Annotated in this window: 101 protein-coding genes and 2 rRNA genes (2 of these 103 running past the window's edge); 50 read left to right on the forward strand and 53 right to left on the reverse strand. The window is 62.3% G+C overall.

Annotated features, from left to right (window positions below):
* The 7 genes from AYX22_RS20000 to AYX22_RS20030 all read right to left on the reverse strand — a co-directional run.
* Positions 1 to 2,573: ribosomal RNA gene (locus tag AYX22_RS20000) — 23S ribosomal RNA — on the reverse strand (it extends 585 nt beyond the left edge of the window).
* A gap of 540 nt (positions 2,574 to 3,113) precedes the next feature.
* A 16S ribosomal RNA gene (locus tag AYX22_RS20005) occupies positions 3,114 to 4,633 on the reverse strand.
* The 16S and 23S rRNA genes sit together here, the layout of an rRNA operon.
* Positions 4,634 to 5,439: 806 nt before the next feature.
* On the reverse strand, positions 5,440 to 5,745 hold the full coding sequence (gene rpsN, locus AYX22_RS20010; protein ID WP_011776360.1) for a 30S ribosomal protein S14: 306 nt from the start codon (positions 5,743 to 5,745) through the stop codon (positions 5,440 to 5,442).
* 4 nt (positions 5,746 to 5,749) lie between these two features.
* Positions 5,750 to 5,917: a 50S ribosomal protein L33 gene (gene rpmG / locus AYX22_RS20015; RefSeq protein ID WP_003798558.1), complete on the reverse strand. Its 168-nt coding sequence runs from the start codon at positions 5,915 to 5,917 to the stop codon at positions 5,750 to 5,752.
* Positions 5,917 to 6,153, reverse strand: coding sequence for a 50S ribosomal protein L28 (rpmB, locus tag AYX22_RS20020; protein WP_011776361.1), 237 nt, complete (start codon positions 6,151 to 6,153; stop codon positions 5,917 to 5,919). Before rpmB ends, rpmG begins: the two co-directional genes overlap by 1 nt.
* A gap of 403 nt (positions 6,154 to 6,556) precedes the next feature.
* Complete coding sequence (locus AYX22_RS20025; RefSeq protein WP_207595232.1) at positions 6,557 to 7,321, reverse strand: SGNH/GDSL hydrolase family protein; 765 nt, start codon at positions 7,319 to 7,321, stop codon at positions 6,557 to 6,559.
* Between the two features lie 43 nt (positions 7,322 to 7,364).
* Positions 7,365 to 7,844, reverse strand: a complete 480-nt coding sequence (locus AYX22_RS20030) for a MarR family transcriptional regulator (protein WP_089596480.1) — start codon at positions 7,842 to 7,844, stop codon at positions 7,365 to 7,367.
* Positions 7,845 to 7,912: 68 nt separating this feature from the next.
* On the opposite strand from AYX22_RS20030, the gene AYX22_RS20035 reads away from it, so the two are divergent.
* Complete coding sequence (locus tag AYX22_RS20035) at positions 7,913 to 8,200, forward strand: YciI family protein (RefSeq protein WP_011776364.1); 288 nt, start codon at positions 7,913 to 7,915, stop codon at positions 8,198 to 8,200.
* Here the strand turns inward: AYX22_RS20035 and AYX22_RS20040 are convergent.
* From AYX22_RS20040 to AYX22_RS20070, 7 genes are all read right to left on the reverse strand, one after another.
* Entirely contained in the window at positions 8,176 to 9,000 is an 825-nt protein-coding gene (locus AYX22_RS20040) for an SGNH/GDSL hydrolase family protein (protein ID WP_207595233.1), read from the reverse strand. The two genes, AYX22_RS20035 and AYX22_RS20040, sit on opposite strands and share 25 nt — an antisense overlap.
* Positions 8,997 to 9,827 (reverse strand): SGNH/GDSL hydrolase family protein, encoded by an 831-nt coding sequence (locus AYX22_RS20045; RefSeq protein WP_207595234.1) that lies wholly within the window; start codon positions 9,825 to 9,827, stop codon positions 8,997 to 8,999. Before AYX22_RS20045 ends, AYX22_RS20040 begins: the two co-directional genes overlap by 4 nt.
* Before the next feature lie 180 nt (positions 9,828 to 10,007).
* Entirely contained in the window at positions 10,008 to 11,063 is a 1,056-nt protein-coding gene (locus AYX22_RS20050) for a siderophore-interacting protein (protein WP_207595235.1), read from the reverse strand.
* Complete coding sequence (locus tag AYX22_RS20055) at positions 11,060 to 11,884, reverse strand: ABC transporter ATP-binding protein (RefSeq protein ID WP_207595236.1); 825 nt, start codon at positions 11,882 to 11,884, stop codon at positions 11,060 to 11,062. The genes AYX22_RS20050 and AYX22_RS20055 overlap by 4 nt, the downstream gene beginning before the upstream one ends.
* A 1-nt stretch (position 11,885) precedes the next feature.
* On the reverse strand, positions 11,886 to 12,986 hold the full coding sequence (locus AYX22_RS20060) for an iron chelate uptake ABC transporter family permease subunit (protein WP_207595237.1): 1,101 nt from the start codon (positions 12,984 to 12,986) through the stop codon (positions 11,886 to 11,888).
* On the reverse strand, positions 12,983 to 14,095 hold the full coding sequence (locus AYX22_RS20065) for an iron chelate uptake ABC transporter family permease subunit (RefSeq protein WP_207595238.1): 1,113 nt from the start codon (positions 14,093 to 14,095) through the stop codon (positions 12,983 to 12,985). Before AYX22_RS20065 ends, AYX22_RS20060 begins: the two co-directional genes overlap by 4 nt.
* A 5-nt stretch (positions 14,096 to 14,100) precedes the next feature.
* Entirely contained in the window at positions 14,101 to 15,171 is a 1,071-nt protein-coding gene (locus AYX22_RS20070) for an iron-siderophore ABC transporter substrate-binding protein (protein WP_207595239.1), read from the reverse strand.
* Between the two features lie 490 nt (positions 15,172 to 15,661).
* On the opposite strand from AYX22_RS20070, the gene AYX22_RS20075 reads away from it, so the two are divergent.
* Positions 15,662 to 16,156, forward strand: coding sequence for an FBP domain-containing protein (locus AYX22_RS20075; protein WP_207595240.1), 495 nt, complete (start codon positions 15,662 to 15,664; stop codon positions 16,154 to 16,156).
* Between the two features lie 89 nt (positions 16,157 to 16,245).
* Here AYX22_RS20075 and AYX22_RS20080 read toward each other — a convergent pair whose 3' ends face one another.
* The 3 genes from AYX22_RS20080 to AYX22_RS20090 are packed head-to-tail and all read right to left on the reverse strand — an operon-like array spanning position 16,246 to position 22,167.
* Positions 16,246 to 19,716 (reverse strand): ATP-binding protein, encoded by a 3,471-nt coding sequence (locus AYX22_RS20080; protein WP_207595241.1) that lies wholly within the window; start codon positions 19,714 to 19,716, stop codon positions 16,246 to 16,248.
* On the reverse strand, positions 19,713 to 20,717 hold the full coding sequence (locus AYX22_RS20085; protein ID WP_242703422.1) for a DUF4194 domain-containing protein: 1,005 nt from the start codon (positions 20,715 to 20,717) through the stop codon (positions 19,713 to 19,715). Before AYX22_RS20085 ends, AYX22_RS20080 begins: the two co-directional genes overlap by 4 nt.
* The gene (locus AYX22_RS20090; RefSeq protein ID WP_242703423.1) at positions 20,710 to 22,167 is read right to left on the reverse strand and encodes a DUF3375 family protein; all 1,458 of its coding nucleotides are present in this window, start codon (positions 22,165 to 22,167) and stop codon (positions 20,710 to 20,712) included. Before AYX22_RS20090 ends, AYX22_RS20085 begins: the two co-directional genes overlap by 8 nt.
* Positions 22,168 to 22,414: 247 nt before the next feature.
* On the opposite strand from AYX22_RS20090, the gene AYX22_RS20095 reads away from it, so the two are divergent.
* Positions 22,415 to 22,717 carry a hypothetical protein gene (locus AYX22_RS20095; RefSeq protein WP_207595242.1) on the forward strand — a complete coding sequence of 101 codons (303 nt, stop codon included), beginning with the start codon at positions 22,415 to 22,417 and terminating at the stop codon, positions 22,715 to 22,717.
* Between the two features lie 62 nt (positions 22,718 to 22,779).
* The gene (locus tag AYX22_RS20100; RefSeq protein ID WP_207595243.1) at positions 22,780 to 24,744 is read left to right on the forward strand and encodes an acyl-CoA dehydrogenase family protein; all 1,965 of its coding nucleotides are present in this window, start codon (positions 22,780 to 22,782) and stop codon (positions 24,742 to 24,744) included.
* A 4-nt stretch (positions 24,745 to 24,748) separates the two neighbouring features.
* Here AYX22_RS20100 and AYX22_RS20105 read toward each other — a convergent pair whose 3' ends face one another.
* Positions 24,749 to 25,153: a YchJ family protein gene (locus tag AYX22_RS20105; protein ID WP_242703424.1), complete on the reverse strand. Its 405-nt coding sequence runs from the start codon at positions 25,151 to 25,153 to the stop codon at positions 24,749 to 24,751.
* A 186-nt stretch (positions 25,154 to 25,339) separates the two neighbouring features.
* Between AYX22_RS20105 and AYX22_RS20110 the strand changes: the two genes are divergently transcribed.
* On the forward strand, positions 25,340 to 26,293 hold the full coding sequence (locus tag AYX22_RS20110; RefSeq protein WP_207595245.1) for a hypothetical protein: 954 nt from the start codon (positions 25,340 to 25,342) through the stop codon (positions 26,291 to 26,293).
* Positions 26,294 to 26,299: 6 nt separating this feature from the next.
* Here AYX22_RS20110 and AYX22_RS20115 read toward each other — a convergent pair whose 3' ends face one another.
* Positions 26,300 to 26,791, reverse strand: a complete 492-nt coding sequence (locus AYX22_RS20115) for a flavin reductase family protein (RefSeq protein ID WP_207595246.1) — start codon at positions 26,789 to 26,791, stop codon at positions 26,300 to 26,302.
* 294 nt (positions 26,792 to 27,085) lie between these two features.
* On the opposite strand from AYX22_RS20115, the gene AYX22_RS20120 reads away from it, so the two are divergent.
* The 5 genes from AYX22_RS20120 to AYX22_RS20140 all read left to right on the forward strand — a co-directional run bounded on the left by AYX22_RS20120 (position 27,086) and on the right by AYX22_RS20140 (position 31,669).
* Positions 27,086 to 28,120, forward strand: coding sequence for an aldo/keto reductase (locus AYX22_RS20120; protein WP_207595247.1), 1,035 nt, complete (start codon positions 27,086 to 27,088; stop codon positions 28,118 to 28,120).
* A 163-nt stretch (positions 28,121 to 28,283) separates the two neighbouring features.
* Complete coding sequence (locus AYX22_RS20125; RefSeq protein ID WP_207595248.1) at positions 28,284 to 29,387, forward strand: sulfite oxidase; 1,104 nt, start codon at positions 28,284 to 28,286, stop codon at positions 29,385 to 29,387.
* Positions 29,388 to 29,538: 151 nt separating this feature from the next.
* Entirely contained in the window at positions 29,539 to 29,916 is a 378-nt protein-coding gene (locus AYX22_RS20130) for an RNA-binding S4 domain-containing protein (RefSeq protein ID WP_018779945.1), read from the forward strand.
* 121 nt (positions 29,917 to 30,037) lie between these two features.
* On the forward strand, positions 30,038 to 30,715 hold the full coding sequence (locus AYX22_RS20135; RefSeq protein ID WP_207595249.1) for a DUF6318 family protein: 678 nt from the start codon (positions 30,038 to 30,040) through the stop codon (positions 30,713 to 30,715).
* A gap of 3 nt (positions 30,716 to 30,718) precedes the next feature.
* Positions 30,719 to 31,669, forward strand: a complete 951-nt coding sequence (locus AYX22_RS20140; protein WP_242703425.1) for a PKD domain-containing protein — start codon at positions 30,719 to 30,721, stop codon at positions 31,667 to 31,669.
* Between the two features lie 38 nt (positions 31,670 to 31,707).
* On the opposite strand, the gene AYX22_RS20145 is transcribed toward AYX22_RS20140, so the two are convergent.
* From AYX22_RS20145 to AYX22_RS20155, 3 genes are all read right to left on the reverse strand, one after another.
* The gene (locus AYX22_RS20145) at positions 31,708 to 32,169 is read right to left on the reverse strand and encodes a DUF3817 domain-containing protein (RefSeq protein ID WP_216659694.1); all 462 of its coding nucleotides are present in this window, start codon (positions 32,167 to 32,169) and stop codon (positions 31,708 to 31,710) included.
* A gap of 82 nt (positions 32,170 to 32,251) precedes the next feature.
* Complete coding sequence (locus AYX22_RS20150; protein WP_242703426.1) at positions 32,252 to 32,860, reverse strand: hypothetical protein; 609 nt, start codon at positions 32,858 to 32,860, stop codon at positions 32,252 to 32,254.
* A 78-nt stretch (positions 32,861 to 32,938) separates the two neighbouring features.
* Positions 32,939 to 33,445, reverse strand: coding sequence for a hypothetical protein (locus tag AYX22_RS20155; RefSeq protein WP_207595251.1), 507 nt, complete (start codon positions 33,443 to 33,445; stop codon positions 32,939 to 32,941).
* Between the two features lie 206 nt (positions 33,446 to 33,651).
* Between AYX22_RS20155 and AYX22_RS20160 the strand changes: the two genes are divergently transcribed.
* The 13 genes from AYX22_RS20160 to AYX22_RS20220 all read left to right on the forward strand — a co-directional run bounded on the left by AYX22_RS20160 (position 33,652) and on the right by AYX22_RS20220 (position 49,843).
* Entirely contained in the window at positions 33,652 to 34,761 is a 1,110-nt protein-coding gene (locus tag AYX22_RS20160) for a thermonuclease family protein (protein WP_207595252.1), read from the forward strand.
* A 99-nt stretch (positions 34,762 to 34,860) separates the two neighbouring features.
* Positions 34,861 to 36,357, forward strand: a complete 1,497-nt coding sequence (locus tag AYX22_RS20165) for a class I SAM-dependent DNA methyltransferase (RefSeq protein ID WP_207595253.1) — start codon at positions 34,861 to 34,863, stop codon at positions 36,355 to 36,357.
* A 5-nt stretch (positions 36,358 to 36,362) separates the two neighbouring features.
* On the forward strand, positions 36,363 to 37,517 hold the full coding sequence (locus AYX22_RS20170; RefSeq protein ID WP_242703651.1) for a restriction endonuclease subunit S: 1,155 nt from the start codon (positions 36,363 to 36,365) through the stop codon (positions 37,515 to 37,517).
* Between the two features lie 106 nt (positions 37,518 to 37,623).
* Entirely contained in the window at positions 37,624 to 37,848 is a 225-nt protein-coding gene (locus AYX22_RS20175) for a helix-turn-helix domain-containing protein (protein WP_207595255.1), read from the forward strand.
* Positions 37,845 to 39,137, forward strand: coding sequence for a HipA domain-containing protein (locus tag AYX22_RS20180; RefSeq protein WP_207595256.1), 1,293 nt, complete (start codon positions 37,845 to 37,847; stop codon positions 39,135 to 39,137). The genes AYX22_RS20175 and AYX22_RS20180 overlap by 4 nt, the downstream gene beginning before the upstream one ends.
* A gap of 65 nt (positions 39,138 to 39,202) precedes the next feature.
* Entirely contained in the window at positions 39,203 to 40,009 is an 807-nt protein-coding gene (locus AYX22_RS20185) for a DUF4145 domain-containing protein (protein ID WP_207595257.1), read from the forward strand.
* A gap of 53 nt (positions 40,010 to 40,062) precedes the next feature.
* On the forward strand, positions 40,063 to 41,397 hold the full coding sequence (locus AYX22_RS20190) for an ISL3 family transposase (protein ID WP_231941989.1): 1,335 nt from the start codon (positions 40,063 to 40,065) through the stop codon (positions 41,395 to 41,397).
* 76 nt (positions 41,398 to 41,473) lie between these two features.
* Entirely contained in the window at positions 41,474 to 44,056 is a 2,583-nt protein-coding gene (locus AYX22_RS20195; protein WP_207595258.1) for a DEAD/DEAH box helicase family protein, read from the forward strand.
* Between the two features lie 93 nt (positions 44,057 to 44,149).
* A complete protein-coding gene (locus AYX22_RS20200; RefSeq protein WP_207595259.1) occupies positions 44,150 to 44,869 on the forward strand; it encodes a FadR/GntR family transcriptional regulator in 720 nt (239 codons plus the stop codon).
* 17 nt (positions 44,870 to 44,886) lie between these two features.
* Positions 44,887 to 45,894 carry an asparaginase gene (locus AYX22_RS20205; RefSeq protein WP_207597667.1) on the forward strand — a complete coding sequence of 336 codons (1,008 nt, stop codon included), beginning with the start codon at positions 44,887 to 44,889 and terminating at the stop codon, positions 45,892 to 45,894.
* Positions 45,895 to 45,907: 13 nt separating this feature from the next.
* Complete coding sequence (aspA, locus tag AYX22_RS20210; protein ID WP_207595260.1) at positions 45,908 to 47,323, forward strand: aspartate ammonia-lyase; 1,416 nt, start codon at positions 45,908 to 45,910, stop codon at positions 47,321 to 47,323.
* 138 nt (positions 47,324 to 47,461) lie between these two features.
* The gene (locus tag AYX22_RS20215; RefSeq protein ID WP_207595261.1) at positions 47,462 to 48,970 is read left to right on the forward strand and encodes an amino acid permease; all 1,509 of its coding nucleotides are present in this window, start codon (positions 47,462 to 47,464) and stop codon (positions 48,968 to 48,970) included.
* 201 nt (positions 48,971 to 49,171) lie between these two features.
* Positions 49,172 to 49,843 (forward strand): FadR/GntR family transcriptional regulator, encoded by a 672-nt coding sequence (locus AYX22_RS20220; protein ID WP_207595262.1) that lies wholly within the window; start codon positions 49,172 to 49,174, stop codon positions 49,841 to 49,843.
* On the opposite strand, the gene AYX22_RS20225 is transcribed toward AYX22_RS20220, so the two are convergent.
* The 5 genes from AYX22_RS20225 to AYX22_RS20245 are packed head-to-tail and all read right to left on the reverse strand — an operon-like array spanning position 49,840 to position 54,552.
* Positions 49,840 to 50,709 carry an amidohydrolase family protein gene (locus AYX22_RS20225; protein WP_207595263.1) on the reverse strand — a complete coding sequence of 290 codons (870 nt, stop codon included), beginning with the start codon at positions 50,707 to 50,709 and terminating at the stop codon, positions 49,840 to 49,842. The genes AYX22_RS20220 and AYX22_RS20225 overlap by 4 nt on opposite strands.
* Positions 50,702 to 51,640, reverse strand: coding sequence for an aldo/keto reductase (locus AYX22_RS20230; RefSeq protein WP_242703427.1), 939 nt, complete (start codon positions 51,638 to 51,640; stop codon positions 50,702 to 50,704). Before AYX22_RS20230 ends, AYX22_RS20225 begins: the two co-directional genes overlap by 8 nt.
* Complete coding sequence (locus AYX22_RS20235) at positions 51,637 to 51,951, reverse strand: L-rhamnose mutarotase (protein WP_207595265.1); 315 nt, start codon at positions 51,949 to 51,951, stop codon at positions 51,637 to 51,639. The genes AYX22_RS20230 and AYX22_RS20235 overlap by 4 nt, the downstream gene beginning before the upstream one ends.
* Positions 51,944 to 53,251, reverse strand: coding sequence for an alpha-L-fucosidase (locus tag AYX22_RS20240; protein WP_207595266.1), 1,308 nt, complete (start codon positions 53,249 to 53,251; stop codon positions 51,944 to 51,946). The genes AYX22_RS20235 and AYX22_RS20240 overlap by 8 nt, the downstream gene beginning before the upstream one ends.
* Positions 53,248 to 54,552, reverse strand: coding sequence for an L-fuconate dehydratase (locus AYX22_RS20245; protein WP_207595267.1), 1,305 nt, complete (start codon positions 54,550 to 54,552; stop codon positions 53,248 to 53,250). The genes AYX22_RS20240 and AYX22_RS20245 overlap by 4 nt, the downstream gene beginning before the upstream one ends.
* A gap of 138 nt (positions 54,553 to 54,690) precedes the next feature.
* On the opposite strand from AYX22_RS20245, the gene AYX22_RS20250 reads away from it, so the two are divergent.
* From AYX22_RS20250 to AYX22_RS20265, 4 genes are all read left to right on the forward strand, one after another.
* Positions 54,691 to 55,617, forward strand: a complete 927-nt coding sequence (locus AYX22_RS20250) for a fumarylacetoacetate hydrolase family protein (protein ID WP_207595268.1) — start codon at positions 54,691 to 54,693, stop codon at positions 55,615 to 55,617.
* A complete protein-coding gene (locus AYX22_RS20255; protein ID WP_207595269.1) occupies positions 55,617 to 56,387 on the forward strand; it encodes an SDR family oxidoreductase in 771 nt (256 codons plus the stop codon). The genes AYX22_RS20250 and AYX22_RS20255 overlap by 1 nt, the downstream gene beginning before the upstream one ends.
* 107 nt (positions 56,388 to 56,494) lie before the next feature.
* Positions 56,495 to 57,820 carry a GNAT family N-acetyltransferase gene (locus AYX22_RS20260; protein ID WP_089596512.1) on the forward strand — a complete coding sequence of 442 codons (1,326 nt, stop codon included), beginning with the start codon at positions 56,495 to 56,497 and terminating at the stop codon, positions 57,818 to 57,820.
* A 132-nt stretch (positions 57,821 to 57,952) separates the two neighbouring features.
* Entirely contained in the window at positions 57,953 to 59,197 is a 1,245-nt protein-coding gene (locus AYX22_RS20265; protein ID WP_207595270.1) for a low temperature requirement protein A, read from the forward strand.
* A gap of 123 nt (positions 59,198 to 59,320) precedes the next feature.
* Here the strand turns inward: AYX22_RS20265 and AYX22_RS20270 are convergent, their stop codons facing one another.
* Both AYX22_RS20270 and AYX22_RS20275 read right to left on the reverse strand, forming a co-directional pair.
* The gene (locus AYX22_RS20270; RefSeq protein WP_242703428.1) at positions 59,321 to 59,902 is read right to left on the reverse strand and encodes an HD domain-containing protein; all 582 of its coding nucleotides are present in this window, start codon (positions 59,900 to 59,902) and stop codon (positions 59,321 to 59,323) included.
* A gap of 45 nt (positions 59,903 to 59,947) precedes the next feature.
* Positions 59,948 to 60,739 carry an SDR family oxidoreductase gene (locus AYX22_RS20275; protein WP_207595271.1) on the reverse strand — a complete coding sequence of 264 codons (792 nt, stop codon included), beginning with the start codon at positions 60,737 to 60,739 and terminating at the stop codon, positions 59,948 to 59,950.
* A 103-nt stretch (positions 60,740 to 60,842) separates the two neighbouring features.
* Here AYX22_RS20275 and AYX22_RS20280 point away from each other — a divergent pair, with 103 nt between their 5' ends.
* Positions 60,843 to 61,454 (forward strand): TetR-like C-terminal domain-containing protein, encoded by a 612-nt coding sequence (locus AYX22_RS20280; RefSeq protein ID WP_207595272.1) that lies wholly within the window; start codon positions 60,843 to 60,845, stop codon positions 61,452 to 61,454.
* Here AYX22_RS20280 and AYX22_RS20285 read toward each other — a convergent pair.
* On the reverse strand, positions 61,451 to 62,569 hold the full coding sequence (locus AYX22_RS20285) for a serine hydrolase domain-containing protein (protein WP_207595273.1): 1,119 nt from the start codon (positions 62,567 to 62,569) through the stop codon (positions 61,451 to 61,453). The two genes, AYX22_RS20280 and AYX22_RS20285, sit on opposite strands and share 4 nt — an antisense overlap.
* A gap of 9 nt (positions 62,570 to 62,578) precedes the next feature.
* The gene (gluQRS, locus tag AYX22_RS20290; protein WP_207595274.1) at positions 62,579 to 63,481 is read right to left on the reverse strand and encodes a tRNA glutamyl-Q(34) synthetase GluQRS; all 903 of its coding nucleotides are present in this window, start codon (positions 63,479 to 63,481) and stop codon (positions 62,579 to 62,581) included.
* Positions 63,482 to 63,843: 362 nt separating this feature from the next.
* On the opposite strand from gluQRS, the gene AYX22_RS20295 reads away from it, so the two are divergent.
* Entirely contained in the window at positions 63,844 to 64,302 is a 459-nt protein-coding gene (locus AYX22_RS20295) for an Lrp/AsnC family transcriptional regulator (protein ID WP_207597669.1), read from the forward strand.
* 7 nt (positions 64,303 to 64,309) lie between these two features.
* On the opposite strand, the gene AYX22_RS20300 is transcribed toward AYX22_RS20295, so the two are convergent.
* Positions 64,310 to 64,765, reverse strand: coding sequence for an Lrp/AsnC family transcriptional regulator (locus tag AYX22_RS20300; RefSeq protein WP_207595275.1), 456 nt, complete (start codon positions 64,763 to 64,765; stop codon positions 64,310 to 64,312).
* A 101-nt stretch (positions 64,766 to 64,866) separates the two neighbouring features.
* Here AYX22_RS20300 and AYX22_RS20305 point away from each other — a divergent pair, with 101 nt between their 5' ends.
* Positions 64,867 to 65,523 carry a LysE family translocator gene (locus tag AYX22_RS20305; protein ID WP_207595276.1) on the forward strand — a complete coding sequence of 219 codons (657 nt, stop codon included), beginning with the start codon at positions 64,867 to 64,869 and terminating at the stop codon, positions 65,521 to 65,523.
* Here the strand turns inward: AYX22_RS20305 and AYX22_RS20310 are convergent.
* The 3 genes from AYX22_RS20310 to AYX22_RS20320 form a co-directional block, all read right to left on the reverse strand.
* Complete coding sequence (locus AYX22_RS20310) at positions 65,520 to 65,987, reverse strand: SRPBCC family protein (protein ID WP_207595277.1); 468 nt, start codon at positions 65,985 to 65,987, stop codon at positions 65,520 to 65,522. The genes AYX22_RS20305 and AYX22_RS20310 overlap by 4 nt on opposite strands.
* Positions 65,984 to 66,370: a metalloregulator ArsR/SmtB family transcription factor gene (locus tag AYX22_RS20315; RefSeq protein WP_207595278.1), complete on the reverse strand. Its 387-nt coding sequence runs from the start codon at positions 66,368 to 66,370 to the stop codon at positions 65,984 to 65,986. The genes AYX22_RS20310 and AYX22_RS20315 overlap by 4 nt, the downstream gene beginning before the upstream one ends.
* Before the next feature lie 108 nt (positions 66,371 to 66,478).
* Positions 66,479 to 67,450 (reverse strand): hypothetical protein, encoded by a 972-nt coding sequence (locus AYX22_RS20320; protein WP_207595279.1) that lies wholly within the window; start codon positions 67,448 to 67,450, stop codon positions 66,479 to 66,481.
* Between the two features lie 155 nt (positions 67,451 to 67,605).
* Here AYX22_RS20320 and AYX22_RS20325 point away from each other — a divergent pair, with 155 nt between their 5' ends.
* Complete coding sequence (locus AYX22_RS20325) at positions 67,606 to 68,085, forward strand: DUF4383 domain-containing protein (protein ID WP_207595280.1); 480 nt, start codon at positions 67,606 to 67,608, stop codon at positions 68,083 to 68,085.
* A 115-nt stretch (positions 68,086 to 68,200) separates the two neighbouring features.
* On the opposite strand, the gene AYX22_RS20330 is transcribed toward AYX22_RS20325, so the two are convergent.
* From AYX22_RS20330 to AYX22_RS20345, 4 genes are all read right to left on the reverse strand, one after another.
* Positions 68,201 to 69,022 (reverse strand): IclR family transcriptional regulator, encoded by an 822-nt coding sequence (locus tag AYX22_RS20330; protein WP_207595281.1) that lies wholly within the window; start codon positions 69,020 to 69,022, stop codon positions 68,201 to 68,203.
* Positions 69,023 to 69,108: 86 nt separating this feature from the next.
* Positions 69,109 to 70,365 carry an aminopeptidase P family protein gene (locus tag AYX22_RS20335; protein WP_207595282.1) on the reverse strand — a complete coding sequence of 419 codons (1,257 nt, stop codon included), beginning with the start codon at positions 70,363 to 70,365 and terminating at the stop codon, positions 69,109 to 69,111.
* Positions 70,366 to 70,393: 28 nt separating this feature from the next.
* Positions 70,394 to 71,752, reverse strand: coding sequence for an MFS transporter (locus tag AYX22_RS20340; RefSeq protein WP_207595283.1), 1,359 nt, complete (start codon positions 71,750 to 71,752; stop codon positions 70,394 to 70,396).
* Between the two features lie 698 nt (positions 71,753 to 72,450).
* Positions 72,451 to 73,122, reverse strand: a complete 672-nt coding sequence (locus AYX22_RS20345) for a GntR family transcriptional regulator (protein ID WP_089596525.1) — start codon at positions 73,120 to 73,122, stop codon at positions 72,451 to 72,453.
* A 151-nt stretch (positions 73,123 to 73,273) separates the two neighbouring features.
* On the opposite strand from AYX22_RS20345, the gene glyA reads away from it, so the two are divergent.
* The 7 genes from glyA to purU are packed head-to-tail and all read left to right on the forward strand — an operon-like array spanning position 73,274 to position 82,219.
* A complete protein-coding gene (glyA, locus tag AYX22_RS20350; protein WP_242703429.1) occupies positions 73,274 to 74,659 on the forward strand; it encodes a serine hydroxymethyltransferase in 1,386 nt (461 codons plus the stop codon).
* A complete protein-coding gene (locus AYX22_RS20355) occupies positions 74,656 to 75,876 on the forward strand; it encodes a sarcosine oxidase subunit beta family protein (RefSeq protein WP_011776430.1) in 1,221 nt (406 codons plus the stop codon). The genes glyA and AYX22_RS20355 overlap by 4 nt, the downstream gene beginning before the upstream one ends.
* A gap of 21 nt (positions 75,877 to 75,897) precedes the next feature.
* On the forward strand, positions 75,898 to 76,314 hold the full coding sequence (locus AYX22_RS20360) for a sarcosine oxidase subunit delta (protein ID WP_207595284.1): 417 nt from the start codon (positions 75,898 to 75,900) through the stop codon (positions 76,312 to 76,314).
* Positions 76,315 to 76,316: 2 nt separating this feature from the next.
* On the forward strand, positions 76,317 to 79,262 hold the full coding sequence (locus AYX22_RS20365; protein ID WP_207595285.1) for a sarcosine oxidase subunit alpha family protein: 2,946 nt from the start codon (positions 76,317 to 76,319) through the stop codon (positions 79,260 to 79,262).
* Positions 79,255 to 79,914 carry a sarcosine oxidase subunit gamma family protein gene (locus tag AYX22_RS20370; RefSeq protein ID WP_207595286.1) on the forward strand — a complete coding sequence of 220 codons (660 nt, stop codon included), beginning with the start codon at positions 79,255 to 79,257 and terminating at the stop codon, positions 79,912 to 79,914. The genes AYX22_RS20365 and AYX22_RS20370 overlap by 8 nt, the downstream gene beginning before the upstream one ends.
* Positions 79,914 to 81,317, forward strand: a complete 1,404-nt coding sequence (locus AYX22_RS20375) for an L-serine ammonia-lyase (RefSeq protein WP_207595287.1) — start codon at positions 79,914 to 79,916, stop codon at positions 81,315 to 81,317. The genes AYX22_RS20370 and AYX22_RS20375 overlap by 1 nt, the downstream gene beginning before the upstream one ends.
* A gap of 2 nt (positions 81,318 to 81,319) precedes the next feature.
* Positions 81,320 to 82,219, forward strand: a complete 900-nt coding sequence (purU, locus tag AYX22_RS20380; RefSeq protein WP_207595288.1) for a formyltetrahydrofolate deformylase — start codon at positions 81,320 to 81,322, stop codon at positions 82,217 to 82,219.
* A 90-nt stretch (positions 82,220 to 82,309) separates the two neighbouring features.
* Here purU and AYX22_RS20385 read toward each other — a convergent pair whose 3' ends face one another.
* From AYX22_RS20385 to AYX22_RS20395, 3 genes are all read right to left on the reverse strand, one after another.
* Entirely contained in the window at positions 82,310 to 82,813 is a 504-nt protein-coding gene (locus tag AYX22_RS20385; RefSeq protein WP_207595289.1) for a DUF456 domain-containing protein, read from the reverse strand.
* 172 nt (positions 82,814 to 82,985) lie between these two features.
* Positions 82,986 to 84,176, reverse strand: coding sequence for an NADP-dependent malic enzyme (locus AYX22_RS20390; RefSeq protein ID WP_207595290.1), 1,191 nt, complete (start codon positions 84,174 to 84,176; stop codon positions 82,986 to 82,988).
* Between the two features lie 281 nt (positions 84,177 to 84,457).
* A complete protein-coding gene (locus tag AYX22_RS20395) occupies positions 84,458 to 85,066 on the reverse strand; it encodes a TetR/AcrR family transcriptional regulator (RefSeq protein ID WP_207595291.1) in 609 nt (202 codons plus the stop codon).
* Positions 85,067 to 85,269: 203 nt separating this feature from the next.
* Between AYX22_RS20395 and AYX22_RS20400 the strand changes: the two genes are divergently transcribed.
* The 7 genes from AYX22_RS20400 (at position 85,270) to AYX22_RS20430 (ending at position 96,553) form a co-directional block, all read left to right on the forward strand.
* Positions 85,270 to 86,397 carry a VCBS repeat-containing protein gene (locus AYX22_RS20400; RefSeq protein ID WP_207595292.1) on the forward strand — a complete coding sequence of 376 codons (1,128 nt, stop codon included), beginning with the start codon at positions 85,270 to 85,272 and terminating at the stop codon, positions 86,395 to 86,397.
* A 51-nt stretch (positions 86,398 to 86,448) separates the two neighbouring features.
* Positions 86,449 to 87,597, forward strand: coding sequence for a VCBS repeat-containing protein (locus tag AYX22_RS20405; protein ID WP_207595293.1), 1,149 nt, complete (start codon positions 86,449 to 86,451; stop codon positions 87,595 to 87,597).
* 15 nt (positions 87,598 to 87,612) lie between these two features.
* Positions 87,613 to 89,466, forward strand: a complete 1,854-nt coding sequence (locus tag AYX22_RS20410; protein ID WP_207595294.1) for an FG-GAP-like repeat-containing protein — start codon at positions 87,613 to 87,615, stop codon at positions 89,464 to 89,466.
* 153 nt (positions 89,467 to 89,619) lie between these two features.
* On the forward strand, positions 89,620 to 91,845 hold the full coding sequence (locus tag AYX22_RS20415) for an FG-GAP-like repeat-containing protein (protein WP_207595295.1): 2,226 nt from the start codon (positions 89,620 to 89,622) through the stop codon (positions 91,843 to 91,845).
* Positions 91,846 to 91,886: 41 nt separating this feature from the next.
* Positions 91,887 to 93,713, forward strand: a complete 1,827-nt coding sequence (locus AYX22_RS20420; RefSeq protein WP_207595296.1) for a VCBS repeat-containing protein — start codon at positions 91,887 to 91,889, stop codon at positions 93,711 to 93,713.
* 142 nt (positions 93,714 to 93,855) lie between these two features.
* Positions 93,856 to 95,139 carry a VCBS repeat-containing protein gene (locus tag AYX22_RS20425; RefSeq protein WP_207595297.1) on the forward strand — a complete coding sequence of 428 codons (1,284 nt, stop codon included), beginning with the start codon at positions 93,856 to 93,858 and terminating at the stop codon, positions 95,137 to 95,139.
* Between the two features lie 169 nt (positions 95,140 to 95,308).
* A complete protein-coding gene (locus tag AYX22_RS20430) occupies positions 95,309 to 96,553 on the forward strand; it encodes an FG-GAP-like repeat-containing protein (RefSeq protein WP_207595298.1) in 1,245 nt (414 codons plus the stop codon).
* 2 nt (positions 96,554 to 96,555) lie between these two features.
* Here the strand turns inward: AYX22_RS20430 and AYX22_RS20435 are convergent, their stop codons facing one another.
* A complete protein-coding gene (locus tag AYX22_RS20435) occupies positions 96,556 to 97,860 on the reverse strand; it encodes an MFS transporter (RefSeq protein ID WP_207595299.1) in 1,305 nt (434 codons plus the stop codon).
* A gap of 157 nt (positions 97,861 to 98,017) precedes the next feature.
* On the opposite strand from AYX22_RS20435, the gene rraA reads away from it, so the two are divergent.
* Together rraA and AYX22_RS20445 are read left to right on the forward strand one after the other, a co-directional pair.
* Complete coding sequence (rraA, locus tag AYX22_RS20440) at positions 98,018 to 98,491, forward strand: ribonuclease E activity regulator RraA (RefSeq protein ID WP_207595300.1); 474 nt, start codon at positions 98,018 to 98,020, stop codon at positions 98,489 to 98,491.
* A gap of 132 nt (positions 98,492 to 98,623) precedes the next feature.
* The gene (locus AYX22_RS20445) at positions 98,624 to 100,276 is read left to right on the forward strand and encodes an MDR family MFS transporter (protein WP_207595301.1); all 1,653 of its coding nucleotides are present in this window, start codon (positions 98,624 to 98,626) and stop codon (positions 100,274 to 100,276) included.
* Between the two features lie 119 nt (positions 100,277 to 100,395).
* Here AYX22_RS20445 and AYX22_RS20450 read toward each other — a convergent pair whose 3' ends face one another.
* The 7 genes from AYX22_RS20450 to AYX22_RS20480 form a co-directional block, all read right to left on the reverse strand.
* Positions 100,396 to 101,844 (reverse strand): aromatic amino acid lyase, encoded by a 1,449-nt coding sequence (locus AYX22_RS20450; RefSeq protein WP_207595302.1) that lies wholly within the window; start codon positions 101,842 to 101,844, stop codon positions 100,396 to 100,398.
* A 530-nt stretch (positions 101,845 to 102,374) separates the two neighbouring features.
* Positions 102,375 to 104,111: a urocanate hydratase gene (locus tag AYX22_RS20455; RefSeq protein ID WP_207595303.1), complete on the reverse strand. Its 1,737-nt coding sequence runs from the start codon at positions 104,109 to 104,111 to the stop codon at positions 102,375 to 102,377.
* A gap of 43 nt (positions 104,112 to 104,154) precedes the next feature.
* Positions 104,155 to 105,069, reverse strand: a complete 915-nt coding sequence (locus AYX22_RS20460) for an ABC transporter substrate-binding protein (protein WP_207595304.1) — start codon at positions 105,067 to 105,069, stop codon at positions 104,155 to 104,157.
* Between the two features lie 96 nt (positions 105,070 to 105,165).
* The gene (locus tag AYX22_RS20465; protein WP_017198652.1) at positions 105,166 to 105,918 is read right to left on the reverse strand and encodes an ABC transporter permease subunit; all 753 of its coding nucleotides are present in this window, start codon (positions 105,916 to 105,918) and stop codon (positions 105,166 to 105,168) included.
* Positions 105,879 to 106,529 (reverse strand): ABC transporter permease, encoded by a 651-nt coding sequence (locus AYX22_RS20470; RefSeq protein WP_014923069.1) that lies wholly within the window; start codon positions 106,527 to 106,529, stop codon positions 105,879 to 105,881. The genes AYX22_RS20465 and AYX22_RS20470 overlap by 40 nt, the downstream gene beginning before the upstream one ends.
* On the reverse strand, positions 106,529 to 107,632 hold the full coding sequence (locus tag AYX22_RS20475) for an ATP-binding cassette domain-containing protein (protein WP_207595305.1): 1,104 nt from the start codon (positions 107,630 to 107,632) through the stop codon (positions 106,529 to 106,531). The genes AYX22_RS20470 and AYX22_RS20475 overlap by 1 nt, the downstream gene beginning before the upstream one ends.
* On the reverse strand, positions 107,629 to 108,315 hold the full coding sequence (locus tag AYX22_RS20480; RefSeq protein ID WP_347565721.1) for an IclR family transcriptional regulator: 687 nt from the start codon (positions 108,313 to 108,315) through the stop codon (positions 107,629 to 107,631). Before AYX22_RS20480 ends, AYX22_RS20475 begins: the two co-directional genes overlap by 4 nt.
* Before the next feature lie 233 nt (positions 108,316 to 108,548).
* On the opposite strand from AYX22_RS20480, the gene AYX22_RS20485 reads away from it, so the two are divergent.
* From AYX22_RS20485 to AYX22_RS20495, 3 genes are all read left to right on the forward strand, one after another.
* Positions 108,549 to 109,748, forward strand: a complete 1,200-nt coding sequence (locus AYX22_RS20485) for an allantoate amidohydrolase (RefSeq protein ID WP_207595307.1) — start codon at positions 108,549 to 108,551, stop codon at positions 109,746 to 109,748.
* Positions 109,745 to 111,115 carry a formimidoylglutamate deiminase gene (locus AYX22_RS20490; RefSeq protein ID WP_207595308.1) on the forward strand — a complete coding sequence of 457 codons (1,371 nt, stop codon included), beginning with the start codon at positions 109,745 to 109,747 and terminating at the stop codon, positions 111,113 to 111,115. The genes AYX22_RS20485 and AYX22_RS20490 overlap by 4 nt, the downstream gene beginning before the upstream one ends.
* Before the next feature lie 333 nt (positions 111,116 to 111,448).
* On the forward strand, positions 111,449 to 112,918 hold the full coding sequence (locus AYX22_RS20495; protein WP_207595309.1) for a sugar porter family MFS transporter: 1,470 nt from the start codon (positions 111,449 to 111,451) through the stop codon (positions 112,916 to 112,918).
* Between the two features lie 73 nt (positions 112,919 to 112,991).
* On the opposite strand, the gene AYX22_RS20500 is transcribed toward AYX22_RS20495, so the two are convergent.
* The 3 genes in view from AYX22_RS20500 to AYX22_RS20510 are tightly spaced (at most 47 nt apart) and all read right to left on the reverse strand, a layout consistent with a single transcriptional unit that may run on beyond the window.
* Positions 112,992 to 114,230 (reverse strand): MFS transporter, encoded by a 1,239-nt coding sequence (locus tag AYX22_RS20500; protein WP_207595310.1) that lies wholly within the window; start codon positions 114,228 to 114,230, stop codon positions 112,992 to 112,994.
* A gap of 47 nt (positions 114,231 to 114,277) precedes the next feature.
* A complete protein-coding gene (locus AYX22_RS20505) occupies positions 114,278 to 114,718 on the reverse strand; it encodes a MarR family transcriptional regulator (protein WP_207595311.1) in 441 nt (146 codons plus the stop codon).
* A 27-nt stretch (positions 114,719 to 114,745) separates the two neighbouring features.
* Positions 114,746 to 115,343, reverse strand: the 3' end of a protein-coding gene (locus AYX22_RS20510; protein WP_207595312.1) for an HNH endonuclease signature motif containing protein. Its footprint extends 860 nt past the window's final position; only the last 598 of its 1,458 coding nucleotides appear in the window; the start codon falls outside the window, past its right edge; the stop codon is at positions 114,746 to 114,748.

Genomic DNA, 115,343 nt, shown 5'->3' on the forward strand with positions numbered 1-115,343 from the left:
CTCGACACCTGATTGCCAACCAGGCTGAGGGAACCTTTGGGCGCCTCCGTTACTTTTTAGGAGGCAACCGCCCCAGTTAAACTACCCATCAGGCACTGTCCCTGACCCGGATCACGGGCCGAAGTTAGATGTCCAAAGTGACCAGAGTGGTATTTCAACGATGACTCCACCCGAACTGGCGTCCGGGTTTCAACGTCTCCCACCTATCCTACACAAGCCACTCCGAACACCAATACCAAACTATAGTAAAGGTCTCGGGGTCTTTCCGTCCTGCTGCGCGTAACGAGCATCTTTACTCGTACTGCAATTTCGCCGAGTTTATGGTTGAGACAGCGGGGAAGTCGTTACTCCATTCGTGCAGGTCGGAACTTACCCGACAAGGAATTTCGCTACCTTAGGATGGTTATAGTTACCACCGCCGTTTACTGGGGCTTAAATTCTCAGCTTCGCCACACAAGGTGGCTAACCGGTCCTCTTAACCTTCCAGCACCGGGCAGGAGTCAGTCCGTATACATCGTCTTGCGACTTCGCACGGACCTGTGTTTTTAGTAAACAGTCGCTTCCCCCTGGTCTCTGCGGCCCACACCCGCTCACGGAGAGCAAGTCTCCATCACGGGGCAGGCCCCCCTTCTCCCGAAGTTACGGGGGCATTTTGCCGAGTTCCTTAACCATAATTCTCTCGATCGCCTTGGTATTCTCTACCTGATCACCTGTGTCGGTTTGGGGTACGGGCGGCTAAAACCTCGCGTCGATGCTTTTCTAGGCAGCATAGGATCACCGGATCCCCCCATACGGGAGTCCCATCAGATCTCAGGAACGTGCTCGAAGCACACAGGAACGGATTTGCCTATCCCTGACCCTACATCCTTAGACCGGGGCAACCATCGCCCGGCCCGGCTACCTTCCTGCGTCACACCTGTTAATACGCTTACCTCCCGGGATCAGGTCCCGCGCTCGGCCAAAACCCACAACACCACAAGGGTGAGCGGGCAGGCTCCGGGCGGTTAGTATCCCCCGCTTGGCATGGGCGGTTTTTCGCCGGTACGGGAATATCAACCCGTTGTCCATCGACTACGCCTGTCGGCCTCGCCTTAGGTCCCGACTTACCCAGGGCAGATTAGCTTGACCCTGGAACCCTTGATCATTCGGCGGACGGGTTTCTCACCCGTCTTTCGCTACTCATGCCTGCATTCTCACTCGTGTAGGCTCCACCGCTGGTTTCCACCGCGACTTCACTGCCCACACGACGCTCCCCTACCACTCCACACCCCTGAACCACGAAGGCTAGGGCAATGTGTGAAATCCACAACTTCGGCGGTGTACTTGAGCCCCGCTACATTGTCGGCGCGGAATCACTTGACCAGTGAGCTATTACGCACTCTTTCAAGGATGGCTGCTTCTAAGCCAACCTCCTGGTTGTCTTCGCAACTCCACATCCTTTCCCACTTAGCACACGCTTAGGGGCCTTAGTTGGTGGTCTGGGCTGTTTCCCTCTCGACTATGAAGCTTATCCCCCACAGTCTCACTGCTGCGCTCTCACTTACCGGCATTCGGAGTTTGGCTGACGTCAGTAACCTTGTAGGGCCCATCGGCCATCCAGTAGCTCTACCTCCGGCAAGAAACACGCAACGCTGCACCTAAATGCATTTCGGGGAGAACCAGCTATCACGGAGTTTGATTGGCCTTTCACCCCTACCCACAGCTCATCCCCTCCATTTTCAACTGAAGTGGGTTCGGTCCTCCACGACGTCTTACCGTCGCTTCAACCTGGCCATGGGTAGATCACTCCGCTTCGGGTCTAGATCACGCCACTACACTCGCCCTGTTCAGACTCGCTTTCGCTACGGCTACCCCACACGGGTTAACCTCGCGACGTAACACTAACTCGCAGGCTCATTCTTCAAAAGGCACGCCGTCACAACTACTATGCGATCACTCGCGGTTGCTCCGACGGATTGTAAGCACACGGTTTCAGGTACTGTTTCACTCCCCTCCCGGGGTACTTTTCACCTTTCCCTCACGGTACTGGTCCGCTATCGGTCATTAGGAAGTATTTAGGCTTATCAGGTGGTCCTGACAGATTCGCACGGGATTTCTCGGGCCCCGTGCTACTTGGGATACTCTCCAGGCTGCACACAACATTACGGTTACGGGGCTCCCACCCTCTCTGGCCGGCCTTTCAAGACCGTTCACCTATGCCTGCACATCACCCCAACGGTCCGGCAGAACCATCACGGAAAGTCCCACAACCCCGCCCATGCAACGCCCGCCGGCTATCACACATGGAACGGTTTAGCCTGATCCGCGTTCGCTCGCCACTACTAACGGAATCACTATTGTTTTCTCTTCCTGCGGGTACTGAGATGTTTCACTTCCCCGCGTTCCCCCCACGCACCCTATGTGTTCAGATGCGGGTCACACAATCACCTTGCAGCGTTGTGCGGGGTTTCCCCATTCGGACATCCTGGGATCAACGCTCGGTTATCAACTCCCCCAGGCTTATCGCAGATTCCTACGTCCTTCTTCGGCTCCTAATGCCAAGGCATCCACCGTGTGCCCTTAAAAACTTGACCACACAAAGATCAAAAACTTACTCGAGAGAACCACGACCACAAGGGCCAGGTTCATTCATAAGAAATTGCTGTAGAAACACACACACCAACCCCGAAAGGCCAGCCATGCATGTCTCAGATGCTCGCGTCCACTATGTAGTTCTCAAACAACAACCCCATCAACCAGACCACCACCACCCCACACAGGGACACGCGGCAGAACCGGAAGCAGGAACAAAAGAAACACCAGAACGATGCCCTCTGCATTGCTGCAAAAAGGTCCTGTTGCCTCAGGACCCAACAGTGCGCCAAACACAACCCCCACAAACCATGCACCCCGGCAGCGTTCCCAACAACACCCACCCCCACAAAAAGCAGAGACACATGCTGCCGTACTGGCACCAGGACACAACCGGTAAAGGCCATGCCAAACAAGTTTGATTCGTTGATATTCCACCCATGAGCACCCACCGCAGAACAGACGCCTGCGCAATGGGCAACACTGACAACCACCACGAACTGCATACACAGAACACGGAACAGCTGCTAGCAGCTCCTTAGAAAGGAGGTGATCCAGCCGCACCTTCCGGTACGGCTACCTTGTTACGACTTAGTCCCAATCGCCGGTCCCACCTTCGACGGCTCCCCCCACAAGGGTTAGGCCACCGGCTTCGGGTGTTACCAACTTTCGTGACTTGACGGGCGGTGTGTACAAGGCCCGGGAACGTATTCACCGCAGCGTTGCTGATCTGCGATTACTAGCGACTCCGACTTCATGGGGTCGAGTTGCAGACCCCAATCCGAACTGAGACCGGCTTTTTGGGATTAGCTCCACCTCACAGTATCGCAACCCTTTGTACCGGCCATTGTAGCATGCGTGAAGCCCAAGACATAAGGGGCATGATGATTTGACGTCGTCCCCACCTTCCTCCGAGTTGACCCCGGCAGTCTCCTATGAGTCCCCGCCATAACGCGCTGGCAACATAGAACGAGGGTTGCGCTCGTTGCGGGACTTAACCCAACATCTCACGACACGAGCTGACGACAACCATGCACCACCTGTAAACCGACCGCAAGCGGGGCACCTGTTTCCAGGTATTACCGGTTCATGTCAAGCCTTGGTAAGGTTCTTCGCGTTGCATCGAATTAATCCGCATGCTCCGCCGCTTGTGCGGGCCCCCGTCAATTCCTTTGAGTTTTAGCCTTGCGGCCGTACTCCCCAGGCGGGGCACTTAATGCGTTAGCTACGGCGCGGAAAACGTGGAATGTCCCCCACACCTAGTGCCCAACGTTTACGGCATGGACTACCAGGGTATCTAATCCTGTTCGCTCCCCATGCTTTCGCTCCTCAGCGTCAGTTACAGCCCAGAGACCTGCCTTCGCCATCGGTGTTCCTCCTGATATCTGCGCATTTCACCGCTACACCAGGAATTCCAGTCTCCCCTACTGCACTCTAGTCTGCCCGTACCCACTGCAGAACCGGAGTTGAGCCCCGGTCTTTCACAGCAGACGCGACAAACCGCCTACGAGCTCTTTACGCCCAATAATTCCGGATAACGCTTGCGCCCTACGTATTACCGCGGCTGCTGGCACGTAGTTAGCCGGCGCTTCTTCTGCAGGTACCGTCACTTTCGCTTCTTCCCTACTGAAAGAGGTTTACAACCCGAAGGCCGTCATCCCTCACGCGGCGTCGCTGCATCAGGCTTGCGCCCATTGTGCAATATTCCCCACTGCTGCCTCCCGTAGGAGTCTGGGCCGTGTCTCAGTCCCAGTGTGGCCGGTCACCCTCTCAGGCCGGCTACCCGTCGTCGCCTTGGTAGGCCATTACCCCACCAACAAGCTGATAGGCCGCGAGTCCATCCAAAACCACAAAAGCTTTCCACCACCTGACATGCGTCAGACGGTCATATCCGGTATTAGACCCAGTTTCCCAGGCTTATCCCAGAGTCAAGGGCAGGTTACTCACGTGTTACTCACCCGTTCGCCACTAATCCCCCAGCAAGCTGGGATCATCGTTCGACTTGCATGTGTTAAGCACGCCGCCAGCGTTCATCCTGAGCCAGGATCAAACTCTCCGTTGAAGTAAAACAAATCAAACAGACACAACCACACCCACCGGAAATAACGGCCGGCACGGCTGCACAAAATTCGAAACCAGCTGAAAACCAGACCACCACACACGGGGGTGCGCAATGATCCAGCCATAATTTCAACCAATCAATAAAACAATCGGTATCAACAAACTTGGCACACTATTGAGTTCTCAAACAACAGACACTACCGGCACCACCCACACCCACAAGGGTCCAGGATCGCTCCGGAGCAACTTTTCAAACTTACCCGATCAACCAGATCTTGGCAAATCATCGTTTCCGCGATTCCCGATCCAATCTTCGGCCCCACCCTGCACAGGAACGCTCGAAAGCGAACCATTTTTCAGGCTGTTATCAAAGGGGTTCGGCCTCCGCGGCTCTCAGCTCCAGGCTGTCTCACTCGCGGCGACTCAGAAGACATTACACGCCCACCGGCCCCGGCACAAATCACCATCGGTACCAGCCAAAACCCCGCCCACACGGGCCAAAAGGCCCCATCGTGGCCTCAAACCAACCAAAATCCGCCGGAAACAACCCGAGTGAAGCCCGTCACACCATCAAGATCCGCCAAGGCCTCCGCCCCGACACAAAGCCGACAACCGCCGTCGAACATTCGACCAAACCCGAGGGACATGAGAGAGCGACAGCGTGAAACCCGAGGGACATGAGCGAGCGTCCACCCCAGCCAACGCCCGCACCCAGCCATGCAGTCTTCGCCACACGCCAGGAAGCAGGCTTAAACGCAGAAAAGGCCGGCAACCATGACGGTTGCCGGCCTTTTCAGAGCTTCGTGATTACCAGGAAGACTTGGTGATGCCCGGGAGCTCACCGCGGTGAGCCATGTCGCGGAAGCGAACACGGGAGATACCGAACTTCTGGAGCGTGCCGCGGGGACGGCCGTCGATCTGGTCGCGGTTACGCAGACGGATCGGGGAGGCGTTGCGGGGCAGCTTCTGCAGGCCGAGGCGTGCAGCTTCGCGTGCTTCGTCAGTCGCGTTGGGGTCAACCAGGGTCTTCTTCAGTTCGAGACGCTTGGCAGCGTAACGCTCAACAATGACCTTGCGCTGCTCGTTGCGAGCAATCTTTGACTTCTTTGCCATGTGTTTAGCGCTCCTCTCGGAATTCGACGTGCTGGCGGATCTTGGGGTCGTACTTCTTCAGGACCAGACGGTCCGGGTCGTTACGACGGTTCTTGCGGGTTACGTAGGTGTAACCGGTGCCCGCGGTGGACTTCAGCTTGATGATGGGACGTACGTCCTTGTCCTTTGCCATTAGAGCTTTACTCCTCGTGCCAGGATGTCGGCGACGACTGAGTCGATGCCGCGGACGTCGATTGTCTTGATGCCACGGGCTGACAGGGTCAGCGTGACATTACGGCGCAGGGACGGAACCCAGTAGCGCTTCTTCTGAATGTTCGGGTCGAACCGACGCTTGTTGCGACGGTGCGAGTGCGAAATGCTGTGTCCAAAGCCCGGCTCGGCTCCGGTCACTTGGCAGTGTGCTGCCATGACTCTCCTCCAAAGATTGAATGTAACGGCGTGCAGATGTTCCTGCGTTACCGTGCGACAGGCAGCGTCCGCATCCGATTCCAAACCATTTCGGTAGTTTCCGCAGCAAGTGCGGCGAAGAAGGTTGGCCTCAGGACCGCGCAGTGATGAACACTGGAACAGGTCCTGGGATACCGGGCGAATACAGGAATGCACGCAACTTGAGCCCCTAACTACCGGCCACCGGGATGTCGGAAAAACCGACAGTCACCACCAACCGGAGCAATTGCACACGAACCGCACTACCTAGCGCCTAACTATTCTACGGGCCAGGCCAAATTAAGACCAATCCGGCATCATAAGCCCTCCGCGCCCACCGCCCGGACCACCGCGCCAACACTGGCGGGTCGCCCGCAAGACCGGGCTAGAGCGGCCTGATCAATTCGGGATACTTAGGGCTCAAACCGTCGCCGGAGGAGACACCTCGGACGCGGCGGGCCACCCACGGCGCCGCGGATTCCCGGAACCAGCGTGCATTGGCCTTGAGTGCTTCAACCCGGTTCATCAGACGCGCCGGCGCCAGTTCGGGGACCTCGATAACGTGCTCGTGCTCAAGGACATCAAGCACCCGCTTCGCCATGTTGATGTGGCCGGCGGTGGACATGTGCATCCGGTCCTCGCCCCAAAGCCGCCAATCGTCGTACTCGTCAAAGCGCCAATAGTCCACCAGCAAGGCGCCGTGGTTCTCGGCTATTTCGCGCACCAGTTCGTTGTAGATCGCGGTTCGGCCGCGCATGGCGCTGAAGACTTTGGAGCCCTTTGCGTCAAAGCCGGTGAAGAGGACAACGGTGGCGCCCGCCGCGCTTAACTTGGCGATACCGGCGTCGTACTCCTCAAGAAGCGAGTCAATATCGATCTTGGGCCGCAGGATGTCGTTCGCCCCTGCGTACAGGGTCACCAACGTTGGATTCATGGCGATGGCGGCGTCCACCTGTTCTGCCATGATCTGGCGGAGCTTCCGGCCGCGGATCGCGAGATTCGCGTAGCCGAAGTCCTCGTTGCTGCTTGCCAGCTGCCCGGCTACGACGTCGGCCCACCCTCGAACGCCATTGGGACGGTGGGGATCGTCGTCGCCGACGCCTTCAGTGAAGGAGTCGCCCAGGGCAACGTAACGGGCAGAAAAATCCATGCCGTCAGTCTGCCACCTCAACGCCCGAGGCCACAAAGCACCCTCACGAGTCCCGAAGGATCCAGTGGTTGTTGTCCAGGCGGGCCACGATTTTCTCACCGATCCGGGCGAGGTCTGCGACGTCGTCCGGGGTCAGCGAATCAAGCATCAGGGTACGCACGGATTCCACGTGTCCCGGGGCGAGGGAAACAATGGTGGACATGCCGGCCTCGGTGAGGTGCGCGACGGTCACGCGGGCGTCGCCGGGGTGCGCCTGCCGCTCTACCCAGCCACGCTTCTGCAGCTTGGTCACCACATGCGACAGGCGCGACAAGGAGGCACTCGTTCGCGCAGCAAGCTCGCTCATGGGAAGGTATCGGCCTTCGGTTTCGGAGAGCATCGCCAAAACGTTGTAGTCGAAAAGAGACAGTTTGCCGACCGACTGAAGCTGGGTGTCCAACGCCGAGGGAAGCAGGGTGTTGATGCTCAGCAGGGCCAGCCAGGCACGGCGTTCGTCGGCGTTCAGCCAGCGGGGTTGAGTCATGAACCCATCTTAGGAGAATTCACAGCCTCCTTAGGTCCGGGCAGCGGCCCAACCGATAGGCTGGCGGCATGTTCGTAGTCTCGTTGACCTACAAAGTTCCTGACGAAATTGTCGACTTCCACCGTCCGGGCCACATGGCCTGGCTTAAGGACGCTTTCGACGGCGGCATCTTCCTTGCGTCCGGACGCCGCGTCCCAGCCACGGGCGGCGTGCTGCTGTCCAAGGTGGACCGGGCCACGTTGGATGCATCGTTGGCCAAGGACCCGTTCTACAGCAATGGTGTGGCCGAGTTCGAGATCATCGAATTCACGGCAACCAGCGTTGCTGAGGGTTACGAAAACCTGCTGGACAGCTGAGGCGCCTGCGCCTTCGCAGTACCCAGTCGTTCGGGCAGCACCAGTGGCATGAGTTCCGGCCAGCGCGCTTCCACGTGGTCGCCGCTGGATACGCCGCGAAGCCGACGCGAAAGCCAAGGTCCGACGTCGCGCCTCAGCCAGGCGACGTCGTCGGCGATGCTTTCGGCGCGGGTCCGCGGACGGGGAGCCGCGAGCCTGGGCGACTGGAGTGAGTGCCGCGCTCCGAGCACTTCGAGGACCTTTTTGGCCATGTAGCTGTGGCCGCGCGTGGACATATGCAGGCGATCGGGTGCCCACATCCGCGGGTCCTGGAATTTCTCGAAGCACCAGTAGTCCACCAGGAGCGCCTGGTATTTCGCGGCGATGCGCCGAATATTGCGGTTGTAAATTGCCGTGCGGACTTTGAGCGGCTCCAGCAGGGGTGACAAGGGAACGTTGTAACCCGTGAACAGCAGCACCGTGGCCCCACTGGCTGTGATCCGTCGGACGGCATCTTCATAGTCCTTGATCAGTTTGGCCATGTTGGGCCGGGCCATCAGAAGGTCATTGCCGCCGGCGTAGAAACTGACCAACGTGGGATTCATGGCGAGGGCGGGCTGGATTTGTTCGTCGGCGATCCTTTGGAGGCGCCTGCCGCGGATGGCCAGATTGGCGTAGCGCACTGTTTCGTCGTGCCGTGCCAGTTCTTCTGCCACCCGGTCTGCCCAGCCCCGGCAATGGTTGGGAAGCCTGAGGTCGTTGTCACCAACACCCTCAGTAAAGGAATCGCCGAGAGCCACGAATCTGGTTTGTTCCTTCACTGGGTGGCCTTTTCCATGAGCTTCTTCAAGCCACCCTTGCGCGGGACCTTCACAGGTTGGGGCCAGCGTGGGCTGAGCGCGTCGCCCAGCGTGACGCCCCGCAGTTTACGTCCGAAGAGCGGGACCACCCAGTCATTGACCCAGCGACGCTGCCGGCGTTCCCATTCGCGTATGGACAAACGCGTGGGCGGGTCCCAATCCTTGGGCGAGAATTTGTGGGGGACGTTGAGATGGTCCAACACCTGCGCGGCCAGGTACTTGTGGCCCGCTTTGGACATGTGGAGGCGATCCGGGGCCCACATCCGCTGGTCTTTGTAAGCGTCAAAGCACCAGTAATCAACCAGGACTGCGCCGTACTTGGCGGCGACCTCGCGGACCCTTTGGTTGTAGAGGGTGTTGCGTTTTTTGAAAGGCTCCAAAACCGCGGAGACTTTCACGTCAAACCCAGTGAACAGCACCAGCGTTGCCCCGGTTTCACTCAGCCGGGCCACCAGCAGCTCATAGTCGTTGAGGAGCGCCTCCATGTCCGTACCAAAGTCCAGAATGTCGTTGCCGCCCGCGTAGAGCGTGATGAGCGTCGGCTCCATGGCCACCGCAGGCTCGAGTTGTTCGTCAATGATGTGGCGGAGTCTTTTGCTGCGCACTGCCAGGTTGGCGTACTCCCAGCCCGGCTCTGCTTTCGCCAACTTCTCGGCCACCCTGTCCGCCCATCCGCGGACCCCGTTGGGCAGGACCTTGCTCGGGTCCCCTACGCCCTCGGTGAAGGAATCCCCGATGGCGACAAACCGCCGTCGAGCCTTAACTCCGTCTCCGAATTCCTCCCGCACCCCACCGAAGCTACCCGCCCCCGGTTACACCAGAACCAACCCCAAATGAACAAGCCCGAGGGATGTGAGAGAGGATCACCCCCCCAAACCCGAGGGATGTGAGAGAGCGACGAAGGAGCAGCACGCCGAGGATGGCCGGCCATCGGCCACCCAGTGGCGGACTAAGCGATCAAGCCGGCCTTAGCCCTCCGCTTTGCCCCGGCGCCAGTAGCCCATGAAAGCCACCTGCTTACGATCGATGCCAACGTCCCGCACCAGGTAGCGCCGCATTTCCTTGATGACAAACGCTTCACCGGCGATCCAGGCATAGAACGGCAGTGCACCAGCGGGAAGGGTGGGGTTCTTGGTTGCTTCGATGGCTGCAGCGTCCATACGCTGCGGCGTTTCCCAGAGGATGTCCTGGTCCACGTTGACGTCTTCGGGCTCGGGTCCGGCTGCGGTCCCGGCACCCTTGATGCCTACCCAGCCCGGCACGGGAACGGCCTTGGCGACGGCTTCCTTGAGGAGTTCTCCGTGAGGACGTGCGCGTCCGATGGCCGCACCGCGTGCAAGCCAGGTGATTTCGATGTCGGCTGCGGTGTTGATGTCCTGGAAGTCGCCGGCTTCTGGTACTTCGAGGAAGGCGTGGCCGGTCATGTCCGCGGGGAGGCTCTCGAGGATGGCGCTGATGGCCGGGACCGCGGTTTCGTCGCCGGCCAGGAGCACGCGCTGGGCCATGCCCGGACGCCATTCGATGCCACCATATGCACCGGCTGTGGTGCACTGGGCTGCGCGGTTGTTGGGGCCGATGATGGTGAGGGCGTCTCCCGGTTTTGCGGCGAGAGCCCAATTGGCGGCTGGTCCGCCGTGGCCGGCGTCGTCGAAGTGCATGACGAAGTCGATGTCGATCTCCGGGTACACGGCGTCGAGGCGCTCGGAACGCACGGTGTAGGTGCGCATGTCACCGCGGACGGAGGGGTCCATGGCGAGCCATTCCTGGTACCAGCCGGCTTCTTCCATTTTGAAGGGAGGCAGCGGAATGACGTTTCCGGACGCGTCAAAGGACGGGATCATCAGCTTCACGCGGAGATCCAGCGTGTCTCCGGCAACGCCGAAGCCGCGCAGTGAGTAACCGCCGAAGGTGATGCGGCGGAAGTTCGGGCTCAATTCCTGCACTGCCGTCACGGTGACGTCGAAGGCGAGGGTCATGGGCTCCACGGCGGCGCTTGCTTTTGCCTGGGTCGGTTGTGCACTCATGAGGCGATCTCCAGTTCGTTGGTTGAAGCGGGGCGTGCGTGGTGGCGTCCGATGGGGACGATCAGCGGCGTGCCTGAAATGGGGTCCGGAACCACGCGGGATTCCAGTCCGAACACGTTGTAGACAAGTTCTTCGGTGACAACGACGGGCGCCGGCCCTTCGGCCACGATGCACCCGCCCTTCATGGCGATGACGTGGTCCGCGTACCGTGCTGCGAGGTTGAGATCGTGGAGCACGATTGCCACGGTGGTTCCCCGGCTGCGGTTGAGGTCCGTGATCAAGTCCAGGACCTCCACTTGGTGCGCGAGGTCCAGGTAGGTGGTGGGCTCGTCCAGCAGCAGGACTTCCGTTTCCTGCGCCAGGGCCATGGCGATCCATACGCGTTGACGCTGTCCGCCGGATAGTTCATCGATGCTGCGGTCAGCGAGTTCCAGCGTGGAGGTGGCGTCGAGCGCGCGCTGCACGGCGGCGTCGTCGGCTGCGCTCCAGCTGCGGAAGAAGCCTTGGTGGGGGTACCGGCCGCGGCCCACGAGGTCGCGCACGGTGATGCCGTCAGGAGCGGTGGGGTGTTGCGGGAGCAGGCCGAGCGTGCGGGCGAGTTCGCGGGCGGGGCGGGTGTGGATGTCCTTGCCGTCGAGGGTCACGGCGCCGCCGGCGGGCTTGAGCAGGCGGGACAGTCCGCGCAGGAGGGTGGACTTTCCGCAGGCGTTGGCTCCCACGATCATGGTCACTTTGCCCTCGGGAATCTCGGTGCAGAGTCCCTCCACCACTTTGCGTGCCTCGTATTGGAGCGTCAGGTCCTGGGCATTAAGGATGGCCATGTCAGGCCTCCTTTCGGTTCGACGTGACCAGCAGCCACAGCAGGAAGGGAGCACCGAGGGCGCCGGTGACGACGCCGACCGGGAGGACGGTTCCGTCGAGGATGACGGGAGCGATGTTGGAGGCGAAGAAGTCGGCCAGAAGCACGATCAGCGCACCGGTAAGGGCCGACGCCGGGAGGCTCGGTTTGCGGACGAGCCGGCGGGCGATCGGACCTGCAAGGAACGCGACGAATGCAACGGGACCGGCGGCGGCGGTTGCGACGGCGGCAAGTCCGACGGCGGTCAACACCAGTCCCAGCCGGGCGGCATTGACCTTGATCCCAAGGCCCGCAGCGGCGTCATCGCCAAGCTCGAGGATGCGCAAAGGGCCTGCCAGGGCAATGACGGCGGGAATCAGGACCAGCAAGGAGACCGCCAGGACACCTGCCCTGTCCCAGGTTGCGGAGTTCAAAGATCCGTTGAGCCAGATGAGGGCATCGGCTGCGGTACGAATGTCAGCGCGGGTCATGAGGAAGTTGACCACTGCGTGCAGGGCTGCGGCGATGCCGACGCCTGCCAGGATGAGACGGTTGCCGGCGGCATTGCCGCGGCTGCCTCCACCGGCGCCCGAACCACCGCGCGAGATTGCGTAGATGATGGCTGCGACCCCCAGCGCACCGCCGAGCGCAGCCCCCGAAACGACGGCCCCGGAAGCGCCGAAGATGACGATGGCCGTCACGGCTGCCGCGCTGGCACCGTAGCTGATGCCGATGATGTCCGGGCTGGCCAGCGGGTTCCGCAGCATGGTCTGGAAGAGCGCACCTGCCAAGCCGAAGGCAATGCCGATCATGGTTCCCACTACCGCGCGGGGCAGTTTGTGCTCCATGACGATGAAGCTTGCACCGGGGATCTTCTCCCCACCGGTCAGGTGGTTGATGACGATCTTAAAGAAGTCCGGAATGGTCACGGTGTAGCTGCCCAGAAGCACGTAGACCGCGAACATGACCACTACAGCGAGCCCGAGCACAAAGGTGGGGCCCAGCACCCGCCGAAGTGACAATTGATGGTTATGTTTGCCGGCATTAAGTGCCAGCTCGGTGGGCAATTTATGAACAGTTGTCACAGCCCGGCCCCCTTGCCGCGGCGGATGAGCCACACGAACACAGGGGCCCCGATGATGGCCGTCATGATTCCTGCGGGGACTTCGCCGGGGAGAAGGATCACGCGGCCAATGATGTCGGCGCTGATCAGCAGGATGGGGGCCACAACGGCGGAGAACGGCAGGATCCACCGGTAGTCCGGCCCGGTCAGCGAGCGGACGGCGTGCGGAATGACGAGGCCCAGGAAGGCGATCGGTCCGGCCACGGCAGTGGCGGATCCACAAAGCAGGACGATGCCCAGCCCGGTGATGCCACGGGCCAAAGCAACGTTCTGGCCGAGGCCACGGGCAATGTCGTCGCCCAGTGCCAGGCTGTTCAAAATGCGACCGCCGGCCAGGATGATCAGGGCCCCGGTGGCGAGGAACGGCAGCGCGGGAAGGAGGACGGACCAGTCACGTCCGCCGATGGTACCCACCTGCCAGAAGCGGAAACGATCGAACGTGTCCTGGCTCGAAACCAGGATGACGTTCATCAGGGAGAACAGGCCTGCGCTCAGGGCCGCACCCGCGAGGGCGAGTTTGACCGGCGTCGCACCATCACGTCCCAGGGAAGCAACGGCGTAAACCACGACGGCGGCCACCGCGGCGCCGATGAAGGCGAACCAGATGTAGCCGGACAGCGAGCCGATACCGAAAACGTAGATCCCCACGACCACGGCCAAGGCAGCACCGGCATTAAGTCCCAGGATTCCGGGATCGGCAAGCGGGTTGCGGGCCACGCCCTGCATGGCTGCGCCGGCAAGGCCAAGTGCCGCTCCGGCAAGCAGGCCCAGGACGGTGCGGGGAATCCGGGCAATGACCACGGCGTGGTTGCCGTCTGCCGGATTGAAGTCGGTGAGTGCTTCCCAAACAGTGGTGAGCGGAAGCCCGCGGGCGCCGATCGCCAAGGATGCGGCGCAGACAGCGGCGAGTACGACGACGGCCGCCAACAGCCAAGCGGTGCGCTTGCCTGCGGTGCTGCGGGAACCGGTTCCCCCTCCGGTTCCAGCAGTTTCAGGGGCGATGCCTCCCGGGCCCGGCACCGAAGTGCCGTTGCCCCGCCCCTGGACTGCCGTCGTCGTACTCAGTTTCATTGCAGTTACTTGCCCGCTGCGTCTGCTGCTTTACCCAGCTGCGGCAGGAACGTATCCAGTGCCCACGGCAAGCTCAGCGGCGATGAGGCGGAGATGGAGAGCGTCAGAGTGTTGTCCGAATCGGCAACCAGGGCGCCCTTCTTGATGGCCGGGATCTGTCCGAGCAGCGGATCAGCCTTGATGGCATCTGCCGTGGTGGCGTCCGGAACCCAGGTGACGAAGATGTCGGACTCGAGCTCGTTGGCCTTCTCAGCGGACCACGGGATGAAGAACTCAGTAGTCGACTTGGTGTTCTGCTCAACCACGGGAGCCAGCTTCATGCCGATTTCGGAGAGGAAGCGGGGGCGGTTGTCGATAGCCGTGTAAACGTTGGCGCCGTCGCCCTTGGCGGGCTCGAGGTTGCCGTAGATGAAGGTCTTGTCCTTGATCTGCGGGAACTTGGAGACCTTGTCCTTGACGGTGGTCTCAGTGTCTTCGATCAGCTTCTTGGCTTCGGCTTCCTTGCCCAGTGCCTTGCCGATCAAGGTGGTGCTTTCCTGCCAGGGGGTGCCGTAGGCGAGCTCCGGCTGTGCCACGACGGGGGCGATTTCGCTGAGCTTCTTGTAGTCAGCTTCTTCAAGGCCCGAGTATGCAGCCAGGATAACGTCCGGATTGAGCTTGGCGATCTCGGTGAAGTTGATGCCGTCTGCTTCGGAGAACTGGACCGGAGCCTTGTCGGTGCCAAAGCCGGCGCCGAGCTTCTCCAGCGCAGCGTCCTTCCACGGGGTGGAGCCTTGCTCGTTGTTGCCCCATTCGTTCTTCGGGACACCTACGGGAACAACACCCAGGGCGATCGCGATATCGTCATTGACCCACGAGACAGTGACTACACGCTTGGGCTGCTCTTTGATGGTGGTCTCACCAAAGACGTTCTTGATGGTCACGGGGAACGCCGAAGACGCTGCCTGCTCAGAAGCCGGAGCGGACGTTGCCGGACCAGTGGAGCAGCCGGTGAGGGTAAGAGCGACGGCGGCCAAAGCGGCCGTCGCGGTTCCTGCTGTTTTCAGCAGGGCGCGGCGTGGGAGAAGGGAAGCCACGGGACTCCTTAAGTAAGTGATGCGAACCTAAGTAAGGCTAGCCTAGCCTGCCGATAATTAAGAAACGTTTGCGTCACCTAATCCGACACTCTTCTGAATTGGGACGCAGATCACACGCTCTCTCACGTCCCGCGTCCTTCAACCGAACCCTCTCTCACATCCCGCGCCCTTCAACCGAACGCTCTCGCAGTGGACATCCGCCCGGAAGTTTTGAAAGTATGGGCGACAGCGGACTACCGCTTCTTACGGATATGAACGAGGGGATGAGCGTGCGCACTGTTTCAGTTGCTGCAGCCATGGTTGGCGAGGTGGCCGCATTGGCCTGCTTGGCACTCCCCCACACGTCGGCATCTTTCTAGGCACTAACCCAGCCCTCATTTTGGGGTCTCTTTGCAGTGCCCTCTTTCTCCGGTGACCGACGTCTTCTGCCCATTCCCGCGCGCCCTCCAGAAACGCGCGGACGTCGACCATTTCCGAAAGAAGCTTTGCCATGCAGAAAATCACTGCCCAACAAATCCGTTCGTCGTTCATCAACGCCAGTCGCTCAGAGGCTGCCAAGGTCAATCTCCCCCGCGACTTCGAAATCCTCGACTGGGACAACCTGGAGTTCCTGGGGTGGCGGGACGAAAAGATGCCCCAACGCGGCTACCTCGTGGTTCCACATCGGGGCAAGCTCACGGGGATCCTGCTCCGGGCTCCTGAAGGTGGTTCCGGCAAGAGGCGCGTTGTCCTCTGCGAACTATGCCGTGACGTTTTCTCCAAAGACGACGTCTACCTGTGGGTTGCCAAGAAGGCCGGACAATCCGGCAGGGACGGCAACACCGTGGGGACATTGATCTGCGCCGAGTTCGGCTGCAGCACCAACGTACGCAAAGAACCGCCCGTCAACGAGATCAACCCGGACCCGGCCGCCGTCGTTGTTCGGCAGATCGCCGGGCTGGAGTCCAGGACCGAACAGTTCCTGGACCGCGTCCGGGCTGAGTAACTCGATCCAGCTGGCAGTAGTGGTTGCTATGTGAGCTCATACCAACCACTACTGCCAGTCAGTTGGGCTGGCGTCGTCGCAGAGCGCGCCTAGCGCAGGACGATGTCCACCGGGTTGGCTTCGGACCGCCATGCACCAGGCTCGGCCGGTCCGGCGATCACCGGAGCCGTCAGCACGCCGGAACGGTTGGTGCGCTTGTCGCGGAGGATTTCCGTGACGGATCCAAGGTGTCGGGACAGGTCAATCACGTTTTCGGGGGCAGCAAGCAACAACTGGAACCCGAATTCGTGAAGCGCCTTGATGCCTGCACCCGCGAATTCCTCGGAAGCCAATACGAAGGCTTCGTCCATCATCACCGTGCCGTACGTCGTGAAGCCCTGCTCGGCGATGCCCAGCTGGTAACTCAAGGCCGCGGCCATGATGAACGCCGTGAAACGCTGGCGCTCACCGCCGGACATGGAGCCGGTATCGGCATGCATGAAGACTTCGGTCTTCCGCTTGGCTGCCTTGCCGGTGCCGGCTTTGCCCGATTTCGAAGCAACTTCACGGTGCTCCTTGCACTGGATGAACAGGTGCCCTCGGACGTCCAGCACTTCGGCACGCCAACGGCGATCCTCAGGCGTCTGCGATCCAAGCCGCTTCACCAGCGTTTCCAACGACTTGTAACGCGCGGTGAGTTCGGCGTCGTCGTCCATTTCTGTGGCTGAAGCAGCGCCACGCGAGGGGCGAGTGTGCTTCGCCTTCAAGGCGTTTTGAATCGCATCCTTGAACTGTTTGGCGGTGGCCGGGAGCGTCTGTTTGATGTCTAGTTCCAGGAAGCTGCCCTCGTGGAAATTGACCTGCGACAGAATGCCGTTGAGGGGCAGGATACGACTGGTGATGCTGCGGCGTTCCTCGTCCAACAAGTGCAGGAGCGTGCTGAACGACTCGTGGGTGCGCTGGTTGAAGAACAGCCGGAACTCGGCCTCCTGCGCGGGCAAGCCATCGCTCACAATCGCGTGATACCGGGATTCGAAGTCTCCGGCAGCACCGATCGACGTACCGTGGTCGGCGCTGATGGCACTTCCCCAGTCCCGCACGAAGGCTTCAAACAAGCGGGTCAACCGCTCGGCCGTCGCCTGTCCGCGCGATTCCGCGGAATGCAGTTCGTCGAGCAGTTTGTTGCGGACACTGTTGGCCAGGTTGTCGAGCTCGTACAGTTCAGAGACCTCACCGACACCCTCAAAGTACGGTTCCAGCGCGGTGACGGTAGAGGCCGACGGCGGTGCTTGCTCGAGCTTCAGCCTCGCCGCGTCGAGCAGGCCGTCAGCCGTGGTCATCTTGTGGTCGAGTGCTTTGTATTCGCTCTGCAGGACGGCGGCCGTACCTGTGGAGGACTGGTGCTTCTCCCGCACGGCTTCGATGTTGGCACGCAAAGGCTCAAGGTCCGCCTGCGCTGCCAAAGCATCCGTCAGGCGCTGTTCAATCCTGGCAAGTTCGTCCGCTGCGACGGCTGCGGAAACTTGCTCCCACGGCCGCTCATCCTCAGCCACACGGCGGAGCGCCTCGAGCTGCCGGGCCATGCCCTGGTGCGAATCCTCACGGCTCTGCGCAAGTTCCGCAGCTTTCGCGAGCTCGTTCTCCAATTCGCCCACGCGGGCTGCCACAAGCTCCAATTTGGAAGCGTTGTCGAAGCCCAGGACGTAATCCTGCCGGCTCGTGAAACGGTCGTCTTTCTCAACGGTGTGACTGTTGCGCTTAACTACGCCACCAAGGCTCAGGCCCTTGTCCATCGACGCAAGCTGGTCGGGATCCTCCACGCACGGGTACGCGAAATCCAGGGCGATCCGCTCACGGATCCATTCCCCGGCGTCGGCGTTGGCCCCCGAGGTGAGGATGCTCAACTTCGTCAAGAGGTCGCCGTCGGACACGTCCTCCACAGCCAACGCGCCGCCGGCCAGCGGCTTGGACACATCAACGGCGCGGAGGGCGCCACGGACGGCGTTGTCGTTCAGGTACCGAGTGACTGCGGCGAAATGCTCACCCGGAACCAGCAACGTGGTGGCAAGGTTACGGAGGGCTCGCTCGGCGGCTGGACGCCATTGGTCCTGACCCTCCGCAAGGTCGATCAACTCGCCGCCAAACGGCATCCGCTCTTCCGGGACGCCGGTTGCGGCCGCGATGGCAGCGCGGTTTTCAATACTCGACGGCGGCAACAGGGACTTGCGCGACCGCAACGACAGGAGTTCCTGCTGGGCCGCTGCGAGTTCACGCTTTTTGGTGGCGTGCCCGTCAAACGCCTCAAAACGAAGCTCCTTCAGGGCCTCCGAATCGTCCTTCAGCTCTGCCGATCGGGCGGCTGCCTGCTCGTGTGCCTGGTCCCACCCTTCGGCGGACCACTCCAGGTTCAACCCGGCATCGGCCAACGCCTTCCGGGCCGAATCCTCCACCTGCTGACGGAGCTTCAGCCCAACCCTGGCGTTCTCCAACGACTGCTCAATGGCCGAAATCGCGTTGCCGCCACGGTTGTTGTAATCCAGTTCAAGATCACGGAGGTCCTTGGCCAGGGCGTCACGCACCGTGCGTTCGGCGGCGAGTTCCTGCGCTTTGGACTGGGCCAGCTCCTTGAAACGCGCCAGCGTCTTGGCATGAACAGTAACCGCGAGCTGCTGCTTGTAGGCCTCGAACTCCTCGCCGGCCAACTCCCGGAGGCGATTCGCGTCCAGCAGAGCTTGCGCATACTCCTTGTTCAGCCCCGGAACGGGTGCCAACTGGTCGCGCTGCTGCCGCACATCCTCCAACCGCTGCCGGATGGACATCAGGTTGCTGAATTCCTCCACCACATCATCAGCGGCAGCCAACGTGGCCGGAGCATCAAGCACCTGATCGCGGAAGAACGTATTCACGCTGCCGCCCAAACCCTTACCGGCCTGGATCACGCGAAGCAGTGGCAGCGCCTGGTCCGAGTTGATACCCAGGAGCCTCCGGAAACGCTCGGCGAACGCTTTGTGGACGTCGAAAACCTGGCCATCCGGGAAGATCGATTCCAGCGCGCCCTTGGTGAACCGCTTCTGCGCGATCCCTTCAATGGCTTCAAGGTCCAACGGCTTGCTGTCGATCACATAGAAGCGCCCGACGCTCGACTCCGTGCCGTTCTTGGGAAGATCGAACAGCGCCGACACCGTCACCTTCGTGCCGGCCGCGTTATCAAACGTCAGTGCGACGGCGGACCACGTGGCACCCGGGCGCTGGAAGGCACTCGCCGAGCTGTCGCCCACCGCCTTATCACCCACCTTGCCGCGCATGTAAGTGAACGTGGTCCTCTTGTCCTCCACAGCACCGCCGGAGCGCTGGGCAGCAGCCTCATTCGAGCGCGGACGGGCGTCAAACACGCGAAGCATCGCATCAAAGAGCGTCGACTTACCTACGCCCGAGTTACCCGTCAGGAGGGTACCTTTGCGGTCCACATGCATGGTGTGGGCCCCGTGGAAGGTGCCCCAGTTGACCACCTGCACAAGTGCCAAACGCATTTGGCCCGGGTTTGTGAGCTCACCGAGCGGGAGCATGCTTGCGATGGTCACTTGGCTTGTCCTTCAGTTGTTGCGTCCGCGGCGGTACCAGACACATGCTCGGCATGCTCGGTCGTTCCTCCCTTAGACGCATGCTGCCGCATGTCTCCGGCGTCGCCGCTTGTGCGGTCCCCTGCCTCGGCGTCGTTCCCAGAGTCGTCGTCGTCGCTGGAGTCGGAGTCAGGGTCCAGGTCCAGGAGGGGTTCTGTTCCGGACTCGTCGGCGGCTACTGCTATCAGGGCCTCGATTTGGGCTGGGATGTCGCCGATGTTCTCGAAGGGGAGGGCCAGCGGCAGGGCGTTGCTGATGGTGTAGCTGTCGTCCAGCGGCGTGGGAAGGAGGAGTTGTCGGGCCAGGAGTTTGGTGATGGTGCGGGTGACCACGTCGGAGTCTCGGAGGGCGTCTTGTTGGCCGGCCGGGGTGTAGTTGGCCACCAGGTCCGAGATTTCTTCACGTGTAATCGTCGGGTCCGTCTGGGCAGTGACGTGGCGATCCAGCAGCAGGCGAAGCCGGAGCAGGACGATGGTCTCCACGCGGCTCAGGGCACGCTGCTGCCGGAGGATGCTCGACCGGGAGCTTGCACCGATGATGTCGGGATCGACGGGACGGAGGACCGCAATTTTGCGGTCGTGATCAAGCTGGAGGGTGAGGAACAGTTCGGACAGGCGACTGCGGAGGATCAGCTGGTTGTCCAAGAGGGTGGTCCACAATTTCTCGTCGCGACCGCCGTCGATGTACGGGCCCTTGAGAAGCTTCACCAGTGCATGCCGCACCTTCATGGGGAGCACGCCGGTGTCGCCGGGGAACAGCGCTGCACCGTCAACGAAGGAGTCCCGCGGTGTTACCCGGAACGGATCCGCATGGCTTATTTCGGCCGCCGGTTCAGCGGACTCTGCCGGCCCGGTCAAGGGCTCAGCCGTCTCAACACCAACTTCAGCCACCTCCTCGGTGACCTCGTCCGCTTCGGCGCCATCCGCCGTCGTGATTTCCTCTGTTGTGATTTCCTCAGTCATCAGAATCCTCATTCAGCGTGACGACGGGCAGGTATGCCGTGCGGATGCTGCCGTCGATTTGTTCGAAGTCGATGTGTTCCCAGGCGGCCCGGTCGAAGGCAGCGCCGCCCTGTAATGCCATGGACAGCAGGGTGCGTACTGTGTTGATGTGCCGTTCCTCGGCGGGCAGGTTTTCCCAGGCGTCGCCCAGGGTGGCCGCGCCGGCCATGGCTGCACGGATAACGGCAGGCTTGGCCTTGCCGGTGCGCGCAGACCGCACGCGGTCGGAGTCGCTGAACGCGATGGGGTCGGCCAGGCGCGGGGGTGTGGCGAATTCGTCGGGGTCGAACAGTTTGACCATTGCCAGCGACTCGAACCCGGCGTTGAACAGGACTGGCCCTGGGATCAGGCCGGGTCGGTCCCGTTCGTACGGCATGGAGCGGATGGCTTGCTCGGCTTCGGCCAGCACCTTGCGAAGGCTGACGGATTGCCGGACGTCGTCGCTCTGGATATACGTATTCAGGCTCTCGGAAAGCTTGCCGTAGATACGTTGGATCTGGCTGTGCTGCGTTCGCAGTTCAGCCACCAGGTTCTTGAGCGTCTCGCGGTCTTCGTGGGAGAGGTCGTCGGCGAATTGCCTGCTCAGGACTTCGCCGATCGCCGAGCGGAAGCGCAATTGTTGCTGTGGGTCTTCCAGGAAGGCCGTGAACGACCGGAAGGTGCGGCCCTCGGGGCTTTGGCGCAGCCGCTTGTCGGCCTCCAAAACCTGGGCCATGGTGGCACCCTTGCTCAGGGACTCCTCAATGATCTGGTTGCGGAGCTCGCCGACCAATTCCTCGATGCGGTCACGCATTTTCTTGTAATCCGCGGGCAGGCTGGCGGCGAGGTCCAGGATGTTGCCGGCAGCTTCCACAGCATCTTCGTCGTCCAGAAGGCCATCGAATTCGCCCGAGCTGATGTCCTCCACCAACTGCTGCCGCTCCTGGATTTCCTCCTCCAGGGCTTCCAGCCGCGCGCTCTGGTCCGGATTGGTTTCGTTGGCCAGCTTCTCCACATCTCCCAGAAGCGTGCCGAGCCGCGATCCATTCAGTGTGGAACGCTCGCTGGAAAGGCTGTCCAGGAACGCCAGCACGCGGGCGGCGGGTTCTGTGACTTCGTAGACGATCTGGCCGGACTGGTTGCGTCGGGTCAGGAACTGCTTGCGCGTCCATTCGTCGCCGAACAGCTTGCCGTTCTGCTGACCGCCCAAGGCCGGGTCCTGGCGCCGAAGCTGCTCAAGGAAAGCGTCGACGTCGGCATGGAACTCTTCGAGCGGAAGCTGCGGCCGGGTGCGGGTAAAGGATGCCTGCAGCACGGCGATCACCCACGGCGCCGATCGGGTCAAAGCCCACGCAGGGCCTTTGGTCAGCTGTTCGAGGTCACGGAGCCTCGCGCTGATGGCGTCGGCGGAGGACATGGCTGAACGGGACAACTACTCTCCTTCAGCTGCTGCGAAACCTGGCTGGCAGCGGAAACTGCCCCGTACAAGGTTAACGCAGAGCGTCAGAGCCTCCCCACCGCAACCATTTCGTAACCTACCGTGCGGTATGGTTTCGATCCCGTATCAACGGCTTCGGGAGGCGTTTTGCCTCTGGCCGGAAAGCCCGCCCACCCCTAGTGTCAGAACATCGACGCAGCCACGCCGCGCCGACCCACGCACCGTCGCTCCGGGGGGAACCATGGATTTCGATTTCACTGCGCTGGAAACAGGCACCTACGTAGTTATTGGAACGCTGGTCTTTGCTGCACTGTTGGTGGCATTCATCGCAGCAGCAGCAATGGCCACCATCATTCTCGTTGGCACCATGGGTATGGTCTGGTATGCCGTCAAAGGCATTCTGGGTGGCCTTGTCCATGGCATTAATTTCGCGTGGGACCGTCTGGTCCACCACGCAGGACAAGTGGAAATTCCGGCCGAATTCCAGCCCCAGATTTCCTCTGGCACGGGTAGCTACCCGCGGGTAGCATTGAGGGACAGCTGAAGGGTTCCCACCCACGGCGGACCCTGGCTCCATCCGGTACAACCGGCTAGAGGAGTTATTCCATGACGTCCGCCACTGACAACAGTCTCGCCGCCGCAAGCGTCAACGCCACCGCAGAAGAAGCCCGCGCCGTCGCCGAGGCCGCGCGGGAAACCGAATGGAACCGGCCCAGCTTCGCCAAGGGGCTTTACCTGGGCAGCTTCGACCTCAGCCTGATCCACCCGTGGCCTCAAGCACGGGCAGACGATGTGGAGCGGGGCGAGGAATTCATGGGCCGGCTCCTCACGTTCGCCAAGACCATGTCCGGACGCGTGATTGAACGCGACGCCAAAATTCCCGACGAGTACCTCCGGGGGCTCGCCGATCTGGGCGCTTTCGGTATGAAAATTCCGCGCGAATACGGTGGCTTGGGTTTGTCCCTTGTCTATTACGGCCGCGCCCTCGCCCTGCTGGGATCGGTACATCCAAGCCTCGGCGCCCTCATTTCTGCACACCAGTCCATCGGCGTCCCTGAGCCTGTGAAGGAATTCGGCACACCGGAACAGAAACAGGAATACCTGCCGCGCTGCGCCGCCGGTGCCATTACCGCTTTCCTCCTCACAGAGCCCGACGTCGGCAGTGACCCCGCCCGTATGGGCGCCACAGCCGTGTTGTCCGACGACGGCGGTTCTTACCTTTTGGACGGCGTCAAACTGTGGACCACCAACGGTGTGATCGCCGAACTGGTGGTGGTCATGGCCCGGGTCCCGGCACATACCGATACTGACGGGACCGAGCACAAGGGCGGGATCTCTGCGTTCGTTGTGGAAATGGATTCCCCCGGCATCACGGTGGAGAACCGCAACGCTTTCATGGGGCTGCGTGGAATCGAAAACGGCGTGACCCGTTTCCACCAGGTCCGGGTCCCCGCGGCCAACCGGCTCGGCCGCGAAGGCCAAGGACTCAAAATTGCTCTCACCACTCTCAATACGGGACGGCTCTCCATCCCTGGCCTGTGTGTTGCTGCCGGAAAGTGGAGCCTGAAGATTTCCCGCGAATGGTCCAACGCCCGGACCCAGTGGGGGCGTCCAGTGGGCCAACACGAGGCAGTGGGCAAAAAGATCGCGTTCATCGCCGCCACCACTTTTGCACTGGAAGCGGTGTTCGAATTGTCCGCCGAGATGGCCGACGCCGGCCAGAAGGATGTGCGCATCGAGGCTGCGCTGGCCAAGCTGTGGTCCACGGAATTGAGCTGCCGGATCGCCGATGAACTTGTCCAGATCCGTGGCGGCCGGGGCTTCGAAACCGCGGACTCCCTTGAGGCCCGGGGCGAGCGTGCTGTTGCCGCCGAGCAACAGCTCCGGGACCTCCGCATCAACCGGATTTTCGAGGGTTCCAGCGAGATCATGAAACTCCTGATCGCCCGCGAAGCAGTGGACGCGCACCTTGCCGCCGCGGGCGACCTCGCCTCAGCGGATGCGAGCCTGCAGGACAAGGCGAGGGCCGCCGTCGGGGCCTCTGGCTTCTACGCGAAATGGCTGCCGAAACTTGTGGCGGGCGCCGGCATGGATCCCCGGTCCTATGCGGAATTCGGGCGCTTGGCCAAACAGCTGCGATTCGTTGAGAGGTCCTCGCGGCGGCTTGCACGGCAAACCTTCTATGGCATGGGCAGGTGGCAGGCGAAGCTCGAGCACAAGCAGGCGTTCCTGGGCAGGATCGTGGACATCGGCGCCGAGTTGTTCGCTATGGCCGCGTGCTGCTCGCGGGCTGAAATGCTGCTCCGCAAGCACCCGGAACAAGGTGCCACCGCATTCGAACTGGCCGAGGCCTTCTGTGAGCAGGCCCGTGTGCGGGTGGACGAATACTTCGACCAACTGTGGAGGAATACTGACGACGGCGATCACGGTCTCTCGCGCAAAGTCCTCGCCGGTGACTACGCCTGGCTGGAGGCCGGAGTCATGGACCAGTCCGAAGGTACCGGACCGTGGATCGGCGATGCGTCGCCCGGGGCCTCAACCAAGGAGAACCTGCACCGCAACTATCGGTGACGCGCTAGCGGACGTCCCCGTCCACGTAGAACCATCGTTTGCCTTCCCGGACAAAGCGGCTGACTTCGCGCTGGACGCCGCGTTCGCCGTCGAGCCTGTAGTGCGCAGCGAACTCTACGGTTCCCGTCGTGTCCAAGGGGCCGCCCTCCGACGTCGAGACGATGTCCAGCCTGCGCCACAGCATGTCCGCATCGAGGTCGATGGATTCCGGCCGGGTAGAGGCGTGCCAGGTACTCAGGATGTAGTCGGGGTCCAGGACAACGAAGGCCGAATAGCGCGAACGCATGAGTTGTTCGGCGGTGGGCGCATCGGCGTCACGGCGGTGGAACCGGGCGCAGCAATCGACGTATTGATCCCCGGAGAGGCAGGGGCACGCGCTGTTGTGGAGTCTGGCAAGGTCAGGGGTCACGAGGTCCCAATCTGGGGCTGTAAATGAGAGCTGGGCAACATATTTTCCCACGCCATATAACAGCTTTGAAACAACCCCGCCAGAGTAAGGGGCGGCGCGTGATTCCGTCGGTGCTGGACCTTAGGCTGGATACGCAAGCTGGGTGGGCAATGCGCGCATCACAAAACGACAGCCAGGGGAGGCTACGTGGAGGATCCGACAACACTCGCCATCAACCTGACGTATTTGGGAACATTGGGACTCGCTGTCCTCATGTTCCTGGGTCTCGGGTTGATCATCATCATCACTCTGGTAATAGCCGGAGTTGGGCGACTGCTGTCGATTGTGCTCCTGGCCATGGTGGGGATCTTCCCCAAGAAGGAAACCACTCCCATCGTCCAGTTGCCCCCACGCCCGGCGCGCGTCCCTGATCCTGTGACCGGCGTCGAGTCTCCAGCAGCTGTTGCATCGCCTCTGGATGACCTCGCCTATCTTGAAACTGGATCTACCGCGGCGCAGGCTCCCACGGCGGTCGCTACGGCAAAGCCTGCTGCCTCTGCGCCAGCGGCGAAGCCCGCCGAGGCCGCCACCCCTGCCGCACCTTCCGCTCCTGCCCAGCCCGCCGCCCCCAAGCGCGACCTCCTGGGAGATGTTCGACGGCGGCTCTCGGGTGCGTCAACCGCTGTCAAGGACGGCGCGTGGAAGGCCAAGGTAGACCCCCGCAACCTTCCCAAGCCGGCGGAGGTCAAGTCTGTGGTCGAAAACCAGGCCGCCCACCATCCGATTCTCGTGGCAGCCACCAAGGAACCGCCGGTTTTGGCGAAAGACTGGGCTGATGCCGTGGCCGAGGCCGACCGCCGTGCAGCCGCCCGCGCGCAGGCTGAGCAGCCGCCCGCCATCAAGGTGACTGTCCGCGACGTCGGCGAGCCCACGCCGTCGCCGTCCAGTGGGAAAACGCCAGACCCCAACACGCCGGATGCTTCGGCAAAACCGGCTGGCGGTGGCAGCGACAAAAACGGCTCCAGTAACGACGGTGGCGGCTCCACCGGCAGTGGCACCGGCAACGGCGCAAAGAAATCGGGCCCGAACACTTCCAAGAATGGGAAGTCTCCGAGCCCGATCCGAAAAGGTTCGCTCAGCAGCGCCAGCCGCAACTCCTAGTTACGGCTACGCGGCCAACTGCCGGAAAGACGCGCCGTGGTAAATCAGCGGCTTGGACTCCGGGTTGATGGTGGTCGCCTTGACCTCCAGCACCACGATCGCGTGGTCCCCTGCGGGCGTCTCCGAGACAACTTCGCATTCGAAGCCCAGCACGGCGCCGTCGATCAGCACTGCTCCTGAGTCGCTGACGCTGGTGTCCAGCCCGGCAAAACGGTCGCGGGTCTTCGACGCCAGCTGGAGTGCGGCGCCTTCCTGCCCCTCGGCAAGGACCGAGACACCCAATCGTTGGGCCTGGCGGAGCTTCGGCCAGGTTGTGGAGGAGTTCTGCACGGCAAACATCACCAGCGGCGGTTCCAACGAAACACCCACGGTGAAGGACGAGGCCACCAATGCTTCCGGCGTGAAGTCCACCATGGCGCTGAAGGCAGCAACTCCGGACGGGAACTGCGCAAATGCAGCCTTGATGGCCGCCGTTTCTTCCACTGTGGTCTGTGACATTCCGCTGTCCCCTATTCGTGCGTTGCTTGAGTTCCTCTCCCATAATTCACCTGCTTCCGGGAAGGGCAATATTTGTTGATTCGAAAGACATTTGTGTTGCCGCGTGTCAAGAAATGTCGCGAAGTAAGGCCTCTTCCGTTACTTCGCAAGACGAAAAACGAAGAAGTTCTACCGCTTGCATTTATGCCGCAGACGGCCGTGTGTAGCCTCGATTGAACATCCCGTCCGTGGCCACCGACTCACGCCTGGACACCAGCACCGCCCATCAGCACCGTCCCACCACAGGAAGCCGACATGAGCCTCAACGAGCTACGAACGCTTGGACGCACTGGCGCCCTGATCAGCCCGCTCACGCTGGGCACCCTCAACTTCGGCACCGGCGCCGCACCCACGGGTCCCGCCGAGAGCATCCGCATTATCAAAGCGGCGCTGGACGCCGGCATCACCAGCGTCGACACCGCGGACATCTATTCCCAGGGCGAGGCCGAAACAGTGGTTGGCCAGGCCATTCACAGTCGGCGCGACGACGTTTTCCTCGCCACCAAGTTCCACGGTCAGATGGGTTCCAACCCTGCGCATGCAGGCAACTCGCGCCGTTGGATCGTCCGGGCTGTTGAGGACAGCTTGCGGCGGCTGAACACCGACAGGATCGACCTCTACCAAGCGCACCGTCCGGACTACAACACCGATCTCCTGGAAACCATCACTGCGCTGAACGACCTCATCCGGCAGGGAAAGATCCTGTACTACGGCACGTCCGTATTCAGCCCCGCCCAACTTGTTGAGGCCCAGTGGATCGCCAACACCAACCACCTCACGCCGCCCGTAGTTGACCAGGTGCCCTATTCGCTTCTGGTGCGTGCCAACGAACGTGACGTTTTCCCCATCACCCAGCAGTACGGCGTCGGGGTTCTGAGTTATGGACCGCTCGACGGCGGCTGGCTGGCTGGCGGCTACCGCGTGGGTGCGGGCCAGCCTGAAAGTTCGCGGTTCTCCGCTCTTCCCGGCCGGTTCGACGTGAATGCGCCGTTCAACCAGGGCAAGCTGCACGCGGCCGACGCCCTCGCGCAGCTCGCGTCCCGGCATGGGCTGACCCTGATCCAGCTCGCTGTGGCTTTCGCCCTGAATCACCCGGCCGTCACCAGCGTCGTCATTGGGCCGCGCACCGAAGAACATCTGACGGACTATTTGAAGGCCGCAGACGTGGTCCTGAGCGAGGCCGTTCTGGATGAAATCGACGACATCGTCGCACCGGCCGTGAACTTCCTTGAACGCGACGCCGGCACAGTTGCCCCGCACCTTGAGTACCCGGAACTACGACGCCGGTAGCCTCTTTCAGTTGTGAGGCCCGCTCTGCATGCTTTGGGCTTCCTTTTGTGCGCAGAGCGGGCCTCGCAACAGACTCTTGACGGGGTTCGGCCGCGGCGTGATCCTTGTCCTAAGTGCTGCGGCACTCCGCAGCGTCTAGCTTCCAGTAGAACGCCGCCGTCCCATGTCCAAGCACCATCTCAAGCAAAGTGCAGCGAAAGCCGCCACTCCAGGGCAGCCGACCGAAGGTCCGCTGACCCACGAAGAACTGCAACTCTCCGGCCGGAACCATTCCATGCCGTTGGAGGCCCTGCACGACGACATCACGCCGGCCGGGTTGCACTACCTGCTGATCCATTTCGACATCCCGCACGTTCCCGCTGACTCGTGGCGGTTAAGGCTGGGCGGGGCTGTGGATCACAACCTCGAACTGAGCCTTGAGGACATCAAGGCCAGGCCCGCCGTCACCATGCCAGTGACCATGGAATGTGCAGGGAACGGCCGGTCCCTCTTGGAACCGCGGCCGTTGAGTCAGCCGTGGGTCCTCGGCGCTGTGGGCACCGCGGAGTGGACAGGAACTCCCTTGGCACCCCTGCTGGAGGAGGCAGGTTTGGCGAGTGACGCCGTCGAGCTGGTCTTTACCGGCGCCGACGTCGGTGTCCAGGGCGGCGTCGAAGAGCCGTACGCACGCAGTCTTTCGATCGCAGAGGCAATGCATCCCGAGGTCATGCTTGTCTACGCCATGAACGGAAGTCCCCTGCCAATCCAGCACGGTTTCCCGCTCAGGCTGCTGGTGCCCGGATGGTATGGCATGGCGAGTGTGAAGTGGTTGACGTCGATCGAGGCTGTGACGTCGCGGTTCATGGGTTTCCAGCAGGCGGTCGCTTACCACTACTTGCAAGGGCCCGATGGGCCTGGGCTGCCCGTCACACACATCCGGGTTCGATCGCTGATGGTGCCTCCCGGGATTCCTGATTTCTTCACCCGGCGCCGCATTGTCGACTCCGGTCCGGTCATGCTGCACGGCCGCGCCTGGTCAGGCCACGGCGAGGTGGAACGGGTGGAGGTAGGGATCGACGGCGAGTGGATGCCCGCTCATGTGGACCCGCCCGTGGGTGATTTCGCGTGGAGGTCGTGGTCCATGGTGTGGGTCGCGAGTCCGGGCGAGCACGTGCTGCGCTGCCGGGCTATGGATACGTCCGGCGCGCTGCAGCCCACCGACCAAGTGTGGAATTACCAGGGCATCGGGAACAACATGGCACAACGGGTTGAGGTGACGGTTCGGTAGTTTGTTCCTCCTGGGCCCGCTGGGAGCGCTCCGGGCTCCGGCGCGCCGAGAACGCTGGAACGCTGCGTAATCGCCGGAACTTTCCCTACGATCTCGCCGCTTTCGTGTGTTCTCGCGGGGCAGGCGGACCCCGGTTAGACTCGTTCCAATCATGAGTATCCCGTCTTCCTCCCCAGCGAACGTCCGCGTCGACGCCTGGTTGTGGGCGATCCGCGCCTACAAAACCCGCTCCGCCGCCACGGCCGCCTGCCGTGCCGGACATATCCGCATCAATGGGAACCCTGTCAAAGCGTCGCAAAGCGTGATCATTGGCGACACCATCCGGGTCCGGGAATCAGGCTGGGAACGGATCCTCGAAGTCCGGCGCCTCATCGCCAAGCGCGTCGGAGCCGAAGCCGCCTCACACTGCTTCACCGACCACACTCCCCCGCGCCCAGTCGCTCCCAAACTCGGCCTTCCCCAGCGCGACCGCGGCGCCGGCCGTCCCACCAAGAAGGACCGCAGGGATATGGAGAAGCTTCGGGGGTAGGTGACTCTCGCAGGCCGCAGCTGGCACTTATCCACAGGTCGCTCTTTCTGACATGAAACTTTCCCAGCCCGCTGCTTAGACTGACCGGCACACCGCCAAAACAGCTGCTGGGGAGCCTGTCATGCCACGCCTTTCGTCTGCCACTTTTCCGTTAGTCCTGGCCCGGACGGGAGCGATAGCAGTTGGACTGGCCCTGCTCCTCACGGGTTGCCAGGGCGGCACCACACCCAGCGCGCCACCCTCCGAACCGAGTTCGACGACGGCGTCGCCCACCACCAGCGCTTCGGTTCCGGCAGCTTCGGCTACTCCGGAAAGTCCGCCGACATCCGCCGTGTACAAACCCGCGGACGCCAAGGGGAAGGCCGAGAATGTGCCTGTTCCCGTGATGCCGGAGCTGGCGAGGGAGAACTCGAAGGCTGGGTTGGAGGCGTTTATTGGGTACTGGTACGCGACCTTGAGCTATGCCTACGAAACTGGGACAACTGAAAAGTTGGTGCCTCTTAGTAGTCCCACCTGCGCGCTATGCACTTCCCTCCGTCAAGGCATCGAGGCCGGCTGGAAAGACGGGAAGTGGATCGCCGGAGCCACCATCAGATCGGCGACGGTTGAAGCTACTTTTGATCCATCCGCGTCTACGCAGATCGCCGCCATTCAGGTTATCCAGGAACCAATCGAAATAAGGGATAAAGACGGGTCTCTGTATCAAGACCCGACCGGTGCAACGAACTCCGCGAGCCGTGCGGCGATGACGTTTGATGACCAGCGCTGGCTGCTCGTCGACCTTGGTCTGATTCGTTAGATCATGCCGAATTTCACTCGGAGCATCGGCGTTCTTGTGAGTGCTGCCTGCTTGATGGTCCCGCTTCAATGCGTTCCTGCCCTAGGTAAGGAGCCGAGAATTGACATCGGCTACGTCGAGAACGGGCTGGAACTTACAGGCACTCAGTGGACCAGGGACCCTGTCACTGGCGAGTTCATTCCCAACGTCAAAGGTTCGCCTGCCGCCACGGAGGATCCAAATCAGTACATGGCCGATGTTCACTGCCGGTCCGGCGGAACTGACACGCCGGACAGGGGCTGCCTCACCATGGAATGCCCCGCCAAGACACCAGACGGAGAAGAAGGCACACCCGTGATCTGGAGGCAGGCACCGAAGTCCATCACGAACCCGACATGGACAGACTACCCAGCCGTCAGCGGACCCACCTGTCTCTACGACGCCCAGCCCGAGAACGTCCTGGCCAACATCGCCGCCCGCATCCTGACCGACTTCCAACAACTACCCGTCAACCCAGGAACCCTTGAAGCCCAACCGTTCCCGCACACCCTCAAAGGCGGACCCACCAACTTCTACACCACCACCGCAGAACAAGGCTTCGACGTCACCATCCTCGGCCAAGCAGTCCACCTCACCGCAACACCGGCCAACTACACCTACACCTTCGGCGACGGCAGCACACTAGGACCCACCCCGGTGGCCGGCTACTCCATCCCCGAAACCGACTGGCTCAGCAACGAGACCCGCACCAGCCACACCTACACCGAAACCGGCAACTACCAGGCCACCCTCACCACCAGCTTCACCGGCACCTACTCCGTCAACAACGGCCCACCCCTACCCATCAACGGAACCCTCCACATCACCACACCAGCCAAAACCATCCACGTCTGGAAAACAGAAAGAGCACTCGTCGCCGACACCTGCCAGGAAAACCCCAACTCCTGGGGCTGCCCAGGCGCGAACACCGACTAATAAAGTGAGTGCGCCAAGCGCGTGAGCGCAGGTGGAGGTTAGGAGAACCAGGTCCCCGGAGGGCCCATGAACAAGAGGAAGCTGAACACTGCGCCCACGGCCACCAACGTAACGACAACGGCGAGGATCGGGTTCCGCAGAACCCAAGCCTGGGCTTTCTCGAATCCACCTCGCGGCGATTCTCCCCCGGCCGCCAAACGCCAACCGCCGGCAAGGAGGCCCCGGCGGTCCAGCGACTTCTCCATCGGGATGGTGGCGTAGGGGATTACTGCTGAACCGATGGCGAGAAGACCTGTACGCGTTGACCACTTCTGGTTGATCCAGGTGAAGGCGGCCGTCGCTGCGTAGCAAAGGAAGACGAAGCCGTGAATGCCGCCCGCGATGCTCACGCCAACGTCGGTTGTGCGTGTGACGTACTTAAGGAACAACCCGATCAGCAGCAGCGTCCAAGTCACGGCCTCGGCAAAAGCAACGGTGCGGAACAAAGTGCGGGGCTGCATGGAAGTCCTCAGGTAGGAAACGGGAGACACGTCGTATTTTACCGGCTGTAGAACTTCCCGTGCGTCACCTCCCAGCAACAATTCACTTTGCCGAGGGCAGTGCCTGCCGGTTCCGGATGCGGGAATCGCCAAACTCGATGGCAACGGGCGCGATTTCCACCTCGGGTTCGTGCCGCGTGCGGGCTTTCCCGACAGCAATATGCGGAACCCATCGGGGTGACCTGTAACCGAGGGCAGGAGAGCTCAGGATGAAGTCGTCAATATTGTCGAGCCCCAGGTCATCCAACAGAAGGTGCAACCCCTGCAGCAGGAGCGCCTGGTAGTCGTGAACTTCTTGAGGAACATCCACTTCCAAGCCCATAACCCGTCCGCGCCCCAAGGGAATCAGCCGGTCCGATTTGCCTAGGAATCCGGCCAAAACAGGCAGCTCCGTCAACCAACTGGCGACTTCATGGAGCACATGCTCAGGCCTCGCCATTCCCTTGGTCCACGCCGTGATGTCCTGGGCCAAGTCGTCGAGGATCCCGACGTGAAGCAGTGTCAGGTGCAACCCCGAAGGTTTACGGAGGGCATCAACGAACCGGGCCAGGCCGTCATAGTCGGAGGCTCCGTCGCCAACACGCAGAACGGGCACCTCAACTGTGACGCGAGGCCCATGCGGTGTGCTTCCAACTGGCTTACTGGCCGTCATGGTTGCCATTATGCGCCGAACGCACAGCGGGCGGGAGGCCGACGGCGGAACTCGCCTGCCGCCGTCGTGCTGGCGTATTTACTTCTTGGAGCGGGCCTGGACCAGGTTGGCGAACGGAAGCCTGCCGTGAGCTGCAACGAAGGCCGCTTGATAGCCGGCTTCGGCCGCATTCAGTTCGGACGGAGGAAACTCTTTCCAGGCAACAATGAGGTCCAAAGCATCCCGTAGTTGCCAGATGAGCCGTGCATCCCAGACAACGGTGGGCCGTCCGCGGCCGTAGTCCAGGAATTCCTGGATCTGCTTGCGAAGCCCTCGGTTACCCTGGCTGCCGGCGCTTGCTTTGCCTACGTACAGCACGGAAGCATCCGCAATCCACTCGGCCTCCAAGGCTTCCCGCTTGAGCGAAGGGTCCTTCTTCTTGAACGTGCCGGCAGTGCTCTTGCTGAGGAATACGGGGTCGAAATCAGCGGGGCACAGGATGGCGAAGACGCCGGGGCCTTGTGGAATCCGCATGGGATCGAGTTCGTCGAGCGGCCGGAATCCGGTGAAACCGTCCTGCGTGAGGGACTTTTTGGTGAAGAGCATGGTCCAGTGTGTCAAGGGGAAGTCACAAAATCCCCGTGCCGCGGGGTAGGCACATGAATTCTGACTTGTAGCTTAAAGTGTTCTCGGCTGCCCAACAGCCACCTCATCACTCCATTCGCGTCATAGGGGGACTATTTGCGCGCCCACATCAAGCTGCCCCACAGCTTTTGTCCACTCAATTTCTCTGTCCCGGGAGGTTCGCTCACGTGCGGAAGCTAGCAATCGCTGCGGCCACATCCGTAGTGCTGGCCGCAACCACTTGGGCAGTCGCCACGGCTGCCAACGCTGACTCTGGAACAGTCGTCAGGGTCATCGACGGCGACACCGTGGTTGTATCGATCAACAACAACGACCAGACGATCCGCCTGTTGAACATCAACACTCCTGAAACCAAAGACCCAAACAAACCCACCGAATGTCTTGGCCCGGAGGCCGCGGACCATCTGAAGGACGTGCTTCCCGTGGGGAGCAAGGTTCGTTTGGAGTTCGACATTGAACGCCACGACAAATACGGCAGAACACTGGCTGGAGTCTTCAACGCCAGCAATCAATTGGTGAACGCAGAAATCGCACGACGAGGCCTCGGGGTTCCCATGGTGGTGGAGCCGAACCGCAAGTTCCTTCCGCCTGTTGAGGAAGCCTTCGAGGAAGCGCGTACGGCGAAGGCTGGCCTGTTCGCAGAAGACATCGAATGCACACTCCCCGCACAACTGACAGCTGCCACGGAAGCAATAACGGCAGCCCAAAGCGCGGCGCCAGCCACGACGTCGACGGGTGCGGGAGCATCGGCCACTGGGCTTGCGACTGCCATCGCTTCTGCGAAGACAGCCAAAGACCTTCTGTCCGCTGCCAGGGACACCGAGCACTCGATTCTTTGGGCGGCGTACTCAGCCACCGAATCAGCAGCCAAGTTGTCTGCCTTAACAGCAGTGATATCCAAGGCCGAATCTGCCCACAGCCAGCTCAAGGACCAAGAGAAAGCATTGGCCGCAGCGGAGAAGAAGGCGGAGGAGGAACGAGTGGCTGCTGCTGCGCGTGCAGAGGCTGAAAAGAAGGCTGCCGAGGAAGCCGCGGCAGCTGCAAAGAAGGCTGCAGACGAGGCCGCAGCAGCAGAGCAGGCTCGAGCAGCCGCGGCGGCCGCCGAGGCTGAACGGATTCGGAACCTCCCTGTGCCGGCACCCTATGTGCCGCCGGCCCAGCAGTACGTTCCGCCGGCCCCACAAAATGTGGCCCCACCGGCCCAGTCGAACCCCTACCCCGGGTATACGGGTCCCCGCTGCTATGCTCCCGGCGGCAAGTCCTGGCGTCCCTGCTGACAAGCGGCTCGCGTGAATGCCTGGTATCCCCGCGACGGGGATACCAGGCTTTCTTGTCATTGGGCCGGGCACTCGTGGCAACGCACTAAACTCGCATGAGTGATCACAGGTGAAATCAAGTCCCAAGTAGACAAAGTCTGGAATACGTTCTGGAGCGGCGGTATCTCCAATCCTCTGGAAGTCATCGAACAGATCACCTACCTCCTGTTCCTCAAGCGCCTCGACGAGAACCACACACGGGCAGAGGCACAGGCCAACCTCTTGGGCGAGCCGATTGAGAACGCGGTGTTTCCCCAGGGCGTTGATCCTCAGGGCCGCCCCTACTCGGACCTCCGCTGGTCGAAGTTCAGGGACTTCGGCCAAACAGAGATGTTTACGGTCTTCCAGCAGAGCATCTTCCCGTTCCTCCGCACTGAACTGACCAAGCAGTCCAACGGTGAAGATTCCACCTACAGCCACCACATGAAGGATGCGCAGTTCAAGATCCCGAACGCGGGTGTCTTGAAGCAGGTGGTGGATGTCATCGACTCCATCAACATGGAGGGTCGCGACACCAAGGGCGATCTCTACGAGTACATGCTCTCGAAACTGGCATCGGCGGGTACCAACGGACAGTTCCGAACCCCGCGGCACATCATCGACCTCATGGTCGCGATGACAGCACCCCAGCCACTCGAAGCGATCTGTGACCCAGCCGCTGGCACCTGCGGCTTCCTGGTTCAGGCCGGCGAATACCTCCGTAAGAACAACAGCAATCTCCTCACCAATGACGAGACGAGCAAGTTCTTCCATCACGAGCAGTTCCACGGCTTCGACTTCGACTCCACCATGCTTCGCATCGGTTCCATGAACATGCTCCTCCATGGGGTCGAGAACCCGGACGTCTCCTACCGCGATTCACTTGCCGACCTGCACTCCATCGAGGAAGAAAAGTACAACGTCATCCTCGCCAATCCGCCATTCGCCGGCAGCTTGGACTACGAGAATGTGTCGAAGGAGCTGCTGAACGTCGTCAAGACGAAGAAGACCGAACTCCTCTTCCTGGCACTGTTCATCAAGCTTCTCAAGCCAGGTGGGCGAGCGGCCGTCATCGTTCCCGACGGCGTCCTCTTCGGCTCCACCGGCGCACACAAGTCCCTCCGCAAGACACTGGTCGAGGGTCACAAGCTCGACGCCGTCGTCAAACTCCCGTCCGGCGTCTTCAAGCCCTACGCCGGTGTCTCCACCGCTATGCTCTTTTTCACGAAGACCAACTCCGGCGGCACGGACAACGTCTGGTTCTACGACGTAAAGTCCGACGGCTTCAGCCTCGACGATAAGCGCACGCCACTCGCGTCTTCCGACCTCGAGGACGTCCTCTTGCGTTGGAATCAGCGCACGACGGCGGAACTTGAGCGGGCGCGCACGGAACAGTCTTTCTGTGTTCCGCTTTCAGAGATCGTGGCGAACGACTACGACCTCTCGCTCAACCGGTACAAGGAGATCGAGTACGAAGAGGTCGTACACGCGGCACCTGAGGAAATCCTGGCAGCGCTTGACGGCCTCGAGGCTGAGATCAGCGCGGGCATGAACGAGCTGCGGGAGCTGCTGAAGTGAAGCTCGTGCCACTCGTCAAGGTCGCTCGTGTCGTCTCTGGCGGGACGCCAAAGACTGCCGTCGCAGAGTACTGGGGCGGGGACATTCCATGGGCAACACCAAAGGACCTAAGCAGCCTCAAGGCTGTAGAAATCCACTCAACTCCCCGGGGACTGACCCCGGCGGGTTTGAAGGCTAGCAGCGCCGAGGTTCTACCCACTAATTCTGTTTTGTTCAGTTCCCGTGCGCCAATCGGGCTGTTAGCCATCAACAGCGTTCCCATGGCAACAAACCAAGGGTTCAAAAGCTTTGTTCCCGATCCAACCCAGCTTGAGGCCCGGTATCTCTACCGCTGGCTCGAATACAACCGGAAATGGCTACAAAGTCTTGGTGTTGGTGCGACGTTCAAGGAGGTTTCAAAAGCCACCGTTTCACGGATAGAACTTCCTCTGCCATCTGTAGCGGAGCAGCGGCGGATTGCGGCGATTTTGGACAAGACCGACGAGCTCCGCGCCAAGCGCCGCAAAGCCATCGCCCACCTCGACGCGCTCAACCAGTCGATCTTCCATTCCATGTTTGAGAAAACCCAACATCAGACGTCGTCCATTGAACTTGCCGACGCAGTCGCGCCGGGAACAATCGTGACATACGGAATTGTTCAAGCGGGTGAGGAATTTCCCGGGGGCGTACCTTACATTCGGACGGGCGATTTGTCCGATGGGCGGATTGCAAGTGAGAAACTTCGGCGAACGGATCCAGTCATTGCTTCCAAGTTTGAGCGTTCAAGAGTCTCCGCTGACGACATCGTAATGAGCATTCGGGCAACCGTTGGCACGGTCGCCCAGGTACCACCTGCCTTGGATGGCGCCAATCTAACTCAGGGCACGGCGAGAATCGCCCCCGGGCCGGACATGACCAGCTCCTATCTGCTGGAGTACCTACGTGCAGAACCCACCCAGCGTTGGATACAAAGAAACGTCAAGGGCGCTACGTTCAAAGAGATCACCTTGGAAAGGCTGCGTCGACTCCCCGTCACCACGCCCCCACTCGAACTGCAGCAGACCTTCGCAACCCGAATTGCCGCCGTCGAGCGCTTGAAGGAGACCCACCGCAAGCACTTAGCGGAATTGGACGCGCTCTTTGCTTCGCTCCAGAGCCGCGCGTTCAAGGGCGAACTCTAGGCAAGAGCCCAACGCTGACCTAGACCTGTCGCCGTACGGCAACAAATGCTAAAGTCGGCGTACGGCGACATTTACAGAAGTTGCCGTACGGCGACAGGAGCTTTCATTGCGCACAGTCCGCGAGGCTGGACCCCTTGTACGTGAGCTGCGTGAAGAGCGAGCGTGGTCCCAAGCAGAGTTGGCCCGACGAGCCAGCGTCTCGCGCACCTTTGTCATCGATCTTGAAGCCGGTAAAGCGTCGGTGGAGACGTCGAAATTCATGGACGTTTTCCAGGCCCTCGGTTTCGAGATCGCCATACGCGACAACGAAACGGGCGCGGTACGTTGGTGAGTACCCGCGCTCTTGATGTCTTTATGGACGGGACGCTCTGCGGCCGCGTTGAACAGTCACCCTCCGGAAATCTGACATTCCGCTACGATCCCGGATACCAGGCCGCACAGAACGCGACACCGCTTTCGCTGTCCATGCCTCTGGCAGCCACTCTGCACAAGAAGCGCACTGTGCTCCCCTTCCTGCAAGGCCTCCTACCCGACAGTGAAGGTGCCCTCCAGACGATCGCCCGGCGGTTCCGGGTGTCCCCCTCGAACCCCTTCGCAATCCTCGAACATATTGGGGCCGACGTCGCGGGTGCGCTGCAATTCATGGCGCCCGGCACCGGTTCCTCAGATAGCGCCCTCTCAAGAACAGCTGTGCAGCCGGTCTCGGACGCCGACGTGGCGGAAATGCTGGATCATGTGGTGACGGAATACAAGGACGGCACGCCCTACGATGACTCAGCAGGACGTTTTAGCCTTGCTGGGGCACAGCCGAAAATTGCCCTGCATCAACTTCCGAACGGCGAGTGGGCCGTACCCGAAGACGCCACTCCCACTACGCACATCCTTAAACCGGCAGCAGGCAGCTTCAGTCGTCTGGATGTGGTGGAACAACTGACCATGAGGGCAGCAGCTTTCCTGGGGCTCGAGGTGGCGAAGTCCGAACTCAGCCGCATTGGCGACTGGGACGTTTTTGTGACACGTCGCTATGACCGTCAGGAAGTGGATGGAGCGTGGCACCGCATCCATCAAGAAGACTTTTGCCAGGCGTTGAGCGTTTCTCCAGCCAAGAAGTACCAGCACCGTGATGGCGGGCCGGGAGCGAGCGATATGGCCGCCCTTGTTCGATCATTTCCTTTTGAAGCAGACCGTCGGGAAGCAGGAGATGGACTGTACAGGGCCTTCGTTTTCAACACCGTGGCAGGCTGCACCGACGCGCACGCCAAAAACTACTCCGTACTCCTCAACGGCAACAGGGCCCAGCTGTCTCCGCTTTATGACCTCGCCACCTATGCCCCCTATTGGGATGAGAACTCAAGCATCGACTTGGCCATGAGTGTGAAAGGCGAGTACAGACTTCAGAAAATCAGTAAGCAGATGTTGATCTCCACAAGCACGCAATTTGGCGTTGATGCAGAAGCTGCCAGAGAAATAGTTGAACACTATTGTGGGGGCATCGTAGAAGCATTTGAAGCTGCCAGTGAAGAGCTGAAATCCCAGCTGGGATCCCTCCCGAAAATCGCCGACGACACCATTGCGAAAATACGATTGCTGCCACTGGTCGAGGTCACCAGCCCGAAATAAGGCCTAAACCGTCGCAGTCCCATGATTGACTACCTTCAGGACATCAACAGATCGGAGACGGCTGCATGGGGGCAGTTACCAGCAACTTTGGGTTCATGCTGGGCGAGTGGCCAGAACTGGCCCAGCAAGCTCGTCGGGCCGAACAATTTGCCCGGGTCGATCCCCGAGCTTCCGTGTTCTACGCCCGCTACACCATCGAACGTATTGTTGAATGGCTTTACCAAGTGGAGCCAGGGTTGGTGACCCCCTACAAGGAAGACCTCAACGCCCTCCTGAACGAGCCCACCTTCAAGAATCTTGTGGGTGGTCCTATTGCCAACAAGTTCACGATCATTCGCAAAGCCGGCAACAATGCGGTCCACAATTCCGTTGGCCCCACCGTTCAAGGCGCTGAACTCGTGCTCCGCGAGCTGCACCACGTCTGCTATTGGCTCGCGAGGAACTACGCCAAAACAGGTAGCCAGCTGCCGCCGTCGCTGGCTTTTGATGCCGCGGCCCTGACCCCGAAGACGAAGGCCCCGGTCCAGCAGCAATCGCCGGAAGAGCTCCAGGCCCTCGAGAGCCAACTCAAAGCCAAAAATGAGGCCCTTGCACAGGCAGCTGCCGACTCGGCGGACCTCAAGGCCCAGCTGGAGATTCTGCAAGCCGAAGTCGCCGAGGCCAAAAAACAGAATCAGACCGTCCCCGACCACCACGACTATGACGAGGCCCTGACCCGCAGGCACCTCATCGATCTTGAGCTGAACGAGGCCGGCTGGCCGCTCAGCAACACAGAAGACCGTGAGTTCAAGGTCGACACCATGCCCACGGCAAGCGGCACGCTGAGCGGCGTCGGCTACGTGGACTACGTGTTGTGGGCTCTTCGCGGTTGATGGTGAAACAGGTTCCGTGTCTTGAAATCTGAAGGGCTCGTAGCCCTGCTGTGATGGATGTTCTCTACGCATTCATCAAGAGTCAGGAGCTACGAGCCTTGAACGAGCCTACTTCGCCGCGCCCCGATGCTGCCACCGCCATTTTCAACCTGCCCGACTACCGGGTCACCGGCACCGAGGTCCTCGCCTTCGGGCAGCGACGGATCCGCGTCGTGGCCACCGCCGAGGCCGGCTGCCCGTCCTGCGGCGTGATCAGCACCCGCGTGCATTCACGCCGGTCACAACGCCTGCGTGACATCCCTGTCGCCGGCCCGGTCGAAGTGGTCTGGGCCAAGCGGAGGTTCTTCTGCGATGAGTACCTGTGCCCCCGCCGGACATTCACCGAGGAGACAGCCGAGGTACCGCGCCGGGCACGGTCCACCCGCCGGCTCCGTGAGGCCCTGGTGGCCGCCGTGATCGGTTCCGGGAGGGCCGCCGCCGAGGCTGCCTCTTCATTCGGTGTCTCGTGGTGGCTTGTCCAGCGGGCACTGGATTCCGCGGCGCTGACGCTGCCCGATGTCGATGCCCTGGCACCGCGGATGCTCGGCATCGATGAACACCGCTACCGGTCCGTGCGGTTCTTCCGCGACCCTGCCACGAAGGCCTGGAAACGCTACGAACCCTGGATGACCACCATCGTCGATCTCGACACCGGACAAGTCCTCGGGATCGTTGACGGCCGCGACAGCGAGGGGGTAGGAGACTGGCTGTTCGCCCGCCCGCTTCAGTGGCGGCTGGGCGTGCAGGTCGTTGCCATCGACCCCTCGGCGGCGTTCCGCAAGGCCCTGCGGATGTGGCTTCCACGCACCGCTGTCTCAGTCGACGCGTTCCACCTGGTCAAGCTCGGCAACGACATGCTCACCGAAGTCCGGCAACGACTCACCCAGCAGACCCATGGTCGGCGGGGGCGCTCCATCGATCCGGTCTGGGCCAACCGGCGACTGCTCCTGCGCGCCGGGGACACGCTCTCGGATCGGGCCCGGGACAGGCTCAGCAACGTGTTCGCGACCGACGATGTCACCGGGAAGCTGCAGGCCGCGTGGCTGGTCAAGGAACAGCTCCGGGCCCTGCTGACTACCGGCTCTCTTGCCGACGCTGCCGCCGCGAAGGACCGGCTGCAGGTCCTGGTCGAGCGAGCCGCGCAGCCGGAGACGAACCGGCTGTGGCGCACAATCTGCCGGTGGTGGAAAGAGATCGAAGTCCTCATTGTCACCGGTGCGACAACCGCGAAAGTGGAAGCCAACAACACCGCGATAAAACACATAAAGAGGACGGGTCGGGGATTCACCAACGCACGCAACTACAAAACCCGTATCCTGTTGCGCAGTGCCGCCAGAACAGCGGCATGAACATCCCTCACGGCAGAACGTTCACCACGAACCGTGAAGAGCCGTGTTGTGGGGCGCTGACGGACTGCCTCTCGGGGTGGTCGAAGCGAAGCGGACCACCAAGGATCCCCATGTAGGGAAGCAACAAGCCAAGCTCTACGCCGACTGCCTGGAACGTCGATACGGCCGCCGCCCCATCATCTACTACACCTCCGGTTACGAGACGTGGATTTGGGACGACACCATGTACCCGGAGCGTGCGGTGCAGGGTTTCCACACGCGGGATCAACTGCAACTGCTCGTCAACCGCAGGCAAAGCCGAAAGCCGTTGGCTGAACAGGCAATCGACAACTCAATCGTCGAACGTCCCTACCAGCACAATGCCATTCGGGCCGTCACGGAAGCCTACGAGAAGGACTTCGAACGCAAGGCGCTTGTAGTCATGGCGACCGGCACGGGCAAGACGCGCACCGTCGTCGCACTCGCCAAGCTCCTGCAGGAAGCCAACTGGGCCAAGCGCGTTCTGTTCCTGGCGGACCGCGTTGCCTTGGTCAAGCAAGCGGCCAATGCGTTCAAGGCCCACCTGCCGGGCTCGAGCCCTGTCATCCTGGGCTCGGGTGAAGAGGCGGACAGCCGCATCCACGTGGCTACTTATCCGACCATGATGAACCTCATCAACAGGACTGAGGGAAAGCTGGGCCAGCGCACCTTTGGCATTGGCCACTATGACCTCATCATCGTCGACGAAGCCCACAGGTCGGTCTACCAGAAGTACAGGGCTATCTTCCAGTACTTTGATTCGCTCCTGATCGGGCTGACAGCCACGCCACAGTCAGAAGTGGACCGCAACACCTACAGCCTTTTCGGCATCGAAGACAACGTTCCCACGTTCGCCTATGAGCTCAGCGAGGCCATCGAGGCCGGATACCTCGTGCCGCCACGAGTCGTGCCGGTTCCGCTGAAGTTTCCTGACCAGGGCATCTCGTACGAGGACCTGTCTGAAGCTGCAAAAGAAGAGTGGGACGAACTCGAGTGGGATGAAGACGGCGAAATCCCGGATTCCGTGGACGCCACCGCGATCAATACGTGGCTCTTCAACGCAGACACAGTGGACAAGGCCTTGGAAGTCCTCATGACCCGCGGCCACAAAGTTGCAGGCGGGGATCGCTTGGGCAAGACCATCATCTTCGCAAAGAACAACCGGCATGCCGAGTACATTGCCGAACGCTTCGACAAGAACTACCCGGCATACAAGAGCCAGTTTGCCCGCGTCATCACCTACCAGGTGAACTACGCCCAGAATCTCATCGACCAGTTTTCGAACACCGAGAGCGACCCACACATCGCCATCTCAGTAGACATGCTGGACACCGGCGTGGACGTGCCGGACGTGGTTAATCTGGTCTTCTTCAAAATGGTCAGGTCCAAGACCAAGTTCTGGCAGATGGTGGGACGCGGTACCCGTCTCCGCCCGGAACTGTACGGGCCGGGCGAGGACAAGAAGGACTTCTTCATCTTCGACCTCTGCCGCAATGCCGAGTTTTTCAATGCAGGTATGCCTAGCAATGAAGGGTCCTTGGGTAGGTCACTCGCAGAGACCACTTTCGCGGCGCGCGTGCAGCTCCTCCAGACTTTCACCGACCTTCAATGGGATCCCCAGGCGCCTGTCATTGCCGACCTTCGGCAAACCCTGAAGCACACAGTTGACCGGCTTCCGCTCGACAACTTCCTCGTCAAGCCGGCTCGCAAATGGGTGGACAGGTTCACTGACGAAGCAGCGTGGACAACCTTGGCGGCCGAGGACTTCCAAGCTTTGCAAACCGAGATCGCCAAGCTCGCGTCCATCGGTGCGCCAGCTGACACGGAAGAGGCCAAGCGCTTCGACTACCTCATGCTCCAAACAGAATTGGCGTCGCTGCAAGGATCGGCGATCGGGCCGTTCCGGATAAAGATCCAGACAATCGCCTCCGCCCTGCAGGACCAACAGAGCATCCCGGCCATCGCCGCTCAATTGCCGTTGCTGGACACCATCCTCCACGACGACGAATGGGAATCCGTTTCATTGGAATGGCTGGAAGAAATCCGACGCCGACTCCGGGCATTGGTCCATCTCATCGAGAAGCGGAAACGCAAGGTGGTCTACACGAACTTCCAGGACGAGCTCGGCGTGCTTGAAGAAATCGAACTCGCGGGGGCAACAAATGGCTTCGTGGACCTCCCTCGTTACAAAGAGAAAATGCGTTCGTACTTGGCGCAATATGAGGAGCACGCAACCATCCAACGGCTCCGGCGTAACAAGCAACTCACGGCCTTGGACCTCGCCGAGCTTGAACGTATCCTCCTCGAAAGCGGGCTGGGTTCGCTGGAAGATTTGAATCGTGCCGCCAATGATGGGCTCGGTCTCTTTGTCCGTTCCTTGATTGGTTTGGACCGCGAAGCCGTCGAGGAAGCGTTGTCAGAGTTTGTGGCTGGTACTACGCTCACTGCCCAGCAGCTCAACTTCCTCAAAGTTCTGACCAATCACCTGATGGAAAATGGAAAGGTCAGCCCAAAAGCCTTGTTCAAGTCCCCATATAACGAGCTGGCTCCGTCCGGCCCGGATGTGCTGTTCGGCGATGACAAGATCGGGCAGTTGATCAGCATCCTCCGCTCCATAGAGAACCACGCGAAGGTGGGCTGAACATGGAGCTGGCAGTGCCGCCGTCGACCCCCAAACCGTGAAGCGGTTGTTTCAGCGTTGACAGCCCCTTGTGACCCGTGCCATATTCAAAGCGTGAACCTGTCAGACAGCCGGACAGCCGGACAGCAAGAGCCCCAGGGCGGGCATATGCCCATTTCCCGCATCTCCGCAGCTGAAGCGGTCTTCGCGGCGCTGAGGCGTGCGATCGAGGGCGGCCAGTTCGATATCGGCACCAAGCTGAGCTCGGAAGCGACCCTGGCGGGCCAGTACGGCGTCAGCCGCTCCGTTATCCGGGAAGCGCTGCGATCCTGCAACACCCTGGGCCTCACCGTGACCAAAACGGGCAAGGGCACGTTCATTGTGGCCAACAAGGTCGCTAATGACCTTACCTTGGGTCAGTACAGTGCGCGTGATCTCAACGAAGCCCGCCCGCACATCGAGATCCCGGCAGCCGGGCTCGCCGCGCAACGAAGGACGGACGAGGAACTTGAGCACCTCAAGGAGATCATCCAGGAAATGCTCAGCGAGAACGACCCCGAGGCCTGGGTGAACCTGGACGCGAGCTTCCACTCCGCCGTGGCCCGCGCCAGCGGAAACCGGGTGTTCGCCAGCGTCGTCTCGGACATCCGTGAGGCTTTGGCCCACCAGTCCGAGACCCTCAACCTGGTCGCTGACCGGCAACACCGTTCGGACGAGGAACACGTCGCCGTGCTCAATGCGATCGAAGCCGGAGACTCTGAAGCCGCAAGCAAAGCGATGGCCGCCCACCTGCAGGCCGTCAGCGTGGCACTGGACACGATCCTCAGCAAATGAATATTCCAAAGGACACCATGCCCGCCCCCGCAGCACCGGCCCACCAAACCGCGGCACAAAACCTCAAAGCGCCGCACCACGTCCCCCTCGTCGAGGTAACCCGCGACGGCCTGGTGGAGAGCATCCACTACGGCTCGCTGATTGCCCTCACAGAAGACGGCACCACCGCCGTGGAAGCCGGCGAACCGGACGCGCCGATGTACCCGCGCTCAAGCCTGAAGCCGCTGCAGGCCGTAGCGCTGCTCAAGGCCGGTTTGGACATCCCCCAAAACCTTCTGGCACTCACCGCTGCCAGCCACTCGGGCGCACAGATGCACCGCGACGGCGCCACTGAAATCCTGAAGCTGCACGGCCTGACCGAGGCCGCACTGGCCAACAGCACGGACCTGCCGTACGGCGTTCAGGAGCGCGAAGAATGGCTCCGTGCCGGTAACGGTCCCACCCAGATTGCACAGAACTGTTCCGGCAAGCATGCTTCCATGGCCGCAGTTTGCGTCATCAACGGCTGGCCTGTGGAGGGGTACTTGCACCCCGGGCACCCCTTGCAGGTCCTGGTCCGCGACACCATCACGGACCTCACCGGCGAGGATGCAGCAGCGGTCAGCACCGACGGCTGCGGGACCCCGCTCTTTGCGCACTCCTTGCACGGCATGGCCCGCGCTTATGGCCGCCTCGCCGCCGCCGACGAAAGCACCAACGAGGGCAAAGTCGCCCACGCCATGCGCCGCTTCCCAGAGATGGTGGCCGGCGAAGGCCGCGACGTCACCGCCCTCATGCGGGCCGTACCCGGGCTTCTGGCGAAGGACGGTTTTGAGGGCCTCCAGCTGGTGGGCTTCCCGAACGGCACCGGTGTGGCCGTCAAGATTTCCGACGGCGGCGATCGTGCCCGCATGCCTGTCACCGTTGAGGTTCTTCGCCGGTTGGGCGTCGACGGCGGCAGCCTGGGCACGCTTCAGAGCCCACCCGTGCTGGGCGGCGGCCTTCCGGTCGGCGAGCTCCGTGCGGCCCACATTTTCAGCAACTAAACCAAGGACAGCTATGACCACCGTCGATCAGGCGATCCCCCTCCGTTCCGAACACGACCTCTTGGGCGACCGTAATGTCCCCGCGGATGCCTACTGGGGCGTCCATACCCTCCGCGCAATCGAGAACTTCCCCATCACAGGGCAGCCCCTCTCCACCAACAAGCACTTGGTCCGTGGACTGGCCGCAGTGAAGCAGGCCGCGGCCCGCACCAACCAGGAACTCGGACTCCTGGATGCTGAGAAGGCGGACGCCATTGTGCAGGCCTGCCAGGACATCATGGATGGCATGCTCCACGAGCAGTTCATGGTGGACGTAATCCAGGGCGGCGCCGGCACCAGCTCCAACATGAACGCCAACGAGGTCATCGCCAACCGTGCACTGGAAATCCTGGGCCACCCCAAGGGCGACTACTCCAAGCTGCACCCGAACGACCATGTGAACCTGAGCCAGTCCACCAACGACGTCTACCCGACGGCGGTTAATCTGGCCACGATCTTCTCAGTCAAGGAACTCCTGGAAGCCCTCGAAGAACTCGAGCTGGCCTTCGCTGAGAAGGGCCGCGAGTTCCGGACTGTCGTCAAGATGGGCCGCACCCAGCTGCAGGACGCTGTTCCCATGACCCTCGGACAGGAATTCGGCGGCTACGCCGTGACCATCGGTGAGGACCGGGCGCGGCTGGACGAGTCCCACATGCTGATCCACGAGATCAACCTTGGCGCCACAGCCATCGGCACAGGGTTGAATGCCCCGGCGGGCTACGCCGAGGCTGCCTGCCGCCATCTGGGCGAAATCACCGGCCTTCCCCTCCTCACAGCCGCTGACCTCATTGAGGCAACTCAGGATGTGGGCGCGTTTGTTCACCTGTCCGGCGTGCTGAAGCGCGTGGCAGTGAAACTCTCCAAGATTTGTAACGACCTCCGCCTGCTGTCTTCCGGACCGCGTGCGGGTTTGGGCGAGATCAACCTTCCGGCCGTGCAGTCCGGTTCGTCGATCATGCCCGGCAAGATCAATCCGGTGATCCCGGAAGTGGTCAGCCAAGTGGCATACGAAGTCATCGGCAACGATGTCACCGTCACCATGGCCGCGGAGGCCGGCCAGCTTCAGCTGAACGCCTTCGAACCGATCATTGTGCACAGCCTGCACAAGAGCATCTCCCACCTGGAAGCAGCGTGCCGCACCCTTACGGCGCGCTGCGTCCGGGGCATCACTGCAAACACCGAACGGCTACGGCTTACCGTGGAGCAGTCGATCGGTCTCGTCACGGCATTGAACCCCCATATCGGTTACGCCTCCGCCACCGCTATCGCGCAGGAAGCGCTGGCAACGGGCAAGGGCGTTGCGGAACTCGTGCTGGAGCACGGTCTTCTGACCGCCACCCAGCTGGAGGAACTGCTGAGCCCCGAGCGTCTGGCAAATCTCAGCAAATAGGCCGACACTGGCCTGTAAATCCTCCAACCAGCCGTCCCGCCCCATGAGGCATACCCCCACGAGGCTTTGTTCTGCGTGCCCGGACTTCCAACCGGACGCGCCCAGGACACCCCCAACAGGACACCCCTAAGGATTCCAATGACCAACCCCATCACGGACCACACGGTCCCGGCCCAAGCGCACGCCAGCGAGAAAGCCCTCCACAAGGAGGACTCCGGCTACCACAAGGACCTCAAGCCCCGCCAGATCCAGATGATCGCGATCGGCGGCGCAATCGGTACCGGACTGTTCCTGGGCGCCGGCGGCCGGCTCAACGCAGCTGGCCCCTCCCTCGTTATCGCATACGCAATCTGCGGCTTCTTCGCTTTCCTGATCCTCCGCGCTCTCGGTGAACTGGTTCTGCACCGCCCGTCGTCGGGTTCCTTCGTTTCCTACGCCCGCGAGTTCTACGGCGAAAAGGCAGCCTTCGTTTCGGGCTGGTTCTACTGGATCAACTGGGCCACCACCACCATCGTGGACATCACCGCGGCAGCGCTTTACATGGAGTTCTTCGGCAAATATGTCGCATGGATAGGCGCCGTTCCGCAGTGGGCGTGGGCGCTCATTGCATTGGTTGTGGTGCTCGGCCTCAACCTGGTCTCCGTGAAGGTCTTCGGTGAAATGGAGTTCTGGTTCGCGCTGATCAAGGTGGCAGCACTGGTGGCCTTCCTTCTGGTGGGCACCTACTTCGTCATCTTCGGCACCCCGGTGGAGGGCCAGGAAGTCGGCTTCAGCCTCATTGCAGACAACGGCGGGGTCTTCCCCAACGGCGTGCTTCCCATGATCATCCTCATGCAGGGTGTGCTCTTCGCTTACGCATCGATTGAACTCATCGGCACCGCAGCCGGCGAAACTGCCAACCCGGAAAAGATCATGCCCAAGGCCATCAATTCCGTGGTCATCCGCATCGCCCTCTTCTACGTTGGCTCCGTGATCCTGCTGGCTCTGCTGCTGCCGTACACCTCTTACGAGAAGGGCGTCAGCCCGTTCGTGACGTTCTTCGGTTCCATCGGCGTAGAGGGCGTGGACGTCATCATGAACCTTGTGGTTCTTACCGCAGCACTGTCTTCGCTGAACGCCGGGCTCTACTCCACAGGCCGCATCCTCCGCTCCATGTCGGTGGCCGGCTCTGCCCCGAAGTTCGCCCAGCGCATGAACAAGGCAGGCGTCCCCTACGGTGGCATCGCCATCACGGCCGGCGTGTCCCTCCTCGGTGTTCCGCTGAACTACCTGGTCCCGGCCGACGCTTTCGAGATCGTCCTGAACGTCGCTTCCGTGGGCATCATCGTCACCTGGGCCACCATCGTCCTGTGCCAGATGCAACTCAAACGCTGGGCCGACAAGGGGTGGCTCAAGCGCCCGTCCTTCCGGATGTTCGGCGCCCCCTACACTGGCTGGTTGTCCCTGATCTTCCTGGCGGCCGTGCTGATCATGGTGTTCATCGAGTCCCCGTTGACCATGCTGGTCACCGCGATTGCCTGCGGACTCATGGTCTGGGGCTGGTTCCTGTGCCGCAAGCAAATCCACGAGCTTGCTGCCACCCGCGACGGCTACACCGGCAGCGCGCCCGTGATCGCCAACCGCCCGCTGCCCGGCGGCGACAAGTAACAAGCAACAACCGCTGAATCACGACGGCGGCACCCGGGTTCCGTAACAATCGGACCCCGGGTGCCGCCGTCGTCGGTTAACGCCCCCAACTGAGTAACAGCAAACGTCCCAATGACTGCTCAGTAGAACATGTGCTGTTACTCAGTTGGGTGGGGGCGGGGCGGAGGCAGACATCGGATCATTCGTGGCTACTATTGGTCCATGGCTGTCACAGACGAGGCGATCAGCAAGATCAAAGGCATGCTGATCCGCGGGGAACTCAAGGCCGGCGATCGACTTCCGCCGGAGAAGGAACTGAGCGAGCGGCTTGGCCTCTCCAGAAGTTCCCTGCGCGAAGCGGTCAAAGCCCTCGAACTGATCCGTGTGCTGGACGTCCGCCGCGGTGACGGAACCTATGTGACCAGCCTCGACGCCAAGCTGCTTAACGAAGCCGTGGCCTTCGTTGTGGACCTGCACCAGGACAGGTCCATTCTGGAACTCTTCGAGGTCCGACGAATACTGGAACCGGCCACCGCACACTTGGCAGCGGGCAAAATGACGCCTGAGCAAATACTGGCCCTCCGGAGCACCATGGACGGCATCGACGAGAACACGGACGTCGAGGAACTTGTGGCCCATGACCTCGAATTCCACAGCATCATCACCGAAGCCGCAGGAAACGACTACCTCGGCAGTCTCTTGGAGGCCCTGTCCAGCAGCACTGTCCGGGCACGGATCTGGCGCGGACTGACACAGGAAAAAGCTGTGGCCCACACCTTGGCGGAGCACCACGCAATCGCCGACGCGCTGGAGCGGGGCGATGCCGAACTGGTGCGCGCGCTGGTGACGGTGCACATCAGTGGCGTGGAGAACTGGCTGCGGCAGGCGCTCTAACCCTCGGCCAGAGGGGTGACTGCCAGACCGTAGGTCCGGATCGCGGTCTCTTCGAGCACGGCGTCCTGCTCTGACGGGCTCAGGGACGACACCAATTCCAACAACACATCCAGCGTCCTGCCATAAGGAGCCCCGAGTGTACTGACCGGCCAGTCGCCGCCGATCATCAAGCGCTCTGGCCCGAAAGCCTCCAACGCGGCTTCGAACAGCGGCCGCAACGCATCCGCGGTGTATTCAGTGCCTGGCAGATGCAGCCCGGAAAGCTTGGCCACCGAGTTCGGTTCCCGCCCAAGCGCGCTGAAGTCGGCGCGCCACGAGTCCATGAGCTGAGGGTCAGCCAGCGGTGGCTTTCCCAAGTGATCCAGCACCACTGTCAGTTCCGGCATCTCACGGGCAAGTCGGACCGCAGATCCCAGGTGCCGCGGGTACGCATCCGGAACATCAAAGGTGAGCCTGCGCTCTGCCACCATCATCAAGGACTCGCGAACTGCGGGGAGGTCCAGGAAGTCGGACCGGGGGTCGTCGTGCACCAGGTGCCGCACTCCCCTGAAGACGGGCTGGGCTGTGAAGCGGTGCAGCTGCTCTGCTGCTTCATCGGGTGCATCCAACCGGACCCAGCCCACCACACCCAGCACCCAAGGATTCTGCGCAGCTACCGCCAGCATGGCTTCGGTGTCGGCAAGGGTATCGTCGGCCTGGACCAGCACCGCTCCCCGAACACCGGCGGCCTCCAGCGTCTCGCGGGCTTCATCTCCGCCGAAACTCCGGTAGAGCGCACCGTGCTGCGGGCCGAGCCATCCATAGGGACGCACTCCGCCGGTGACGAAGGAATCCACCGTCCAGAGGTGCAGATGCGAATCAATCATGGCCGGCTGCCTCCAAGGCGTCCCAGAGCTCCTCCGGCACAGGCGCTTCCATCCGCGATGCGTTCGTGGCCACCTGTTCAGGAGAAGTGGCCCCGGCGGTCACGTTCACCACCGCGGGATGCCGCAGCGGGAACTGGAGGGCCGCCGTCGGAAGTTCCACGCCAAAGTCGCGGCAGACCGCCGCAAGGCGACGCGCACGCTCCAGCACATCCGGCGGTGCCTGCTGGTAGTTATAGTGCGCGTCCTCGGCGACATCGGGCCGGGCCAGGAGGCCCGAGTTATAGGCACCCACGCTGACGACGCCGGTGCGGCGCTCCACACAGCGGTCAAGCAGCGGAACGCCGGGCTGCTCAAGCAAGGTGTATCGGCCAGCCAACATCACCAGATCCAGGTCAGCTGCGTCGACGCATTCCAGGGCAGCCTCGGCTGAGTTGATACCCACGCCAATGGCCTTGACCAGTCCCTCCGAGCGCAGCTTTTCCAACACGGGCAACGCTTCGGAGATGCCGGCTTGGAGATCGTGGACATCGGGATCGTGAAGGTAGGCAATGTCCACGTGGTCCAGGCCAAGCCGTTCCAGTGACTCCTCGATGCTGCGCCGGATCCCCTTCTCGGAGAAGTCCCACACTCGACGTGCAGCAGCGGGAACATCGAACCCCTCAGGGTCCTGCCCGCCGCCGGAGCTCGGTTCCAACAGCCGGCCTACCTTGGTGGAGATGACAAATTCATTCCGTGGTTTGTCCCGAAGGACCGCGCCCAGCCGCTGTTCGGAGAGGCCAAGCCCGTAGTGCGGGGCGGTATCGAAGTAGCGGATGCCGGCGTCCCAAGCGGCCAGAACGGTGGCGAGCGCTGCACCGTCCGGAATGGCCCGGTACAGGTTCCCAATGCCCGCACCACCGAAGCCAAGCTTGCCCAGCTCAAGTGAGTTCATGGCATTTCCCATACCTTCTGGATACCCGCATCCTCCCCCGAATAATCATCCTGCACCGCTAAAAGTTCAGCCATCCGCGCCTGCCATGGAACGTTGGCGGGGTGGTCGGCGAGCGCGTGCCGCATGGCTTGGTAGTTTTCGACGTCCACCACATGAAAGAGATCGAGACCGCTTCGCCAGATCCGCCAGTTCTTAACCCCGGCCTCTTTGAGGGCTGCCACCAGTTCGGGCGGGATGTGTGCGTGGGCGTCGGCGTATTCGTCCGCGGTTCCCGGCTTGAGCTTGGTGTGGAGGGCGATGCTCTCAGCCATGGGCGGACTCTTTCCGGAGGGCTGACGGTTTCAGGAAAAGTTCCAGCACTGGCACCGCCACGTCGGGTTTTTGAACGGGCAGCTTGATGGTGAGCGTTCCGGGTGGCTGGCCGCCCGGGGTCATGTTCATGGCCTGTTGGGCGGGATCCAGTTCCCGCAGGAACACCTCCGAGGCGTCATTCAGCAACTGGGCGTATTCCACCTTGCCGGCGAGGTCCGGCAGGTGGACGTACTCGAAGGGCCACGCGAAGAGATGGACGTACAGCTTGTCACCACGCTGCGTGTAGCGGGTATCCGTCGGTGCGGGATAGGACGAAGCTCCGGCCCCGTAGATGGCGCGCGAGTGCAGCTTCATCCATTCGCCAATGCCCTCCAGCGAACCCAGCGCCCGCGGATCCAGGCTGCCCCTTCCTGTGGGGCCCACGTTGAGCAACAGGTTGCCGCCCTTGGACACGCCATCCACCAGCATGCGGATCAGCAAGTCAACGGGCTTGTAATTCAGGTTGTCCCGGTCATAGCCCCAGCTGCCATTCAACGTCTGGCAGGCCTCCCAGGTGACCGGTTCGCCGTCGACCATCATGGGACCGGCTGGCTGGTACTGCTCAGGTGTGACCAGGTCTCCCGGGATTTCCAGCCGGTCGTTGACCACAATGGCTGGCTGCAGCTCCCGCACCATGGCGAGCAAGGCTTCCGAGTCCCAGTCTTTCCGGCCTTTGCCGCCCCAGTATTCCTCTTGGTGTCCGCCTGTATAGGAGAAGTCGAAGAAGAGGTAGTCGATAGTGCCGTAATTAGTGAGGAGCTCACGCACCTGGCCATGCAGGTACTGGCGGTATCGGTCCATGTCGCGGCCGGCATTCAAGCTTTCGACGTCGGCCGCGTTGCGTTGGGGATGGACCCCGTCCACAGTGAAGTCGGGGTGGTGCCAGTCGATGAGTGAGTGGTAGAAACCGACCTTCAATCCCTCGGCCCGGAGCGCTTCAACAAAGGGGCTGATCAAGTCGCGGCCGGCGGGAGTGTTGGTGGCTTTGTAGTCCGTCAGGGCGGAATCCCACAGGCAGAAGCCGTCGTGGTGCTTGGTGGTGAGGACCACGTACTTCATCCCGGCGTTGCGGGCTGCCCGGGCCCACTCGCGGGGGTCGTAAAGGTCCGGATCGAAGCGCCGGAAGTACTTGGAGTACTCCTCCACCGTTGTTTCCTCTTGGTTCATCACCCACTCGTGGCGTGCTGGAAGGGCGTAGAGGCCCCAATGCACGAACATGCCAAAGCGTGCTTCCTCGAACCAAGGTGCGTGCTGGATCAACGGGATTCCTTCCATACGGGGCCGTTCGGAAAGCTGTACGCGGCCAGTGTTTCACGGAGCATTTCGTTTCCGGCGCCAGGGTTCGACGGCGGCCAGTAGGCGCCGCTGTGGACGTCCACGGGAGTGGTGAAGTGTTCATGGAGATGATCCACGAACTCGATGGTCCTGCCTTCCTTGGTGCCGGACACGGCAACGAAGTCCAGCATGGACAGGTGCTGAACGGCCTCACACAAGCCAACGCCACCGGCATGCGGGCACACCCTGACGCCGAACTTCGCAGCGAGCAGGAGGATGGCGATGTTCTCGTTCACCCCTGCTACCCGGGCGGCATCGATCTGCAGGACCTGCAGTGATCCGGCCTGCAGCATCTGTTTGAACACCACCCGGTTCTGCACGTGTTCGCCGGTGGCCACGGGAATCGGGGCTACCCCGCGGGCGATGGCGGCGTGGCCCAGGATGTCGTCCGGGCTGGTGGGCTCCTCAATCCAGGCAATGTCATACGGGGCAAGGTGGGCCATCCAGTCGATGGCTTCCTGGACATCCCAGCGCTGGTTGGCATCCAGGGCAATCCTGATGTCGGGACCCACTGCTTCACGGGCAGTCCGTACACGGCGGATGTCGTCCTCCAGGGAGGCCCCCACCTTCAACTTGATCTGGGTGAAACCATCTGCAACGGCTTCCTTGGCCAGCCGCGCCAGTTTCCCCTCGCTGTACCCCAGCCAGCCCGGCGTCGTGGTGTATGCGGGGTAACCCTCGGCGCGAAGTGCCGCCTTCCGGGCTTCCCTGCCAGGTTCAGCCGCCCGAAGAATGCCCAGCGCCTCCGCGGGAGTAAGGGCGTCCGTGAGGTAGCGGAAGTCCACCAGGGCCACGAGCTCTTCGGGCGTCATTCCTGCCAAGAGTTCCCAGAGTGGCAGCCCGGCACGTTTGGCCTTCAAATCCCACAGCGCATTGACCACGGCTCCGATGGCCATGTGCATGACACCCTTTTCGGGACCCAGCCAACGGAGCTGCGAATCGTGGGCCAGCAGCTTCCACGTGGCCCCCATGTCAGCCAGCAGCGTCTCAACATCAGCGCCGAGGAGGTGATCGCGGAGCGCGTTGATCGCCGCCGTTTCCACCTCGTTCCCCCGGCCGATGGTGAACACAAAGCCGTGGCCCTCGTGTCCGTCCCCGGCGTCAGTGCGGATGATCAGGTATGCCGCAGAGTAGTCCGGGTCCGGATTCATGGCGTCAGAGCCATCCAGCTCAAGGGATGTTGGAAAGCGGATATCGAACGTATCCATTGCAGTGATGGTGCTCATGCGGCTCCTGAAGTCCGTTACGATTCTGCACCGAGCCTAAACATCCGATGTCTCCCTTGTCAATGGGTCACATTTCCGTATTATGGGGTGAAACACCACACTAGAGCTCGGATGTTAGTCCCGAACACGGAGGAAGCCATGACCTTGAAATTCGCCAGGCTGGGTACGGCCGGAAACGAACAACCGGCCGTCATCGCCCAGGACGCCGACGGCACCGAGAAATACTTCAGCCTCACGCCCTTGACCCAGGATATCGACGGCGGATTCCTCGCCTCGGATGGCATCGAGCGCACCCGGGAAGCCCTGAACAGCGGGGATCTTCCCGAAATTTCCCCTGCGGGCCTGCGCATCGGTGCGCCGGTTGCCCGCCCGGGTGCAGTAGTGGCCATCGGCCTCAACTACACCGCCCATGCTGCCGAGTCCGGTGCCACACCGCCCGAGGTTCCCGTGGTCTTCCTCAAGCCCACCAACACCATCGCCGGACCGTTCGACGCCGCTCCCATCCCGCCGTCGTCGGAAAAGTACGACTGGGAAGTGGAACTGGCCATCGTGATCGGCCGGGAAGCGTCATACCTTTCATCTGTCCCGGAAGCCGAAGCCTGCATCGCCGGTTACGCCGTGGCGAACGACCTCTCCGAGCGCGACTACCAAATTCCCGGTGCTGCGGGACAGTGGACCAAAGGCAAATCACTGCCCTGCTCCACTCCCCTGGGCCCGTGGCTGGTCCCGGCCTCCGAGATCGACGCAAGCAACCTGCGCCTCCAGACCTTGGTCAATGGTGAAGCCCGCCAGGATTCCAGCACGTCGGACATGATCTTCGACCCGGCCACCATTGTGCACCACCTGAGCCAATACATGGTTTTGGAGCCCGGAGACGTGATCATCACCGGGACCCCCGAGGGCGTTGCACTGTCCGGCCGCTTCCCCTTCATCCAGCCCGGCGACGTCGTGGAGTTGGACATCGAGGGATTGGGACGCCAGCGCCAGGAGTACTTCAGGGCGCAGGCCGGTTCCGCGACAGGCGGTCAGGCCGGCGCAGCCGCTCCCGCCCACGTCAACGCCTGATGGCAGCCGCAGCGCCCTCGGTGGGCAACGACTTTGAGGGCCTCGCGGCCCTCGTCACCGGCGGCGCGTCCGGCATCGGGGCGGCCATCGCGGACCGCCTCGCTGCCGGAGGCGCGCAGGTCGCCGTCCTGGACCTCGCCCCGGAAACCAGCCCGCACTTTGGTGTCCAGTGCGATGTGGCCGATGATGCATCGGTGCGTGCCGCCGTCCATGCCGTTGTGGAGCAATTTGGCCGGCTGGACATCGTGATCAACAACGCCGGAATCGGCGCCCAAGGCGACATTGCCGCTAACGACGACGACGAGTGGCTGCGCGTCCTCAACGTCAACGTGGTGGGCATCGCCCGCGTCAGCCGCGCAGCTCTGCCGTACCTCCGTGAGTCACCGGCAGCAGCGATCGTCAACACCTGCTCCATCGCAGCGACCGCGGGACTGCCGCAACGTGCGCTGTACTCGGCGTCGAAAGGTGCAGTGTTGTCCCTGACGCTCGCCATGGCAGCAGACCACGTCCGTGAGGGGATCCGCGTCAACTGCGTCAATCCCGGCACCGCAGACACTCCCTGGGTGGGACGTCTGTTGGATTCCGCTGCCGACCCCGCCGGCGAGCGCGCCGCCCTCAACGCCCGGCAGCCCCACGGCCGGCTGGTTGACGCCGCTGAGGTGGCCGGTGCCGTCGCGTACCTTGCGAGCCCGCTGTCAGGCTCCACGACGGGAACCTCGTTGGCGGTCGACGGCGGCATGCAGGGTTTGCGGTTGCGTCCGGTGCAGTAGGAGTTTCGTAACGCTACGGGCCTGCAACGTCCGGCACCGGTGGTTCGCCTATGCTCAACCTCAAGGAATCAATGGCGACTCACTTAGCAAACTCAGGAGCATTACCCATGAGCAACTGGCGCATCAGGGACTTCCACTCATCCGACCTCGATGGCATCCTCCACCTCTGGGAGTCACTCAAAGCCGACGGCGTGGAGCCGGTGTACGCGTTGTCCGAGGTCCTGGCATCGTGCGAAAAGGACCACGCCGTGGTCGCGGTGCAGGGCGACCAAGTGGTGGGCGCCGCCGTCGGACGCGCCGCACACGACCAAGGCTGGATCGTGTTCCTGGCCACGCTGACGGAGTTCCGCGGCCGCGGCATCGGCACCTCGCTGCTGTCCGCCGTCGAGAACCGCATGGCCCCGCACGGCCTCAACAAGCTGTCTGCACTCATGCCTGAAACTGAAACCCGGGTGGAAGCCTTCCTGGGGCGAGGCTTTGTGGTCAAGAAGAACCTGCGCTATTTCGAGCGCACCATACCTGTGCAGCGGCAGGAATTGGAGCCATTGAGCCTGCTCGGTGGCCGCATCCTTGCACGGGATCTGTGGGAGAACGTGGCCGGCATGCGCCGCGAGAAGGAACTGTTGGAACGCCGCCTGGTGCTTCCCCTGGCCGAGGCGGACCTCGCCGACGAATACGGCGTGGTGCCGCCCCGGGCTGTTGTGCTGTTCGGTCCTCCAGGTACGGGAAAGACCACGTTTGCCAAGGCCATTGCGTCGCGGCTGGAGTGGCCGTTCGTAGAGGTCTTCCCGTCGCGCTTGGCCGCTGACCCCAAGGGCCTGGCCGGTGCGCTGCGCGAGACGTTCCTGGAAATCGCCGAACTGGAGCACGCAGTGGTGTTCATCGACGAGGTGGAGGAAATCGCGTCGCAGCGTGCCGGGGATCCGCCGTCGCCGCTGCAGGGCGTCACCAACGAACTCCTCAAGATCATCCCGGCCTTCCGCGAACAACCCGGCCGCCTCCTGGTGTGCGCCACCAACTTCATCCGCGCCTTGGACACCGCATTCCTCCGCCACGGCCGGTTCGACTACGTCATCCCCATCGGCCTCCCGGACGTCCACGCCCGCGAAGCCATGTGGCAGCGTTTCATCCCCGCCACAGTGGTGGACTCCGTGGACATCGCCCAGCTGGTGGAACGGACGGAAGGCTTCTCGCCCGCCGACATCGAGTTCGCGGCCCGCAGCGCCTCCCAGCGTGCCCTGGAAAAAGCAGTGTACGACGACGGCGCTGCTTTGGGCGGTTCAGCCGGCGCTGCGTCCGGGGCCGGGTCCAACGGGCGCAAGGGACCCGTGACGCAGGACTACCTCGACGCGATTGGTGACACGCGCACCACCGTGAGTCCCGAAGTGCACCAGGACTTCCTCGAGGACATCGACGTGCTGGGGCGGGTGTAACTCCTTCCCGCGAGATCGCCGGAACACTGCGGGTTCGCCGGAACACTGCGGGTTCGCCGGAACTCTCCGGGCGGTCTCGACGCATTGCGGCGGTCTCGGCGTGAAGGCAGGGGCAGCGGTAATCTTTGAGCCATGTCCTCGAATCCCCTTCGCCATGCGCTGTCCCGCATGGGCGGCCGCGATCCCCATGAAAAGCACCGCACAGCAACCCCGCTGGAGCTCTTCTTTGACCTGACCTTTGTCATTGCCTTCGGTGTTGCTGGCAGCCAGTTCGCCCATGCGGTGGCGGAGGCGCACTTCTGGCCTGGGCTGCTGGCCTTCTCGTTCGCCATGTTCGCGGTGATCTGGGCCTGGATCAACTTCACGTGGTTCGCCAGCGCCTACGACACCGATGACTGGGTGTTCCGTGTGGTCACCATGATCCAGATGGTGGGCGTGCTCATCCTGGCCATGGGCATCGAGCCGATGTTCCACTCGATCATCGAGGGCAGGCACGTGGACAATGTCACCATCGTGCTGGGCTACATCATCATGCGTGTGGCCCTGATCTTCCAATGGCTTCGCGCTGCCCGCCAGGATCCCGAACGCCGGGATACCTGTTTGCGCTATGCAAAGTACGTGGCGATCGTCCAGATCGGCTGGGTTGTTGTGCTGTTGGTGGACGCGAGTGTCCTCACCACGTTCCTTGTGGCAACTCCGCTGTTCATCATGGAGATGGCGGCACCCTACTTCGCGGAACGGGAGATCCGTACCCCGTGGCACGCCCATCACATCGCGGAAAGGTACGGGCTCCTGGCCATCATCGCCTTGGGCGAATGCTTGATTGGCGCAATTGAAACCTTGCGTGCCATTGTTGCTACCCATCAGTGGTCCGTGGATGCAGCACTGGTCGGGCTGAGTGGCACCGGGTTGGCCTTCGCCATGTGGTGGATCTACTTCATCCTGCCCTCCGGCCCGGCATTGCACGTCCAGCGGCATCGTTCGTGGGTGTTTGGCTATGGGCACATGCCGGTCTTTGCCGCCATTGCCGCCACAGGTGCGGGCCTGCACGTTGCCGCGTACTTCATTGATCATGAAGCACACATTCCCGCGGCTGCCGCTGTTGCCTCGATTGCCCTGCCGATTATCTTGTTCAAGATCTCGCTCACAACGCTGTACAGCATCATGCTCGGGCTGGAACGCGAACACCTCGTGAGCTCAGCTTTGGTGGTTTTGGGCTTGGCTGGAAGCATAGCCCTGGCTGCCGCCGGAGCATCAGTCCCGGTGTGCATGCTGGAGATGATGCTGGTTCTGGGCCTGTCGATCGCCTACGACGAACGACGCGGCCACAAGGGCCGGGCCGCCGCGCTCCGAAGGCTGGAAAACGCCGCGGGCTAGGAGCTCGCGTTACAGGGCATTGCTGGGGCTTTTGCGCCAAAGCCCGTCGCTGCGGGGCCCGCTTTGCGCGCCATTTCAGTCCCCGAGGCACGCAGAGCAGGCCCCACAACGGGCGCGGAGGGGTTACTCGGGAACGATCTCGTCCAGTTCCTGGAGCAGGTATGGGTTGATCCGTTCCAGGATCATCCTGACCTCGTCGCGGGGAACGGCCGTGTACAGCACAGGTCGGGCATCGGCGTAGCGGGTGACCGGCGGCTTGTCCGGCCACTTCTCCGCGAGGGCCTGAACCCGTTCCGGGAGCGAGTTGTGGGCGTTGTCCGCGATCTTCACCAACGTGGCGTCGTGATCCTCCGCAACAAAACGGATGCCGGCGTCGTAGTCATCCGGGTCGTCGTGGAAGCGGCGGGTGACACGCTCGATAATGTCTACCGCACGCTCGGACACGCCCATTTCCAGCAGTGCCTGCCGGGTGATGGGAGTGTCCTCGGCGATGTCATGAAGGTAGCCGGCGATCTGGATGTCCTCATCAAAGTCGGCCAGAGCATCGCCCACTGCCAGGACGTGCTCGCGGTAGGGGCGCTTGAGCTTGTCCTTCTGCCGGTTGTGGGCCACCTCCGCCAGGACCTGGGCTGTTTCTACAGTGAAGTGTGGTTCGGTCATGCTGGCCTCCGGGTTGAACATGGGATCAACGGCGATCGATCCCATGTTCAGGCTATCGGTTGTTCCGGGACGGCAAGCGCGTGGGGGGATCTACCAGTCCTGTACGGCGCGTGCGGCGATGGCGACCGTGACTGCCCTGGGCAAGCGCTGCGCAAACCCAGCCGTCACCCGGTTGACCCACCCGGAGACAACGCTGCCGGGCGTGTCCTTGCGACCCAGGGCTTTGATCGCTGTTCCAACAACCTGTTCGGAGGTCTGCATCTTGCCCACCGCGGCGGACTCGCCACCGAGGACGTCGAAGAACTCAGTGCGCGTGGCGCCGGGACAAAGGGCCAGGACGTTAAGTCCGGAGTTCTTGGTTTCGTGGGCCACGGCTTCAGTGAAGCTCAGGACGAAGGCCTTGGTGGCACCGTAAACGGCCATGCCGGGAATGGGCTGGAAAGCGGCAGTACTGGCCACGTTCACCAGGGCACCTTTTCCGGAGTCGAGCAGTTGCGGCAGAAAAGCCCGGGTGATGTCCACCAAGGCGGCCACGTTCAAGGAAATCTCAGACGCAATAGTGTCCGGATCTTCCTCAACCAAAGGCCCATGGGTGCCGAAGCCCGCGTTGTTGATCAACGTGTCCACGGTGATCCCGCGGCCGGCCAGTGAATCGAAGAGCTCGCGCCCCACCCCTGCACGGCCCAGGTCCATGGGGAGCACGGTCACGGTGACCCCGTGGCGGGAGCGCAAGTCCTGGGCCAACTTCTCCAGACGGTCTGCGCGCCTGGCCACCAGGACGAGGTTGGAGCCCCGGGCAGCAAATTGTCCGGCGAACTCAGCGCCGAGGCCGGAGCTGGCACCTGTAATGAGTGCAGTGGTACCTGCGTAGGTCATGGTCATGGCGGAATCCCATCGGTTGAGTAAGAGACTGATGTAGTCGCTGTCTACATGGTAGGCAGTGTCTACTTTGTTGTCAATGACTACATTGGCTTAGACTTGAGTCATGACTGACCAGCCCTACCACCACGGCAAACTCCGGGAGGCGCTCCTGGAGCGCGCCATGGAGACCATTGAGGAAGCCGGCGTGGAAGGACTTTCCCTGCGGCAGCTGGCCCGTGATGTCAACGTCAGCCACGGCGCTCCGGCCAAGCACTTCCGTGACAAGCAAGCCCTGATCGACGCCGTGGCGCTGGCTGGCTTTGAGTCGATGAACCGCCTGATCCGGGATGCCACCCAGTCCAGCGATGACCTCCATGGCCGTTTCGTCCGCGTCGGCAAGGCATACGTCGACTTTGCCGTTGAGCACCCCGCCCTGCTGACGGTGATGTACTCCACCAAACACCACCCCGATTCCAGCGAGGAACTGCGGAACACTGGCGCCCAGGGAATACATGTTGCCCAAGCCATGATCGCCGAGGCCCAGGAAGCCGGCGTCCTGGCCGAAGGCGACCCCGGGACACTGGCCATGGTGTGCTTCGTCAGCCTTCATGGGACTGCCCTCCTTGCGGCCGGCGGACACTTGGACGGCACTTCAGTGGACGACGTAGTCACCGCTGCCACCGACACCCTATGGGCAGGCATGGCGGCCGGAGTCCCGGCTGCCCAGCCCAGCTAAGCCGCGAGCCCAGCGATCACTTCCCGCACCGCCGCGCTCAGCTGGAAGTTGCGACAGCCCACTCCCCCGGGCTCCGCCTGCTGCGGCACGTACCCAAAGCCGAGTTCATACACAGGGTCCGCGAATCCCAGAGATGCGCTGGCGCCGTCGTGCCCGAATGCGCGGTAGCTGCCGAACGGCATCCGAGTGTGGGACTTCATGAACACCGTGGCAAAGCAGCCAGTCTCTCCAAAGACGCGGTCGATGCCGAAAACCTGCTCGCGGGTTACCGCACGAATGGTCTCCTCCGTCAGGAGAGGGGGAACGGCGGGTTCGCCTTCCAACCCTGTCAGCGCTGCAGCGTAGATTCTTGCCATCCCATCCGCACTCGCCACTCCAGCAGCCGAGCTCAACCCCGCGGCCCGCACCTCCCGGATGTTGGGCAAGTCCAGGATGTCGCCCACGGCAGAGTTGGCCGCCAGTCCGGCGTGGCTGGCAGGATCCACCCACGGCCACGCCGGATCGGCCGCCCAGCGGAAGGGAGCGAAGCGGGCCTCTTCGGCGTCAGGCAGGCCAAGGTAGAAGTGCGCTCCGGTTGCGGCCCGGATCCGCTGTTCAAAGACGTCCTGGAGGGTGGAACCGGTGATGCGGCGGCACAGCTCCTCCATGAAGATACCGATGGTCAGTGCGTGGTAGCCGAAAGCAGTGCCGGGTTTCCATAGCGGCGGCAGTTTGGCGAGCTTGGCGGCTGCGAGCCCGGAGTTGTTGACCTCGTGGAGGGTGAGGCCGCCTTCCACTCCAAGGAGCCCGGCCTGATGCGAAAGAAGCTGGGCAACGGTGATCGAAGCTTTCCCCTCGGCACCAAACTCCGGCCAATACTTGGTCACCTCGGCATCAAGGTCCAAGGTGCCGTCCTGAACCAGCAACGCCATGACCAGGCCCGCCATGCCTTTGGAGCAGGAGAAGACGCCCGTAACCGAGTCCGGGCGGATATGCGGTCCGCCGCTGAGGTCCAGCACTTTGACGCCGCGATGGTAGGCCGCGACTTGCGCCGAATACTCCGGATCCTGATCGAGGAAACTGCCGAAGAGCTCGGCGACGGGTTCGAAACCTGGGGCGATCACCTTTGCATGCATCCAGACAGCCTACGTGGTGGGCGTTTCAGGGCCGGGGGTTTTCCACACCCATGGCTCCTTGGGGAGGCTCCGGGGGCGGAAGTGCGGCAACGCCTCCTCCAGGGTTCCGGCAGGCAGGCCCACCGATTCAAGGATCAGGTCACGGACTCTTCCGGCAGGAATTCCGACGGCGGCGAGGTCGCCCAGCGTGACCGCACCGTCGCGCTTTGCCAGCCTGGCGCCGTCGTGGTTTACCACCAGTGGCACGTGGGCATATTCGGGAACGGGCAGGCCCAGCAGCGTCGCCAGGTAGGCCTGCCGCGGGGTGGAAGGGAGGAGGTCATCGCCGCGCACCACCTGGTCGATTCCCTGGGCGGCGTCGTCCACCACCACTGCCAGATTGTAGGCGGTCACTCCGTCATTTCGACGCAGCACAAAGTCGTCCACCATGCCCCTATAGATGCCGCACAACTGGTCCTCAACAGCCCACTCAACAACGTCCGCCTGGAGGCGTATCGACGCCGGGCGTGACGCGCGCCGGATCTCCCGTTCAGCGTGGGACAACCGCCGGCAGGTCCCCGGATACGCGCCCTGCGGCGCATGCGGCGCCGACGCTGCTTCCTGGATTTCCCGGCGGGTACAGAAGCATTCGTAGGTGCGGCCCTCAGCAGTGAGGCGCGCAATCGCTTCGTCGTAGAACGCCGCGCGTTCAGTCTGGCGCACGACGCCGGCGTCCCACCTGACGCCGACGGCCTCCAAATCGCGCAGCTGCTCCGCTTCGGCGCCGGACCGGGTACGGTCCAGGTCCTCGACGCGCAGCAGGAAGTCCCTACCGCTGGACTTCGCGAAGAGCCAGGCCAGGATGGCCGTACGGAGATTGCCGACGTGTAGTTGGCCGGAAGGGCTCGGGGCGAAACGGCCAGCTGAAGTCATGCTCCAAGCCTATGTGGCCGTGCTCCGCGGCGTCCGCCGGGACGGGGCAATGCAAGAGCCCCTCAGCTACCGCAACGATCCGGTGGCTCAGGGGCTCTTACTGTGCTGCCCGCACGATACGGGCGAGTGCAGAATGACAATGCTGTGAACAAGAGTCAATCAGCGGCTGCTTCCTTGCGGGAAACCTGTGCAGGGATCCGGGTGGTGTTCCGGATGCCTGGTGCCTGCGGGGTCCGGCGGTAGCCTTGCCCTGCTTCGTTGTCACCATTTGAGCAGGAGACATACAGTTGGTGCAACGGACACAAAAAAGAACGGTCGATCTGACCAGTCTGGCCGGAAAACTTGGACAGGAAGTGGTCACTTTGCAGCAACTCGACGCGACGGACCGGCGAATCCTGGCCGCCCTCGACAACGATCCCCGTGTGCCCATCATGGTGCTGGCCCAGAAGCTCCATCTCGCGCGGGGAACTGTGCAGTCCCGCTTGGAACGGATGACGGCCGCCGGAGCCCTGCGACCGAACAGCAGCCGCGTCCTGCCGGCGGCCTTGGGGCGTGGCGTCGCGGCTGCGGTCAGCGCCGAACTGGACCAAAGCCACTTGAATGAAGCCATCGCCGCACTCCGGGACATCCCCGAAGTCCTCGAGTGCCACGCACCCGCCGGCGATACCGACCTCATCATCAGGGTGGTAGCCAAGAGCCCGGACGATCTTTACCGCGTGTCCGAGGAAATCCGCCTATGCCCCGGAATCGTGCGCACGTCCACCAGCATGTTCCTCCGCGAAGTGATTCCCTACCGGACAACTGGGTTGCTTGCCGAGTAGGCCGGGACTATACGGGCGGGCCGATGTTGGTTTTCAAGTTCTTCATCACCAGGGTTGACGTCAGTCGTTCCACGGCTGGAAGAGCCGCGAGTTCGTCGTCGTAGAAGCGCTGATAGGCAGGCAAGTCTGCGGCAATGACCTTCAACAGATAGTCAGGGGAGCCAAACAGCCGCTGCGCCTCCACGATGTTGGGACTGGCTGTCACGCGCTCCTCGAATTCGGCCATGATGGTGCGCTCCACCTGCTTGAGGGTGACAAATACTATCGCTTCGAAACAAAGCCCCACGGCAGCAGGATCGATGTCGGCACGATAGCCGCGGATCACCCCTGACGACTCCAAATCCTTCAGCCGCCGATGGCATGGAGCCACGGTCAAACCCACCTTGGAGGCCAAGGCTGTCGACGTCATTCGGCCATCCTCTTTAAGGTGGCGCAAAATACTTCTATCGATTCCGTCAATCACGCAAGAATCTTACCCAAAATGCCGGATCAAGGGCTAAATCCGGGAACACTTATGGGCGGATTTTTCCTAGAGTTTTCCTACCAACTACCTCTGGAGAGATCGTGAATCCGCAGCTGTTCCTCGCCTTCATGCTGGTGGCCGTCAGCTTGGCGTGCACCCCCGGCGTCGACTGGGCGTATTCAATCTCGGCCGGCCTACGCCAACGCAGCTTCGTTCCCGCAGTGGCGGGCCTGTGCAGCGGGTATGTCATCCACACATTGCTGATGGTGGCAGGCTTGGCCGCTCTGCTGGCAGGAGTCCCGGGACTCCTGGGATGGCTGACCATCGCCGGTGCGGCCTACTTATTGTGGCTCGGCGGCTCGACCATCCGCTCGTGGCGAGGTGCGAGCTTCAGCGCGGAAGCCGGCGTCGTGCAGTCCGGAAACCAGCTCCGCACCTTCCTTCAAGGCATGGGTACCAGCGGCATCAACCCCAAGGGCCTGCTCTTTTTTATCGCGCTGGTACCGCAGTTCGTCAGCCCCGAGGCAGCACTGCCCGTTCCGGTCCAGTCAGGTTTGCTGGGCCTGACCTTCGTGATCCTGGCAGGGGCGGTCTACACTGGCGTGGCCCTGACGTCCCGGAAGTTGCTGGCTTCCCGGCCGGGTGCCGCGCGGGTTGTGACGCTGACCAGCGGGATCATCATGATCGGACTGGGAACAGTGCTGTTGTCCGAGCAACTCCTCCCGCTGCTGCTGCAGTTGCAGCCGGCGGGCGCTTAGGCAGCAAGCAGTTCGTCCAGCCGCTCGTATCCTTCGATCACGCCGTAGTCCATTCCCGTTGCAAGGGCCATGTCGCGGGCTTCCACGGAGGGGTAGACCTCGTGGGCGACCATCCGGGTCCTGCCGTCGATTTCCTCGAAGGTGGTGGTGCTGATGACTACCTGGTTGGGTGCGCCCTCGAACTCCACTGTCTGGATGATCAGTGCGTCGGCTTCAACGGTGTGGAAGACGCCGCGGAAGCCATACATTCCGTTGTCGTCACCGCTTTCGTAGCGCCAGCTGCCGCCGGTGGTGGCGTTGTACTCGGTAATTTTGGTGACCGTGCTGCGCGGGCCCAGCCATTTGGCCAAGAGGTCCGGGTCAACATGGGCCTTGAAGACCGCACTGACGGGAGCATCGAATTCGCGGACTGTATCAACGAACGGGACGCCGCTGTCAGCGGTGATTGTTGTTGGATTGCTCATTTCAGTTCCTCTTTCTTCTTTGCTGTTGTGTTCTCGTGTTCTTGGTGGGAGATGCCCGCAGCCAGCAGTTCGTCCAACTGCCGGAAGCGGGATTCGGCGATCAGCCGGTACTGGTCAATCCAGGCCGTCAATCTCTCCAAAGCTGCTGCATCCAAATGAACCGGCCTGCGCTGGGCATCCCGGGATCGGGTCACCAGGCCCGCATGCTCCAGGACCTGAATGTGCTTGGAAACCGCCTGCTTGGTGATGGCGAATGGTTCCGCGAGCTCATTGACAGTGGCATCTCCCCGGGACAGCCGGGCCACCATGGCCCGCCGCACCGGATCCGCCAACGCCATAAAAGCCCTGTCCAGGGTCTCCGACCCCGGGGCATCGTGTTCCATCGCCGCTTCAACCCTTCGTCCTCGACCAAACCTAAGTCAATCGATTCATTGATCAACTGTTTGGTTGATTAAGAGAATACGCTTCCTCCCCCGAGGACGCAATGGTTTTTATTCGCCGCCCAGCTGCCTGAAGTCGTTCTCCCAAAGGCGCCGCATTTCAGCGTCTTTCCGGATGACCTCCAGCGTCTCCAGCTCAGCCGGAGGGGCAGGACGCCTGGACCGCGGAGTCAGGGTTCGGCGGCCTTGGTCAAGCGCGAGGAGTGCCCTGTCTGTCAGTGCATCATTCTTCAACGCCAGGTTGGTCTTCCGCCGCCGGAGGACTTCCTTCAAGGCCAGCTGCGCGGATTCGATGTCACCCCGTGCCCGCTGGGAACGCGCACGGATCAGCAACAAGGCAGCCGATAGGTCGTCAGTGTTCAGCAAACCTTCGGTCCACAGCACCACGTCCCGGTGCCGCTCCAGCGAATACGCCGCGGTGCAGCGCGCCAGGGCAGAAGGCAACGACGGCGGCAAGCCGACCACTGCTTCCAACGCCGACTCGGTCATCCCCATCTCCCGCAGGCAATGGGCCAGCGCCAGGAACACGGATTCCTCACTGAACAGAACCGGAACCTCGATGCGTTCGGCTACCTCGACTTTGGTGACCACCTGCCCAAGGTACGTAGCCGAGAACTGGCTGGCGTCGTCGTCGATCCTTGTTGTTAAACCGCGCTGCAGCAGCTCCGAAGCCCGCAGGAACCCGCCATGCTTGTATGCGAGCAGGCCTGCCATAACGTGGCATAAGCCGGCCCACCCCGGATTCATACGGCCAAAAGCGAGAAGCCCATCCGGCTCCGTGGAGGTGAACACGGCTTCGTGCATCGCCTTGGCCGTCCTGGAGGAAAGCATCTTCAACCGCGGTACGTTGCCCACCACGGACAACCTCGCGTGGTCACGTCCGCTCAGCACGCCGGACAGCACGTCATTCACACCGTCGGCCAGGCCACGGACCGGGGTGCGGACGTAGCCCTCGCGGAAGGGAGTGAGATCGCGGGTGTCGTGGAAGATCGTGTGCACACGTCCGTTCGGAGCTTGGCTCATAAATCCATGCTAACCGCCGCTGAACTGGGCACATCCCCTGCTATCGGAGGCATTTCAGGAGTATTATGGCGGCGTCGGCAAGGTTTTGCCACACCCCTTGCCGCAGGTCGGCTCTCCATGAGAAGAGCCGGGTAACCGCGTGAAAGGGAGGACTGATGACCACCGCTTCGCACCCCGCCGAACACCACCACATGATGGGGTTGACGCTTCGCAACACCGCCATGGGCGTTGGCATTGTATTTCTGCTGGTAGGCGTCCTGGGGTTCATCCCGGGAATCACCACCAATTTCGGCGCCATGACCTTTGCTGGACATGAGTCAGGCGCCATGCTGCTTGGAATCTTCCAAGTGTCCATACTCCACAACATCGTTCACCTGCTGTTTGGCGTGGCCGGCTTGGCCATGGCAAGGAACGCACGCATGGCCCGCCTGTTCCTCCTGGGCGGCGGCGCCGTGTACATCGTTCTTTGGATCTACGGCCTGGTCATCAACCAGGAAACAGCTGCCAACTTTGTCCCGTTCAACACGGCTGACAACTGGCTGCACCTGATCCTCGGCGTTGCCATGATCGGCTTGGGCGCCTGGCTGGGCAGGGATGCCATGGACGAAACCACAACGGCCCGACGGAAGATGTAAACCTTCACACACGTTGTGAACAAACGACGGCGACCGCTCCCCCTGAGGGGACGGCCGCCGTTTCGTTTACCGCCGGGATGGCACTTAATGACAATGTTGGCGTTCCGGATTGTCATCAAATGCCGTCTCGGCGATGGTTTGGGGCGCGCCCACCCAGCCGCGTGGTGACTTTGGCAGCGGCTGCGGCGCAGGCTTCACCGAGGCTGTCCAAGGTGTCTTGTGAGACGCGGAATTTCGGCGCCGGAATCAGGACGGACGCCACGATGTCGCCACGATGGTCGTAAACGGGCGAGGCCACACCGACTTCCTCAATGGACGTCTCCCCGAAATTCACTGCCCAGCCGCGTTTCATGGAGTCCTCCACTCGGGAGAGATACGCCTCAATTGCCTCCTCGTCCAGACCAGGAAGGGTGATCGAACCGCTACGCAGCAGCTGACGCACCCTATCGTCATTCTCTGCGCCTAGGAACACCTGCACTGACGAACTCAGGGCCTCGTTGTACCGCGCACCCAGCGGAGTGAGGTGTTTTACCTGATGCCGACTGGGGATCTGTTCCACACACATGGATTCGTTGCCGTTCCACACCATGAGCGCACTCGTCTCCCCTGTCCGCTCGGTGAGTTCACGCAGGACCGGGTAGGCAACGCGGCGCTCTTCGAGTTCCGCCAGGAGCGGGCCCGCCATGGCGATCATTCCCAGCCCCAAGCGGAACCTGCGTGAATCGACGTCGCGCTCTACTAGGTTTTCCTGTTCCAGGGTCGCGAGGATCCGGGAGACGGTGCTCTTGTGAAGGCCGATTCGGCCCGCGATTTCGGTGACTCCCAGAAGTGGTTCGTCGGCCGTGAAGCTCCGCAGCACTGCGATGGCGTTAACGATGACCGAGGTGCTTTTGTTGTCGCCATTGCTGGAAGCGTCGCTGGATTCCGAGGGAGTCATGGGTTCACTATATTTCGACGGCGGCCAGCTCGCCGGACCGAACGCGGCCCGTGGACACCGTACCGGGCACCCACCGGCCGAGCCGCCTAAGCTCCGATGATGTTGTACTCAGGCCCGAACGGGAACTTGGTGATGTTCTCCGCGCTGTCTTCACCGACCACAAGGATGTCGTGCTCGCGGTATCCGCCGGCACCCGGCTGGCCGTCCAGCACTGTGATCATGGGTTCCATGGAGACCACCATGCCGGGTTCAAGCACTGTATCGATGTCCTCGCGAAGTTCGAGGCCCGCTTCGCGTCCGTAGTAGTGGCTCAGCACACCGAACGAGTGGCCGTATCCGAACGTGCGATTGGGCAGCAAACCGTGGCTGATGTAGATCTCGTTGAGCTCTGCGGCGATGTCTTTGCAGACGGCACCGGGTTTGATCAGCTCGAGGCCGCGCCTGTGCACCTCAACGTTGATGTTCCATAGCTCAAGGGACCGGGCATCAGGTTCGCCGTAGAACAAGGTACGTTCCAGGGCTGTGTAGTAGCCACTGGTCATCGGGAAACAGTTCAGGGACAGGATGTCGTGTTCTTGGATCTTCCGGGTAGTGGCCCAGTTGTGGGCGCCGTCGGTGTTGATGCCCGACTGGAACCACACCCAAGTATCGCGAATTTCCGAGTCCGGGAAAGTGCGGGCGATCTCGTGGACCATGGCCTCGGTGCCGATCAGGGCAACCTCGTATTCGGTGATGCCGGCCGTGATGGCGTTGCGGATGGCCTCACCACCGAGGTCTCCAATGCGGGCGCCATGCTTGATGACTGCGATTTCCTCGTCCGATTTGATCATGCGCTGGCGCATTGCCGCCTGTGCGACATCCACCAGAGTCGCACCGGAGAACGCGGCTTGGATCTTGTTGCGGTTGTCCAGCGGCAGCGAGTCATCTTCGACGCCGATGCGGCGCGGGTTGATACAGCGCGTGCGTAGGACTTCCTGGATTGCGTGGATGTAGTTGTCACGGCGCCAGTCCGTGTACACCAGGTTGTCCCCGTAGCTGCGGCGCCAAGGCATACCGGCGTCGATATTCGCCGTAATGGTAACCGTGTCATCCTTGGTCACCACCATGCCGTAGGAGCGGCCGAAGTAGGTGAAGAGGAAGTCGGAGTAGTACTTGATGGAGTGGTAGCTGGTGAGGATGACGGCGTCCAGGTCTTTCTCGGCCATGATGCGGCGTAGGCCAGCGAGGCGGCGCTCGAACTCAGCATCGGAGAAGGTCAGCGATACTTTTTCGCCGTTGTTGAGGACCTTGGTGCGCTCGAGCTTGGCGACATCGTTGACGGACTCGTTCTGGGTGATGGTCATGCGGTTCCTTTCAATGGGTTTGGTTGTTCTAGTCCTGAAGCAGAGGTTTCTTGGAAGTCTCGGCGGCGAACAGGACTGCGATGAGGGAAACTACGGCGGCGGCCACGAGGTACCAGCCGGGGGCCAGTTTGCTGGCCGTCATACCGATCAGGAGCGTGGCCATGAACGGCGCCGTGCCGCCGAACAAGGCGTTGGAGAGGTTGAAGCTGACGGCAAACCCGGTGTACCGGACCTTCGTGGGAAAGAGTTCGGCGAGGAAACTCGGTAGGGTGCCGTCGTTGAGGGTGAGCATGCCGCCCAGCAGGATCTGAACCAGCACGATCACCAGGAAATTGCGGGTGTCCAGGAGCATGAACGCAGGCACTGTCAGCAGAATGAAAAGGACTGACGCGGTGATAAGCATTCGCTTGCGACCGAACGTGTCCGAGGCGATGCCCGTCAGGAAGATGAAACCTATGTAACTGGCCAAGGCAATGGTGGTGGCCAGGAACGACTCTGTTGCACCAAAGCCCAGCTCCTCCGATAAGTAGGTGGGCATGTAGCTGAGGATCACGTAGAACCCCACCGCATTGAGCAGCACCGCACCAGTGGCGATGACGAGCTGCTTCCGATAGGTCCGGAACATTGCGAACGCCGGAGCCTTCACCGCATTGTCCTTTTCGGCCAATTCCCGGAATGCCGGTGTGTCCTCGAGCTTGGTCCGGATGTACCGGCCGATCAAACCCATAGGCGCGGCCAGCAGGAAGGGCAGACGCCAGCCCCATTCGTTGAGCTGCTCCGCGGTCAGGACTGAACTCAGCAGGGCGGCAAGCAAGGATCCCAGCAGCAGTCCCGCTGCGGTACTGGCAGGCACGACGGCGGCGTAGAGTCCGCGGCGATTCGCCGGCGCATATTCCACCAGGAAGGCGGACGCCCCTGCGTACTCGCCTGCTGCGGAGAAGCCTTGGACAACTCTTACGACCAAGAGCAGGATGGGGGCCATCACGCCGATGGTGGCGTAGCCGGGAATCAAGGCGATGCAGAACGTGGCCACTGACATCAGCACAATCGACAGGGAGAGTGCCTGCTTCCGTCCGAGACGATCACCGATATGGCCCCAGATGAAACCACCGAGAGGCCTCACGAAGAAGGAGATCGCGAAGACGCCGAACGTCGCCAGCAGGGCAGTTTGCCGGTCGGACTCGGGGAAGAAAACAGTCGAGATTATGCCAGCCAGGTAGCCGTAAACGGCGTAGTCGAACCATTCCACAAAGTTGCCGATGAAGCTGGCAGTGACCACTCGCCGTCGAGTGTCCTTGCTGACTTTGTTGTTGAGGCTTGGAGCGTGGTCGGGGCCGGCGGCTGATGAAAGGCCTTGCTCGGCTGCCACAGAGGATTCATTGCTCATGTGTCCACCAAAATCTTTTGGGGTTGCATTGAACGCAACGCTGTTGCAACAGCTTATGTGTGAGCGACGTCACGGTCAAGAGTTAATTTTTTGGATTAATTACCAGCATGCAGGCTTCAGCAAGGGGCCGAGCGGGCTAATAGCGCGAAACGAAATCGTTGCGTCAGCTCCAACCCTGTTGCATCAATGGGAAGGAAGAGCCCACCAGGCCGCCCATACGCCCACCGAAGCTCTCTCACATCCCACGCCCACATCACGAACGCTCTTTCATCAGGATGAAGTGAAGTGAGGCGACGTCGACACTCGAGTCGGCATCGACGTCGAGCCTTCCACCCTTAGCGGCTGCGCACGCTCCCGCAGCCAGGCGACGGGAGCCGAAGGGTCGGAGCAGATTGGACCCATGGGCCCGAGGGGGACTGTATCCAAGAAGAACCCTGCGGGACGTGAGAGGGTCCGCCCTAACCACGAGGGACGTGAGAGAGGGTCCGCCCTAACCACGAGGGACGTGAGAGAGGGTCGGGAGAGGCGGGGTTATCCGGAAGCGCGCATCTAAGCGAGGATCGAGCGAGCGCGCAGGGGATAACACCGCCACCGGATGGCGGTACGGCTCAAGCACGCGGGAGGTGAGAGAGGGACCCGCCCAAGCACGCGGGACGTGAGAGAGGGTCCGCCTCAAGCACGAGGGACGTGAGAGAGGGTCAGAGGACCTTGCGGATGGTCTCTTCGAAGCTGACCACGTGGTGCAGGGCGAGTTCGGCGGCGCGGTCTTCGTCGCCGTCGGCGATGGCCGTGAGGAGGTCGGCGTGTTCGGAGATGTGACCGGACACGGAGGGCATCTTCTCGAGCATGTGGCACCAGATGCGGGTGGCGAGGTTGTCGTATCGGATCAGAACGTCTTCGAGGTGCGCATTGGCGGAGGCTTTGTAGATGAGCCGGTGCACCTGGATGTCGTAGCGCATGAGTTCCTGGGAGGAATTGTCCTGGCCTTCGAGATCACGGATGGCCGCTGCGACGCCGCGAAGCTCGGAACGCATGGCGGGGCTGGCCATGCGGGCAGCCTTCCTGGAGGCGAGCGGTTCCAGGAGCTCGCGGATTTCGGAGACTTCGGCGAGCTGGGTGATGTCCACGCCGGTGGCGAAGGTGCCGCGCCGCGGGTACGACACCACGAGATGGTCGCTTTCAAGGCGTTTGATGGCTTCGCGGACGGGGGTGCGCCCGATTCCCAGTTCTGCAGCAATCTGGCCGTCATTAATGGGGTCGCCGGGCTTGATGTCCAGCATGATAAGCCGGTCGCGCAGCAGCAAGTAGGCGTTCTCCGCCAGGGACGTGCCCTGCGGAACTGATTCCAGTGCTTCCAGTGCTGCGCTCATTAGTCTCTCCCGTTAGTCGCATTCATAGTCTGCTGGATGAGTTACCGCTGACCTGTTGACGACTATGTGATCTCCAACATACTATGGCAATAGTTCTAATATATCAGTTGCCTAACAGTCGGCCACTAGACAAGCTTTGAAGGAGAACACCATGGTTGAACCGCTGATCCGCCCGCTCGCCCAGGCGGACCCGGAGGTCGATCAGGCGATCGCCCAGGAACTCATCCGCCAGCAGTCCACGCTGGAAATGATCGCCTCTGAGAACTTCGCTCCCACGGCCGTCATGGAGGCCCAGGGATCGGTGCTGACCAACAAGTACGCCGAGGGCTACCCGGGCAAGCGGTACTACGGCGGCTGTGAGCACGTAGACGTGATCGAACAGCTGGCCATCGACCGTCTGAAGTCCTTGTTTGGTGCAGAGTTCGCCAACGTCCAGCCCCACTCCGGAGCCCAGGCCAACGCCTCGGCCATGCACGCGCTGATCACCCCCGGCGACACCATCATGGGCCTGAACCTGGCACACGGTGGCCACCTGACCCACGGCATGCGCATCAACTTCTCCGGCAAGCTCTACAAGGTTGTCCCCTACGGCGTCCGCGAGGACACCCACACTGTAGACATGGCTGAGGTCGAGCGCCTGGCTCTTGAGAGCAAGCCGCAATTGATCGTCGCCGGCTGGTCTGCTTACTCCCGCCAGTTGGACTTCGCCGAGTTCCGCCGCATCGCCGACCTGGTGGGTGCCTACCTCATGGTGGACATGGCCCACTTCGCGGGTCTCGTAGCCGCGGGTCTGCACCCCAGCCCGGTGCCCCACGCCCACATCGTCACCAGTACCACGCACAAGACCCTCGGCGGTCCCCGCGGTGGCGTGATCCTGACCAACGATGCCGACATCGCCAAGAAGGTCAACTCGGCAGTCTTCCCCGGCCAGCAGGGTGGTCCGCTGGAGCACGTGATCGCCGCCAAGGCCGTGGCCTTCAAGATGGCCGCTGAGCCGGAGTTCCAGGAACGGCAGGTCCGCGTTCTTGAAGGCTCCAAGATCCTGGCCCAGCGCCTCCTCCAGGACGACGTAGCTGCAGCCGGCATCTCCGTTGTCAGCGGCGGCACCGACGTCCACCTGGTCCTTGCCGATCTCCGCCATTCAGTGCTCAACGGCCAGCAGGCAGAAGACACGCTGCACCGCATCGGCATCACGGTCAACCGCAACGCCGTTCCCTTCGACCCCCGCCCGCCGATGGTTTCCTCGGGCCTGCGCATCGGCACTCCCGCCCTCGCCGCCCGCGGTTTCAAAGCTGAGGACTTCACCGAAGTCTCGGACATCATTGCGACGGCGTTGATCGCCGCAGCGAACAGCGGCACCAAGGCCACAGGCTCAGAGACAGGCACCGAAGGTGACGTCACCCTGGACGAGGCCACCGCCGTCGAACTTCGCCGCCGCGTGACCGCGCTGGCAGACAAGTTCCCGCTTTACCCGCACCTGAACAACAACGGCAATGGCGCCGCAACCGAAGCAGAACTGATTGGAGCAGCCCAGTGAGTGCAGACCACCTCCCCGAACACCCGGACTTCCTCTGGCGCAACCCGGACCCGAAGAAAAGCTACGATGCCGTAATTGTGGGCGGCGGCGGGCACGGCCTGGCCACCGCGTACTTCCTGGCGAAGAACCACGGCATGACCAACATCGCCATCCTGGAAAAGGGCTGGCTGGCCGGTGGAAACATGGCCCGCAACACCACCATCATCCGTTCCAACTACCTTTGGGACGAGAGCGCCGCCATTTACGAGCACGCCCTCAAGCTCTGGGAAATCCTCCCGGAAGAGCTGGAGTACGACTTCCTGTTCAGCCAGCGCGGCGTCATGAACCTGGCCCACACCCTGGGCGATGTCCGCGAAAGCGTTCGCCGCGTGGGTGCCAACCGGCTCAACGGCGTGGATGCTGAGTGGCTGGACCCTCAGCAGGTCAAGGAACTCTGCCCCATCCTGAACATCAGCGACAACATCCGCTACCCCGTCATGGGCGCCACGTACCAGCCACGCGCAGGCATTGCCAAGCACGATCACGTGGCGTGGGCCTTTGCACGCAAGTGCGACGAACTGGGCGTGGACATCATCCAGAACTGCGAAGTCACCGGCTTCATCAAGGACGGCAACCGCGTCACTGGAGTCCAGACCACCCGCGGCACCATCAACACCGAAAAGGTGGGCCTCTGCGCCGCCGGCCACAGCTCAGTCCTGGCAGAAATGGCCGGCTTCCGCCTGCCGATCCAGTCGCACCCGCTCCAGGCCTTGGTCTCCGAACTGCACGAGCCGGTCCACCCCACAGTTGTCATGTCCAACCACGTGCACGTGTACGTGTCCCAGGCCCACAAGGGCGAACTGGTAATGGGCGCCGGCGTGGACTCCTACAACGGCTACGGCCAGCGCGGCTCGTTCCACGTGATTGAGGAGCAGATGGCAGCAGCTGTTGAGCTCTTCCCGATCTTCGCCCGGGCCCACGTGCTCCGGACCTGGGGCGGCATTGTGGACACCACACTGGACGCCTCGCCGATCGTGGGGCTGAGCCCCGTGGAGAACATGTTCGTCAACTGCGGTTGGGGAACCGGCGGCTTCAAGGGCACTCCGGCGGCAGGCCTGACCTTCGCGCACACCATTGCTACCGGCGCACCGCACAAGCTGAACAAGCCGTTCGCGCTGGAACGCTTCGAAACCGGCGCCTTGATCGACGAACACGGCGCCGCAGCCGTAGCCCACTAGCCAGGACAGGACTGAAAAGACATGCTCCTCATTTCATGCCCCAACTGCGGGCCACGCGACGAAACCGAATTCCACTACGGCGGCCAAGCACACATCGCCTACCCGGAGAACCCGAACGACCTCACGGACCGCGAATGGGCTGAATACCTGTTCTACCGCGAGAACACCAAGGGCACCTTCGCCGAGCGCTGGGTCCACAGCACTGGCTGCCGCCAGTGGTTCAACATGCTCCGCGACACCGTGAGCTACGAAATCCACTCCATTTACGGGATGGGCCAGCCCCGCCCGGACCTCACAGTGAACAGCCCGATGAGCGAACCGGACAAACCAGGGGAGTTCACCCAGTCCGGGGACTTCGGCCAGGCCGGCGAACCCGGGCTCGCCCCCGGAGCCACAGCCCCCACGGCAACTACCCCCATCTCCTCGGAAGGAGTCTAGAAGTGACCAACAAGAACGCACGCCTCGCCACCGGCGGACGCATCGATCGCAGCATCTCTTGGCGCTTCACCGTGGACGGCCAGGAATTCACCGGCCACCCTGGCGACACCATCGCTTCGGCGCTGCTCGCCAACGGCCACATCAACGCCGGCAACTCCCTCTACGAGGACCGCCCCCGCGGCATCATGGCCGCCGGCGTGGAAGAGTCCAATGCCTTGGTCAAGATCGCGCCCCGCTTCCGCGGACACGTTGCCGAGTCCATGCTTCCCGCCACCGCAGTGTCCTTGGTGGACGGCATGAACATTGAGCTCCTGTCCGGCCTTGGCAAGCTTGATCCCAACGAGGACAAGGCTGAGTACGACAAGAAGTATGTCCACACGGATGTCTTGGTCGTCGGCGGTGGCATCGCCGGCTTGGCAGCCGCCCGCGAAGCTGTCCGCACCGGTGCCCGAGTCATCCTGATCGACGACCAGCCCGAGCTCGGAGGCTCCCTGCTCTCCGGTTCCACCGCCCCGGAGCTGGCCGAACTGATCGAAGGCAAGCCGGCCCTGGAATGGGTTGCTGACGTCGAAGCCGAACTGGTTTCCGCCGGCGAATGCACGGTGCTGAACCGCACCACTGCTTTCGGTTCCTACGACTCCAACTACTTCATCGCAGCCCAGAACCGCACGGACCACCTCAGCGTCCCGGCAGCATCGGGTGTCTCGCGCCAGCGTATTTGGCACATCCGTGCCAAGCAGGTTGTCCTGGCTCCGGGCGCCCACGAGCGTCCGTTGGTGTTCGAGAACAACGACCGCCCCGGCATCATGCTCGCCTCGGCTGCCCGCACCTACCTGAACCGTTACGCCGTGGCGGCCGGTTCACGCGTGGTCATCACCACCACCAACGATTCCGCTTACGCACTTGCCGCAGACCTGAAGGCAGCAGGCGTGGCGGTTGCCGCCGTCGTCGATGCCCGTCCGCAGATCAGCGCAAAGGCAGCCGCCGCCGTCGAGTCCGGTATCCGGGTCCTGATCGGCAGCGCCGTGGCTGACACGTCGGCGGACGAGAATGGCCGCCTGAATGGCGTCACCGTCCGCAGCATTAACGACGACGGCGACCTCACCTCAGGCGTCGAACAGCTCGCTGCCGATTTGCTCGCCGTTTCCGGTGGTTGGAGCCCGGTGGTCCACCTTCACAGCCAGCGCCAGGGCAAGCTGCGTTGGGATGATGAGCTCGCTGCCTTCATTCCCACCAAGCCGGTCCGTGACCAGCAGGTGGTTGGCGCCGGCCGTGGCAGCTTTGAACTGCAGGACTGCCTGGCAGAAGGCATCTCGGCGGGAGCGGCAGCGTCCATCGCCGCTGGCTTCGAATCCGCCACCACCCCGGTGGAACTGCAGGCACCTGTGGCCAGCGCTCCAAGCCGCCAGCTCTGGCTGGTCCCCGGCCAAACCGGTGAGCCCGGCGAATGGCACCACCACTTCGTCGACTTCCAGCGCGACCAGTCCGTGGCCGATGTCCTCCGCTCCACCGGGGCCGGCATGCGCTCCGTGGAGCACGTCAAGCGGTACACCTCCATCAGCACGGCCAATGACCAGGGCAAGACCTCCGGCGTCAACGCAATCGGCGTCATCGCCGCGGCGCTGAAGTTCGGCGGAGCTGAGAACATTCCGGGCGTCGGCGAAATTGGCACCACCGCTTACCGTGCGCCGTTCACGCCGGTGGCCTTCGCAGCGTTGGCAGGCCGCCAGCGTGGCGAACTGTTCGACCCCGCCCGCGTCACCTCCATCCACCCGTGGCACGTTGCCCAGGGCGCACTGTTCGAAGATGTTGGTCAGTGGAAGCGCCCCTGGTACTACCCGCAGGCCGGGGAAGACATGGACACGGCAGTCCTGCGTGAGTGCGCAGCGGTCCGCGACTCCGTGGGCTTCATGGACGCCACCACTCTGGGCAAGATCGAGATCCGTGGCAAGGACGCCGGCGAATTCCTGAACCGCGTGTACACCAATGCGTTCAAAAAGCTCGCCCCGGGATCCGCCCGCTACGGTGTCATGTGCACTTTGGACGGCATGATCTTCGACGACGGCGTAACCCTCCGCTTGGACGAGGACCGCTACTTCATGACCACCACCACCGGAGGCGCAGCCAAGGTGCTGGACTGGCTGGAAGAGTGGCACCAGACGGAGTGGCCGGAGCTCGATGTGGTCTGCACGTCCGTGACGGAGCAGTGGAGCACCATCGCCGTGGTTGGCCCGAAGTCCCGCGCAGTGGTCGCCAAGGTTGCTCCCCAGCTCGCCGAAAACGGTGGCCTGGACGCTGAAGCCTTCCCGTTCATGACGTTCCGCGAGACCACTCTGGCCTCCGGAGTGCAGGCACGCGTTTGCCGTATCTCCTTCTCCGGCGAACTGGCCTACGAAATCAATATCCCGTCCTGGTACGGACTCAACACCTGGGAAGCTGTTGCTGCCGCAGGTGCGGAGTTCAACATCACCCCGTACGGTACCGAAACCATGCACGTGCTCCGCGCCGAGAAGGGCTACCCGATCGTTGGGCAGGACACCGACGGCACGGTCACCCCGCAGGACGCCGGCATGGACTGGATCGTCTCCAAAGCGAAGGACTTCATCGGCAAGCGCTCCTACCTTCGGCAGGACGCCAGCCGTGAGGACCGCAAGCACCTGGTGAGCGTCCTTCCCGTGGACCACTCGCTGAGGTTGCCGGAAGGTACGCAGCTGGTGGAAAAGGGCATCCCGGTCAACCCGGCCTCCGGACCCGTCCCCATGGAGGGTTTCGTGACCTCCAGCTACCACAGCGCCGCGCTGGGCCGTTCCTTCGCCCTGGCACTCATTCACAACGGCCGCAACCGCATCGGCGAGACCCTGGTGGCCTCGCTGGGAGACCAATTGGTGGACGTGGTTGTTGGCGAAACCGTACTTTTCGATGCTGAAGGGACCCGCAAAGATGGCTGAAACAGCAACACCAGCAGAAACCGCACACGTCGACCGCGTCCGGGGCGCCCGCCGCAGCCCGGCCGAGCACCTGGCTGAGGCCTTCACCTCCGGCTCCGTGCCGGGCACGGTGACGCTCACCGAAATCCCTTACCAGGCCATGGTGGGCATTCGGGTTCACCCAGCGTCCGACGCCGGTGCCCGCGTTGCGTCCGTGACCGGCGGCTTGCCTGCCACCTGCGGTGCAGTGACGGGCGGTGCGGTTTCAGACAAGGGTTCCGTCAACACCCTGTGGCTCGGCCCCACCGAGTTCCTGGTGGTAGCTCCGGAGGAAGCCCACGATTCGTTGGGTGGCTCCCTGGTCAGCGATCTGACCTCGGCGCTGGGTGGCGACGCCGGCCAGGTGGTGGACCTGTCCGCCAACCGCACCACGTTTGAGCTCTCCGGCAGCCACGCCCGCGCAGTGCTGGAGAAGACCTGCGCCCTGGACCTGCATCCACGGGTCTTCAAGGCCGGCACGGCTGTCTCCACTGAGCTCGCGCACATCCCGGTGATGCTCTGGAAGACCTCGGATGAGTCGTACCGGATCTTTCCCCGGGCCTCGTTTGCCGATTTCCTGGGACGCTGGCTCCTCGACGCCATGCGGGAGTACGCCTCGCCTGAGGTCCCCTGATGGCACTGAGTGTGCTTGATCTGTTTTCTGTTGGCATCGGACCGTCGTCTTCACACACGGTAGGCCCCATGCGCGCGGCAAAGCAGTTCACGGACGGTCTTGAATCGTCCGGCCAGCTTCCGGCTACGGTGCGCGTCCAGGCAGAGCTTTTCGGCTCCCTGGGCGCCACCGGCCGGGGCCACGGCTCAGACAAGGCCGTGGTGCTGGGGCTGCAAGGCCACTCCCCTGAAACCGTTAATACCCACACAGCCGATGACCAGGTTGCGGCCGCGGCACTCGACGCGGAATTGCACCTGGCCGGCAACCACCGGGTGGACTTCAACTGGGACGAGGACGTGGTCCTGCACCGCCGCAAGTCGTTGCCCGCCCACCCCAACGGGATGACCTTCCGGGCGCTGGACCACACGGGCACCGTACTCCGGGAACGCAGCTTCTACTCCATCGGGGGCGGCTTCGTAGTGGACGGTGACGTCTCCGGAGCCGACAAAGTGGTAGCCGATGACACCCTCCTGCCCTACCCCTTCACCACGGCAGATGAACTGCTGGCCATCTGCCTACGCGAAGGCAAGTCCATCTCGGACATCATGCTGGCCAACGAACTCGTGTGGCGTTCCGAGGAAGAACTCCGCGAACGGTTGCTGGGGATTTGGGCCGTCATGCAGGAGTGCGTGGACAACGGCTGCTCTGCCGAGGGAATCCTGCCGGGAGGACTGAAGGTCAGGCGACGGGCGCCGTCGTTGTTCAAGACGCTTGCCGCCACTGACGCCGCCAACAAGGCCGACGGCGCTGCCTCCAATCCTTCGGACCCGCTGCTCGCCATGGAATGGGTCAATCTGTTCGCCCTGGCCGTGAACGAGGAAAACGCCGCGGGCGGCCGGATTGTCACCGCACCCACCAATGGTGCCGCCGGAATTGTCCCCGCCGTGCTGCACTACTACACCAAGTTTGTTCCGGGAGCCAACGACGACGGTGTCGTGCGGTTCCTGCTGGCGGCGGCCGCCGTCGGGATCCTGTTCAAAATCAACGCGTCCATTTCCGGTGCCGAGGTCGGCTGCCAGGGTGAGGTTGGCTCCGCCTGCTCCATGGCTGCCGCCGGCCTCTGCGAAGTCCTGGGCGGAACGCCTGGGCAAGTGGAAAATGCCGCCGAAGTGGGCATCGAACACAACCTGGGCCTCACCTGCGATCCCGTGGGCGGGCTGGTGCAGATCCCCTGCATCGAACGCAACGCGATCGCCAGCGTCAAAGCCATCAATGCCGCCCGCCTTGCCCTGCACGGCGACGGCAGCCACAAGGTGTCCCTCGACAAGGCCATCAAGACCATGCGCGAGACCGGCGCCGACATGAAATCCAAGTACAAGGAGACCTCCCGTGGAGGCCTCGCCGTCAACGTAGTGGAGTGCTAGCCATGACTGCCATCCAAACTGAAACTGCTGCCGCCGCCTCCCCGGAGACGACTGTGGAACACGTTCTCACCCTAGACTGCCCCGAAGGTCCGGGCATCGTGCACGCTGTGTCCGGCTTCCTGCTGGACCACGGCTGCGACATCATCGACAACAAGCAGTTCGGCGATCGTGCCGAGGGCCACTTCTTCATGCGCGTCCATTTCGCGTCCGACGGCGATGCCTCCACGGTTGATACCTTGCGGGAGGCCTTCGCCCCGGTGGGTGATAAGTACAGCATGAACTGGCAGTTGCAGCCCCAAGGGTACAAGCGACGTGTGCTGATCATGGTCTCCAAGTTTGGGCACTGCCTGAACGACCTCCTGTTCCGCGCACGGATCGGCGAACTGCCCATCGACGTGGTGGGCGTTGTGTCCAACCACACCGACCACCAGGGGTTGGCGGAGTGGCACGGGATCCCGTTCTTCCACGTTCCGGTCACCGCGGCTACCAAGCCGGACGCCGAGGGGCGTCTTCTGGAGATCATCGATGAACTGGACGTTGAACTCATTGTCCTGGCCCGCTACATGCAGGTGCTCAGTGATGATCTGGCCCGCAAACTGGATGGCCGCGCGATCAACATCCACCACTCGTTCCTGCCCAGCTTCAAGGGTGCCAAGCCCTATCACCAGGCATACGCGCGTGGTGTGAAAACTGTGGGTGCCACCGCCCACTACGTGAATGGTGAGTTGGATGAAGGTCCCATCATCGCCCAGCAGGTAGTGGAGGTGGACCACACGTTCGGGCCGGACGATCTCGTAGCCGCCGGCCGGGACACCGAATGCAAAGCCCTCAGCAACGCCGTTCGCTGGCACTGCGAGGGGCGGATCATCCTGAATGGGAACAGGACAATCGTGTTGAAATAGGGCTTGCATACCCGATTCGACGGCTTGCTGCGTGATAGATGGTTCCAACCATCCAACCCGCAGCGGGCCGTCGAATTGGCGTTTAAGGGCTTAGCCGTTCACCGCGTTGATCCAAACGCCGATAATCCACGTGCTCGCCGCGGCACACGCCAACCCGAACTCCACGAGGATCCCGATGCCCGTTGCCTTGAGCGCGGCACCACTGGATCGGACGGCTGTACGGAAGTCCCGCGTCCGTTGGACTTCGCTGAGCAGCAGCCCTACGGCAAACCCCACAAAGAGCCCCACTACGGGAATGACGAACATGCCCACCACGCCCAGCACCACGCCGATGAGCACCGACCGGTTGGGGATGCCGTGTTGCTTGAGCTTCCGTCCCGTGAGCACGGCACTGGCGGCCATACCGGCCACCACAAACACCATGCCGATGGCGAAGATCACCCAGCCGAGTGCACCGGCGCCTCCCCAGATGGCCCAGGCCAGCAGGCTCGCACCGATGAGGATGCTGCCCGGGAGTACAGGAATGATGGTCCCGGCGACACCTACCGCAATGGCCAGGCCGCACAGGATGGTCACGATCAGTTCGGCGTTCATGCCCCTCAGTCTATGCACAGCAACGCGGGGTCACTTATGGCCCCTTGAGCGCGCCATGGCGGCACGTAAGTGACCCCATGTTGCCCCTTAACTACAAACGACGGCGACGCTCCCCAGCACGGGAGGCGTCGCCGTCGTCGGTCTTGCGGTTGAAACCGCTAGCGGGTAACCGCTATTCAGCCACGGCGGCAGCAACTGCCGCGGTGACGGCCGGTGCCACGCGGGCATCCAGCGGGCTCGGCACGATGTAGTCCGCGGAAAGGTCTTCAGCGGCCAGCTCAGCGATGGCGTTGGCTGCGGCGATCTTCATGGCGGGCGTGATGCGGCGGGCCTTGGCATCGAGTGCACCACGGAAGATTCCGGGGAAGGCCAGAACGTTGTTGATCTGGTTCGGGAAGTCGCTGCGACCGGTGGCAACAACGGCCGCGTACTTCTGGGCAACCTCAGGGAGAACTTCCGGGTCCGGGTTGGACAGCGCGAACACAATCGACTGATCGTTCATGAGCTTCAAGTGCTCTTCGTCCAACTTGGAGGAGGAGACGCCCACAAAGACGTCTGCGCCCGTCAGTCCCTCGCCCGGGCCGCCGGTGATGCCACGGGGGTTGGTGCGCTGGGCCATGCGGGCCTTGACGCTGCCGGGGTCTGCCGCAAGATCGGCACGGTCAGCGTTGACCACGCCCTTGGAGTCGAGCAGGATGACGTCCTTGATGCCAACAGCAAGAAGAATTTCGGCAATGGCGATGCCGGCGGCGCCCGCACCGGAAACAACAACCTTGAGGCCGGCGAGTTCGCGCTGGGTCACCTTGGCGGCGTTGGTCAGGGCTGCAAGAACCACGACGGCGGTGCCGTGCTGGTCATCGTGCATGACCGGGCAGTCGAGGGCTTCGATGAGGCGCTCTTCGAGTTCGAAGCAGCGGGGAGCGGAGATGTCTTCAAGGTTCACGGCGCCGAAGCTGGGGCGCAAGCGGACCAGGGTCTCAATGATCTCGTCCACGTTGGTGGTGTTGAGGACCAGCGGGATGGAGTCGAGGTCCCCGAAGGACTTGAACAGGGCAGACTTGCCTTCCATGACCGGCAGGGAGGCGCTGGGGCCGATGTTGCCGAGGCCAAGGACCGCGGTGCCGTCGCTGACCACAACAACCAGGCGCTCGGCCCAGGTGTGGGTGCGGGCAAGCTCGGGGTTGGCGTGGATTGCGCGGCTGACCTGCGCGACTCCGGGGGTGTAGGCGATGGAAAGGTCGCGCTTGTTGTTCAGCGGCACGGTGCTGGAAATGGTCAGCTTGCCGCCTTCGTGGGCTGCGAAGATCTCTTCTTCGGTCAGTACCAGGGCGTCGTTGTCTGTAGCAATTGTCTCAATGGACACGTCTTTGTCTCCTCAGGCTAGCCGTGGACCCACGGCATGGTTCGGGCAGGAACAGAACTGCTGTAGCGGACCAAGGATGGCTGGTCCGGCGTTGCTTCTGCAGGTAGGGGGCTGCTAGCCGCTTCGGTGTTTCCAGCCTAGGGAGCCTGAGGAGGTACAAGATTCAATACCAAGAGAGACGATTCGAGAGTAAAACGTTCAACCAGCTCCAATTGTGATCCACGTCATGCGAAAAACCGTGTTCAGAAGCCCTGCTGGTCTAGACCAGAGTCCACATTCCGTCATTCTCCGGTCAGCAGCGAGCAGGCTTTCTTCAGATCTTTTTCGGCTTCAAAGAGCGACAACCGTCGGCATCGAACGGCTTGGACAAGTCCACTAACGAGGTGGAGCAGGATCCTGGCACGCACGGAATCCTGGCCGGTGTCCTTGCTGAGCGAACCCACCACCTCCTCGGACAACGCATCGATCTCGCGCAGCAACTGTGCGGTGTCGTCGTCCTTGCCTGCAGGACGGATCAAACAGTGCTCCACCCCCGGCTGCATGACCCTCAGATGGAAGATTTCCATCATCAAACCCGCGAGCGCGTGACCTTTACCTTCGCGGCGACGGACGCCATCCCGAAGCTCCCGCAGCTGCTGCCTGTACACGGCCAGCATCAGGTGGGCTGTGGAGGGAAAGTAGCGGTACAGCGTGCCGAGCGGGATATCAGCCCTGGCCGCGACGTCGGAAAGGCTCAACGTATCGAACTGCCTTTGGGCAAAACCCGCAGCAGTCTTCAGGATGCGGGCATAACGCAGCTGCTGCCGCGGGGTGGTGGGCGCGGCAGCCATACGGGGCAACCCCGTGGTCAGGTCAAGGGAATACGGTTCCAGTGAGTTTGAGGCGGGCATTTCCGGCGATCTCTTGGCAGGCTGACAAGGAAGCGGCCGGCTGGGGTCATAGACCCTCGGCTGGCCGATCGCATCAATGATACGGGAGCTATATGACCGTTTCCTGAGAGCTCTCCAGCCAAGAAAGCGCGCATGCCGCTCCCTGCCATTGGCGCTCCGCGCACATACACTGCAGGCAGGTCTGGATCACGGGAGGAACGCATATGGGGACATTTCGACGCCGGATGGCAGCAGCGCTGCTGACCGCAGCTGTGGCGGCCATGGCACTGAGTCCGCTCCCGGCGTCGGCCGCCCAAAGCAGCGGACCCGATCCCGTCCTCAGTGGAGAGGCGTTCGTCGGCGGCAAGCTCACCGTAGACATCGGCCCGTATACGTTCTACGGCTGCGGCGGCGGCAAGGGACCGGACTTCACCATCTACTGGACCAGGGACGGATTCCTGGTGGCCGGCGAGACAGCCCGGACTTACGCGCTGCAGCCCGACGACACCGGGGCCCGGATGGCCGCCCATGTCACCGCCAGCAAGACGGCCTGCAGCGGCGATTCCCTGCACAGCGACGAAACCAAACCCGTGGGCGCCGCCAACCGGGCGGCCGGGTTCACGGGCAGGAGCTACGAGTTGCTGGCCCGCGGCACCGACGGCGCCTTGCAACTCTACGGCCGCAAGGGAAGCGCATGGGAAGCGGCACGGACGGTGGGCTGGGGTTGGAACATCTTCAACCTGACCTTCTCGCCGGGCGACTTCAACGGCGACGGCAAGGGCGATGTGATCGCCAAGGACTCTGCAGGAACCCTGTATCTCTATGCCGGCGACGGAACCGGTGGATGGAAACCGGCACAGACCATTGGCAAGGGCTGGAACGTCTTCGACACGATCGTGAGCCCCGGAGACTTCAACGGCGATGGCCACAACGACGTCCTGGCCCGCGAACCCGGCGGCGCTCTTTACCTGTACCCGGGCAATGGTTCGGGGGGCTGGTTGGCGAGGACCGCCGTCGGGCAGGGCTGGCAGATGATGGATGCGCTGCTGACGCCGGGGGACTTCAACGGCGACGGCAACGTGGACGTACTGGCCCGGGACCGCAGCGGATATCTCTACTTCTACGGCGGCAACGGTGCCGGCGGATGGACGAGGTCATGGTTGATCGGGGTCGGCTGGAACACGCTGAAAGCAGCGGGTGCCGCCGGGGACTTCGACAATGACGGTTTCAACGATGTTTATGGCGTCGATCAGCAGGGTCGATTGGTGATCTACTACGGCAACGGGCGCACCGGATGGCGCGGGTCTGAGATCGCCGGTCATGGTTGGAACGGATTCACAGCGATCTTCTAGAGAAAACCCCTGCGCGGTAGAATTAGCCCCATAAAGTCTGGGGAGGACATCATGAACGCACCAACGCGCCCTACGTCAGGTGTGCGCCGGGTGGTGGCTGGCATTGCAGCGGCGGTCGTCGCCGCACTCGCCTTCGCGCCGGCACCCGCCATGGCAACCATGGATCCCTCGAATCCCGTGGTTCACGGTGCGCCCTTTGTTGGCTCAACACTCACGCTTGAAATCGATCCTGCTTCCTACCGTGGCTGCGGCGCCGCTGCCGGCCCGGACTACGGCATTTACTGGACCCGCGACGGCGTTCGAGCCCAGGACCACTGGGCGTGGTGGACCTATACGCTCGATGAGTCAGATCGTGGCAAGACCATCGCAGCCCATGTCGTGGCCAGCCAGAATGGGTGCGAGCCGCTGGAAGTCTCCAGCGAAGAGACCGCCCCGATCTCCGCTTCCAACAGGGCGAACGGCTTCACCGGGCGCGGTGCTTTTGAGATACTCGCCCGCCGCACCGACGGCACCCTCATGATGTATCCGCGCGTCAACAACGCCTGGGAATCCGCCAGGACAGTGGGGCCGGGCTGGAACGGCTTCGGAACTGTGGTGTCCCCCGGCGACTTCAACGGCGACGGCGCCAACGACATCCTGGCCAAGGATTCGGCCGGCAATCTCTTCCTTTACGCGGGAACAGGCAACGGCGGTTTCCTCGCCGGGCGCCAGGTAGGCAGCGGCTGGAACGCCTTCAACTCGATCGTTTCCCCCGGCGACTTCAACGGCGACGGCACCAATGACCTCCTGGCCCGCGACGCCGGCGGCCTCCTCTACCTCTACCCGGGCAACGGAAACGGCGGCTGGCTTACCCGCTCCGTGGTGGGCAGCGGATGGAACGTGGTCAACAAGATCATCACCCCCGGCGACTTCAACGGCGACCACAACGTGGACATCCTGGCACGCGACGCAGCTGGAGCCTTGCGCCTGTATAAGGGCAACGGCGCGGGAGGCTGGGCCGGTATGACGGTGGTCGGCCAAGGGTGGGGCGGCATGGCTACCATCGGCGCGGCCGGCGACATTGACGGCAACGGCAACGTGGACGTCTACGCGGTGGACGGCTCCGGCCAACTGCTCGCCTACTACGGCGACGGCGACGGCGGCTGGAACGGCGCCGGTGCCATCGGTTGGGGCTGGGGCGGTTTCAACGCAGTCTTCTAAGACTTGGGGGATCTTATGACATTTCATTCTTCCGCCTTGGCTTCCCGACGTCCGCTGCGGCTGGGTTTCCACCTCCTTCTGGCCATTCTCCTGTGCGCCGCCCTCGCCATCGCGGTTCCGCCGCCGGGTGCCAACGCAGCAGGACCGGCGCCGCTGCCTACCGTGGTGACGCGGACTTCACCCGCCACCGTGGTCCCCGGCAATACCATCTCCCTCTCCTTCACCCTGAGCGGGCCGGCCCGGGAAGTGGGATTCGCGTTCGTCAACGAGGACACGCTGGAGCAGGCAATTCTCTATGGACCCACCAGCGCGGCTCCGGGACCATACAGTGCGCAGGCCAAGGTGCCGGTCAACGGAAGCGCGTTCAAACGCACGGGCCGGTACAAACTCCTCAGCGTCAACATTGTGCTTCCTGCGGGGCAGGGATCCGTGCGCTACGGCCGTGACGGAAACATCCTCTTCCTGAGCCAAGGCCTCGACGCGCCAACGCAACGGCCCGGCGCCCTGGACGGCGTCGACTTCTCCGTCAACAACCCCAATTTCCCGCTCATCGACAACCCCAATACCAAAACACCAGTGGTGTCCGGAGTGGCCCGCTACGACCAAGTACTAACCACTGACAACGGCACCTGGACCTACCCGCCCACTGGCTTCGCCTACCAGTGGCTGCGGAACGGCCAACCCATCGCCGGCGCTACCGTCAACAGCTACCGGGTAGCCGAAGCCGACCTGGATCAGACCCTGTCCGTCCGCGTCACGGCCACCCGGGCAGGGTACCGGGCTGTGTCGGCATCCTCCCTGCCGCTCACCCCCACCTCCCCCATTACCGCAACTGCCCCGGCGCTCCAAGGCAAGCTGACCGTGGGAGAAAAACTCACGGGTGCTTTCAGCGAGGGCAGCGTCTCCACCGGGACGGCCGGCGGCGCCGTCAGCGTGCGGTACGAATGGGTGCGGAACGGTACCCCGATCAACGGGGCCACCGCCAAAACCTACACGCTGACCGCTGCCGACCGTGGCGCCGTCGTCGGCTTCCGCGCAGTGGTCCAGGCCGGCAATCCAGCCACGGCCACTCGCCCGTTCACGGTGTACAGCCGCACTGTGGTGCGGAACAAAGCCCACACAGCAGGTTTCGACGCCGGTGCCTCCTTGGACCTGTTCGCCCGGAACGCCGCGGCGAACCTTCTGCTCTACCCGACGGACGGCGCGGGACGATGGCAAGCGGCGAAGACCATCGGGTATGGCTGGGATGTTTTCGATCTCGTGTTCAACGCCGGCGACTTCAACGGCGACGGCTTCAACGACGTACTGGCCCGGGATGATGCCGGCACCCTGTTCCTCTATCCGGGCAACGGGACCGGCGGCTGGCTGCCGCGCAAGGAAGTCGGATGGGGCTGGGACATCTTTGACTCCGTCATCGCAGCCGGCGACTTCTCAGGGGACGGCGCCAACGACCTCCTGGCCCGCACCCCTTCAGGAGCTCTGGTCCTCTACCCCGGGAACGGCGTGGGCGGTTTCCGCTCCCCCGGCGCAGTCGGCCAAGGTTGGGATGTCCTCAGCCAGGTCTTCTCCCCCGGCGATTTCGACGGTGACGGCAACCCCGACGTCATGGGCCGCGACAATGCCGGGAACCTCCGTCTCTACGGCGGCAACGGCAGCGGCGGCTGGACCACTGCACGGTCCATCGGCACAGGCTGGAACGTCATGTCGCGCATCGGCGGCGCAGGAGACTTCAACGGCGATGGATTAAACGATGTCTGGGCCATCGACGCCTCGGGCCAGCTGAACATGTACTACGGCAGTGGCAGCGGCGGCTGGAAGGGCGCTGGCGTTGTTGGTTGGGGCTGGGGCGGATTCACTGCGGTGTTCTAAGCCGATTTTGGTTGAGTTTTGGGTTTGACTTGCGACACATTCCTGCAAATAACGATATTCCAAACCCAATAAGTGTTACCGGGATCACGGGGCTGTATTGTCATTTCAATTGGCCTCCACAGGCCGCTCTGGTCTGCACCATTTGGGGGAATCTTGGGGTCTCATCCTGCTCTGCGCTTTCGTGCTGCGTCCACCGCTGTCCGGGCGCTCCTGCTGACGCTGGCCTTCGTTCTTGCAGCGGTGGTGGTGACGCCCGTTTCACCCGCCGTAGCCGCCACACCGGTCCTCGCCACGTTTGTGCGGACCTCCGCTGCAACGGTCGACGTCGGGGCTCCTGTCAGTTTCAACTTCACGACTTCCGTCGCGGTCAAGCGTGTTGAGGTGGGGCTGCACAGTGTTGCCGGGAAGCATACGTTGGCGTGGACAGCTGGTGCCGGCGGTGCCGCGGCTGCTGGCGCGAGCGCCGGGACTGTTGCAGGCGTCGCCTCCCCGTCGTCCTGGCCCAACGGCGCGATCGAGGTCAGTTACGTCCAGGTCATCACCACGGCGGGTGCTTCGCAGGTGTATTACCGCGGTGGCGGCGTCTATCCACCGGGCACCGGCGCCGCGCCTTTTGGTGACCCCGCCGCACAGGACTTCAAAGTCAGGAACCCTTCGTTGCCCTACGCAGCGCCCGTTCCTACATCGTTCCTGCCGGCCAAAGCCACGTTCGCGCCAGGACAGACCGCAGGGGTGCAGGTCAAGCTCTCCCAACTTGCCCAGGCGGTCCGGCTGGTCTACCGGGATGCTTCAGAGGTCACCCCCTTCGAGCTGACGTGGGCGGGTAACCCAGCGCCTGGCCCCCAGACCATCACGGCCACCGGGGCCATCACGGCAGCGCAGGCTTCGGGAAAGTACACCCTGGAGCGTGTGGAAATCTCCTACTTTGACGGTCTGGCCAAGGACTCCTACCTTCGGGATGGGACGATGGAGCGGACCTCACCGGTGCCGTTGGGCACGGCCGTTCGGGCAGGACTGGCAACAGGTGACATCACGGTGAGCAACCCGGCCAAGGTGCTGCAGAAACTGAGTCCCTCGGTGGCGCCACGTGTCGCGGGGGACCTGGTTCCCAATACGATCCTGACCATCCAGCCAGGAACGTGGCCCGTAGAACCGTCATTCTCGGAAATCCAGTGGTACCGGAACAGCACTCCCATCGACTACGCCACCAAGGACACCTACCAGTCCAATATGTACGACGATCCCGCAAACATGATCTGGGTCAAGATGACCGCGCGGGCTGCCGGATACCTCCCCACCAGCGTCTCAACGTTGGCATTCGGGCCGATGCCCCGCCGGGTCTGGGTCAGCAACCTGCGCATCACCGGTGACGCGTCAGTGGGCGGCGTCCTCCATTTGGAGCATGGTGCCGCCGGCGTCGACCCCGAGGGCGGCCAGGCCAGCTACACCTACGTCTGGAAACGCAACGGCACTCCTATTCCAGGCGCCACCTCCCGGGACTACCGGACCACCCTGGCGGACAAGGGAAACATCATCACTGCAGGGGTAACAGCCCGCTTCGATGCAGGCTCGGCCATTACCGAGGTTGTTGACCTTGTGGGACCGTTGGCAAACAAGACCCGCGGCAAGGGCTTCAACGCAGACGGCACGGGGGACATTTTCGCCCGGGATACCGGCGGTAACCTGTGGCTGTACCCCAGCAACGGCAGCGGCGGCTGGTTGCCCTCCCAAAAAATCGGCCAAGGCTGGAACGGGTTCAACTCGCTCTTCTCCCCTGGCGACTTCGACGGCGACGGAAACGTTGACGTCATGGCCCGCGATGGTGCCGGACGACTCTTCCTCTACCAGGGCAATGGCCAGGGCGGCTGGCTTCGATCTTTCCAGATCGGTCAAGGCTGGGGGTCGGTCAAGGACATCGTGGCACCGGGCGACTTCAACGGTGACGGCACCGCAGACCTTATTGCCCGGGATGCTTCGAACACCATGGTGATGTATCCCGGAAATGGACGTGGCGGCTTCCTGACCCCTTACACACTCAGTGGCGGGTGGGGCGATTTTAATGCCTTCATCTCTCCGTCGTCGCGTTCCATCTTCGCCCGTGACAACTCAGGCAACCTCCGGTCCTATAGCGGCTCCGGAAATGGATACTTCCACGAAAACGCATGGACGCCCAACGTCTTCGGCGCTTATGCGGGCTATGGCTGGGAAGGTTTCAGCAGGATCGGCGCACCCGGAGATTTTGACAGTGACGGGGTCCCTGAGGTGTACGGGATCCACCCCGATGGACGGCTCACCATGTTCTACGGGCTGGGCCATATCGCCCTCAAGCGCCAAGCGACCATAGGCTGGGGCTGGAACTCCTTTAACTCCGTCTTCTAGCCATGCCCACAACCACTTCACACCATTCTGGGGAAGACGTCATGACCACTCGCACCGTTGCAGGGCTAAGCCCCACCAAACTCCGCCCTCTGGCTGCCTTGCTGGGAGTCCTCCTGGCTGCGATGCTGTTGGCGCCGGCCTCGTTCCAGCCTGCGGCAGCGGCTGAAGACCCTGTACCAAAAATCGTTGCCGCCCAACGGGTATCCTCCCCCACGGTTGCTGTGGGGGCCACCGTGAAGATCGCCTTTACCCTGGCGCAGCGGGCCCAACGCGTCGAGTTCCGCTACACCGACGAATCCCATGTCACCGAACACCGCGTCATTTGGTCGGGGACACCCGCAGCCGGGCCACTGACAGCGACCGCCTCGGCCGCCGTGGCAGCCGATACCTACTTCAACGGCACCCACACGCTGCAGAGTGTGATCATCACCTACGGCCAACGAATGCTCACCTACAACCGTGGCTCCACCTACGAAGAGGTGCTCCCTGTTGCCTGGGAAACCCTGGACTTCACGGTCAGCAATCCCGCCAACGTCCTTGTTCCCAACGACAACATCACCCTGCCGGCTCTCGGGATCCGGAAAGAAGCGGGCTATTCCTATCCTGCCTTCGACGTCAACCACGGAACGTGGTCCGCGCCGCCGTCGTCCTATACGTACGAATGGTTCCGCGACGGGGTCTTCAAGTCCTCCGGCAGCAACTGGTTCGATGTTTCGGGCAAGTACGCCGGAACCGGGTCCGGGCTCACGCTTAAACTCACCGCCCTGGCAGCCGGGCACCTTCCCGAGACCGTCGAGACCAAACCCTTCTACCTGGCGGCCGCCGCGGACCCTGTGATCTCCGGTTATCCAGGGGTGCGGGGGTCCGTGAAGGCAGTGTTTGATCCCTCCACCATCAAGGGACTCCCCGCGGGAGCGAAACCAATTGTCAGCTACCAATGGCTCCTGAACATTGCCGATCCCATCCCTTCGGCCACAGGGGCAAGCTACAGCCCCAAGCCCTCAGATGCCGGCAAGAAACTCGGGGTGACGGCCGTTGTCAGCTACGACGGCAGCGTCGTAGGCCTCTTCCGCAGCGCTGATGTGATGGTCAAGCATCAGTCACTCCTCCGGGACTTCGACGGCGACGCCAAACCGGATGTCATCACCAGAAAACCCAACGGCACACTGACCCTTTTCCGAGGGGACATCTATGGCCAGTTCAAAAGCGCCACCAAGGACATCGGCTGGGGATGGGCCGGCTTCACTGCGCTGATGTCTCCCGGTGACTTCGATGGCGACGGCGCAATGGATGTGATGGCCCGCGATAAGTCCGGTCAGCTGTGGCTTTACCGCGGAAATGGATCCGGCGGCTGGCGCGGCTCTTCTGTCATCGGGACCGGCTGGGCAGGTTTCAGCGAGATCATTCCGGCCAGCGATTTCAACGGTGACGGGACCAGCGATGTCCTGGCGCGTGACCCTCAGGGGCGCCTCTTCCTCTACCCCGGCAATGGGAGGGGCGGATGGCTTACCCCAACGCAGGTTGGACAGGGGTGGCAGTCCTTCAACAAGGTCTTCACTCCCGGCGATTTCAGTGGCGACGGAGTCTCCGATTTCCTCGCCCGCGGGACAGACGGGAAGCTCAGCGCCTACTACCCCAACGGTAAGGGTGGATGGTTGTCGTCGAGGACGCTGACAGGAAACTACTCATCCAGCATCTACCTGGGTGGATTGGGCGGATTTAATCATTCCGACCGCTACAACTACTTCTTCAGCGTCTCTGACCAAGGCGTGTTCACCACCGAGGCACTGGGCAGTGACTGGAACAGCTACTATCGCCAGACCAGCCAGGCGGGGACGGGATGGGGTTACCTCACTGCCGTTTTCTAAGCTGATTTCGGTTGATTTCAGGGTTTGACTTGTCTTTTCGTTGAACATTTGCCAGCAAATTCCCAGACTGTCGTTCCCGCGTTGTACCCTCAAGACACTTATACCCGCCGGCCATCCGGGACCGGCTTGATTTGGGGGAACAATGGGGATCACTCCTATGCGCCGCGTGCGCACCTGGCTCGCCGCACTGACTAGCTGCATCGTTGTGGTTGTTGGCCTGGGACTGGCTCCTGCCGTGCAGGCTGACGACACTTTTGCACCGGTTCCGGTAGCGGTCTCCACGACGCCCCATTCGATCGCTGCCGGAGGACAGGCCTCCTCCAGGGTTACCCTCCAAGCCTCCGGCCCCATCAGCGACGTCTATGTCCTATTCAGGAACACGGCCACTGGAAAGCTGCACACACAGATGACCCAGGGTTCCTACAGCGCGGCTGATTCGACCTACACGTTCGAGATCTTCTTTGCCCAGGGCACTCCGCCGGGAACCTACCTGGCCCAATACCTGCAGATCCAGACCACCGCAGGCCAGGAGTTCGGATACTGGCGCGACGGTTCGCTGATCCACAATCCAGGCAACCTGCCAGACTCCGGCACTGCCGCTGTTGCGCTGAATGCGTTGGACTTCAACTACATCACTCCGGTGGACCTGGACCGGCCCCATACTTCCGGTTCCTACCGCGCCGAGTACTGGGATCCGTACACCATGAGCCTCTTCATTCGTGATTCCTGGGGACGCCTGGGGCTCTTCCCCACGGGTGGAAATGGGACGTGGAAGCAGGCCTACGAAGTTGGTTCGGGGTGGAACATCTTCAATCTGATGTTCTCGGCCGGAGACTTCAACAATGACGGAGAGAACGACGTCATTGCCCGTGACGGCGCGGGGTCGCTCTTCCTCTACCCCGCGGACGGGCAGGGCGGCTGGTATCCCCGCCAGCAAATCGGCTGGGGCTGGGGTATCTTCACGTCCGTTTTTGCTGCCGGCGATTTCAGCGGCGACGGCAACAACGACCTCCTCGCACGCAAGCCTTCCGGCGAACTCGTCCTGTATCCGGGCAACGGGTCCGGCAGCTTCCTGGGGGCGACAACCATTGGTTGGGGTTGGAGCGGCATGACGTCCGTCTTCTCCCCCGGCGATTTCAACGGCGATCACAAGCCCGATGTCCTGGCCCGCGACGGGGCAGGCAACTTGCACTTCTACGGCGGTAACGGCTCCGGAGGATGGACCACCAGCGGCACGATCGGCCAGGGGTGGAACGCCATCACCAAACTGGGCGGCGCCGGGGACTTCGACGGCGACGGCGCCAACGATGTCTGGGGCATCGACACCTCAGGCCAGATGCGCATGTACTACGGCAACGGCTCCGGAGGCTGGAAGAGCTCCGGAGTTGTTGGATGGGGTTGGGGCGGGTTCAACGCGGTCTTCTAGGCCCTCCTCACGGCTTTTGATTGAGGGCCTCCTCCGGGTTTCTTCGGGGAGGCCCTCCTTCACAATGACTTCGATTTCACGGAACCATTTACCGGGCAAAGCCGAAAATGTAGTGTCATCTCAATTGATCTCTGCTGGCCCTCCGGCCAGTCACTTCTTGGGGGAATCCTTGGACCTTCTTACTGCCCTGCGGTGGACCGCGCCCAACCCTGCGCGGCGGCTGCTGACCGCTTCCCTGCTGGTGGGCGCCCTGAGCAGTGCGCTGGTGGCGGCTCCTGCCGATGCAGCGCCGGACCTTCAGAACTCCGGCCAGGAACTCATGGTGCAGCCAGCTGCTGCCCGAACTGTCTACATGGGGCAGCCAAAACTGACTGGCGACCCCACCGTAGGGGGCCTCCTCAAAGCGGAACTTGGCGGATACGCTCCGTTCGTCATCCCCGAGGGTGGCACGCCTTCGTTCACCTACAAGTGGACCCGGGACGGTCAAGCCATACCAGGCGCCACAGGCTCGACCTACCGGGCCACCCCAGGGGACCGCGGCAGGGTAGTCGCCGTCTTCGTCACGGTCTCCTACGACGCCGAGTCACGGCTCACCCTGCAGGCGGACTACCCGCTGAGGATCGCTGCCAAACCCCGGGCACGCGGATTCAACGGCGACGACACCCTGGACATCTTTGCCCGCGATGCCGCAGGCCGCCTGCTCCTCTACCCCACTGACGGCCTGGGCAACTGGCGTGCAGCCCAAGTACTCGGAACAGGATGGAATGTCTTCAACACCCTGTTCTCTCCGGGCGACTTTGACGGTGACGGCACAGTGGACGTCATTGGCCGCGATGGACGGGGACGGTTGTTCCTCTACCAGGGCAACGGAACCGGCGGCTGGAAGAGTGCCTTCCAGATCGGCCAAGGCTGGCAGGATTTCCGGACCGTGTCCTCGGCGGGTGATTTCAACGGCGATGGAAGCAACGACCTCATTGTTGTGGACCGCTGGTACCAGGCCATCCTCTACCCCGGCAACGGCAGGGGTGGCTTCCTTCAGCCCTACGGCGTTGACACCTATTGGGTCAACGGCGATCCGATCTTCACAGTGGGCCACTTCGGCGGGACGAACAACCTGGGAATTGTCAGCCGAAACTACGGCTATCTCCGGCTTTATGAAGCCAGCCGGAGCGGCCGGCTGGATGGCAGCCGTACCGATATCGGATGGGGGTTCAATGACTTCCCGTTCGTGGGTTCAGCGGGTGACTTTAATGGCGATGGCACGGTGGACATCTTCAGCGTTGACACCGCAGGACGGCTGACGATGTATTACAACAAGGGCGCAGAGTACCTGAACAGCGGCCGCCCGGACATCCGATGGTACGGACAATCCACCGTCGGGTGGGGCTGGGGTGGCTTCACCGCGGTCTTCTAGGCCTAGTCAACGCTCTTGATCTTCACCACAAACACCGCTCCCAGGAGCCCAATGACCGCGGCGGCGACGTACAGCGAGACGTAGCCGCCCCAGTAAAGGACAAACGGAGAGGCGATCAACGGGGCGATCACCTGCGGTAAAGAGTTGGCAATGTTGATAACGCCCAAGTCCCGGCCGCGGTCCATTCCCGTGGGAAGGACCTGCGTGATGAGGGCGAAGTCGACGGCGAGGTAGGCTCCAAACCCGATCCCCAACACCACCGCACCGGCAAGCCCGCCGATCCACGTTGGTGCGAAGGCGAGGATCAGCGAGGCCAGCGCAATGATGACCGACGACGCGATCACCAGTGGCTTCCGTTTGCCCATCTTGTCGCTTAGCCGGCCACCAAGCACGCTGGTAATGATGACCGAGACCGCGTACAGCCCCGTAAGAATGAGGACACCAAAGGAGGGATCGATTCCCTCAGTTTCCTTGAGCCGCACAGCATCACTCAGGAAAAACAACAAGTACAACGTGACCATGTGGTTGCCTGTACTTACCAGCAGACGGGTCAGCCAAGCCCACGCGAAATCCGGATACCGTTTGGGCGAGACCCAGAAGCCCTTGAGGAAGTCTGCCAGATTGAAGGGCGGGCGCTCAGTTGGTGGAAGCTGCTGATCGTCATTCTTGAAAAGGTAAAGCACGACGCCGGCCAGCAACGCCGCAGCGCACAGCCAGTACCCGGCCGCAAAGTTCCCAACGACGACCGCCGCGATCACCGCGCCGATCAAAATGCCTACTGTCTGTCCCATGGCGGCGAGTCCGCCTACAGTTCCGCGCTGTGGCACCGGGACGCGGTCAGGTACGGCGGCCGTAATAGCGGCGTACATGGCGTTGGCTCCGGCCTGCACAAGGCACCAAAGCAAAGTCATTGCTGCAACGTTGGGAGCACCGGCCAAAGCAACGAGCGCAACAGCTCCCAGGATGGCGCCCATCAGGACCCAAGGAACACGGCGACCAAACCGGGACGTCGTGCGGTCGCTGAACGCCCCGAAAAGTGGGTTTGCCACCATGGAAACGGCCGCTCCACAGCCAGTGACCAAGGCAAGGATCGCTTCTTTCTGGCCTTCATCAAAGTGGGCTGCCTGCAGGCCCAGGAGCACTTGGAGGGGGCCAAAGAACGCTGCGTTGATGCCGAGGTTGACCAGCACAACGCCGGTAACCCAGATCGGCCTTACCCTGGCAACAGGTTCGGCAAGCGCCGTGGTGTTTCCACCGCGGACGATTGCAGGATCCGGCACAGGACCCGGCAGGTCAGACAAGCTCATGGCAGGTTCCCCCTCATTGAATGTTTGGATTCAGCCTAGCGCGGCGAAGCGACACTGAACCGCCGTTAAGCCCTTTATCCACATAGGCCGCTGCCAGCGCTGCTTTAGCCCCCTCGCGAGCGCTAGTGTGGCCTCACAGCAATCGAGGAGAAGCACTGTGAGCAAGCAAATAAATACGGCCGATCTCTACGACGAGCGCGGCGAGGAACTGGAGTCCATAGCCGTTCAGTTCCTCAATCTGGGAGGCCAAACCCATTTCAGTGGGCCGGTCCGCACTATCCGGTGCTTTGAGGATAATGCGCTGGTGAAAACGGTCCTCAACACACCCGGTGAGGGTGCCGTGCTGGTCATTGATGGCCAGGCATCTCTGCGGACGGCACTCATGGGAGACCTCATTGCCGCGAGCGCTGTGGCCAACGGCTGGTCCGGTGTGGTGATCAATGGTGCCATCAGGGACCGGGAGGCCATCGCCCGCCTGCCCCTTGGCGTCAAGGCACTTGGGAGCAACCCGAAGAAGAGCGCCAAGACGGGAGTTGGCGAAGTGGACGTAGAGCTGGTGATCGATCGCGTCCGCATCCAACCCGGCGTGATGATCTACTGTGACCCGGACGGCATCCTGATCGAGCGCTGACTCTTCGGTGGGGCCCGACTTAGAGCAAAAGTGGAAGAAATATTCTCCCGGCGGGAATCAACTTGGTCGTAAGATAGTTACTGAAAGCAACTATCCTGCTTAATCCACTTTTCTGCCACCTCTGGAGAAGATATGTCCAAAACCACGCCCGTCCGGGCCGCCGGCGAGGTTCTGACCCACCGTCAGACACTCACCGTCATGGTGGGACTCATGCTCGGCATGTTCCTGTCCTCGTTGGACCAGACCATCGTGTCCACGTCCATCTACACCATTGCGAACGATCTCGACGGCCTCTCGCTTCAGGCCTGGGCCACTACCGCATACCTCATCACCTCAACGGTGAGCACGCCCCTGTATGGCAAGCTCAGCGATATCTTCGGTCGCCGCCCGCTCTACCTCGTGGCCATCGTGATCTTCCTGGTGGGGTCTTTGTACGCGGGATCCGTCCACTCCATGACGGAGCTTGCCATCGCCCGTGGCATCCAAGGCCTGGGAGCCGGTGGCTTGCTGGCTTTGGCGCTGACCATCATCGGCGACATCGTGGCGTTGAAGGACAGAGCCAAATATCAGGGCTATTTCATGTCCGTCTTTGGCATTTCCTCCGTACTGGGCCCTGTGATCGGTGGAGCCTTCGCCGGCACGTCCAATATTCTGGGCTTCGACGGCTGGCGCTGGGTATTCTTCATCAACTTGCCCATTGGGCTGGCCGCTCTTGTGGTGGTCTTCATGTATCTGCATCTGCCTGCGAGGCACGTAAAGCAGAAGATCGATTATTGGGGTGCTGCCGCTATCACGCTGGCCATTGTGCCGCTGCTGCTGGTAGCAGAACAGGGCCGCGTGTGGGGTTGGGCGTCGGCTGCGTCCTGGCTCTGCTACGGCCTCGGCGTCATCGGCATCGTGGCGTTCCTGCTCGCAGAGAAGCGGGCGGGTGACTACGCGCTCATTCCGCTGCGTCTCTTCAAGAACATGACGTTCGGTCTGTCATCGCTGCTGAACTTCATTATCGGCATTGGCATGTTCGGTGCCATCGCCATGCTGCCAATGTACTTGCAGTTGGTAAAGGGCCTCACACCCACCGAGGCCGGTCTGATGATGATCACGTTTACAGTGGGCATCCTGTTCGGTTCCATTTCGGCCGGCCGCACCATCTCGTCGTCCGGTATCTACAGGGTCTTCCCGATCATGGGCACAGCCATCCTGGCAGGCGCTGCCACCGTCATGGGCTTGGTGCTCGGCGTGGATACCGGTTTATGGGTACCGGGCCTGATCGCCGTGTTCTTCGGCGTGGGACTGGGATTCTGCATGCAGCCGCTCACCCTCGCCATGCAGGTGTCCGTTCCGCCCAAGGACATGGGCGTGGGCACGTCCACGGCCGCCTTCTTCCGTTCGATGGGTGGCGCAGTAGGCACTGCCGTGTTCATCTCCATGTTGTTCAGCGTCGCGGCCGACAAGATCGCCGACGGTATGAAGACCGCTGCTTCCAGCCCGGACTACCAAGCGGTCATGAAGGACCCGGCCGTGGCATCCGACCCCGCCAACGCCAAGCTGTTCGACTTCTTCAAGAACGGCGCCAACAACGAGTCCTTGAACGACACCAGTTGGCTCCACACTGCCAACAGCACGCTGACCAGGCCCATCACCGAGGGCTTTGCCCAGGCGATAGATATCGTCATGCTCACGGCAGCCGGACTCATGCTCATCGCGTTCCTGATCAGCTTCGCGCTGCCCAACAAGAAGCTCACCGACCCGAAGGCTGCAGCCAAGGAATCGGTGCCCGCACACTAGTCGCCGGCTCATCACGAGTTGGTCGGTCACGAGTTGGTCCGCGAAGAACGGCAGGCAGTCCTCGGACTGCCTGCCGTTTTCCTTGAGCTGCCGGATTCGTCTATTTCGGTCGATTGCTTCTAGTGCGAAGCCCTCATGATCTCGATGGCCTGCTCCAGATCCCCGCGGAGGTCGCGGTCCTCCACCTCGGAGGGCAGGGTGAAACCCGCCCGCATCATGGCGCGCAGGCGGCCGCTGGCAAACTCTTCGGGCCGCCGCCCCTGCAGGTGAAGAGCCCGTGAAGCGCACACAAGCTCGCTGGCGGCGACAGTGGCGAGTGCGTCCGCCGTCGACTCCAACCGCGCTGTGGCGACGCTTGCAAAGCTGGCATCCTCCTCAGCGCCGAGCGAGAGCACCACGGTCTGCAGGCTAACCGGTTGGGCGTTGGCACGAATCCGGCCGACGGCGGCCGCGGCCACATATTCGAGCATCATCAGCCCTGACTGACCTGAACCGTCCTCAGCCAGGAACGGGTGCAGGCCCGTGTATTTGGGGTCGCACAGGAGGTCGATCCTCCGCAAGTGGGTTGCACACGCCGCGCCGATAGCCAGTTGCAACGCGTCCACCCGGCGGGCGAGGTTGGTCATTTGGAAGAGCCCGTGGTGGGCCACATCATTGCTGCCGTCGGACGGCAAGCCGTGTACGAGCGGATTCTCATGTCCTGCTGTGACAAGGCGACCCAGCAGAGCACCCAAGGCCTTGAGTTCCTCTGTTTGGGACCCGAAGACCTGCGGCAGCGTCCTCAAGCAATAGGGATCTTGGATCCGGGCTGGCTGGCCGCTGCCTTGGACCATTGAATGAAGAGTGTGTGCGGCATCGGCTACGGCGGACGTGTCCGCCGCTGCCGCCACGGCCGGACTCAGAGCTTCGGAATTGCCGGACATCGCAATGAACGAGAGTGCGGCCACCGACGCTGCGTTGTCCAAAAGCGTCGACAGTTTTTGTTGCGCCAGGACCCCTTGAGCAATGGTCAGCGCACTGGAACTGATGAAGGGCAGGGCATCAGCCGTGGCCCACCCCTTAAGGCGAACCGGAACCTCACCCCTGCCCAAGGGGGGACGTTCGCCCAGCATCGTCAGCGCCGTTCCGGCTAGTGCCTGCAGGTCCGCAGTTCCGATTCCACCGAACTCCCGGATTTCAGGAACCACGTCGGAGTTGATGAGTTCCACCAAGGCTTCGGCAATGACGGGGTTGATTCCAGATCCACCGGCCGCCAGCTGGCTGAGCCTGACCACCAACATCGCCCGGACGGTCCTGCGGGCAAGAGGCTTGCCGGCGTCTACAGCGTGGCTGCGCAGAAGCTTCAGTCCGTGAGTGTCCCCGCCGTCGGCTTCCATCAGGGAAACCGCGCGGTTCGCTCCGACGCCGGTGGAGCGGCCATAGACGGGACGCTGCAGCGCCGTAGCTTCCGCAGACTTCCGCGATTCATCCATTCGGACCATGGCTTCCGGAGCCAAGGTGACGTCCTCGCCGTCGGCTACTGCGGCGACGTCAGCCAAGTCCAGTGTCAAGCCATCGATCACGATCATGAACCGATCCTTTCTCTTCAGTTGCGTGGGCTCATCAGCCTCGTGCACTAATCAGTTTCCGGCGCAGTGCAGTAGAAGCAGTCCTCCGGACAAGATAACTGGGTTTGTCCTACGCCTGTATTGGCTCGGTGCGGGTATTCCTCCCGATCCCGAACATGAATCCCGGCATCAGGCTGGAGGGCCAGAGGCGAAAGTTGTGCTGTCATCGTCCACCAGGGGTCAGATGAAACCCATCCCCTGCGTGGAAAAGCTTCCGAATCCCAGTACTGGAAAGGACCCAAAGAATGGTTCCATCGGCGGTCCTGTCAGCGACAATCCCCCGAAACGGATGGTGGCCCTGTTTTGTCATGGTCACCGGTGCTCCGATAGCGGCTGATGCCCACACCGCCGGGCTTTGCCTGTCCATGGTGCGTCTCCTCGCTCTCAGAAAGTGTGTTTGGACTTTGCATACAAGCTGATGCTTGCGGTTTGTCCCAGGGCGGCCACGCAAAATGCTGTGCATAGCCGCCCTGGGATTCCTGCGAGATCCGCTAGCGCGTGCCAACAGCCTCGTTCATGGGGATGCGGACGCCGCGTTCGTTGGCGACGTCGATGGCGCGGTCGTAGCCGGCGTCGACGTGGCGGATGACGCCCATACCGGGGTCGTTGGTCAGGAGCCGTTCCAGTTTCTGGGCTGCCAGTTCCGTGCCGTCAGCGACGGAAACCTGGCCAGTGTGGATGGACCGGCCAATACCAACACCACCACCGTGGTGGATGGACACCCAGGTAGCGCCCGAGGATGCAGCGGTCAGTGCGTTCAGCAACGGCCAGTCCGCGACCGCGTCCGAGCCATCCTTCATCGACTCGGTCTCCCGGTAAGGGGACGCCACGGAACCCGAATCCAGGTGGTCACGGCCGATCACGATCGGGGCCTTGACCTTGCCCTCGGCGACGAGCTGGTTGAAGAGCAGACCAGCCTTATGGCGTTCGCCGTACCCAAGCCAGCAAATACGGGCCGGCAGGCCTTCGAATTCAACCCGTTCGGCCGCAGCGTCAATCCACTTGTGGAGGTGCTTGTTCTCCGGGAACAACTCCTTGATGGCCTTGTCCGTCACCGCAATGTCTTCCGGATCGCCCGAGAGCGCGACCCAGCGGAACGGGCCCAGACCCTCGCAGAACAACGGACGAATGTACGCCGGGACGAAGCCAGGGAATTCAAACGCACGGTCATACCCACCCTTGCGGGCCTCGTCACGGATCGAGTTGCCGTAATCAAAGACCTCAGCTCCGGCGTCCTGGAACTCCACCATCGCCTGGACCTGGCGGGCCATCGACGCCTGGGCCTTCTTGGTGAACCCCTCCGGATCAGCCTCAGCCTCGGTGTGCCACTCGGCCACCGTGATGCCCTCCGGCAGGTAGGACAACGGGTCATGAGCGGAGGTCTGGTCCGTGACCACGTCAAACGTGACTTCGCCGGCCTTGTGGCGGCGCAGCAATTCGGGGAAGACTTCAGCGGCGTTGCCCACGTAACCGACGGACCAGCCGCGGCGCTCGTCCTTTGCGGCCTGGACTTTGGCGATCGCAGCATCCAAATCGGTTTCGACCTCGTCCAGGTACCGCTTACCCACACGCCGACGCAGACGGGACTCGTCCACATCAACAATCAAGCACGCACCATCATTGAGCGTCACCGCCAACGGCTGCGCCCCGCCCATGCCACCACAGCCACCAGTCAACGTCAGGGTCCCTGCCAGCGGCCCTTCCGTGGAACCTTCCGCCGCCGGCGCGGGGTGGCGGCCCTCCGCGGCGAGCTTATTCCCGACAGCAGCGAACGTTTCGTACGTGCCCTGCAGGATGCCCTGGGTACCGATGTAAATCCATGACCCAGCAGTCATCTGCCCATACATCATCAAACCCTCAGCCTCGAGCCGGCGGAACTCAGGCCACGTCGCCCAATCCCCCACCAAATTCGAGTTCGCCAACAACACCCGCGGCGCCCACTCATTCGTGCGGAACACACCCACCGGCTTCCCCGACTGCACCAGCAGCGTCTCGTCCTTCTCCATGGTCTCCAGCGTCCGGGTAATCGCATCAAACGCAGCCCAGGAACGCGCCGCACGGCCCGTGCCACCGTAAACCACCAAATCATCAGGACGCTCAGCGACCTCAGGATCCAGATTATTCATCAACATGCGCAGCGGCGCCTCCGTCTGCCAGGACTTAGCAGTCAGCTCCGTACCCCGGGCAGCCTTGACCGGGCGGGCTCCAGTAGTGAAATCGGCAGTCATTCTTTACTCCTCTAAAAGCAACCGGCAAAAGCGAACAGCTGGATTAGCCCAGGTTCTTTGTCTTGAGCCATTCCTTGGCGATTTCGCCGATGTCCTCGAACTTGGCCACACGGCCGTTCATCTTGATGAGATCCTCGGTGGTCAACGCAGCGGAGACCTTATCCAGCGTTTCCTTGATGGTGTCCGTGGACTTCTTCTCGTTGATGACCGGCACGATGTTTTCAGAGAGGAAGAGGTTCTTGTTGTCTTCAAGCGCCACGAGGTTGTTTTCCGCCAGTGCAGGATCGGTGCTGAAGAGGTCGGCTACCTGTACCTGACCGGAAAGGAGAGCGTTCAGCGTGAGCGGACCACCGGCGTCGAGCGCTGAAAATTCCTTGAACTCCAGGTTGTAGACAGACTTAAGGCCGGCAACGCCGTTGAGGCGGGTCTTCCACTCCGGCGGGCCGCCCAAAACGAGTTCCTTGGCAACGGGCTGGAGGTCTTCGATGGTCTTCAGCTTGTACTGTTCGGCGATTTCCGTCTTAACCGTGAGGACATCCTTGTCCTCCGCTTCGGAAGGAGTCAGTACTGTCAGGCCGGCCGGGATCTTGGTGGTCAGTTCCTTGGCGACATCCTCGGATGAAACGGCCTTGGTGGCGGAGTCGAGGTACTGCAGGAGTGCGCCGCCGTATTCCGGCATGAGGTCGATGGAACCGTCCTTCAGTGCGGGGATGGTCACCTCGCGGCTGCCGATGCTCGGCTTCTCGGTGACCTCGACGCCTTTGGCCTTAAGTGCTTCGGCGTAGATCTTGGCGATCAGCTGGCTTTCCGGGAAGTCCGCGGAACCGACGATAATGCTGTCTCCCGAAGCACCCGCTGCGGCGGTGTTTGACGAGCTCATGGGGTCCCCGCCGCCACAGGCGCTCAGGGTGATGGCAGCAACGGCTGCCAGGGTGAATCCGGTGAGGTACTTCTTCATGTCAACTCTCCTGAGATGGGTGCTGCAAGGCATGCAGCGGCCAGATGGGGGTGGGGTGGAGGTGAATCCGCGCGGAACCACGCGCGCGGGTGTTGATTAGACCGTGACGGGGGTCTTCACGGGTTCGGCCACAGCGGCCGACTTAATGGTGCGCCGGGTCAATCCGGGTGAGACAACGCGGCGGGTGATGAAAGCGAGAAGCTGGTCGAAAAACAATGCCAGCAGGGCGACAAGGACGGCCCCGGCCACCATTTGGCCGTAATCGTTCTGGGCCTTGCCGTCGATCAGGAGGCGACCCAGGCCGCCAAGTGAAATGTACGCGGCGATGGTTGCCGTTGAGATGATCTGCAACAGCGCGCTGCGGACACCGGACAAAACCAGCGGAAGGGAACACGGCAACTGGACATCCGTCAGGATTTTCATGGTGCGGAAGCCCATGCCCTTTGCGGCGTCGACGGCGGCAGCATCCACTGCGCGGACGCCGGCATAGGTGTTGGTCAGGATTGGCGGAACTGCCAGCAATACCAGCACGATGAGGCTGGGAAGGACGTAGCCCATGCGGGAAGGGAAGGCGGGCGAAATGAGCAGGACCAACAGGATCAGCAGACCAACACTTGGAAGTGCCCGGAGGGCGTTGGCAAGGCCGGCGATCATGAACACACCCTTGCCGGTCACTCCAATGTAGATACCCAAGGGCACCGCGATGATGGCCGCAATGGCCAAGGCAATAAGCGAGTACAGGAGATGCTCAGCGATCAACGTTGGGATGCCGTCTGCGCCGCTCCAGTGCGCGGGGTCGAACAAGTAGTTCACGATGCCACCACCTTGGGGGTCCACGGTGTCAGCCACCGGTTGATGAGGATGATCAGTCCGTCCAGGATCATGGCCAGGACCACGCACAGCACGATGCCGGCGATGATCGGGGTGTAGAAACGGAGCTGGAAGCCCTGCGTGAAGAGCGAACCAAGCTGCGGAATGCCCAGCAGCGCAGCCACGGAGACGAGACTGACGTTGGAGACGGCGGCGACACGCAATCCTGCGCAAATCACCGGGACACCGACGGGAAGTTCAACCTTCAGGAGGCTTTGATAGCCCCGGTAGCCCATGGCTTTGGCTGCCTGGACGGTGTCTTCAGGAACGGAATCCAAGGCATCGGCGACTACGCGAACCAGCAGTGCCACAGTGTAGATGGTCAGTGCAGCCACAATGTTGAGCGGGTCCAGGATTTTGGTACCCAGGACCAGCGGGAGCAGTACAAACAGCGCAAGGGAAGGAACGGTGTACAGCAGACCGGCGACACCCACCAAGAGTGGGTAGATACGCCGGCTTCGGTGCGCCCACCAGCCAAGGGGCAGCGCGATGAGAAGCCCCAGGATCAGCGGGGTGACGGCCAGCAGGACATGCCAGCCGAGCAGGAAAACGATGTTGTCGAACTGGCGGCCCAGCCATTCGAAGTTCATCAGATCGTCTCCAGGTGGGGCTCGGCCTCGATGGCTTTGACCACGTCTGTTGCAGAAACGGTCCCAACCAGTTCGCCATGCTCGTTGACAACCACACCGCGGCGGCTCGGGGAGGAAAGGGCAGCATCCAGCAGCTGGCGCATTGTGCCCGATGCTGCTGCCGGGATCCCGCTGAGATTCAGGTTCTCCCGCTTCACCTCACCGTTGAGAAGCTGCTGCTGAGCCCAACCTAGAGGCTTCCGGTCGCCGTCGACTACCAACACCCAAGCACCCAGCGCCTTGGCGCGGGCTTCATCCGCGGAAGCACCGAGCTGAACTACAGCTTCCTCGCCAATGGTCACCGTGCCTGCTGTTTTCGTAAATCCGAGCGATCGGTAGCCACGGTCACGGCCTACGAAGTCGGCCACGAACTCGTCAGCGGGGGCGGTCAGCAGTTCGGAGGGGGACGCCATTTGCGCCAGCTTGCCGCCCACGCGCATGACGGCAACCTGATCCCCGAGCTTGAGGGCCTCGTCGATGTCGTGGGTGACCATGATGATGGTCTTGCCGATCTCGCGCTGCAGGCGAAGGAACTCCTCCTGGAGCTGGGCGCGGACTACAGGGTCAACTGCGCTGAAGGGCTCATCCATCAGCATGAACGCAGGGTCCGAGGCGAGCGCCCGGGCAACACCAACGCGCTGCTGCTGTCCGCCGGAGAGCTGCCAGGGATAACGCTTGGCGAAGCTGGCGGGCAATCCAACGCGCTCCATCAATTCGAGCGCCTTGGTGCGGGCCTTTTGGCGGCTTTCCCCTAGAAGGAGCGGCATGGTGGACACATTGTCAACGATGGTCTTGTGCGGGAAGAGTCCGGCGTGCTGGATGACGTAACCGATCCTGCGGCGGAGCAACGCTGCGTCCATGCCGGAAGTCGGCTGATCATCGAGGTAGATGGTGCCGCTGGTGGGTTCGATGAGGCGGTTGATCATCCTCAGGGAAGTGGTCTTGCCGCATCCGGAAGGACCAACAAGAATGGTCAACTTTCCGGTGGGAGCCTCCAGGTTGAGGCCGTCGACTGCCACCGTACCGTCAGGGTACGCCTTGGTGACATTTTCAAATTTGATCATTTCTTTTCCATGCTTTCCTGGGGCACTTCATGGTTTCCGTCGGGTTCCACGAGGATGTTGTCGGCAACCTTCACCAGTTCCTCGCCAAATGTCTGCGCCTTCGCCTCGTCCAAGCGGTAGCTAGGCACCACGATGCTGAGGGCTGCCACTGTTCGGCCGCCGATCACAATGGGTGCGGCGACGGCCGTGATGTCGTCTTCAACGCCGCTCCGCACAATCGCGTAGCCGCGGCCGTTCTGCCCGCCGGTCAGCACCTTGCCGGCGGCGGAGCCCTCCAGCGGGATGCTCCTGCCGACCCAGCTGGTGTGCCGGACAGAGCGGGTACCTTCTACGATGGCGATGTAGATTCCGGTGTCCCCAGCACCGGGAATGCTCAAGTAGCAGGATTCGCCCGTTTCAGCCACAAGCCGCTTCATGTGCGGCGTGCAGAGCGACACCAGGGACTCCTGCCCCAAAGCCAGCGCTCCCAACTGAATGACACTTGCTCCCGGGCGGAAATTGCCCCCGGGATCCCGCGTCACGAATCCGCTGCCTTCGAGGGTTCGGAGGAGGCGGAGCGCGGTACTGGCTGACAGATCAACCACTCGCGCTGCGTCACTCAGGCTGATGGAGCCGTCAGTGCAGACTGCACTGAGGAGGGCCAATGCCCTCTCGACTGTTCGGGTGGAAGAATCCGCTGCCACTGCCTGACCTGCTTTCAAGTGGTCTACATCACCATGTCTTGCCACTTAGTAAAAATCAATTTTCATCAAATGGCAAGAGTTTTTTGAAAAATGAGAGACAGGGCCGGTTACATTACGCCGAATGCCCCGCAGGAGGGCGGGGCATGTTTCCGCGGTGTAAATACTCGCGCGAACCCTTGCCATGGGTTGGCATCTGGTTTTTACTTGGTGGCAGTCTTCAATCGGAGGAAAACGTGGAAACCGTCAATCAACTCTTGTCCTCAATCCAGGATGTGGGCCGCGACGCGGTGCGCGGAGGATACTCAAGGGCCGTCTTCACGACGCCTGAACTGGACCTCAGGCAGTGGTTCGTCGAACAAGCACAACACCGCGGCCTCGACGTCGAGACGGACCGCAACGGGATACTGTGGGCCTGGTGGGGCCAACCCCAAGAGGGCGCACTTGTCACTGGAAGCCACCTCGATTCAGTACCCGGCGGCGGAGCATTCGACGGACCTCTCGGCGTCGCCTCAGCATTGGCCGCCGTCGATATCCTCAAATCCCGGGGGTTCCAGCCCCCAAGGTCGCTGGCGGTCACCGTTTTTCCTGAAGAAGAAGGATCACGCTTTGGCGTTGCCTGCCTGGGATCGCGACTCCTCACGGGTGCGATAGACACTGACAAGGCCCTGAACCTGCGGGACGTCAACGGTGACACCTTTGCCGACGTCGCCAGCGCCAACGGCTTGGATCCCCGTCACATGGGCCCGGATCCGGACGCCATGGCGCGCATCGGCGACTTCGTCGAACTCCACGTCGAACAAGGAAAGGGGCTGGGGCAGGAGGGCCCCGCCATCGCTGTAGGGAGTTCCATCCTGGGGCACGGTCGCTGGAAAATCAGTGTCAGCGGTCAAGGAAACCATGCCGGCACCACGCTTATGACGGACCGCGCCGACCCGATGGTCGCGGCCGCGCAGATCGTCCTCGCCATTCGCGAAACGGCAGCCAGGCAGCCGGACGCCCGAGCCACCGTAGGCCGCTTGACGCCGGTTCCAGGCGGAACCAACGTCATCGCTTCGCGCGTGGATCTTTGGCTGGACGCCCGTCATCCCGACGACGCCGTGACTGCTCAACTCATCGAGGGAATCTACCGTGCAGCCCAGGATGTCGCAGCCGCGGAAGGTTGCACCGTAACGCTGACGGAAGAGTCGTACAGCGACACTGTGCACTTTGATGCCGGCCTAAGCCGTCGCATCACCGAGTTACTGCCAGGCGCACCCGTCCTGGCAACCGGCGCGGGGCACGACGCAGGTGTGCTGGCCGGCTACGTTCCCTCCGCCATGGTTTTTGTCCGCAATCCCAGCGGCATTTCGCATTCACCGGAGGAATACGTGGCCGATGAGGACGCCTCAGCCGGCGCCGTCGCGCTCGCTGATGTTTTGGAGGGACTCCTGTGAACGCCTTCTGGTGCGAGACCGCCATCACCACAAGCGACGACGGCAACAGCGACGGCGGCCGTAGACTTCCAGAGGTTGCCACCGGCGTACGTGTCGAAACCAGCAATGGCCGCATCTCTGCCATCCACACCGGCGTTGAGCCCCTGCCCGGTGACACAACTCTGGCGGGCGTCGCCTTTCCCGCAGCAGCCAATGCGCATTCCCACGCCTTCCACAGGATCCTTCGCGGAAGAACCCATGATGGACATGGAGATTTCTGGGTGTGGCGGGAGCAAATGTACCGGAGCGCGTCCGAGCTGACTCCGGAGAAGTACCAGAAGCTTGCCACTGCCGTCTTCGCCGAAATGGTGGTCAGCGGATTCAGCAGCGTGGCCGAATTCCACTACGTTCATCACCAACCCGGAGGCACGCCCTATGCGGAGCCTCATGCCATGGAGCTGGCCCTTGCCCGGGCGGCCGCGTCTGCCGGGATCCGCCTGACCCTTCTGGACACGCTGTATCTGACGGGCGGAATTGGCACCCCCCTGAGTCCCGACCAAGCTAGGTTCGGGGACGCGGATGCACAGGCCTGGCTGGACCGGCTGGCTTCCCTTCGGACTGCGATGGCAGAGGAGTTTCCGCCCGAAGTGGTGGGCGTCGGCGCTGCCCTGCATTCCGTCCGGGCGGTGCCGGAAGAGACCCTGAGGATCGTTGCCAAGCATCTGCCCAGGGACATTCCGCTTCACATCCACCTGAGCGAACAACCCGCTGAAAATGACGCATGCATGGCGGCCTATGGCACCACTCCGACCGGACTCTTGGAACGCCACGGCCTCTTGTCTTCCAGACTTTCAGCTGTCCATTCCACCCACTTGACCCAGGAAGACATAGCGTTGCTCGGCGGAGCATCCACCACCGTGGTGATGTGTCCGAGCACGGAAGCCGATCTCGCAGATGGGATCGGCCCTGCCCGGGAACTCTGCGACGCCGGAGCCACCATCGCCCTGGGCACTGATCAGCATGCAGTGATCGACCCCTGGATTGAAATGCGCACCTTGGAACATGGGGAACGGCTGGGCAGCGGGCAGCGCGGAAGGTTTTCGCCCGGGGAACTGCTGGGCGCGGCCACTGAAGGAGCCACTCGTTCCATGGCCACCCCCGTAGCCCCGCAGGCCCTTCAAGTGGGTGGGGTCTGCGACATCATGATCATCAACCCCGCCTCCACCCGGACCGCGGGATCCCGGCCCATGCAACTGGCTTTCAGTGCGACGGCGAGTGATGTCACGCAGGTAGTCATCGGTGGCGAACTGATCGCCTCGACCGGGGTGCACGCACGCCTTGGGGCTCCAGGGGCCCTCCTGACTGAAGCACTTAAGGAGTTCTCCTAACGCCGCCGGTACGTCCGGAAGGTGGCGACGGCGGGGCGTCATTTAGCCCCATAAGGGGACGGCCCGTCGTCGCGCATTGCGTTCAAGTAGTTCCGCCAATAGCGCCCTTTTTCGGACCAAAGGGCACTCGGAGGAGCCGCCCAGCAAACACACAGCCACCAAACAGACGCACATACGTTAATTATCTGAATGCATGTCACGTCGGTCACTTGACTGGAACTGGAGCGATATGACGTGCCACACTGTGTAGCGCGAGTGCACCGGCGTCCCCGTCGGAACAGCCGACGACGTCCCGCACCTCGCTCCCACAACACCATTCCCCAAGGGAGACCCATGTCCAGTTCCAGCACCGAAGGCGCGCCCCCCGTTTCGCGGAAAGTGATCGGCCTGGCCGTCGCCGGCGCGGTGGGCGGTTTCCTCTTCGGCTTCGATTCCTCCGTGGTCAACGGCGCCGTGGACGCGATGGCGGACGAGTTCGTCATGAGCGAGGCACTAACCGGCTTCGCCGTTGCTGTTGCGTTGCTGGGGTGCGCCGCCGGCGCCTATTTTGCCGGCAAGATCGCCGACCGCTACGGACGCATCCCGGCTATGAAGATCGGCGCCCTGCTCTTCCTGGTGAGCGCCGTCGGCACGGGCCTCGCCTTCAGCGTATGGGACCTGATTTTCTGGCGGCTCGTCGGCGGTCTGGGCATCGGCCTTGCCTCGGTCATTGCTCCCGCCTACATCTCCGAGATTTCGCCCCGCCACGTGCGCGGGCGTCTGGCTTCGCTCCAGCAGCTCGCCATCACCACAGGCATCTTCGCTGCGCTGCTCTCTGACGCAGTTCTTGCCAACTCGGCAGGCGGCGCCGGCGGCACACTGTGGCTTGGTATCGAGGCGTGGCGTTGGATGTTTATCGCCTGTGCCCTTCCGGCGGCCGTCTACGGCTGGATCGCTTACCGTTTGCCCGAGTCCCCTCACTTCCTGGTGCTCAACGGCAAGGAAGACCAGGCCCGTACCATCTTCAACAATCTGATCCCCGGCGACGACATCGAGCGGCACATCCGCGAGATCCGCGAATCCATCCAGCAGGAAAAGCTGTCCACCAAGAAGGGCTCCCTGCGCGGCAACAGGTTCGGCCTGCTTCCAGTCGTGTGGATCGGCATCATCCTATCCGTGCTGCAGCAGTTCGTCGGCATCAACGTCATCTTCTACTACTCCACTACGCTGTGGAAGGCTGTCGGGTTCCAGGAAAAGGACTCCCTCACGATCTCCGTCGCCACATCCGTGACCAACATCCTGGTGACCCTCGTGGCTATCGCTTTAGTGGACCGCATTGGACGACGACCCATCCTGCTCACCGGCTCCATCGGCATGGCTGCTTCCTTGGGCGTCATGGCGCTGGCCTTCTCTTCGGCAACCGGTTCCGGCTCGGAGATTACTCTTCCCGGCGCTTGGGGCCCTGTTGCCCTGGTTGCCGCCAACGTGTTCGTGATCAGCTTCGGCGCCTCGTGGGGTCCGCTCGTGTGGGTGCTGTTGGGTGAGATCTTCCCATCCCGCATCCGCGCCCGCGCACTCGGCCTTGCTGCCGCCGCTCAGTGGATCGCGAACTTCGCCATTACGCTCAGCTTCCCCATCATGGCAGCAGGTTCACTCCCCCTGACGTACGCCATGTACGCTGCGTTCGCTGCGGCGTCGTTCTTCTTTGTAATGTTCAAGGTCCCTGAGACGAACGGCATGTCGCTGGAGCAGGCCGAAACGTTGTTCGTTCCCAAAGGCGCGCCAGTGGCGCCGTTGCCTGTCGCTTCCGACGAACCCAAATAGACGCACAAAAGGCCCGGCGGATTGATTCCGCCGGGCCTTTCCGTGTCTGGGATTTTCGTTGAGGCGCAGGCCACTACACGAGGTGTGGCTCGTGCGATGTCAGGTACCCGCGACCACTGACGGAGATGACGATCGCGATCACCATGGCCAGCGCGCCGGCAAAGAACGGAACCTGCGGTCCGAAGTGCTCACCGAGCTGCGCAGCCGCGAAGGGAGCCAGTGCACCGCCCATCCAGCGCACAAAGTTGTAGCCCGCGGAAGCAACCGGACGTGGCGAATCAGAAACGCCCATGGCCAGTTCCGTGTAGACCGTATTGTTGATGCCCAGCAGGGCACCCGCCACGATGACAAGCACGACGACGGTTGTCACCGACTGCCCCGCAGCAAGTCCCAGCCCGATCAGGTCAAGCATGAGGACAGCCAGCGTGCCGGTCAGGACCTTCACGGCGCCAAAGCGCTTCTGCAGAACGGGAGCAACGAATACCGAGAATACGGCGACTGCGACACCCCATCCGAAGAACACTCCCCCAATTCCGTAAGCGTCCATGCCCAGGATGAAGGGTGTGAAGGCAAGAATGGTGAAGAACCCGTAGTTGTAGAAGAGCGCACTGGCTGCTGTGGTGCGGAGTCCTTTGTGGCCCAATGCCAGGAGCGGGTCACGCAAGCGGGACTTCTTTGCCGGGGCGGGCGTCTTTGGCAGGAGGGCCAGAAGTGCCACGAGGGCTGCCGCCATGAGGACCGCGGTACCAAAGAACGGGGCGCGCCACTGCCACCCGCCCAGGAGCGCGCCCAACAGTGGGCCGAGCGAGATACCCAGGCCCAGGGCTGCTTCGTAAAGGATGATGGCCGTACCGGTTCCACCGCTGGCCACACCGACGATCACGGCAAGGGCTGTCGCAACGAACAGGGCATTACCGAGACCCCAGCCGGCACGGAACCCGACCAATTGTTCAACGCTGCCGGAAAAGCCGGACAACGATGCGAACACCACGATGATAGCCAGGCCGATCAGCAGCGTTTTCTTGCCACCGATCCTTGACGACACGAAACCACTGATCAACATGGCGATGGCCGTCACCAGGAAGTAGCTGGTGAACAGCAGCGACACTTCACTGGTGGACGCCTCAAGGTTTTTGGCAATTGCCGGCAGGATGGGGTCCACCAGGCCGATGCCCATGAAGGCAAAAACGGCGGCGAGCGCGGTGGCCCACACGGCCTTTGGCTGCTTGAGGAAGGAGGCTTTTTCAGCCTCCAGCGTGGTTTCGAGGGTTGTTTCGGCGCTTGCTGAAGCGTCAGCCAACTGGCGTGACATTCAATGGCTCCTTGTCGGTGCTGGTTTTCTGGTGGTGCTGGATTTTCTTAGTTCTGGAACGAGCTGTTGAGCTTGGCGATCACGGGCAATGCCGAGGCGAGACGCTCGATTTCCTCACTGCTGAGGTCCTGAAGCAGTTCGGCCACCATGGCGTTGCGCCGCTGATTGGCAGACTCGACGGCGGACGCCCCGGCTTCGGTGATGACCACCTGGACTGCTCGCGAATCGTCCGGATCCTGCTGGCGGGTGACCAGGCCGGTTCGCTCAAGCTTGATGATTTGCTCGGTGGCGCTGGGGACCTTGATGCCCAGGTTCTTGGCGACGTCGCCCACTCGGAGGCCACCGTCGGAGATCATGGACAGCAGGCTGAGCTGCGCGGCGGTAAGGTCGCCTTCAGGATCGAGGCGGCGGAACATGTAGACGCCGAGTCGTAGTGACTCGCGAAATTCCTGTGCGAGATCAAGTAACCGGGGATCAAAAGAACTCATATTTAGGCATCCTAATAGTTAGGTAACCTAAGAGTCAATACAGTGGTCTGCTTGAGCCAAATTCTCCCGCCCAGCCCCGGATTCGAAGTCCGGCAACTTCACTGATCGGCTGTGCCCTGGGAGGGGCGGCGCTGTTGATCGGTAGCTATGCCCTGTTGGCGTGCTGATTTCCAACGTGTGGACGTCGCCAGGCAACTGCTGCGCCGCCCAGCCAGGGTTTTCCTTGGTGTGGTTGCAGGCTTCGCAGAGTCCCGCACTGTTGGTCACGGTGGTAGTGCCACCGGATTGCCAAGGGACGATGTGATCGATATGCCTAATGGGCGCGTCGCAGTAGGGCGTGCGGCAGGTATCGTCCCGGACTTCGATGAAACGCCTCAACCTAGGGGGAAAGAGCCGCGCCTTGGAGTCCATGGTGATGAGCTCCCCTGTGGACGGCACCGTGTAGAGGCGGCGAAGCCAGACAGTGAACTCCGGATCCTTCGTTGGCGGCGGACTATCGCCCGTTGCAGACGGCCACCCCCCACGGGACTCGTCCGACGCGGCTGTTCCGGCGCCAACCAAGGCTCTCGCCCATGCCGCCGGGACGATTCCGTAGCCCTTGAGACGGGCTGGCTCACTGTCCCCC

This window comes from Arthrobacter sp. D5-1, assembly GCF_017357425.1.
GTDB lineage: Bacteria > Actinomycetota > Actinomycetes > Actinomycetales > Micrococcaceae > Arthrobacter.

What these genes read in the sequence shown, in the direction of transcription:
- AYX22_RS20420 (WP_207595296.1), top strand. Translation starts at nt 91,887, where the DNA reads ATGACCACTCGCACCGTTGCAGGGCTAAGCCCCACCAAACTCCGCCCT.
- AYX22_RS20260 (WP_089596512.1), top strand. Translation starts at nt 56,495, where the DNA reads ATGAGCAACTGGCGCATCAGGGACTTCCACTCATCCGACCTCGATGGC.
- AYX22_RS20395 (WP_207595291.1), bottom strand. Translation starts at nt 85,066, where the DNA reads ATGCCCGCCTCAAACTCACTGGAACCGTATTCCCTTGACCTGACCACG.
- rpsN (WP_011776360.1), bottom strand. Translation starts at nt 5,745, where the DNA reads ATGGCAAAGAAGTCAAAGATTGCTCGCAACGAGCAGCGCAAGGTCATT.
- AYX22_RS20325 (WP_207595280.1), top strand. Translation starts at nt 67,606, where the DNA reads ATGACCACCGCTTCGCACCCCGCCGAACACCACCACATGATGGGGTTG.
- glyA (WP_242703429.1), top strand. Translation starts at nt 73,274, where the DNA reads ATGGTTGAACCGCTGATCCGCCCGCTCGCCCAGGCGGACCCGGAGGTC.
- AYX22_RS20095 (WP_207595242.1), top strand. Translation starts at nt 22,415, where the DNA reads ATGGATTTCGATTTCACTGCGCTGGAAACAGGCACCTACGTAGTTATT.
- AYX22_RS20130 (WP_018779945.1), top strand. Translation starts at nt 29,539, where the DNA reads ATGAGTATCCCGTCTTCCTCCCCAGCGAACGTCCGCGTCGACGCCTGG.
- AYX22_RS20120 (WP_207595247.1), top strand. Translation starts at nt 27,086, where the DNA reads ATGAGCCTCAACGAGCTACGAACGCTTGGACGCACTGGCGCCCTGATC.
- AYX22_RS20500 (WP_207595310.1), bottom strand. Translation starts at nt 114,230, where the DNA reads ATGTCACGCCAGTTGGCTGACGCTTCAGCAAGCGCCGAAACAACCCTC.
- AYX22_RS20145 (WP_216659694.1), bottom strand. Translation starts at nt 32,169, where the DNA reads ATGCAGCCCCGCACTTTGTTCCGCACCGTTGCTTTTGCCGAGGCCGTG.
- AYX22_RS20220 (WP_207595262.1), top strand. Translation starts at nt 49,172, where the DNA reads ATGGCTGTCACAGACGAGGCGATCAGCAAGATCAAAGGCATGCTGATC.
- AYX22_RS20320 (WP_207595279.1), bottom strand. Translation starts at nt 67,450, where the DNA reads ATGAGCCAAGCTCCGAACGGACGTGTGCACACGATCTTCCACGACACC.
- aspA (WP_207595260.1), top strand. Translation starts at nt 45,908, where the DNA reads ATGACCACCGTCGATCAGGCGATCCCCCTCCGTTCCGAACACGACCTC.
- AYX22_RS20085 (WP_242703422.1), bottom strand. Translation starts at nt 20,717, where the DNA reads ATGACTGAGGAAATCACAACAGAGGAAATCACGACGGCGGATGGCGCC.
- AYX22_RS20150 (WP_242703426.1), bottom strand. Translation starts at nt 32,860, where the DNA reads ATGACGGCCAGTAAGCCAGTTGGAAGCACACCGCATGGGCCTCGCGTC.
- AYX22_RS20470 (WP_014923069.1), bottom strand. Translation starts at nt 106,529, where the DNA reads ATGAACTTCGAATGGCTGGGCCGCCAGTTCGACAACATCGTTTTCCTG.
- AYX22_RS20115 (WP_207595246.1), bottom strand. Translation starts at nt 26,791, where the DNA reads ATGTCACAGACCACAGTGGAAGAAACGGCGGCCATCAAGGCTGCATTT.
- AYX22_RS20265 (WP_207595270.1), top strand. Translation starts at nt 57,953, where the DNA reads ATGTCCTCGAATCCCCTTCGCCATGCGCTGTCCCGCATGGGCGGCCGC.
- AYX22_RS20125 (WP_207595248.1), top strand. Translation starts at nt 28,284, where the DNA reads ATGTCCAAGCACCATCTCAAGCAAAGTGCAGCGAAAGCCGCCACTCCA.
- gluQRS (WP_207595274.1), bottom strand. Translation starts at nt 63,481, where the DNA reads ATGACTTCAGCTGGCCGTTTCGCCCCGAGCCCTTCCGGCCAACTACAC.
- AYX22_RS20495 (WP_207595309.1), top strand. Translation starts at nt 111,449, where the DNA reads ATGTCCAGTTCCAGCACCGAAGGCGCGCCCCCCGTTTCGCGGAAAGTG.
- AYX22_RS20065 (WP_207595238.1), bottom strand. Translation starts at nt 14,095, where the DNA reads ATGAAACTGAGTACGACGACGGCAGTCCAGGGGCGGGGCAACGGCACT.
- AYX22_RS20225 (WP_207595263.1), bottom strand. Translation starts at nt 50,709, where the DNA reads ATGATTGATTCGCATCTGCACCTCTGGACGGTGGATTCCTTCGTCACC.
- AYX22_RS20030 (WP_089596480.1), bottom strand. Translation starts at nt 7,844, where the DNA reads ATGACTCAACCCCGCTGGCTGAACGCCGACGAACGCCGTGCCTGGCTG.
- AYX22_RS20360 (WP_207595284.1), top strand. Translation starts at nt 75,898, where the DNA reads ATGCTCCTCATTTCATGCCCCAACTGCGGGCCACGCGACGAAACCGAA.
- AYX22_RS20255 (WP_207595269.1), top strand. Translation starts at nt 55,617, where the DNA reads ATGGCAGCCGCAGCGCCCTCGGTGGGCAACGACTTTGAGGGCCTCGCG.
- AYX22_RS20245 (WP_207595267.1), bottom strand. Translation starts at nt 54,552, where the DNA reads ATGAGCACCATCACTGCAATGGATACGTTCGATATCCGCTTTCCAACA.
- AYX22_RS20135 (WP_207595249.1), top strand. Translation starts at nt 30,038, where the DNA reads ATGCCACGCCTTTCGTCTGCCACTTTTCCGTTAGTCCTGGCCCGGACG.
- AYX22_RS20075 (WP_207595240.1), top strand. Translation starts at nt 15,662, where the DNA reads ATGCAGAAAATCACTGCCCAACAAATCCGTTCGTCGTTCATCAACGCC.
- AYX22_RS20410 (WP_207595294.1), top strand. Translation starts at nt 87,613, where the DNA reads ATGACATTTCATTCTTCCGCCTTGGCTTCCCGACGTCCGCTGCGGCTG.
- AYX22_RS20455 (WP_207595303.1), bottom strand. Translation starts at nt 104,111, where the DNA reads ATGACTGCCGATTTCACTACTGGAGCCCGCCCGGTCAAGGCTGCCCGG.
- rpmB (WP_011776361.1), bottom strand. Translation starts at nt 6,153, where the DNA reads ATGGCAGCACACTGCCAAGTGACCGGAGCCGAGCCGGGCTTTGGACAC.
- AYX22_RS20140 (WP_242703425.1), top strand. Translation starts at nt 30,719, where the DNA reads ATGCCGAATTTCACTCGGAGCATCGGCGTTCTTGTGAGTGCTGCCTGC.
- rpmG (WP_003798558.1), bottom strand. Translation starts at nt 5,917, where the DNA reads ATGGCAAAGGACAAGGACGTACGTCCCATCATCAAGCTGAAGTCCACC.
- AYX22_RS20375 (WP_207595287.1), top strand. Translation starts at nt 79,914, where the DNA reads ATGGCACTGAGTGTGCTTGATCTGTTTTCTGTTGGCATCGGACCGTCG.
- AYX22_RS20475 (WP_207595305.1), bottom strand. Translation starts at nt 107,632, where the DNA reads ATGATCAAATTTGAAAATGTCACCAAGGCGTACCCTGACGGTACGGTG.
- AYX22_RS20460 (WP_207595304.1), bottom strand. Translation starts at nt 105,069, where the DNA reads ATGAAGAAGTACCTCACCGGATTCACCCTGGCAGCCGTTGCTGCCATC.
- AYX22_RS20275 (WP_207595271.1), bottom strand. Translation starts at nt 60,739, where the DNA reads ATGACCATGACCTACGCAGGTACCACTGCACTCATTACAGGTGCCAGC.
- AYX22_RS20250 (WP_207595268.1), top strand. Translation starts at nt 54,691, where the DNA reads ATGACCTTGAAATTCGCCAGGCTGGGTACGGCCGGAAACGAACAACCG.
- AYX22_RS20330 (WP_207595281.1), bottom strand. Translation starts at nt 69,022, where the DNA reads ATGACTCCCTCGGAATCCAGCGACGCTTCCAGCAATGGCGACAACAAA.
- AYX22_RS20405 (WP_207595293.1), top strand. Translation starts at nt 86,449, where the DNA reads ATGAACGCACCAACGCGCCCTACGTCAGGTGTGCGCCGGGTGGTGGCT.
- AYX22_RS20205 (WP_207597667.1), top strand. Translation starts at nt 44,887, where the DNA reads ATGCCCGCCCCCGCAGCACCGGCCCACCAAACCGCGGCACAAAACCTC.
- AYX22_RS20400 (WP_207595292.1), top strand. Translation starts at nt 85,270, where the DNA reads ATGGGGACATTTCGACGCCGGATGGCAGCAGCGCTGCTGACCGCAGCT.
- AYX22_RS20155 (WP_207595251.1), bottom strand. Translation starts at nt 33,445, where the DNA reads ATGCTCTTCACCAAAAAGTCCCTCACGCAGGACGGTTTCACCGGATTC.
- AYX22_RS20315 (WP_207595278.1), bottom strand. Translation starts at nt 66,370, where the DNA reads ATGGAACACGATGCCCCGGGGTCGGAGACCCTGGACAGGGCTTTTATG.
- AYX22_RS20025 (WP_207595232.1), bottom strand. Translation starts at nt 7,321, where the DNA reads ATGGATTTTTCTGCCCGTTACGTTGCCCTGGGCGACTCCTTCACTGAA.
- AYX22_RS20505 (WP_207595311.1), bottom strand. Translation starts at nt 114,718, where the DNA reads ATGAGTTCTTTTGATCCCCGGTTACTTGATCTCGCACAGGAATTTCGC.
- AYX22_RS20345 (WP_089596525.1), bottom strand. Translation starts at nt 73,122, where the DNA reads ATGAGCGCAGCACTGGAAGCACTGGAATCAGTTCCGCAGGGCACGTCC.
- AYX22_RS20230 (WP_242703427.1), bottom strand. Translation starts at nt 51,640, where the DNA reads ATGAACTCACTTGAGCTGGGCAAGCTTGGCTTCGGTGGTGCGGGCATT.
- AYX22_RS20215 (WP_207595261.1), top strand. Translation starts at nt 47,462, where the DNA reads ATGACCAACCCCATCACGGACCACACGGTCCCGGCCCAAGCGCACGCC.
- AYX22_RS20385 (WP_207595289.1), bottom strand. Translation starts at nt 82,813, where the DNA reads ATGAACGCCGAACTGATCGTGACCATCCTGTGCGGCCTGGCCATTGCG.
- AYX22_RS20050 (WP_207595235.1), bottom strand. Translation starts at nt 11,063, where the DNA reads ATGAGTGCACAACCGACCCAGGCAAAAGCAAGCGCCGCCGTGGAGCCC.
- AYX22_RS20335 (WP_207595282.1), bottom strand. Translation starts at nt 70,365, where the DNA reads ATGACCATCACCCAGAACGAGTCCGTCAACGATGTCGCCAAGCTCGAG.
- AYX22_RS20435 (WP_207595299.1), bottom strand. Translation starts at nt 97,860, where the DNA reads ATGAGCTTGTCTGACCTGCCGGGTCCTGTGCCGGATCCTGCAATCGTC.
- AYX22_RS20285 (WP_207595273.1), bottom strand. Translation starts at nt 62,569, where the DNA reads ATGCATGCAAAGGTGATCGCCCCAGGTTTCGAACCCGTCGCCGAGCTC.
- AYX22_RS20055 (WP_207595236.1), bottom strand. Translation starts at nt 11,884, where the DNA reads ATGGCCATCCTTAATGCCCAGGACCTGACGCTCCAATACGAGGCACGC.
- AYX22_RS20100 (WP_207595243.1), top strand. Translation starts at nt 22,780, where the DNA reads ATGACGTCCGCCACTGACAACAGTCTCGCCGCCGCAAGCGTCAACGCC.
- AYX22_RS20235 (WP_207595265.1), bottom strand. Translation starts at nt 51,951, where the DNA reads ATGGCTGAGAGCATCGCCCTCCACACCAAGCTCAAGCCGGGAACCGCG.
- AYX22_RS20270 (WP_242703428.1), bottom strand. Translation starts at nt 59,902, where the DNA reads ATGGGATCGATCGCCGTTGATCCCATGTTCAACCCGGAGGCCAGCATG.
- AYX22_RS20190 (WP_231941989.1), top strand. Translation starts at nt 40,063, where the DNA reads ATGGATGTTCTCTACGCATTCATCAAGAGTCAGGAGCTACGAGCCTTG.
- AYX22_RS20310 (WP_207595277.1), bottom strand. Translation starts at nt 65,987, where the DNA reads ATGAGCAATCCAACAACAATCACCGCTGACAGCGGCGTCCCGTTCGTT.
- AYX22_RS20035 (WP_011776364.1), top strand. Translation starts at nt 7,913, where the DNA reads ATGTTCGTAGTCTCGTTGACCTACAAAGTTCCTGACGAAATTGTCGAC.
- AYX22_RS20280 (WP_207595272.1), top strand. Translation starts at nt 60,843, where the DNA reads ATGACTGACCAGCCCTACCACCACGGCAAACTCCGGGAGGCGCTCCTG.
- AYX22_RS20185 (WP_207595257.1), top strand. Translation starts at nt 39,203, where the DNA reads ATGGGGGCAGTTACCAGCAACTTTGGGTTCATGCTGGGCGAGTGGCCA.
- AYX22_RS20340 (WP_207595283.1), bottom strand. Translation starts at nt 71,752, where the DNA reads ATGAGCAATGAATCCTCTGTGGCAGCCGAGCAAGGCCTTTCATCAGCC.
- AYX22_RS20445 (WP_207595301.1), top strand. Translation starts at nt 98,624, where the DNA reads ATGTCCAAAACCACGCCCGTCCGGGCCGCCGGCGAGGTTCTGACCCAC.
- AYX22_RS20450 (WP_207595302.1), bottom strand. Translation starts at nt 101,844, where the DNA reads ATGATCGTGATCGATGGCTTGACACTGGACTTGGCTGACGTCGCCGCA.
- AYX22_RS20370 (WP_207595286.1), top strand. Translation starts at nt 79,255, where the DNA reads ATGGCTGAAACAGCAACACCAGCAGAAACCGCACACGTCGACCGCGTC.
- AYX22_RS20425 (WP_207595297.1), top strand. Translation starts at nt 93,856, where the DNA reads ATGGGGATCACTCCTATGCGCCGCGTGCGCACCTGGCTCGCCGCACTG.
- purU (WP_207595288.1), top strand. Translation starts at nt 81,320, where the DNA reads ATGACTGCCATCCAAACTGAAACTGCTGCCGCCGCCTCCCCGGAGACG.